Genomic DNA, 115,343 nt, shown 5'->3' with positions numbered 1-115,343 from the left:
TTTCCCCTTTATAAATATCAAATGAAATATTTTCAACTGCACGCACTTCGTTACGCTTTCCTTCATTAAAATATTGTTTAACATTTTTCACTTGTAAAAGTATGTCTTTATTTTGCATCATCAAACGCCACCCTTTCTACTTGTTGCGGTTTATCGTAATTATTTGGCATCTTACGTAAACGTTTTTGTACCATTTCTGGTGGTTCAACATGAGGTGCACGCTCGTCAAGTAACCAAGATTTCACAAAATGTGTATCAGATATTTTGAACCATGGTGGCGGTGTTTTAAAATCCACATCTAATGCATATTGGCTACGTTCAGCAAATGCATCTCCTTTAGGCGGGTGTAATAAATCTGGTGGTGTACCTGGAATAGCTAATAATTCTGTTTCTGAACCAGTCGTTAAATCAGGCATCGATGATAATAGTCCCCAAGTATACGGGTGTTTAGGGTCATAAAATATTTCATCTACATCCCCTGTTTCAACCATTTGACCACCATACATAACAGCTACTCTGTCTGCTATATTAGCAACAACACCTAAATCATGAGTGATGAAAACGATTGAAGTACTTATTTTACTTTGTAACTCTCTCATCAATTCTAATATTTGAGCTTGCATCGTTACATCAAGTGCAGTAGTTGGCTCATCAGCAATTAATACTTTAGGCTCACATGCAAGTGCTGTCGCAATGACTATTCTCTGTCTTTGTCCCCCTGAAAATTGATGTGGATAGGCATTAAAACGTTTTTCAGCGTTTGGTAAACCGACAAGGTTTAATATTTCCAATGCTCTTTTTTTCGCATTTACTTTATTGTAATTTCTATGTTTCATTAGTGGTTCCATAACCTGCTTGCCTATTTTCATTGTAGGATTAAGCGAAGTCATCGGATCTTGAAAAATCATAGAAATATCTTTTCCTCGTAATTTAATTAACTCTTCTTCTGATTTTTGAGCTAAGTCTTCACCCAAGAAATTAATAACACCTTTTTTAATTCTCCCTGTATCACCTTGGAATAATTTCGTAATAGCTTTTGTTGTCACTGATTTCCCAGAACCTGATTCACCAACAATCGCTAGTGTTTCTCCTTTATCTAGAAAGAAATCCACGCCACGTACTGCTTGCACTTCCCCTGCGTCAATATCAAAGGAAACATGCAAATTGTTAACTTCTAATATTCTTTCTGACATAAAATGTTGCCCCCTTTTTATTTACGCATTTTCGGATCAAATGCATCACGTAATCCATCACTAAATAGATAGAAGAATAATATTAATAAACTTAAAATAATAGCCGGAATAAATAATTCATGTGGATGAATCAATAACATTGCGCGACCATCATTTACAAGTGAACCAAGTGATGTTCTTGGTGCTGGCACTCCAATACCAATAAAGCTTAGGAATGCTTCGAAGAAGATTGCATTCGGCACTGTAAACATAGATGTAACAACTATAACTCCTAGTGTGTTAGGTAATATGTGCTTAAATATTAATTTAAGTTTAGATGCACCTAATGTTTTTGAAGCTAATACAAATTCTTGGCCTTTTAATTTTAAGAATTCCCCTCTGACAACACGACTCATTCCAATCCAGCCTGTGATTGCCATCGCTAATATAATCGTCCATATAGATGGTTCAAAGATTAACACGAATAAAATAACAACAATCAATGTTGGTATAGACGCAACAATTTCAATAATACGTTGCATCACATTATCAAGTCGTCCTCCAAAAAATCCTGAAATCGCGCCATAAATAACCCCTATAAAAATATCGAGCAATGCTGCAACAACACCAATAAATAATGATACTTGTGCACCTTGCCAAGTACGTGACCATAAATCTCTACCTAATTGGTCTGTACCAAACCAGAAATTTTCTTTCACTCCAGCTTCTTCATAGGCATCTTTACCTTGAGCACCTTCACCATCAAATGGTAAAAATGAAATTTGATCTAGTACAGGTATTTTAGCTGGTAAGTTACGTCTTTCAACATCTTGTTCAGCATAGTCATGCGCACTAAATAATGGCCCAATTAACGCTAAAATAATGATAATAATTAACCCTATCATACCAACTACCGCTAATTTATTACGCTTTAATTGTGTCCATGCATCCTGCCAAAAGTTTTTACTTTCTCGCTGTATTTCAGGCTCTTTTTCAATATCATTGTTACTTCTAATAAAATCTGATGCTGGTATTGCTTCTGAGGTATGTGACATAACTGCATTTGAATAATCTTGATTTAAATTTTCATTTTTATTATCAGCCATTATTTTTTACCTCCTTGTACACGTATACGTGGATCAATAACACCATATAATATATCTACAAGGAAAATAGAAACTATAAATAGTGTACTGAATAAAATAGTTGTCGCCATAATTACTGGGAAATCGTTCGTGGTAATCGATCTTACGAATTGATCCCCTAACCCTGGCACACCAAAAATATTTTCAATTGTCAAAGTACCTGTTAATATACTCGCCAACATTGGCACAATAATTGTAATTACTGGAATCAAGGCATTTCTTAATGCGTGTCCAAATAATACTCTCATTGTTGAATTACCTTTGGCACGTGCAAGTAAAATATAATCTGAACTTAACACTTCTATCATTTCTGCTCTTATGTATCTTGCTACCGTCGCTAAAACTGCTGCTGATAGTGCTAAAGATGGTAACACTGCTGTTGAAATACCTTCCCAACCTGCTACTGGGAACCATTGCAATCTTACTGAAAATACATATTGTAATAAAACAGCTAAGACGAATGATGGTACCGATACTGCTATAACTGAAATTACTGTAGCTGTATAGTCAGCCCAGGTGTTTTGCCGGACTGCCGCAATGACCCCTAAAATCAGACCGAGTATGACACCAATCACCATCGCTGTTAAACCCATTTCTAAAGATGGTAATAACCTTGGTTTGATTAAATCCCAAACTGGCTGGTTATCATATTGGAATGAGTTACCAAAGTCCCCCGTAACAACATTCTTCAAATAACTCGCATACTGAACTGGTACTGGGTCATTCAAACCATATTTTTCATTTAGAATTTGCTTTTGTTCATCATTTAATTTTTCATCATTAAATGGTGAACCTGGCATAAGTTTCATCAAGAAAAAAGTAATGGTAATGATAATGAATAATGACAAAAACATATAACCCAATCGCTTTAAAACATATTTAAGCATATTGTATCCCCCTTTGAATCGAATTAAACATTCCCTTCACAATATTCAGAATATTTAATAACATTATACGTTTAGTTAAGATTTTAATCAATATTCTATTGCTTTACTTTATTAAAGAAATTAAAAATTAATTAATTTTAAACTTCTAATTAAATACTGTTGTTAACGAATTTATAGTAATTTTTATTCATTTTTTAGTTAACTTAAGTTACAATTAATTTAATTCTTTTTTGGGGGGCAACGACATGAAATATTTAAAACATCTCGTATTATTTTTACTTATTACACCTATAATTTCATTTATTTTATGGTTATTTTCAAACCATAATTGGATAAACTTTATTAATATTATATTCTATGTCTCTATCTTATTAGCAATATTCTCTTTTATCATTTTGGTTGTGCAGGAAGGCGTTTTAGATCCTACAAGCTTTGGTTTTAGAAGATTAAAATATCAATTGATGAGAAAGAAACATAGAAGCTCGCTTGAAGATGATACGTTTTTTAAGCCTACTAAACCTAAAAAAGATATTTATATTGTTTCATCTTGGGTGAAAATTGCTTTTCTTTGTAATCTCATTTATGTCATTATCTCTATTTTAATATCATTTGCTATATAAAAAGACTGGATTAGTAATTGTATTTAATAACAATAACTAATCCAGCCTTTTTTTCTGTTGATTATCAATATTGGGATTACAAAAAAGTGCATAATAAAGTAGGATAAAGCCCAACAAAACAATGACTGCCACGTAGATAGACATCATCCATGGTAATATAAATGCGCCAATAATAAGTCCTAGACGTGCTAAAATATTTCCGCCGTAAAATGAAACCATTGCAAATGTACTATACGTACTTCGTTTATCTTCAGGAATCATCAAGAATCGTTGTGCATTTTGTATAGGTGAATATATTAATTCCCCTAAAGTAGCCAAAATTGAAAATAAGCATAAAATCCAAAAAGATGTTGCAGACGTCAATACACTGTATCCTAATGTATACAAGACAATCCCAATCATAAATGCAATTCTAGTCGAAGTCGCTGCGACAATTCTGTTGACAGTAAATGTTAAAGTAGCGACAACTACTGTATTAATAATCATAATGACCGTAAACATTCTGACACCATCTATATAAAAACCTAAAATCGATAATGGTTCAAAAGCATCTTTCAACCTTACCACGACATAAGAATTTAAACTCAATTCAGCCATGATGACCATCATATAGCCCAAATTTAGCATCATATAATATTTATCTTTAACTACATCTCGATAGCTTTCAAAAAAATGTTTAAACTTAGTCGTAACGTCGCTTTTTTTACTAATAACTTGTTTAACATCATAATACTTCTCAAATAAGTACCAACTTACTAACATAGCGACAAAGAAAAGAATAAATAATAAATGTTTATGCCCCAAATATAATAATGCACCTAACGCCATACCGATGGCTGTACCGATATTAAACATCCAATAATTGAGTTGATATACATATGCCCTAACATCTTCATATATAGCATCCATAATAGCCGCTTCAAATATAGGTTCACTTGCAGCAAATAATAATTGAAAAACAAAAATAGCAATACAAAATATAACTAAACCAGTACCGTCCATAGTAACCGTAATACTTAGAATAATTAGGCAAATTGCATATAAAAAGTGAATATAATTCACCGTTTTCTTCCTATTATAATTATCACCTAAATATCCACCTAAAAAAGACACTATAAAACTCACTATAATATTTATAATTAAAAATGTCCCTGCAAAAACTGCGTTCACCTTGCTCGTTAAATAAAGTGCTATAAAAGGCATGATGGCTTGACTTGCTATAATCAAGATAAAATCTGCAATCATTCGTGTTTTCAAAGTTGTTGACAAAGTTGAAAAGCGTTTCATCTTGAATGCCTCCTTTTGAAGTGAATATAAAGCACATTATACACTAGGTGCACACTATAAATATACAATATATCAAATTTAATTATGTATTTTACTATTAAAATATATATTATTTAAAAATTAAAACTATCTTCAATCGATATCATCGCTTATTCATATCACTCCGTATCTGCTAAATAACCTTAGCCAAAATAAATAAGGCTGGACAAATGAATTGTCTCAGCCTTTTATCATTACATATGATTTAGTCGTTAAATTTTTTCAAAACAAGGACGGCATTATGGCCACCAAATCCTAAACTATTACTCATAGCGTAAGTAATATCTAAATCTTCAGCTTTATTTGGAACAATGTCTAAATCACACTCTGGGTCTGGAGATTCAGCATGGATGGTTGGCGCGATGCGGCCATCTCTAATAGATAAAGCAGAGAAAATGGCCTCTAAACCACCTGTTGCACCTAATAAGTGACCAGTCATTGATTTTGTAGAGCTAATTTTTAAGTTTTTAGCTGCTTCACCAAATGTATTTTTAATCGCTTGTATTTCAGTCAAATCGCCAACTGGCGTACTCGTACCATGAGCATTTAAATATTGAATATCTTGGGGCTCAATGCCTGCATCATCAATCGCTGCTTGCATCGCACGTGAGCCGCCTTCGCCTTCAGGTGCTGGAGCTGTAATATGATAAGCATCACCTGTTGAACCATAACCAACTACTTCAGCATAAATTTCTGCACCACGTGCTTTGGCTGACTCTAAAGATTCAAGTACAACAATACCTGCGCCTTCTCCCATTACAAAGCCATCGCGTCCTTCTTGGAATGGTCGACAAGCTGTTTCTTTATCTTCATTCGTTGTTAAAGCACGGCTTGCACTAAAGCCTGCGATTGCCATATGTGTAATTGGCGCTTCAGTACCACCTGTAACCATAGCATCGGCATCACCGCGTTGGATAATCTTGAAAGCTTCTCCAATTGAGTTTGTACCTGTAGCACATGCTGTAACCGTAGCACCATTCGGCCCTTTTGCACCTAAATCAATAGATACTTGGCCTGTAGCCATATCAGGAATTAACATCGGAACAAAGAAAGGACTGACACGTCTAGGGCCACGCTCTAGCAATTGGCTATGTGATAATTCAAATGTTTCCATGCCACCGATACCTGAGCCAATCCAAACACCAATTCTATTAGCTGTATCTTCATTAATATTTAGTTTTGCATCCTTAACCGCTTCTCTTGCAGCGACTACTGCATACTGTGTGAATCGATCCATACGACGCGCTTCTTTTTTATCTATATGATCTTCAATATCAAAGTCTTTTAATTCACCAGCTAAATGAACTTTATATGCTGATGTATCTATACGTGTTATTTCATCTATACCACTAACACCATTTAGTGCATTTTTCCATGAAGTTTTTGCATCATTACCGATTGGTGATAAAACACCCATACCAGTAATGACGACACGATGTTCCTTGCTCATATATTATCCTCCTATTTTCCCCATCTTATTGTTACAGCACCCCAAGTAAGACCGCCACCGAATCCTACTAGTACTAAAACATCATCATCTTTAATTTTACCATTTTCTAATTCTTGTGCGATACTTAATGGAATTGAAGCTGCAGAAGTATTACCAAATTTATCCACTGAGACGCTCATTTTTTCTTTAGGTATACCTAATCGTTCTCTTGCAGATTCCATAATTCTAATATTCGCTTGATGTGGCACAAACATATCGATATCGTTTGGTTCTAAATTTGCTTTTGCAACTGCATTATTAGAGGCTTCACCCATGATTCTAACAGCAAATTTAAACACTTCTCGTCCATTCATAAATATCTTACCATTTTCTGGATTTAAATATAAATATTCGCCTCCAGAACCGTCTGATCCAAGTTCATAACTTAAAATACCTCGGCCTTCAGACACTTCGCCGATAACGACTGCACCAGCACCATCACCAAATAAAATAGCGGTTGAACGGTCTGTGTAATCTGTGATTTTAGATAATTTATCTGCACCTACAACTAAAATATTTTTATAATCGCCTGATTGTACGAATTGTTTAGCGTTAATCATTGCATACATGAAACCACTACATGCAGCTAACTGATCCATAGAAGCAACCTTTCCGATACCAAGTCTGTCTTGTAATATGTTAGCCACAGTTGGAAATGGAAAATCTCCTGTAGATGTTGCAACAATAATCATATCTATGTCCGTTGGTTCAATACCAGCATCATTAATAGCTTTAACACTTGCTTGATAAGCTAAATCAGACGTCTCTTCATCTTCATCAGCCCATCTTCTTTCTTTAATACCTGTCATTTTCGAAATCCATTCATCTGAAGTTTCTAAAAACGATTCAAAATAGGCATTCTCTACTACTTTTTCAGGCGCATATGCGCCGAAACCTTTAATACCCACGTTCATGGTTGTACACCTTCTTAATAATTTTTTAATACCAGGTATTAATTTAACATAATACATAATTCCAATACAAGAACTTCACCTAGTATACTCATTAAAATCACATTTATTATTATAATTTATAGTGAAAATTAGTACAATTAAAATCTACACTTTATAACTTACTACTATACAAATATCACATTCTTATTTATAATAAATGTATATATATATTAAATTGGAGGCATTACATAATGAAATACCTCGCAGTGTTATTTTGGTCTATTGTCTTATTACAAATGGTAAATTTCGTGCTTAACAGTCTTTCAGGTGGGGGCGCACTTAATTTGATTACCCCTATTATTGGTGCTATTGTATTTACAATCATTGTCGTATTATTTGACTTGATTATTAAACCTTCAAAGCATGAAACGAAAGAACAACACTAATTATTTATCGCATACACATTTTTAAGAAGCGTTCGAAACGAAAATATCTCGAACGAATTTAAAAAGGCAATCTCTAAGTTTTCAATTTAGAGATTGCCTTTTTGCTATAGAAAATTTCTAAGATTTTAAATGTACTAACTTTTTAATTAATCCAACATTAATATAATAGTAGCCCATAAATGAATTTCTCCAAATCATTTATGGGCATATTTTAATAGCGATGATGCGCTAACATTATTTTCTATTTATTTCTTCTTATATCATTTCTGGTTTAATTTCTTCAAATGTTAAACCATCATCAGATAAATCTATTTTTATTAACGTACCTTCCGGTAGGTTTTCTCTAATCATTTTGCGTGCAAGTGGTGTTTCAATTTGTCTTTGAACAAATCTTTTAAGTGGTCTTGCACCAAATTGTGGTTCATATGCTTCTTCACCTAACCAAGTCTTAGCTTTGTCAGAAACTTCAATTGAAATACGTTGTTCCATCAGTCTAATGTTTAATTGTGTTAAAATTTTATCAACAATTAAACTCATATCATTTACAGATAATGGTTTAAATAATACGATATCATCCATACGATTAATGATTTCAGGTTTGAAGTATTGATTTAAACTATTCATAACTGCTTTTTCTGTTGATTCAGTTATTACACCTGTATCTTTTACATTTTCTAATAAAATTTGTGAACCTATATTACTCGTCATGATAATAATTGTATTTTTAAAGTCTACTTCTCGACCTTGTGAATCAGTTAAACGACCTTCTTCTAATATTTGAAGCAACACATTGAACACATCTGAATGTGCTTTTTCTATTTCGTCTAACAGAATGACTGAATAAGGATTTCGTCGTACTGATTCAGTCAGTTGACCGCCTTCTTCATGTCCAACATAACCTGGAGGCGCACCTATTAAACGTGAGACAGAATGTTTTTCCATATATTCACTCATATCAATACGAATCATATGTTTTTCTGAATCAAATAAAGTTGATGCTAAAGATTTCGCTAATTCTGTTTTACCCACACCAGTTGGGCCTAGGAATAAGAAGCTGCCAATGGGTCTGTTAGGATCTTTAATTCCAGCACGTGCTCTGACAACTGCGTCTGCAACCAAATCTACAGCCTTATCTTGTCCCACAACACGTTCATGAAGTATATCAGATAAGTTCAAGAGTTTTTCTCTTTCAGTTTCAACTAATTTTGATACTGGAATGCCTGTCCAAGAACTAACAATATCACCAATTTCTTCATCGGTAACAATTTCACGAATGATGCGGTCATTGTCTTCATTTTGTTCATTTTGGAAAGCATCTTCTAGTTCACGTAATTCTTTTTCTAATTGTGGAATTTTACCGTGCTGTAATTCCGCTGCTTTTTCTAAATTGTAGTTGTTTTCAGCATCTTCTAAAGCTTTTCGATTTTCATCTAATTCTGAACGTTTCTCTTGCAACTTAGCTATTTTTTCTTTTTCTTCTTCAACACGTGATTGAATAGAACTTTGTTTTTCTTTTTCGTTCGCTAGTTCTTCTTGTAGCTCTTGTAAACGCTGTTTACTAGCATTATCAGATTCATTTTTCAATGCCGACTCTTCAATTTCCAGCTGCATAACACGACGATTCACTTGATCTAATTCTGTTGGATTTGAGCCCATTTCAGTACGTATCGTCGCACATGCTTGGTCTACTAAATCTATTGCCTTATCCGGTAAGAATCGATCTGTAATATACCGATCTGATAATTCAGCTGCTGCTACTAATGCTTTATCTTGTATACGAACACCGTGATATACTTCGTAACGTTCTTTCAAACCACGTAAGATAGAAATTGTATCTTCTACATTAGGCTCAGATACATTTACTTTTTGGAAACGACGCTCTAAAGCTGAGTCTTTTTCAATATATTCTCTATATTCATTTAATGTAGTCGCACCAATACAATGTAGTTCACCACGAGCTAACATCGGTTTAAGCATATTACCTGCATCCATAGCCCCTTCAGTTTTACCAGCACCTACAAGCATATGAATTTCATCAATAAACAAAATAATTCTGCCGTCAGAGTCTTTGACTTCTTTAAGTACTGCTTTCAATCTTTCTTCGAATTCTCCTCGATATTTAGCTCCAGCCACAAGTGCACTTAAATCAAGTTCAAAAATTGTTTTATCTAACAATGATTCTGGCACATCTTTACGAACGATACGTTGCGCTAACCCTTCGACGATTGCTGTTTTACCTACACCTGGTTCACCAATCAAAACAGGATTATTTTTAGTTTTTCTACTTAATATACGGATTGAATTACGAATTTCTTCGTCTCGACCAATGACAGGGTCCATATTTCCTTGACGTACTTCTTCAACTAAGTCACGACCGTATTTTTCTAAAGCTTCATAATTTGCTTCTGGATTTTGTGATGTCACGTGATTGCCTCCTCTAACTTTTTTAATAATTTCTTCAATAACTTCTTTTTTATTTGCTACAAATTGTTTAGTCGTATCATCTATATCAATAGCAGCTAATACGATGTGTTCCATAGATATATATTCATCTTCATATTTTTTCATATAAGTTTCAGCTTTATTTAATAAATTGTTAGCATTTTGGCTTATATATTGGCCATATTGGACATTATCTCCTTGAACGGATGGATATTTTTTAAGCTTTTCTTTATATGATTGATCTAATTTATCAGTGTCTATATGCGCTCTATCAAAAATACTTTTAAATAAACTTTCACTTTCTGTTAATGCCGCTGATAATACAGCTTCAATTTCAATATTTTGATTTTCATTTATTTTAGCCAGTTCAATAGCATTTTGTAATGTACTTTGGACTGCATAGGTCATTTGATTGATATCCAAATTGATTCACCTCACCATTTAATGATTGATCAATAAAGTAAGTTTGACTTTGACTTTCTTTGACCTTATTTATATTATATTACGCTTCTCGGCAATAATCAACAATAAAGGGTTGGTTTTTCAATTATTTTTTATAAGTTTTGAACGCTTACTATATCATAACTTTTACCAGATACATATATGTTAAAACATCTAGATAAATAATATAAAGCTATTAAATTCTATAGCAATATTTATATTTTCAACAATAGGACATTCCTCATTACTTTAAAGCTATGTTAGCATTATTGTAAATATACAAGATTGGAGGTTATCTATATGAAAGATGTAATCAAAAAGCCAACGCCGCCGTTTAATAAACAGACAGCTTTAGAAAAAGTTAAATTGGCGGAAGATGCATGGAATACTAGAGATCCTGAAAAAGTATGTCTCGCTTATACACTTGATTCACAATGGAGAAATCGTAATGAGTTTTTTGAAGGTCGAGAAGCAATCAAATCTTTTTTATATAGAAAATGGAATAAAGAACTTCATTACAAATTGATGAAAGAATTATGGTGTTACACCGATAACCGTATTTCAGTTAGATTTGAGTATGAATGGTATGATGCTTCAACAACTCAATGGATGCGTACCCATGGTAATGAACATTGGGAATTTAATAGCCATGGACTCATGACTAGAAGGGATATGAGCGCAAACGATTACCCAATCAAGAAACAAGATAGAAAGTATTAATATCAACTATGCTAATTCATCAATGGTAAATATATGTCATTTAAAGTACATCTTCAAATGACAATTTTCTTTATAGATGTTCAAAAGCAAAGTAAACGCCAATTTTAACAAAAATTGGCGTTTACTTGTTAGTTAAGCTTCATTGATTTCATATTCCTCTAAGTTTTTAATTTATTTTGCATTGCTAGTTATATGTTTTAAAATTTCATCCGTCAATGCCTCTACACCTTTTGGTTCTAAATGAATACCGTCTGGTGCAAAGTATTCTGTATGATTTTCAGAGCGTTTGTACCAATCAACAAGCGTTACATTCTTGTGTGTGTTTGCAGCATCTGTCATCAATTTATTCACATGGCCTTCATAACTTCTCGGAACTCTCGTATTCACTAAATAAATTTGAGCATTCCCGAATTTATTGATTAACGTATCTAATTGTTCTTTACTAAAATCTCCATTTGTACCAAGCTCTAGTACAATTTTATCTGATTTTTTATTAAACGAATGATAATGTTTTTCTACAAGTGGAGCGACATCGTAAAGATTACGACCAACCTCACCATCGATTTGTGCATTAGGCACCCTTTTTTTAAAATTCTCACCAATATCAACCATCACTGAGTCACCAATGAGCAGTGGTTTAATATTTGTAAAAACTTCTGATTTGGAGGTTTTTTTAGCATTTGATTTACCAAAAAAGTTTACATCATCAATTGGTATAGGCCTCACTATTTGTTTATCAAATTCATTAGTCTTAAACGTAGTTTTTTTATCTGAAACCATATCTTTCCCTAATTTATCAAAGCTACCAGCTAAAACAAATAAACTTGGAATCATAAAAATTAATAAAATAGCTGTTCTCACTAATGGTATTTTTTTGTTTAATTTTATAGAAAGTGCTTTGAAACCTTTTTTTCTAAAAGGCGTTTCAATATAACGATACGATAATTCTGCTAAAATAATTGTCAATATGATATCTAATAAGTACACATAACTCGGTAATTGTCCATCAACATAATATGAATGTACAAAACTAATCACTGGAAAATGCCATAAATATAAGCTATAGGACCTTTTACCTATCATAACAAAAATAGAATTTCCTATGACTTTAGCAAAGTAACCTGATGGATGAACAACACTCATTATGACAAATAATGTCATTACAGATATTAAATAAAAACCACCATTATAAATCCAATCGCTATTATCATTAACTTTATAAAAAAGTAAAAGCAAGATAAAAATACCAAAAACACCAATACCATCTATGATATGCGTTAATGTCTTTTTCGGATGTTTTTTCAACTTGAACGGAGGCCATAAAAACGCTAATATGACGCCTAATAACATAGTTTGAAGTCTTGTATCTGTACCAAAATAAACTCGAGAATGAGACATATGTGGTTGTGAAATGCTTATCATCACTAGTAAAGAAATTAACGAAATAATCCAAAATATCAAAACAACATTACGATATTTTTTAAAAGCTAATAAAAGGAATATAAAAAGAATTGGAAAAACTATGTAAAATTGCTCTTCAATTGCTAAAGACCACAAATGTTTTAATGGCATGAAAGCAAATTGTTCAAAATAATTGACATCTGTAGCGATGTACCACCAATTTGAAAAGTAAAAAATTGCTGCTATTGCATCTTTTTTAATATTAATAATTTCGTCTGGTTTTAATACCAGTGTTACCACAATGACAACAAATACTAAAGTTAATACTGCAGGTATCAATCTTTTAAAACGTCTTATCCAAAAGTTTTTTAAATTAATTATCCCTGTTTCTTCATATTCATTTAACAGTAAACTAGTAATTAAATATCCCGAAATAACAAAAAATGTATCAACACCTAAAAACCCACCGGTTAACCATTGCTTATTTAGATGGTAAATAATAATACCAATCACTGCAATTGCCCTTAAACCATCTAAACCTGGCATGTATCGCGTGCTACGTTTCACACGACAATTTTCAAGATTATTGTTCATTTTCCCACAAACTTTCCTAAAATTACATAAACATCTATTTTATTCACCTAGACATTGTAATACTAATGTAATACAACTGCAATTATTTTAATGAATTGAGCGATAGAAATAAATAATTTTAAAATAGCCTGACACAAAGTGGGTATATGTTGTTTAAATAAAAAAACTAGCTTAAGTTAGCAATACGTATCTCATCGCATTGTTACTTAAACTAGTTCTCTAATCTATATATTAACCTATGCCTAGCGCTATTTTTGCATAGCGTGACATCATTTCTTTACTCCATGGTGGACTCCAAACAATATTTACTTCTGTATCTGAAATCTCTGGAATTTCTGCTAAGACCATTTTTACTTGGTTCATAATTTGCGGTCCAAGCGGACAACCCATAGAAGTTAACGTCATTTCCACTGTACATAAACCTTCATCATCAACATCTACGTTATATACTAAACCTAAGTTTACAATATCGATTCCTAACTCAGGGTCTATGACCATCTCTAAAGCATTTAGTATGCTATCTTTTAATCCTTCGTCCATACTTTTCACCTCTTCGTATTTAATCATACTAACAATATATCAAATATCTTACAAAACGCCAATAAAATGCTATGATGTTCATACATCATTTATTAAATTCAAAGGAGATTTACATGAGTTCTTATTTAATTTGTTTAGACTTAGACGGAACACTATTAAACGATGACAAGAAAATTACACCTTATACAAAAAAGGTTTTAACTACATTGCAAAAGCAAGGACACAAACTAATGATAGCAACAGGCAGACCATACAGAGCCAGTCAAATTTATTACCATGAACTAAATATGGATACTCCTGTAGTTAACTTTAATGGTGCATTCGTTCACCATCCAAAAGATGATCATTTCCAAAATAAACATGAAGTACTGGATTTAGACTTATCACATGAGATCATTCAGTCACTGAACAACTTTGGTGTCTCCAATATTATTGCTGAAGTAAAAGATTATGTTTTTTTAAATAATTTTGACCAAAAATTATTCGATGGTTTTTCAATGGGAAATCCTAAAATTGAAACTGGTGACTTACTTTACTCCTTAAATGAATCGCCTACTTCCATTTTAGTTGAAGCTGAAGAATTTATGATTCCTAGAATCAAACAAATGCTAACCCGTTTCTATGCAGAAAATATTGAACACCGAAGATGGGGCTCACCTTTCCCAGTAATCGAAATCGTAAAACAAGGAATTAGTAAAGCTAGAGGCATAGATTATGTGAAAACTTATTTAGATGTAGACAGAAACCATATTATTGCATTCGGCGATGAAGATAATGACTTAGAAATGATAAAATATGCCAAACATGGTATTGCTATGGGAAATGGTTTAGATGAACTAAAACATGTAGCCAATCATGTGACTTATTCAAATAATGAAGATGGCATTGGTCGCTATTTAAACGATTTCTTTCATTTAAATATATCGTATGAAACAGTAGTAGAATCACATATTTAAACACTAAATTTATAGGGGGCAATATACTATGAATAAAATTGTAGTGGTGGGTGCTGTTGCTGGAGGTGCAACCGTTGCTAGCCAAATCAGAAGACTAGACCATGAGAGTGAAATAACTGTTTTTGAAAAAGATAGAGATATGAGTTTTGCTAACTGTGCACTTCCTTATTATTTAGGAAATGTCGTAGATTCAAGAGACAAAGTATTAGAAGCTACACCCGAGTCTTTCTATGATTCTAAAAAAATTGTTGTTAAACCTTATCACGAGGTAACTGCAATTAATGACAAAGCGCAAACAATTACTGTTTATAACAAGCGTGACAATACAACGTTTGAAGAAGATTATGACACTTTAATTTTAAGTCCAGGGTGCAGTGCAAATACTTTAAACTTAAACAGTGATATCAGCTTTACATTAAGAAATATGGAAGATACTGATGCCATTGAAAAATTTATAGAACACCAAAACGTTAAAACTGCCCTTGTCGTTGGTGCAGGATATATAGGTTTAGAAATATTAGACAATTTACACCATAGAGGTATCGAAAGCACATTGATACACCGTTCAACTCATGTGAACAAGTTAATGGATAGCGATATGAATCAACCCATTTTTGATGAAATGGAAGCGAGAGATATCAATTATCGTTTAAATGAAGAAATTCAATCAGTGGATGGTAATACAGTTCATTTCAAATCTGGTAAAGTTGAAAACTATGATTTGATTATTGAAGGGGTTGGAGTAAAACCTAATTCCGAATTTATTCAATCATCAAATGTAAGTTTAGACAGTAAGGGTTATATTCCAGTAAACGATCAGTTCCAAACTAACATTGAAAACATTTATGCTTTAGGTGATATTATTACTTCACATTATCGTCATGTGGACTTAAATGCACACGTACCATTAGCATGGGGTGCTCATAGAGCAGCGAGTATTATAGCAGAACAACTAGCTGGTAATGCATCTATACACTTTAAAGGTTACTTGGGTGCAAATATTGTAAAATTCTTTGATTATACGTTTGCCAGCGTTGGCGTAACACCACAAGAATTAGATAACTTTGATTACGAAATGGTAGAAGCTAACCAAGGAGAACACGCGGGCTATTACCCAGGAAATACTAAGTTACATTTACGTGTTTATTTCGATAAATCAAGCAGACGCATTATTCGAGCTGCCGCAGTAGGAAAAAATGGTGCAGATAAACGTATAGATGTTTTATCTATGGCAATGTTGCATAAGTTGACAATAGATGAACTTACTGAGTTCGAAGTTTCCTATGCCCCACCTTATAGTCGACCAAAAGATATCATCAATATGATTGGTTATAAAGCGCGCAACAAATAATTTCAGCTAATTTAATACGTGAAAATAAAAAGCGGAGACAGCTTAATGTCTCCGCTTTTTATATTACATACCAAACATTTGTGTGATTGGGCCTTGCGGTAAAATAACCCCAATAATGATAGTGATTATAATAACTGCAATTGTGCTCCACATCATACCATGACTTGCTTGTCCTTTTTTTCGTTTTGTAACTGTAACTTCCATTAATGCTACGACAGCCACACCACAAATCATTTTCAATGTTAATAACATGTGCCCGCCTGAATTTCCATCACCAAATGCTTGAATCCAAATCCAGAATCCTGAAATTAAGACTAAAACCATGAATAACCTTAATAACATATGAATTGGTTTAAAATAAGGTGTCGCACCTTGTTTTTCTGAGAAATTAAAATAAGCAGCGAAAAACAAGATAATTAGCAATACCCAACTTGCAATATGCATATGTAACATATTTAATACCCCCCACACTATTTTTACTTTATAAAAAATATCAATACATTGTTACTTTTAATTATAAAATTAAAAGCGTACTTTTTTTAATCATACTGAAAAAGTAAATATTTTTCAAAAAAAGTTCTGCACTTCACATTTTATCTTCATTTTCAATTTATAGCAACATCATTACTTTGTATCAAAAAAATTAGGCTAACTTATTATAATTAGCCTAATTCGTTTATAATTATTTTTCTGCTATGACATTTGTTAAAGTACCAATATTATCAATCGTTACTTTTACTTCATCACCTGGTTGTAAAAATTTAGGCGGTGTCATACCTGCCCCCACACCAGCTGGTGTACCAGTAGCAATAATATCACCAGGATGTAATGCTACATATTTCGAAATCTCTTCAATCAATTCATCGATTTTAAGAATCATTTCTCCTGTATTACCATCTTGACGAATTTCATTGTTTACTTTAGTTACAATATTTACATCTTCAGGTGTAGGTAATTCATCTTTAGTTACTATATATGGACCAACTGGGCAACCACCAGTTAAACTTTTAGATAAGAATGCTTGATCCTGTTCATTTTGGGCTTTGCGGTCAGTGATATCATTAATGATTGTATAGCCATATACATAGTCAAGTGCTAAAGCTTTAGGAATTTTCTCACCAGATTTACCTATCACAATACCTAGCTCACCTTCATAATCTAACTGATCTGTAATATCTTTATGATTTGGTATTACGCTATTATCACCAGTTAACGATGAAGCTGCTTTTGTGAAGACGTATAAACGCTGTACCTCATGATTTAATTCACTAGCATGGTCTTGATAATTACGTCCAAAAGCAATCACATTATTTGTTGGCGTGACCGGTGGCAAAAATTCAATATCTGCAAATGCGACTTTATATTCTTCACCTCTACCACTATCTTCTGCCGCTACGACTGCTTTACGAACCTGTTCTTGGAAATCTAATATTTGATTTTGTTGAAGACCATTCAATAATGTCTTAGGATGAAAGTCCCCTTCCGCAAAATCTGCAAAGACTTTTTTCAAGTCCCAAGCAGCTTCTTCTCTTTTAACTTTCACACCATAAGATGTCTGTTCATTATGTCTGAATGATAGAAATTTCATTCAATATCAGCTCCTCATCTTTATCTTATTACATATTATAACTATATTTAGTAACAAATCACAAATAAATACCCATTATTTTCAAAAAATTCAATAAACATAGACATGATATTGTATCGTTATTTTAAATAAGTCACTTTACGCCACAACCATTCAATAGGGCCGTACCTATAAAATTTCAGATACACATAGCAGAAAATTAGTTGTAAGCTATAAACAACCAACACGATTAAATAAGATTCATACAGTGGTAACTTATTATATAAACCTAAACCTACATAAATAAATGTAAAAATAAAACTTTGCATTAAGTATACTGTTAGACTCAACTTACCTGGGTATTTAAAGATATTTACGGTTTTGGAAAACTGCTTAAATCGGCAACAATAGATAAATAATAATATGTAGCCAAATGCTACAAGTGGCCCACCAATCATAGCACTGTTGATTGCAAAAGCTTGATTTCCAATGTCCACTACATATGGCATTTTAAAAGCGTATCCAACAATTAACATAAGGCATGCATATAAAACGTGACGATAACGATTTTGTGCGAATTGTACCTTTTCAACCAAGTTGTATTTTTGTGCTGCCATTCCTAAAAACACATACGGTAAAAATTCAAAATATGCAGAAAAAGTTATTGTATCTATAATATTATAGGTGTTTTCTACAACATTTACTTTTAAATAGTTAAAATATTCGCCACTTTGCTTTAGATTGACGATTTCAGAAACATTAAATCCGCTTATATTAATAGTACTATATGGATCATCTAAGTATGTTACTAAAAAAGTAGGTAAAATTAAGATAAATACTTTTATTGCATATAAAATAACACCTATTTTAAAGAGATTCTTGCTACTTTTTTTAATACATAATACTGCAATCATCCCTGTAAATGCATAACTGAACAAAATATCTCCTGAAAATAGTAAAAAACCGTGTAATGCACCTAATATTAATAAAAAAGTTAATCTTCTATAAATAAAGGGATAATATTTCATCGCTCTTCTCTGACTATGTTTGTACATAATGGCTAAACCATAACCAAATAAAAAGGTGAAAATAGGATAAAAAGAACTGATTACAAACAGTGTAATAACTCTTAATATACTTTGATCTATCCCTTTCACTAAATCCGGTAAAAATGATTCCTCATATGGCATACTAAATGTCAATATATTCATCAATACAATACCTAACAAACTGAATCCACGTAAAGCATCCAGTTCGAATATTCTCTGCTGTGTCGACACTGTTTAGCACTCCTTTATCAAAGCATTATTTAATCGATTTATCATCTATTGAAAGCTGACCAAATTTAAAGAAGTATAAATAACCTTTAACAGGTTCGCCAAGTATGGTCTGTAAGGTATTTCTATAGTATTCCATTTGTATTTTATAACGCGCACGCAATTGATTTCCAACTTCTTCATCTGACATATGCAAGCGTCTATTAAATGCATCTGTTTTATAATCAACAAAGTAATATTGCTGATCTTTAATAAAAATCAAATCAATCATCCCTTGAATGATTGATGCGTCTGTTTCTACATCTTTCAACTGGTCTACTTTTGCTTGATTCACAACGAAAGGTAATTCACGATAAATATAATCACTTTGAGCAATCGTAAGATACAAGTCACTCTCAACAAATTTATAAATATCATCAAATTGAATATCAGCTTTTGCATCTTTAGGTATGATCGCTTTAACTATTAATTGGTCAACAAATATTCCAATTTCTTCTGCTGTCAGCCTTTCTTCTTTAAATGGTAAATGCTGCATTACCGTATGCATTAATGTCCCTATTTCATTTGCTTTTCTCTTTGTTTGTTGACTTAAGAAAGCTGGTCTTTCATATGAAGTTGTGCCAATACGATACTGACGAACTCTATCATAATTTGTATCCGCTTGTTCTGTTTCTAATTGTCGTTTTAATTCAGAAACGGACTGTTTTGAAGGTTTCATCATAGCTTCTTGATATGGATAGACGTAACTTAATTGCTGATGTATTTGCGTTTTTAATGTGTCATTGCCACTATTTATATACTCAATATCACTAACTGTACGCTGTTCACTATCTGAAATAACTTGTTCTGAAGCAATGTCTTCATAAAATTCTGTAGTCAAATTCACATAAGGTTGCATCGTTGAATCAATATCTTCTATTGATTGCTCAAAACGCATCTCTCTTGGTAAAGATGATGATTGATATTTTGCTAATATTGGGTATATCATATCAATCGGTCTTTGGGCTGTAATCCGATAACTGACTGGTAAATGTGTTTCCGAAACAGAAACCTGCTCTAATTGTGTTAATTCTTTCTCATCTTTAACACGGCCAATCAAAAATAATTGTTCCTTAGCACGTGTCAACGCCACATAAATTAATCTCATCTCTTCTGAGACCATTTCTTTTTCCGCGATTGCTTTCAAAGTGACTGATGATAATGAAGGATAAGCTAAATTTGATTCTACATCATAATACGTCATTCCAAGTCCATAATTTTGATTTAAAATCACAGGTTTATGTAAGTCATCTCTTCTAAACTTACGCGATAAGCCAGAGTAAATAACAAATGGAAATTCCAGCCCCTTACTGCTATGGATTGTCATCATTCTCACAACATCATCATTAGGACCTATGATGTTTTCTTCACCGAAATCTTTTCCTCGCTCCATAAGTTCATCAATAAATCGAATAAATTGATATAGACCACGAAAACTAGAATTTTCAAATTCTACTGCTTTATTAAACAAACCATATAAATTCGCACGTCGACCTTTGCCACCAATAAGACCACTAAAATATTGTATAACATAGTGATCATTGTAAAATTTATCAATCAGTTGATATACAGGATGATTTTGACTGTACGATTGATACATAGCTATATCTTTTAAAAATACTTCTAATTTTTTGACCAATTTCTTATTTGCCACGTCATTTTCCATATAATGTTGGATAGATTGATAAAAATAATCATCATGAGGACTAAATACTCTAATGTTTGATAATTCATCTTCTGTAAATTGGTAAATAACTGAACGCATTAAACCGACTAAATAAATATCTTGTAGTGGGTTGTCGATCGTTCTTAAAAAAGACAATATCAGTTGCACTTCTGTTTGTTCAAAATAACCTTCTTTACTATTAACATGGAACGGAATATTATGATCCTTAAATGCTTGTTGTATTTTTCGTGCTTGCCCATATGATCTCTCTAAAATAACAATGTCCTTGTAGTTAGGCTTTCGATATTGTTGGGCTTTAATATCAAAGATTTCACGTGTATTCATTATTTTTTCAACTTGTTGTACAATATATTCTGCTTCTTGTTCAGAACCATTTAACTCAGAAGATGCATCTTCTACTAGCATATTTAAATTCACATCATATGGCTTGTTGTCAAAGGGAGCTCCATAATATAACTGTGCTGCATCATCATAGTTAATCTCTCCTACAGATTCATCCATCATATGTTTAAATAAATAATTAGTTGTCGTTAACACTTCTAATCTTGAACGGAAATTTTGTGATAAATCTATACGTAAGCCATATGATGAGCCATCTACAGTAAAACGATTATACTTTTCGATAAACAAACTAGGATCTGCTTGTCTAAATTTATAAATCGACTGTTTGACGTCCCCTACCATGAATAAGTTGCCATCATGTTCCTCACCACGTTTAATACATGACAAAATCTTTTCTTGTACTCTGTTTGTGTCTTGATATTCATCTACTAATATTTCTTCAAACTGATCACGATAAGATTGTGCAATCATTGAAGGTGAACCATCATCATTTGTTAAAATTTTCAAAGCAAAATGTTCATAATCCGAGAAATCTAAAATATTTCGACTGCGCTTTTTTTGATTAAAAAGTTCTATGACATCTTTTGTAATAAGGCTAAGATAAGATACTCTAGGCGCTAAACGTTGCATATCTTCTTTTAGATTTTCTGAAGACCTTGAAAAATAATCATTCTTAACTTTTGACACTAATTTTTTATAATTATCATAATATGCTTTACCATCATCATAAGCATCTATCATCATTTCGTTTGCTTCTTTAATTTTTTTATCTTTTCGAGGAAATGTTTTTTCAAATTCGTGTTGTACGATTGCTTCATGATTGATATGGCCATTTTCCATAGCTTTGTTTAAGAATTGTTGTTCTTTTTCAATAACTGCAATTTGTTTATCGACTTGTTCCAGCATCATAAATAAATCATAACTTTTATTTAATGACTCTAAGGCAGACCTCATAAATATCATGGCCAACTCATTAAGTAATTTTAATAACGCTTCCTGTTGCACTACATCTTTATATGGTGTTGCAAGACCGCTTAACCAATTCAAAGGATTGGGGTTAGCAACACTAAAGAAATACATTTTTTTTACAATATCTCTGAGTTGTTCATCATTCCTATCTGAGGACAACTGTTCAGTTAAATCAACAAAATGCGGGTCTAAGATGTCATAATGTTGTTCTAAAACCTCATCTATGGTTTGTTCCAGTAATAAAATATTTTCCGCTTCACCACTTGTTTTAAAGTTTGGATCAATATCCAATACATCGTAATGTTGCTGAATTAACTTTAAACAAAAACTGTGTAGTGTAGAAATTTGAGCTTGGTGAATTTTGATGCGCTGATTCTTTAAATGCGTATTATCAGGTGATTCAATAAATGCTTCTTGTATTCGTTGATCTACACGTTGCTTCATCTCTCTTGCACTTGCATTAGTAAACGTTACGACTAATAAACGATCTACATCGACCTTATCTCTAAGAATGCGTTGAATGATGCGTTCTACTAAAACCGCTGTTTTACCAGAACCTGCAGCTGCTGCTACAAGTATGTCTTGATCCTTTGCAAAGATACTTTTCCACTGATTATCGGTCCATCTTGTGCCAGCTGGTTTTACAGGAATCTCACTGATCATTCTTCTTCCTCACTTTCTAACTCCATATTTTGTACTGCTTCAATTGGGTTGATTGTTTCGTCTACGGTTCTATAGCGTTTACTGTCAATCATGCCATCAACATGACAGACTGGTTTATAGTTACAGAAATCACATGGCAGTGTTTGATTATATTTCATTGGCGCTACTTCTGTGTGACCATCCATAATATTAGATGCTGTTTCTATAAAATTTTGCTTATTATGTTGAATTAATTTATAAATCGTCTTTTCGTCCGCGACCTTACTATTAGATTTAATGCCTCCATCTTTTTTTAAACCTAAAGGTACAATATCTGAATTATAGCTAGGTTCTATTCGAGTATCAAAAGCATCCAATACTGCTTCGTCACTATTTAATAAGCCACTTAATTTAAAGGATTGAATAAATTCTAAATCCCTTTTCGTTTCATTTAATTCATTCCACGCAAGTTTAATACGTGGTTCATGGACATGAAAGTACAATAACCCACCCGGCTTAGTCATATTGGTTAGGCCGAGCCTTGCTTTATTTTGTAATACAATATCCATATAAGTCATCATTTGCATTTGCATGCCATAATATACTTTTGTTAAATCTAAGGTCCCACTATATTTTGATGATTTATAATCAATAATATTCACAAAACTTTCATTTCCATGGTTATACGTATCTATCCTGTCAATTTGTCCTCGAATGTTGATAGGAACCCCTTGTTTAGTTTGTAAAGGCTGCGCATACAGTTCTTGATTGTCCCTAGGTTTTTTTCTAAAACTGGCTTCAAAGCGTTGCGGTGTGAATTTACTATAACTACCTTGATATTTTAACGCCGTTAAAGTTGTTTCTACTATTGAACCGATACGCTGTGACAAATAGCGATAATAAGCTGTTGAATTTAATAGATTAAATTGTATCTCTGGTAGGATTTCAGATAACGCGTCACTCGTCAATTTGTGAATTTGCTTGATGTTTAAATTCTTAAAGTCGCCATTAATTTTTTCAGAGATAAATTTTAATACTTGATGGAATATATCACCTAAATCAAAGTTTTCTAGTTTATATTTTGTTCGTTCATTAAGTCGTAAACCATGTGAAGCAAAATGCTTAAATGGACATGATTGATACCCTTCAAAACGTGATACACTAGCATTTATAGTCGTACCATATAAATCTTTTGATAAAGATTCACTTAATTGAACAGTTTTATTATCGTAAGTGAGTGCTGATAACAAATAAGTAAGCCCTTCATTTAACTGCTCATCATCCCTCATAACTTGGTATGTATCTAACCACGTATCTGCGACGATTTCTTCATCAAGCCAAGCTTTAAGTGATTCAAATAATGCAATTTTTGTTTGATGTGGATGTTCCATTAATGTTAGCGGATTTGCTTGATGTTGACGATGGATGTTTTGTACTTCAAGATCTGTAAACAATTGCTGAATTTGACCTAAAAATGGGCTCGCTTCTTTTTCATCCCCATTTGATCCCATTAAGGAATATGAAAATGTCACCTCTGAACGCCCTCGTGTCATAGCAATATAGCAAACAAATGCTTCATCCATTTGTAATATATCTGATGTTGGACTTAATTCGATATCAGCTTGTTCTTCAAAATATTTTTTCTCCTCATCTGTTATTAAGCCTGAAGCATTCACAGTCTGTGGTAAAATGCCATCATTGACCCCAACTAAATACACATGTTCTTTATTATCAACTTTTGCTAGGTCCATTGTACCAATGCTAACTTGATCAAGCGTTTGGGGAATCATTACAAATTCCAATTGATCCAAACCAATATCTAATAACTCTAAAAATCTACTTTTTGTTAAATTTTGAGTTCCAAAAACCGTAACTAAATCATCTAATATTTGAATAAATCCATGCCATATTTGATCAATTTCTTCTGATTTACGGTGTTCGCCTTCAGCGTCTAACGTATCACGTTCTGTCATTAACTGACTGGGCAAATCGAACGATTCAATAGCTTCGTAAAACGCTGTTGCAAAATCAACAGCTGTGGTTGCATCAGCCATTTGATTTTCAAAGCGCATAATTTTATCTATCACATCTGTTTTTAACTGAATAACCCTTTCAAATGTTTCACGTTCTTCTTCTGTTAATGGTTGTCGTTTTAAACCCATTTTCCTAAATTGTTCAACTTGGAAATATTTATCATCTATCCAACGTTTTCCATATATACCACGTTCTAATACAAAATTTTCTAAAATATCAATTAAGTACTGGCTGTCTTTAAATTTTTTAGTTAAAATATTCGTTTTAAACAAACGCATTAGAGGCTCAAAGTTCCAATTTGTCTGAAGCACTTCAATTAACGAGCGAAACATTTCCATTATAGGATGATGAGTCATAGAAGCCTTGACGTCAATGTTATAAGGTATATCGTATTGTGGTAATATCGATTCCATTAAGTAGGCATATGATTCATCTCTATATAAAATAGCAATATCTTGAAAACGTCTACCTAATTCACGGTTTTCTTTTAAAATCCGTCTAGCAACTTCATTTATTTCTTCTCGCATCACTGATGATTCTAGGATAGAGATATGACCTGTTGATGTAATAGGTTCAAATTGCAATGCATTAAAGTTTTTCTCTAAATGCGATAAGTCATTATGAATAAATCTTTGTTGTTGATAAAATGGTTTAACATTTAAATGAATATTCAAATCATTTGCGATGGTTTGCATTTGTGTTAATGATTCTGACGGCTTTCTAAATAAACTAAAAACATCTTTATCTCCATCTGTAGTTAAAGCAACCGTAACTTGCTTGGTATGCTGAACTAATGAACGAATGATTTGATATTCAATTGTAGAAAAGTTATGAAATCCATCAATGTAAATCTCAGCACGTTGCAACCAATCGGATTGGTTCATCACCTCAATAAATCGCTGCAAACTATCCTCAGTAGAAACATACTCGCCACGAATCCTATCTTCTAAATGTTTATATATTAACGCGATGTCTTCTAATTTGTGTTTAGTCCTCGTTTGTAAGTGGTTGTTTGCTATATAATCTTCAATATGTTGTGGAGAAACTGCATATTTTTTAAAATCTTGAATTTGCTCATATAATTTTTCACTAAAGCCATAGTATTTTACTTGAGATTGATATAATTTCAATTCTGACTGATGTTGTTGAATAATGTCATAAATCATCATTTCAGTACCAACTTTGGATAACTGTTGTTCTGTTAATCCACCAACTTCTTGAAAAACACGGTGACTTAAACGTTCAAAATGGAGCACTTCCGTTCTCAAACTGCCATATAATGATGGATCTTTTACAAAAGCTTGCTCTAACTGAAACGTGTTTTGGGTAGGTGCGATTAAGATAATAGGATCACCTAATGGATTTTGTTTCATTTTAGTTTTTATTTCTTCTATTACACTGTGCGATTTACCAGTGCCAGCTCTCCCAATATAAGCATTAAATTCCATTGCGTGCAACAACTCCTTTGATTCATATTTTAACATATTAGGCATTACACTTTGTTTAATAGTCTATGTGATTTACCTACATTTAAGTTCATAAATGAATGATATACTGTGTAAGTTTAATATTTGAAAGGTGTCATTCAAAAGGTTCAAAAAGCACAAATTGAACAACATTAATATATAGAAAAACCTGAGACATTTTTATGTCTCAGGAAGTATACACATATGCTATCTATTCATAACTAACATCTGGGTTAAATCCAAATGTCATTTTATTTAACGGCCAATATCTAAATGAAACTTTACCTACTACCTTATCTTCATCAATCAAACCAAATGAGCGGCTATCCTTACTCACTTCTCGATTATCGCCTAATACTAACAATTTCCCTTTTGGAATTTTGTTTTTTCCATCAACCTGATTGATTTCTTTTGTTTTATAAGTACCTGTAATATATTCACCTAGTTTGTGTTTTTCATTGTAATCTAAATAAGGCTCATCAACTTTTTTACCATTAACATATAATTGATCTTTTTTATATTCGATGTTATCTCCGGATGTACCAATAATACGTTTCACATAATCTTGTTCCTTATTAGCGTGGAATACAATGACATTTCCCTTTTCTAAATGTCCTAGTTTTTGACCAATCATATTTACAACTACGCGTTCACCATCTTTTAAGGTTGGGTCCATAGAATCCCCTTTGACTGTGTATGATTTTGCAACAAAATTTGTAATCAATAGGACTAACGCTACTGCGACAGCAATTGACACAATCCATTCTAGTATTTCTTTTTTCACTTTTTACACCTCGTCTATTTATTTAAAGTTTACTGTGAAGTTGCTTAAAGGGTAATACCTTAAACTTACATCACCAATAATGTCTTCTTGTTGAACAAAACCCTCTGTTCTTGAATCGTTTTTTAGTTCTCGATTATCATTCAGTACAAAGTATTCGCCTGGTGGAATTATATCTCCTTCAGAGCCTTTAATATTTCTGAGGGATAGATCTTTCATACTTGACTCAGTATACATTTCATCTACTTGTCTGTCATCTCTATACAACTGATTATTTTTAAAGGTTATAGATTGGCCAGGCTTCCCGATAATTCTACCAATATGTACATCGTCACCTTTATGGTACATGATGATATCGTTAAGCTTTAGCATATTAAAAGTCGTTTTGATTTTATTAACAATCACACGATCATTTTGTTTCAACGTTGGCGTCATACTTTTATCTTGTATGACTGCTCCTGTAATAATAAAAGTCTGAATCAATATTACAATAATAATCGCAAATATTATAGAAATCAAATGTTTTACTACCTTACTCAAATTGTCACTCCTCTGGAGAATGCATAAAATATCGTTCAAGTTTTCTACCTATAAACCAAACGACAATAATAACAATAATGATGATGACCAACCTTAAAGGCTGTGTAAATAACGTCGTAATATCATTGCCTAACCATCCAATCAAACCAATCATTATCAATTTCGAACTGAACAATACTACCAGATAAACGTGTGCTCTGATATGCGACAAGCTTACGACCAAGTTTACTAATGCACTTGGGGTAAAGGGGAAACATAATAGAATGAAAATAGGAATAACGCCTTTTCTATCTATAAAATGTATTAACCTTTGAACCGAGGTGCGTTGTTGTAATTTTTTCATATAACGTGTATGGTTCAATTTGCGAAAACCTAAAAATACAAGATAACTTCCTAAAACAGTACCCAACCATGCTAATAATGTACCCATCAAAAATCCAAATGCATTCACATTCACAATCACAAATACAATAATAGGTAGTACTGGGATAAATGCTTCAATAAAAGGCAATAAAAATCCTACGATATAACCTAAACTACCAAATAAATCAAACCAATACTGCACTTGTTCTTGAGTCATTTCATCAATCCCTACCAATGTTAGTCAACGATTATTATAATTGTATTATAGCGATTTTAAAACAATTATGTATACTTTTGTGTAAATATCAGTCTCAAGTACCAAAACAGTAAATGACATTACACACAAATGATAAGTTTTTTTATAAAATAGCACATAAAAAAATTTCCGCATTTTCAATGCGGAAATCATTTTCTCAGTCACTTATTAATCTAATGCACAGATAAAATTATAGACGTTTTTCTAATGCTTCTTTTTTATCTTCAAAACCTGGTTTACCTAATAATGCGAACATATTTTGTTTATATGCTTCTACACCAGGCTGGTTAAACGGATTTACACCAAGTTGATAGCCACTCATTGCGCAAGCCATTTCAAAGAAATAAACGAGATAACCAAATGTTTCTTCATCTAATTGTGGAACGTTGATCACTACATTTGGCACGCCACCATCAGTATGTGCTAATAAAGTACCTTCAAAGGCTTTAGTGTTCACTTCATCAATTGTTTTACCTGCTAAATAGTTTAAACCATCTAAATTGTCATTATCTTCTTCAATTGTAATATTATGCTTTGGTGTATTTACTTTGACAACAGTTTCAAATAAGAAACGACGACCTTCTTGTACATATTGTCCAAGTGAATGTAAATCAGTTGTATAATTTGCACTGGATGGATAGATGCCTTTGTAATCTTTACCTTCTGATTCACCAAATAATTGTTTCCACCACTCGTTAAAATATTGCATTGAAGGTTCATAATTGATTAACATTTCAGTGTCATAACCTTTAGCATATAAAATGTTACGGATACTAGCATATTGATATGCAATATTATCTTCTAAGTTTTCAGAAGAGAGCTCTTGTCGCGCTTTTGCAGCCCCGCCCATCATTGCTTCAATATCAATACCTGCGACAGCGATTGGTAATAAACCTACTGCAGTTAAAACTGAGTAACGTCCACCAATATCATCCGGCACTACAAATGTTTCATAGCCTTCATTTGTTGCTAATTGTTTTAATGCACCTTTTTCTTTATCAGTAGTAGCAAAAATACGTTGTTTTGCTTCTTCTTTACCATATTTATTTTCTAAGATTTGTTTAAATAGTCTAAATGAAACTGCTGGTTCTGTTGTAGTACCAGATTTAGAAATAACATTTACTGAAAAATCTTTACCATCTAAATAACTAATTAACTCTTGTGTATATGTCGAAGATAAATGATTACCTACAAAGACAATTTCAGGATATTCATTACTATTTCTAAATGCCGGTGTCAACATTTCAATTGCAGCACGTGCACCTAAATATGAACCACCAATACCAATTACAACAAATACATCTGAATTATTTTTGACACGTTTAGAAGCTTCTAATATACGTGAAAATTCTTCTTTATCATAATTAACAGGTAAATCAATCCAACCTAAGAAATCACTACCAGCACCTGTTCCTTCATGAATTGTATGATGAATTGATTTAACAATATCTTTTTGTTGTTTTAATTCATGTTCGCCGAAAAATTCTAAAGTTTTACCATAATCTAATTGAATATGAGTCATCTAAATTGCCTCCAGTGTTTTTGATTTCATACATATTTTACTAAGTTTATTTTGACTATTCAAACAACTAGCCTACAAAACAAAATTTTTTATAATTATTTTAGCTTATTCATTTCTTATACAACAGACAGAACATCCAATTATATATTCACTGATATATACATCTTCATAAAACGCACATAACTCCAAAACACCTATAATTCAATATACAAGCAGACGGTTAAATTGTAAGAAATTTCTACAATTTGCATATTTATGTATAAAAATGGTTTTATTTTCATTATGCTTCTGCTATACTTACTAATATCAAATTTATAAACAACATATTTAAAAATTCAATTGAGGTGTAACGGTATGAAGGAAAAAATAGTTTTAGCATATTCGGGCGGTTTAGATACAAGTGTTGCAGTGAAATGGTTGATAGATAAAGGCTATGATATCGTAGCTTGTTGTCTGGACGTCGGCGAGGGTAAAGATTTAGATTTAGTGCATCAAAAAGCTTTAGATATGGGGGCAGTTGAATGTCATATTATTGATGCCACAGAAGAATTTAGTGAAGATTTTGTTTCATATGCAATCAAAGGCAATTTAATGTATGAAGGCACATACCCCCTTGTATCTGCATTATCAAGACCTTTAATTTCAAAAAAATTAGTTGAAATTGCTAACAAAACAAATGCAGTAGGTATTGCACATGGTTGTACCGGCAAAGGTAATGACCAAGTTCGTTTTGAAGTGGCCATAAAAGCATTGGATCCAGAGTTAAAAGTATTTGCTCCAGTAAGGGAGTGGGCTTGGAGCCGTGAAGAAGAAATTGACTATGCAATCAAACATAATATTCCAGTACCTATCCAACATGATTCACCATATTCTATTGACCAAAATTTATGGGGAAGAAGTAATGAATGTGGCATTTTAGAAGATCCATATGCAGCACCACCAAAAGATGCATTTGACTTAACGAATGAAATTGAAGATACACCTGACGAAGCAGATGAAGTCGTACTTACATTCGAACAAGGCTTACCTACCGCTTTAAACGGTAAATCCTATAAATTAAGCCAATTAATTTTGGATTTAAACAAATTAGCGGGTAAACATGGTATTGGAAGAATTGATCATGTAGAAAATAGACTTGTCGGTATTAAGTCTAGAGAAGTTTACGAAACACCTGCAGCAGAGGTTATAATCAAAGCGCATAAAGCACTCGAAACGATCACTTTAACTAAAGATGTCGCTCATTTTAAACCTATTATTGAAAAACAATTTTCGGAACAAACGTACAATGGACTTTGGTTTTCTCCACTAACTGATAGCCTAAAAGCGTTTGTAGATAGTACACAAAAATTCGTTTCTGGTGACGTACGTCTTAAATTATTTAAAGGTAATGCCGTTGTAAATGGTAGAAAATCACCGCATACACTATATAATGAAAAATTAGCGACTTATACAAAAGAAGATGCATTTAATCAAGAATCTGCAGTCGGTTTTATTGATATCTTTGGTTTACCTACAAAAGTTAATTCTATGTTACACGGCGGATATTCAGATGAGTAATAAAGCTTGGGGTGGAAGATTTAGTGAGCAACCCGAAGACTGGGTCGATGAATTTAATGCCTCCATTCACTTTGATAAAACGCTCATCCAATATGATGTGCAAGGAAGTATTGCTCACGCTAAAATGCTAGCTAAACAAGATATCATAACCGATGAAGACTGTCAGCAAATAATCAATGGTTTAACAACAATATTAAATGATTATGAACAAGGTAATTTATCATTCGATGTTTCTTTAGAAGATATTCATCTTAACATTGAGCATGAATTGATTAAACGTATCGGTGATGCAGGTGGTAGGTTGCATACAGGACGTAGCAGAAATGACCAAGTTGCTACTGATATGCACTTATATACTAAAGAAGAAGTTACTCAAATTATTGAGCTCATCAATGAGTTGCAACAAACAATTGTCAATATCGCAGAACAACATGTCAATACAATTATGCCTGGTTATACACATTTGCAAAGAGCTCAACCTATTTCATTTGCACACCATATACTGACTTATTTCTGGATGTTAGATAGAGATAAATCGCGTTTTCAAGATAGTTTGAAGCGAATCGATATTTCACCACTTGGTGCTGCTGCTCTAAGTGGGACGACTTATCCAATCGATCGTCATGAAACGCAATCTTTATTGAATTTCGGCTCTGTTTATGAAAATAGTATAGATGCTGTAAGTGATAGAGACTATATAGTAGAAACATTGCACAATATATCATTAACAATGATACATTTATCACGTTTTGCTGAAGAGATTATCTTTTGGTCATCAGCAGAAGCCAATTTTGTAACTTTATCGGATGCATTCTCAACAGGTTCCTCAATTATGCCTCAAAAGAAAAATCCTGACATGGCAGAGTTAATAAGAGGCAAAGTAGGACGTACAACAGGAAACCTAATGAGCATTTTGATGACGCTCAAAGGTTTACCGCTTGCCTATAACAAAGATATGCAAGAAGATAAAGAAGGGCTATTTGATGCGGTGCATACGATAAAGGGCTCCTTACGAATTTTTGCTGGCATGATAGATACAATGACTGTGAATGTCGATCATCTACAACAAACTGTTTACAATGATTTTTCAAACGCTACTGAATTGGCTGATTACCTTGTCAATAAAGGTGTTCCATTTAGATCAGCACATGAAATTGTAGGAAAAATCGTACTGTGGTCAATTCAACATAATGTCTATTTATTAGATGTGCCGTTGGAAGAATATCAGAAAGCGCATAAACGTATTGATTCAGATATTTATGATTATTTAAAACCAGAAAATTGCGTTAGTCGTAGAATTAGTTATGGCTCAACTGGACAATCAGCGGTAGAACATCAATTATCAGTTATCAAGCAACATCTAAATACAAATTAATAAACCTTTAAAAACTGGAAGTTAAACCAATAATTAACTTCCGGTTTTTTTCTTCCATTCATAGTCCAACGTTTTAATCCATTTCACATTTTACTTAGCTCCCTCAACATATGTTTGTATAAATGTATTAACAGTACTCAACTCACCATGTCTTGAATCCTATAGATAAAGCTATTTATTTATATGTCTCAAATCTATATAGACACTTTTCTATATAGATGTTAGTCTATTTAATGCTTAGGAGGTATCATTATGTCTTATAAAAAACTTTCAGCATTGCTTAAAGTTTTATCAGATTCAAACAGATTAGAAATATTAGATTTACTTTCTTGTGGTGAACGATGTGCATGCGATTTGTTGGAGCACTTTCAATTCTCGCAACCCACGCTAAGCCATCACATGAAAACATTAGTGGATTATGAGTTAGTGCATACACGTAAAAATGGAAATAAGCGTTTGTATCAGCTTAATCATGTTATTTTAGATGAAATCAATCAAAGTCTCAATATAATTCACACATCGAACCAACATTGCGCATGTCATAATATGAAATCAGGTGAATGTTAATCAATGACCATTTTAGCTATATTAATTTTTCTTTTAACATTAATTTTTGTCATATGGCAACCTAAGGGATTAGATATTGGTATTACTGCTTTAGCTGCGGCTATCGTAGCTATAATTACAGGTGTAGTTAGCTTTTCCGATGTATTAGAAGTAACAGGCATCGTTTGGAATGCCACGTTAACTTTTGTTGCTGTTATTCTTATTTCATTAATATTAGATGAAATTGGTTTTTTTGAATGGTCTGCACTACATATGGTTAAAGCATCGAATGGTAACGGGTTAAAAATGTTTGTTTTCATCATGCTATTAGGGGCAGTTGTAGCAGCATTTTTCGCAAATGATGGTGCTGCTTTAATCTTAACGCCTATCGTATTAGCCATGGTGAGAAATTTAGGATTTAATAAAAAAGTCATCTTCCCTTTTATTATTGCCAGTGGATTTATCGCTGATGCGACATCATTGCCCCTCATTGTAAGTAACTTAGTAAATATCGTTTCTGCAGATTATTTCGATATAGGATTCATTGCGTATTTTAGTCGTATGATAATCCCTAATGTATTTTCTTTACTAGCTAGTATTCTCGTATTGTGGCTTTATTTTAGAAAATCTATACCACATACATTTGATACTGAAAACATTTCAGTACCTAAAGATGCAATTAAAGATCCTAAATTATTTAAGATTTCATGGATTGTATTAGCCGTACTGCTCGTAGGCTATCTTGTAAGTGAATTTATCCAAATACCTGTATCAATCATTGCAGGTATGATTGCTTTTGTCTTTGTATGCTTAGCTCGTAAATCTAATGCAGTTCATACTAAGCAAGTAATTAAAGGTGCTCCATGGAATATAGTGTTATTTTCCATTGGTATGTACCTCGTCGTATTTGGGTTAAAAAACGTGGGTATTACCACAATTTTAGCCGACGTATTATCCAGTATTTCAAGTTATGGACTATTCAGTAGTGTTATCGGAATGGGCTTTATATCGGCCTTTTTATCATCAATCATGAATAATATGCCTACCGTTTTAATAGATGCAATTGCTATTGGCCAATCCAATGTCGTTGGCACTTTGAAAGAAGGTATGGTTTATGCGAATGTCATTGGCTCTGACTTGGGCCCTAAAATCACGCCTATTGGTTCTTTAGCTACATTATTGTGGCTTCATGTTTTAACACAAAAAGGTGTAAAAATTGCTTGGGGTACCTATTTCAAAACAGGCATCGTCATTACCATTCCAGTACTATTTGTTACCTTGTTAGGTTTATATTTCACGCTCGTTATTTTTTAAGAAAAGAGGTCTTAATTATGAAGAAGAAAATAATTTATTTTATATGTACTGGTAACTCTTGTCGTAGCCAAATGGCTGAGGGTTGGGGAAAGCATATATTAGGTGAAACATGGCATGTCTATTCTGCTGGTATTGTGACACATGGTGTTAACCCTAAAGCGATAGATGCTATGAATGAAGTAGGTATTGATATATCAAATCATACGTCAGACTTGATTGATAATGATATTTTAAAGCAAGCAAATTTAATCGTAACACTATGTAGCGATGCAGATAAAAATTGTCCAATTTTACCACCGAATGTAAAAAAAGAACATTGGGGTTTTGATGATCCAGCTGGAAAAACTTGGACAGAATTTCAACGTGTTAGAGACGAAATTAAATTAGCAATTGAAAATTTTAAAACCAAATAAATGTATTAAGTCACCGGCACAGCAGCTTTGACTAAGCCAAAGCGTCCGTTTCAAATGAAATTGACGCTTTTTGTTGGTTTGAACTTATATATAGACATATGAAGTTAACGTGATTAAACTAATACATTCTATATATGCCAGAAAAAATTTTAATTAGTTTAATATATTGTTATAACAATATTAACTTTTTAAATCTTAAATTTTAATCGTGTAAATGTCATTCTCAAACAAACGTTTATTTTGTAGGGTTGATATGTAAATACATATCGAGGAGTGACCCATTCTTGCAAAATTTAAAAAAAGCATTATCAACGAGTCTAGCAACGTTATCTCTAGCTTTGATTGGAACGACATCTATAGCAACTGCAAGTGAAAATAACCACAATATTAATACACAATCATCTGCCACACCCTCAAAGCAACAAGGTAACAACTCACACAACCCAAACAGAGCTCAAAATCTAACAGGTGAAAAATATGCAACGATTGCTCATAGAGGTGCCAGTGGTTATGCACCAGAACATACTTTTTATTCATATGATAAAAGTCACAATGCAATGGGAGCATCATATATCGAAATCGATCTTCAGATGACTAAAGATGGTCATCTAGTTGCCATGCATGATGAAACAGTTGATAGAACTACAAACGGTACAGGTAGAGTTGATTCATATACACTAAAAGAATTAAAGCAATTAGATGCTGGTAGTAAATTTAATGCCACAAACCCTCAGTATGCTAATTCAAATTATGTAGGTGCTGAAATTCCTACATTAGATGAAATATTAGAACGATATGGCCCGAATGCAAATTATTATATTGAAACTAAATCACCAGATGTGTATCCAGGGATGGAAGAAGCAGTATTAAAAACACTAAACAATCACAATATGCTTAATGAGCAATCATTAAATCAAGGGCATGTCTTATTACAATCATTTTCACCTGAAAGCTTAAGTAAATTGCATCGTTTAAATAGCAATGTTCCATTAATAAGGTTATTAGATAAAGGTGAGTTACCCGCGTTAACTCAACAAGATTTTAATCAAATTCGTCAATACGCAATTGGTGTCGGCCCTGAATATACAGACTTAACTAAACAAAATGTTAAAAATCTTAAAAGAGCTGGTCTGTTGGTACATCCTTTCACCGTTAATAATGAAACCGATATGCACCGCTTAAATCGATATGGCGTTGACGGCATTTTTACAAATTATCCTGATTTATATAAACAAGTCGTTCTAGATAATGAACAAAAAAATAAATAACAAAAAAGAAGAAGTTCTTTGGTTCAAGAACTTCTTCTTTTTCTAAAAGTTAAATATTTAATTAAGCCCAACCACGATAACGTGCAGCTTCAGCAGTACGTTTAATACCTACAATATAAGCTGCTAAGCGCATATCAATTTTTCTATTTTGGGATAACTCATAAATTGTATCGAAAGCTGTGATAAGTTTTTCACGTAATTTTGTATTTACTTCTTCTTCTGTCCAATAATAACCTTGATTATTTTGTACCCATTCGAAGTAAGAAACTGTTACGCCACCTGCACTTGCTAATACATCAGGTACGAGCAATTTACCACGTTCAGTTAAAATACGTGTACCAGCTGGTGTTGTTGGGCCATTAGCCGCTTCAACCACAATATCAGCTTTAATTTCATTTGCATTGTCTTCTGTGATTTGATTAGCAATCGCTGCAGGTACAAGAATATCACAATCAAGTTCAAACAATTCTTTATTAGAAATTGTTTCTTCAAATAAATTTGTTACAGTACCAAAGCTATCTCTTCTATCTAAAAGATAATCAATGTCAAGACCGTCTGGGTCATGTAAAGCACCGTAAGCATCTGAAATACCCACAATTTTTGCTCCCATATCATAAAGGAATTTAGATAAGAAACTACCTGCGTTACCAAATCCTTGAATAACGATACGTGCACCTTTCAAATCTAGACCTCTTCTTTTAGCAGCTTGTTCTATGGCAATAACTACTCCCAGTGCAGTAGAACGGTCTCTACCTTGTGATCCACCTAATACAATCGGTTTACCAGTAATAAACCCTGGTGAATTAAATTTATCTAATGAACTATACTCGTCCATCATCCAAGCCATGATTTGTGAGTTAGTAAATACGTCTGGTGCTGGGATATCTTTTGTAGGTCCAACAAATTGAGATATCGCACGTACATAACCACGAGATAAACGTTCAACTTCATGTATACTCATTTGTCTAGGATCACAGATGATACCACCTTTACCGCCGCCATATGGCAAGTCGACGATACCACATTTTAATGTCATCCACATAGATAATGCTTTAACTTCTTCGACATCAACGTCTGGATGGAAACGCACCCCACCTTTTGTTGGTCCAACTGCATCATTATGTTGAGCACGATAACCTTTAAATGTTTGAACCGTACCATCATCCATACGTACAGGAATGCGGACTTCAAGGAATCTTAATGGTTCCTTTACTAAATCATACATCCCATCATCAAATCCCAATTTATGCAATGCTTCTTTAATAATTTGTTGCGTAGAAGTAACTAAATTATTATTCTCAGTCATGATTCATTTCGCCTCTTTTTCGTTACTAATGATTTCGCTTTCACGATAATTGTAACATAAGATTTTGCTTTTTAAAGGGTTTTCAAAACTTAAGTTACAGAACATTTTTATTTAAAAACATTTCTTACTTTATCCAATGCAAAGTCCAGTTCTTCTTTGGAAATAATAAGAGGTGGTGCAAATCTAATTACTGTATCATGTGTTTCTTTACATAATAATCCTTCTTCTTTTAACTTTTCACAATAAGGTCTAGCATTTTCATTTAGTTCTATACCAATAAATAATCCACGACCACGCACTTCTTTAATCGCTGGGTGATTTATTTTTTCTAATTCTGATTTAAAGTACTCACCTAGCTCTAATGAACGCCCTGCTAAATCTTCATCAACTAATACATCCAACGCTGCAATCGATACAGCACACGCTAATGGATTACCACCAAACGTTGACCCGTGAGAACCAGGTGTAAATACGCCCAACACTTCTTCGTCAGCTAAAACAACAGAAATTGGGAATACACCTCCACCTAATGCTTTACCTAAAATATAGACATCTGGTTTTACATTATCCCAATCTGTGGCAAATAATTTTCCTGAACGCCCTAGTCCAGCTTGAATTTCATCAGCAATAAATAATACATTATGCTCATCACATAATTCTCTAATTTCTTTTAAATAACCTTCTGGTGGAACATTGATACCTGCTTCTCCTTGAATAGGTTCGATTAAAATAGCAGCAGTATTTTCATTAATTGCTTCTTTAACAGCTTCTATGTTACCAAAATCAACTTTACGGAAACCATCTAATAATGGGCCGTATCCTCGTTGGTATTCTGGTTCAGATGACAATGATACTGGCGCCATTGTTCGGCCATGGAAGTTACCATTGAACGCAATAATTTCAGCTTTATCAGGTGCAATATCTTTCACATCATAAGCCCAACGACGTGCTGCTTTTAGTGCTGTTTCAACCGCTTCAGCACCTGTATTCATAGGTAAGGCTTTATCTTTACCGGCTAACTTGCATATTTTTTCATACCATGCCCCTAAGTTATCACTATGAAACGCACGTGATACTAAAGTCACTTTGTCAGCTTGATCTTTTAAAGCCTGAATGATTTTAGGATGTCTGTGACCTTGGTTTACTGCAGAATAAGCAGATAGCATATCCATATATTTATTTCCTTCAGGATCTTTAACCCATACACCTTCAGCCTCTGAAATTACAATTGGAAGTGGCACATAGTTGTGGGCACCGTAATGATTTGTTAATTCAATGATTTCTTCAGATCTTGACATAATATCTCCCCTTTGCATGAATTATATAATAATTTATTGGCATTACTCATTCATAGCATAACGTATTTATTCACTTACGAAAACTATTTTCCGAAAATACTATAAAATCATCGATTCAGAACTTACATTACAACTTTTAAACGTTAAATTTAGAATATAACCGTCAAAATGTAAGCCTTTACATTAATATAATGACACATTCTCGACCGTTTACACAAGCCAATTTTTATAAATTTAAAAATTCTTCTTGATTTAAATCAAGATTACAAGATTTATGCTAATTCTAGTGTTTATAATTTAAAATTTTATACAAACAAAAAACGTCAATTTCTATAATTTTTTCAATAGAAATTGACGTTTTTTTGCTAGTAAAATATTTATAACTTGTGCTCACTTTGGCAGTTAGATAGGATTAATAAAGTTAGTATTTACGCATTCAAAACTTTTATTTATTATCAGTTCTAGGTAATGGATAAAAACCTTTATTAAATTGTTCCCATAATTTTGGTGGCAAGTGATGTTTATCTGCTCTTTGCGGATCAAATTGAGATAGAATTTCATCTTCTTTGCCATCTTTAATTTTACTTACAAAATTATGATCTAACAAGATTTCACGTCCTAGTGCGACCAGTTCTACACCAGTTGACTCAATTGCTTCAATAGCTTGTTCAGCTGTGAAAATAGATCCTATACCTATGAGTGGCATACGTCCATTCATCCACTCTAAAATAAGTTTAATACGCTCTTTGCCTTTGTATTGACCTTCACGCGTTTGTGAGTGAATATCCATTAACGATACATGTAAATAATCTAAAGGTTTTTCTACTAATAATTCAATCAACTCTTTAGTAATTTCCATGCTTATACCTGGAGATTCAGCTTCTTCAGGAGAAAATCTATAGCCAACGATAAAATCTTTACTTCCGTATTGCTTAACAGTATTTGTCACTTCATCTACCACGCTTGTAGCAAATTTATAACGGTCTTGTCCCCACTCATCATTACGACGATTATAATATGGAGATACAAATTGATGGATTAAGTAATGGTTTGCACCGTGAATTTCAACACCATCGAATCCAGCTTCAATGACTCTTCTAGTTGCTTCACCGAAAGCTTTTATTGTTGCTTCAATTTCCTCTTTTGTAATTTCACGTGCATCATGTGCTTCTTGTTCACCAAAACTCTTTAATGATATCGGGCTTGGCGCCGCAACATCACCATTAGGTGTTAAATTAGGTAAAGATTGCGCGCCACCATGATGTATTTGAACAACCGCTTTTGCACCATTTTTTTTCATAGCTTTTGCCAAACGTTTTAGACCTTCTATATTAGAGTCATGTGCTACTGAAGGTTGTCCAGGAAAAGCTTTACCTAAATCTGTTACATTGCTTGCAGCTGAAATTGCTAAACCAACATCTTTTGAACGCTGTTCCATATACACAACCTCTTCATTAGAAATTGTGCCATCGTCATTAGATGAAACATGTGTTAAAGGTGCTAGTACAAATCGATTGTCTAAAACAACTTGATTTGGTAATTTTAATTTTTCAAATAACGGTTGAAATTTTTTATCCATTAAATTAAATCCTCCTAAAATACAAAATACTTAAATGTCATTACATAATCACTTTAAGTGTTTTTAATTCTAACTTCCTTAGTTTTAAATATAAAATTATATGCTCACGCATATAATTTTATATTGCTACTCTTCCAATAAATTTTAGCTTATAAATAAAAAAACACTAACATCTTAAAATAAGATGTTAGTGTTTTTTAAAAGATGACTGTTCATCTTTTATCGCGTTTTTGGACTGTTTAATCCAAACCGGTAAGCGTTCTTTAATTGTTTGAAACCCATATTTTTCGGTTTCTTTAATTTCATCTAATACTGATTGCTTTTCTTTTTTACGTTCATAATTTTTAAAATAGTCGTTATCTTTTAAAGAAAGATTTAACTTTCCTTCTTTATCAATTGAAATGACTTTCGCTTTTACAATTTGTCCTTCTGATAAAAACTTTTTTAAATTATGGACGTAATCATCCATAATTTCAGAAATATGGATTAATCCTTCAGTATTGTCAGGGGTTTCTACAAAAGCGCCATACGGTTGAATTCCAGTCACACGAACTTTGATATGTTGACCTACTTTATAGTGATTATTCAACGTGATAACCCCTTAATTCGTTTTACTTAACATGTTCATAATAGCATAAATCATTCAATGGTACTAATATTACCTAGAAAAATTTCACGATTTATCAAAAATCAAGCTACACAACCACGGATTGAATTTCTCTTATATCTCATTATACAAAGGCTTTTAAACCATTCCCAAGAACTGATACTTGCATCAATGCTTTCAAAATAAAAATTCTTAGGTTTTTACTTATAATGGTATTTAATTGAATATATTACACCATCACGCTCCAATGGAGATAACTAAAATTGTCAAAATAAAATAAGAGGCTGAAACAATGAATTTGTCTCAACCTCTTAAACATTTTTTATTTTTAATATAACAGGTATTTAAAAATAATTTAAAAATGGTTAAATGCTTACTAGAGTTTACCATCTTTCAAACTTTATTTTACCTTATTTTTCAATAATATCTATTGAATCAATCGTGATATCATGTAAAGGTTTATCCTGTGGTCCTACCTTAGTAGCCGCAATATCTTCTAATGTAGATTCACCTTCTAATAATTGACCAAAAACAGTATGCTTTTGATCTAACCAAGGTGTACCACCCTTTTCACCATAAGCTTTCACAATCGGTTCTGGCCAACCACCATCTGCGAGTTGGCTAAGCATAGATTCTGGTACTTCTTTCATTTGAACAATAAAGAATTGTGAACCGTTCGTATTCGGTCCAGAATTTGCCATCGATAAAGCACCATATAAGTTGAATGCTTCTAGTGAAAACTCATCTTCAAACGGACCTCCATAAATACTTTCACCGCCCATACCAGTTGCTGTTGGGTCGCCTCCTTGTACCATGAAGTCATTGATTACTCGATGAAAAGAAATGCCATCATAATAGCCATTTTTTGCATGTGTAACAAAGTTTTCTACAGTTTTAGGCGCAATATCAGGCAATAATTTGAAAGTCATATCACCCTTATTTGTATGCATAACCATTTTTATTTCATTTTCGTTTACTTCTGAATTTAACTGAGGATAGTTCGACATTTTTATTCTCCATTTCATGTTAAGATGATATATGTATTCTAACATAAAATGAGGAGTGTATTGAATTATGTTATATCGTTTTGCACATAAAACTGGAAGTTATGGTGTATCTATTATAGAAGAAGGTGACAATCAAGTACTTGTTCAAATTGAACAGGTCATTAAACATCCAAAACAAGGAGACTTACATCACCCAAACGAAACGAACAATGTCTTTTTTCACGAACGCAAAGCTTTAAGTCAATTTGAAAAGCGCTATACTTCAAAATCCAAACTTAGACCTTTTAATGTAGAAGAACTGGATTATATACAATCTTTACAATTTGCCATTACGAATTTAGAAAACAAATTAAAAGAAGAAAATACCGAATTTGCACAATACTCACTTGCTAATTTAGCACAATTAAAAAAAGATTATTCAATTCAATACAAACAAAATTTTGAATAAAAATACCGTGTTTCTTCTTATTTAAAACAAACTTAAAATTAAAGCTCCACAAGGGTTAGCGTGGTTTTTCAGAATAGTCTTATTCATGTATAATGACCTTATACTATTTTTAAAAGGAGGATAAAATAATGAGTTTGATACATATAGCGGTGTTATTACCGTTAATATTTGCACTCATTATTCCAATTGTATATCGCATACATAAGCGGATACATTTAGGATGGTTTGTGTTACCTATCCCCGTCGTCTTATTTATATATTTTATATCAATCATTTCGACAACAATGTCAGGTGAAAACGTAGTACATAAAGCAAATTGGATGCCTCATTTTGGCATGAATTTCAATTTATACGTTGATGGCTTAGGCTTATTATTCAGTTTATTAATAACTGGTATCGGAAGCTTGGTTGTATTATATTCCATTAGTTATTTAAGTCGACAAGAGCAATTGGGTCATTTTTATTGTTACCTTTTGCTTTTTATGGGTGCCATGTTAGGGGTCGTATTATCAGATAATATCATTATCTTATATCTGTTTTGGGAGCTAACTTCATTTTCAAGTTTTCTACTCATTTCATTTTGGAGAACAAAACAAGCATCTATTTATGGTGCACAAAAATCAATGCTCATAACTGTTTTGGGCGGTCTTTCTCTGCTAGGTGGCCTTATTTTACTATCACTTGCAGGTAATTCTACCAGTATTCAAACGCTCATCAATCATGCGTCTGAAATTCAGACAAGCCCTTACTTTATATTGTCTATGATTTTTGTAATCATTGGAGCAATGACTAAATCAGCTCAGTTTCCATTTTACGTTTGGTTACCGGATGCTATGGAAGCACCGACACCCGTTAGTGCTTACTTGCATTCTGCAACGATGGTTAAAGCTGGCCTTTACTTAGTTGCTCGTATGACACCAATATTCGCACTTTCTCAAGGTTGGATTTGGACGATTACTGCAGTCGGCTTAATCACGCTGTTCTGGGCATCTTTGAATGCCACAAAACAACAAGATTTAAAAGGCATTTTAGCTTTTTCAACTGTCTCACAATTAGGCATGATTATGTCAATGTTAGGTATCGGGGCAGTAAGTTATCATTTCGAAGGTGCAGATAGTCAAATTTATGTTGCTGCGTTTACAGCGGCTGTGTTTCACCTTATAAATCACGCTACATTTAAAGGTGCATTGTTTATGGTAACTGGTGCTGTTGATCACAGTACAGGAACACGTGATGTCAATAAATTGGGTGGCTTAGTAACAATCATGCCAATTTCTTTTACGATTACATTAATTACATCATTGAGTATGGCGGGTATTCCACCGTTTAATGGTTTCTTATCTAAAGAGAAATTTCTTGAAAGTATGATTGAAGTTACACATGCTAATATCTTCAGTTTAAATAGTATTGGCATACTCATACCTATCGTAGCAATTTTGGGCAGCGTATTCACTTTTGTTTATGCAGTTAGATTTATTGGTCAAATATTCTTAGGTAGTTATAAACCAGATAATTTACCAAAATCAGCTCATGAAGTTTCAAAATTAATGCTAATCTCTCCAGGTATTTTAGCACTACTCGTCATTGTTTTTGGGTTCTTCCCTTCAATATTGACAGGTACGATTATTGAACCAGCTGTCAACGCAATCAGTAATAATACAAATGCAACTGCTGAGTTTCATATGTTCCATGGATTTACACCAGCCTTTTTCTCCACATTGGGCATTTATGTAGCTGGTATATTGTTAATATTTAGCTTTGGTTATTGGATTAGTTTATTAAAAGCACAACCTACAAAACTAACAATCAATTATTGGTATGATAAAGTTGGAACGGTATTCCCAGGCTATTCTAGTCAATTTACCAACACTTATGTTACTGGATTTACACGTAATAACTTATTAATCATTTTTGCGTCTTTAATCGTAATTACACTTGTGACGTTATTAGTAACACCATTCAGTGTTAACTTTAAAGATGTTAGTGAAATCAGACCATTCGAATTGATCATCGTAGTCATTATTATTACGGCAGCTTCAATGATTATTTTTGCTCGCTCTCGACTATTCAGTATTATCATGGCAAGTGCAGTAGGTTATGCAGTAGCAATCTTCTTTATTTTCTTTGGTGCGCCAGACTTAGCGCTGACGCAATTTGTTGTAGAATCTATTTCTACTGCATTGTTCTTATTATGTTTCTATCACTTACCAAATCTAAATCGACATAACGAGTCCACTTCATATAAGTGGCTGAATGTTTTGATTGCCATCGGTGCTGGTACTGTTGTAACAGTATTGGGTTTAATCACATACGGAAATAGACACTTTGGCTCAATTGGAGAATTTTATAAAGCGCATGTATATGATTTAGCTCATGGTACAAATATGGTCAACGTTATCCTAGTTGACTTCCGTGGTACGGATACTTTATTCGAATCTTCAGTATTAGGTATTGCTGGATTAGGTGTTTACACAATGATTAAACTTCGTTATAAAAATAAACCAAATGATGAAGGAGGAACTCACATTGAAAAGACAGAAAAATAATTTAATATTCCAATACTCTGCCATTGTGATTTTCTTCTTAATCGTTATGTTTGGTTTACACCTATTTCTAACAGGACATTATACACCTGGTGGCGGTTTCGTCGGTGGCTTACTATTATCAAGTTCACTTGTGATTGTAGCTGTGGCTTACGATATTAAAACGATGCGTAAAATATACCCATGGGACTTCAAAAAACTCATTGGTATCGGGTTGTTCTTTTGTTTAGCTACACCGATGGCGAGTTGGCTATACAATAAAAACTTCTTTACGCATACACCTTTTGAAATTCCATTAGGTATTTTAAAACCTATAGAAATGCACACTGCCACATTTTTTGATTTAGGTGTTTTATGTGCGGTTGTTGGCACAATAATGACTATAATATTAGCGATTGGAGAGAATGAGTAATGGAAATAGTGATGATTTTTGTTTGTGGTATTCTCACTGCAATGAGCGTCTATCTCATTCTTTCTAAAAGTTTGATACGCATCATTATTGGGACTACATTACAAACACATACAGCTAATTTATTTTTAATAACGATGGGTGGTCTTAAAAAAGGTGAAGTCCCTATTTATGAAAAAGGGTTCACTTCATATGTGGATCCAATTCCACAAGCACTCATATTAACAGCAATTGTAATTTCATTTTCAGTAACAGCCTTTTTCTTAGTATTGGCTTTTAGAAGCTATAAAGAACTAGGTACAGACAACGTAGAAAGCATGAAAGGGGTGCTAGATAATGATAGAGAGTAATCTTATTATTTCATTACTTGTCATACCAATGTTAACAATTATTGCATTAATTTTTATTGGTAAACGCCCTAAAATTAAACGCTACGTTGCATTAACAGGTACTGCAGTTACATTAATTTTTGCTTTTATAAATCTAAAGAATGTTCTCAGAGATGGACCTATAAAACTCGAGCTTGGTTCATGGGATGCACCGTATAGTATTGTTTTTGTTACAGATATTTTTAGTATCTTACTTGTGATTACAAGTTTGATTGTAACAATGTTGATTATCTTATATTCATATCAATCAGTAGGTATCGAACGTGAAACTTATTATTATTATTTTGCCATAATGTTTATGCTCACAGGTGTTATAGGCTCATTTATAACTGGTGATATTTTCAACCTTTTCGTATTCTTTGAAGTATTTTTAATGGCATCTTATATTTTATTAGTAATTGGTGGCACACAAGTTCAATTGAGTGAAACGATAAAATATGTGCTTGTGAATGTGACATCTTCTGCTTTCTTTGTTATAGCCGTTGCAATGCTTTATTCTGTCGTCGGTACATTGAATTTAGCAGATATCAGTGAAAAATTAAGCCAACTATCAACACAAGACAAAGGAATTATCAGTATTATATTTATTATGTTCATCTTTGTTTTTGCTACAAAAGCTGGTGTGTTTCCAATGTATATCTGGCTACCAGGTGCTTATTATGCGCCACCTATAGCAATTATCGCTTTCTTTGGTGCATTGTTAACAAAAGTTGGGGTTTACGCAATAGCTAGAACAGCAAGCCTTTTCTTTGGCGATTCCTCTAATTTTTCGCTGTACACCATCCTATTCTTAGCCTTACTTACAATTATTTTTGGTTGTGTGGGTGCAGTAAGCTACTTTGATACTAAAAAAATTATCATTTATAATATTATGATTGCTGTTGGTGTCATTTTAGTAGGCGTAGCAATGATGAATCAGGCTGGCATGATGGGCGCAATTTATTATACTTTACACGATATGTTGATAAAAGCTGCACTATTTTTCTTAATTGGTGTGATGTATAAAATTACCAAAACACACGATTTACGCAAATATGGTGGCTTAATCAAACATTATCCTGTATTAGGTTGGTCTTTCTTTATCGCTGCTTTAAGTTTAGCTGGTATTCCGCCGTTAAGTGGTTTTTATGGTAAATACTATATCGTTCAAGCTACTTTCGAAAAAGGATTTTATTTAAGCGGTATAATCATATTACTATCTAGTTTAGTCGTACTTTACTCTGTTATTCGTATTTTCTTAAAAGGATTCTTCGGTGAATCAGAAGGTTATGAAGTCAATCCTAAACTGCAGTACAAAGGTATCTTAACAGTGGCTATTATTGCAGTTGCCATATCAGTAATATTTGGCCTATCCGCTGACTTTTTACAACCAATCATAAAAGATGCTGCTGAAACATTCTATAATCCTAGTGTATATATAGACAGCGTATTGGGGGGTAAATAGTATGGCAATTCAAATATTAGTAAATTTAATTTTATCTGTGTTTTGGCTATTCGTTACCGGCAGTTATACGTTTAATAATTTCCTTTTAGGTTATATCTTTGGTCTTTTATTAGTATTCCTAATGCGCGGTGTCTTACCCGGTAGATTTTATATTATTACTATTTATAAAATTATTAAATTATTTATCGTCTTTTTAGTAGAATTGATTAAAGCAAATATTGATGTTATTAGAATCGTAACTAAGCCTAAAATCAACAACGAACCCGCCTTTTTTACTTATCCGACCGATTTAAAAAAAGATTGGCAAATTGTGTTGTTATCAAATTTGATTACCCTGACACCAGGCACAATTGTTCTAGGCATTAGTGATGATCGCACAAAAATATACATTCACAGTATTGATTTTAGTACTAAGGAAGAAGAAATAGAAAGTATTAAATCATCACTTGAAAAAGTGGTAAGAGAGGTAGGCGAATATTAATGAACTACAACGTAATATTAATCGTGGCATTAGTTATCGTAACATTGTCAATGTTTGGTATGCTTGTTCGTGTCATTATCGGCCCTTCTCTTGCGGATAGGGTTGTGGCACTCGACGCAATGGGTATCCAACTAATGGCGATTGTAGCACTATTTAGTATTTTCTTAGGTACTAAATATATGATGGTTGCTATTTTGTTAATTGGTATTTTAGCATTTTTAGGAACCGCAGTGTTTGCAAAATATATGGATAAAGGTAAGGTGATTGAACATGATAACAACGATCATCATTAGCATAGCGCTTATCTTAGTTATCCTTGGCTCACTCATAAGTGCACTAGCTGCGATTGGCCTCTTGCGTTTAGATGACGTATATGCGCGCGCACATGCTGCTGGTAAAGCTGCTACATTGGGAGCAATGTTACTTATAAGTGGTGTTTTCTTATATTTCATCGGGCGTGAAGGTTACGTAAATATGCAATTACTTATTGGAATATTATTTATTCTGATAACAGGTCCACTAGCAAGTCACCTTATTATTAAATCCGCATATAATTTGAGAACACCCGCTTCCAAAAGAACAAAACGTGATGATATACAAAAAGACCTAAAAGATACAAAATTGTAAAGTCATTAACTTACGCATTCCAATTAACTGGGATGCGTTTTTTATTTTATAAAATTAATGATTGCTAAATTCGGTGTGTGATGATATATTAAATCGTAATTATTACGTTTTAAAAGGAGCTGAAAATATGTCTACTTGGACCATAATCGGTGGCGGTATCCAAGCAGTTACAATTGCAATAAAATTAAAATCCATAGGTATCAAAGACCACGAACTAACAATTATTGATCCACATCAAAGTTTATGCGAGCAATTCGAGGATTATACTCAACGCATTCAAATGCCTTATTTACGTTCGCCGTGTGTCCACCATATACATCCTAATCCCTTTCATTTAAATCAATTTGCTAAATGTCATCAATATATTAATGCCAGTTATGGACCGTATAAAAGACCAAATCGAGCGTTATTTATAGACCATATTCACCATCTATTACATAAATTCAATTTGAACAAGAACCATATTGTCGGTTTTGCTAATAAAATCAGCTTCAACCAAAAACAATGGCATGTACAATTATCACAACACAATTGGATTACATCAGATTACTTGGTGATTGCAACAGGTTGTAATCACGTACCCTATATTCCACATAACTTTAAACATACACCAGATGTATATCATATTTTTGATTCACAATTAAATTTACATAAACAAACTTCTCATGTCGTTGGAAGTGGGATTTCTGCAGCACATGTCACTTTAAAATTACTACAACATCAACCGCAATCAGTCATTCATCTTTGGACAAATAAAATAATTGATGTACATGACTTCGACGCAGATCCAGGTTGGTTAGGTCCCAAAAAAATGTCAAACTTTAGTGCATTAACTGACTCAAAAACCAAACTGAAAATCATTCAAAAAGAGCGCCATAAAGGTTCTATGCCTAAAGAATTAGCATTGAGGCTCAAAAAACACATGAAGCAAGGTAAATTAATAATGCATATCAATGAATTAAAAGATATACATCATCATCATATTTGTACAGAACAATATTGTATATTCTATGATAGCGTAGTATTAGCCACAGGTTTCGAAGATACACTTATGCAACAACCAATTATCAAGCAGCTCGTTAAAAATTTTAATGCACCTGTGTCAGATGCGGGATTGCCTTCTATTTCATCTCATTTAGAATGGTTACCGAATTTATTCGTCACAGGTGGTCTAGCAGATTTAGAACTCGGTCCCTTTGCTCGCAACATCATGGGTGGCCGTGAAGCAGCAGCAAAAATTGCAACTGCTGCATTTTCAAAAAAAACGTATTGAACATAAGATATATTTAACAACAAATAAACATATTTAAAAGGAACTGGGACATAAAGTGCTTGGACAAGTGAAAAAGCCAATTTCAATTGAAATAATAATTAACTCATTGAGTTGCTACTTTGCTCATATTAAATACCATTAATACCAAGAAATAAAGATACTAATAAGACTTCTACTTTAAGATTTACTTTAAAACGATTCATTGTTTTATAAAAGGTGTTTGATTTTGTGAGAGCTACATCATTCAGATACGATTATTAAGCATTTTTTCTATTTTTCGACCAGTGTATACAGATTGGGTGTATGCATGTAGAATAATTATTAACATCATTTTGGTTAATATAAGACCTTGTTTTTAAAGTATTTTAATGTGAAATGACATATGAATACGCTATATTTTGGCGAGCCGCTTGAGGAAACAAGACAAGCTGAAGCTGCCCCTAAGAAAGCGAGCCAACCATACGAAATATTGAATAACAAAGAAGCACACAGATGCATTAATTAAATCATCTGCGTGCTATTTTTCTAAGTTTTTGTACCAAGCTCATATATAGTTTACATTTAATATTAATTAGCTTGAATACATGCTAATCATTAAAATAAAAATCACCAATCTAATACTTTAATTGCTCATTGCCGTTTACGTGGTTTTATAGCAACGGTTCCTCTCATTACACAAATCAATCTATCATTTTGGTCTCTGATATCTATGTTCCAAACTTGAGTCGTACTACCTTCATGTATGATTGTAGCAGTCGCAAATATTGTCCCTTCGGTTGTCGAACCTATATGATTCGCATTCATTTCTAAACCTAGGGGAATGTAATGCTCTGTGTCAATGATTTCAGCAGCCCCCATAGAGCATGCTGTTTCTCCGAGCGCTAAACTCGCCCCACCATGTAAAAAGCCAAATGGTTGTTTCACTTCATCTGTTACTGGCATGGACATAACCATAAGTCCATGTTCTTGTCGCTCTACCTTTATCTTTAAAGCATCAAGCATATTTGCCATTTAAGACACCTCTTTTTTTATTCTTAGATTTATAATATCATAGCCGCTATTGTTCCAAAAATAATTAGAGGAATGTTATAGAAAACAAAGTTTGGAATACATGTATCACGAATGTGATCATGTTGACCATCAACATCTAAACCTGCCGTAGGTCCTAATGTTGAATCACTTGCAGGTGATCCTGAATCACCTAATGCACTTGCTGTTCCTATCAACGCAATCAATGCCATAGTACTTAATCCTAAAGATTCACCTAATGGCACAAATAACGTTGCAATAATAGGTATTGTAGCAAATGATGAACCGATACCTAATGTTACGACCAAACCAATAATGTACATGACAATAATACTAAATAATTTATTCTCACCAATAACATCGCTAAGCCCACTTACTAAATTACCGATATCTCCTGTTTCATTCATTACACCTGCAAATCCATTTGCTGATAAGATTACGACACCTATAAATGACATAATTTTAATACCATCTACAAATTTTTGGTCTAACTCAGTCCACTTGTATGCACGTGAGATGAAGAATACAAGCACACCAGCTAAAGCACCAAATATCATAGAATCAGTGAACATTTGTACTAAAAACGTAGCAATAATAGAAATAATGGTTACTATGAGGACATATGGTCTAATTTCAATTTCACTCATATCTTTAATATCTTTATGTTCAGAATATTTTCTAGGTTTTCTATAATAATAAATACCTGCAATTAAGCCAACAATATAGCCTAATGAAGGAATCAGCATCGCTTTCCATATCATGCCCATTTCAATTGGATGATCTGCTTTAGAAAATCCGCTTTGAATGATTTGATGGAAAATCTGACCGAAACCATATGGCAATAATACGTATGGCCAACATAAACCAAAGCCAATGATAATAGCAATTTGTCTTCTATCTATATTAAGTTCATTGAACAAACTTATTAACGGTGGTATCACAATTGGGATAAATGCAATATGTACAGGTATTAAGTTTTGGCTCATTACACTCATAATTAAGAGTGCACCGATAATAATCACTTTAACTTTAATACGTGACATTTTACTGTTTTCCGCGTGAATAGCATTGATAATTTTATTTACTAAATAGTCAGTAATACCACTATAAGAAATCAACGCAGCAAACCCGCCTAGTAAAGCATAGCTCAATGCCACTTCTGCGCCATCAACAATATTTTTACCAAATACAGATACAATGTCTGTGACGCTCATACCTGCGATTAAGCCACCAACTAGTGCACTGATAAATAAGCTTATAACAACATTTAATCTACATAAACAGAGTACAATCATCAGTACCACTGCTATAACAACTGCATTTATCACAAAAGCACAACTCCTTTATTACGTTATCGAACTAAAGTATCACGAGATTTATAATAACAATTGCTTATCAAATTGTCAATCCTATCTTGATATTTAGATAAAATATGAATCATTAACCTGCCAACCTTGTGATATAAGGTTAAAAAAACTTCAAGTTAATCTACTAAAATTAACTTGAAGCTTTTGTTTTTAATGGTAATATTGTTACATCTATAGTACACGTAACCATTGTACGATTGTTGATATTAGATAACCTGTAGGTCCCACAGGCCCTTTATAACTTGATTTATTCGTAGTAGCAGGCCCTGCGATATCAAAATGTAAATGTGGTGTATTACCTGCAAAATGATTGATAAATGTTGCTGCAAACAATGCTTTACCTTGACCATTGGTATGGTTAACTAAATCAGCCACTTCACTTTTTCTTATCAGTGCTTGTTCTGTGTCAGTAATCGGTAATTCAAAGACTTTTTCATCCATCATTTGTGCTTGTTGTAGAATAGATTTTAACGTAGTGTCAGCATTTTGATTAAAAACGGCAGCTTTATCTTCACCTAACGCAGCTACAGCAGCGCCAGTTAACGTTGCAAAATCTAATATTATACTTGGCTGAAATTGATTTGCATAAAATACAGCGTCACCTAAAACAAGGCGCCCCTCTGCATCAGTATTTAATACCTCTACTGATTCTCCGCTAAGTGCTGTGTAAACATCATCTGGTTTCATTGCTTCGTCATTCACCATATTTTCAGCAGCGGCAATAATTCCAACAATATTTAGTGGCAGTGCTAATTGACGAGCAGCTTCGATCATTCCTATTACATTTGCTGAGCCACACATATCAAATTTCATGGTCTGCATACCTGTTTTTGATTTGATTGAATAACCACCTGAATCATACGTAATGCCTTTACCTACGAGTGCGATAGGATTTTCTCCTGGTTTACCACCATTATAAGTCAACGTTATTACGCGTGGACCATTTTTAGAACCTTTACCAACTGCATGAATTAACCCAAAACCTTCTTTTTGTAAAGTTTTATTATCTTTGATATCAACTGATACGTTAGTGTCATTAAATTGTTTTTGTATCAGTTCTGCATAATAAGCTGGTGTCAATATGTTAGGTGGTATATTACTATAATCACGTGCTAAATTAACAGCAGTTGCAATAGCCTCTCCTCGTTCAATAAACTCGACAATGTGATTTTCTTCTGTGTGAATCTCTATTGTTAATTGATAAGGCGCTGATTTATTAGTTTTATAACCATCAAAATGATAGATAGATTGTTTACTTTGTTTACCAAGAATTTCTGCTATTAATTCCGTTTCTACTTTTTGAGATTTAAACGTGTTAAACAACAATGATGCTTTAGTTATCCTTTTGCTATTTAAAGTTTGAAATAAATTTCCGAAGATTTTTAAATAATCATTATATCCTAATGTTTTAGTATTTCCTAAGCCCACAGTAATCAGTTTATGTGCCTTCTCATCTACTTTAAAAAATGTACTCGAAATCGCTCCAACATTGGTGCTGAAAATATGATGTTCTTTTAAAGGGGATAATAAGTCTTTTATGTCATTTCCAGCAATTTGTATCGACTCTAATTGATTTAAATGTTCAGGCACACCTACAATAATTGTTTCTTGTTCAATCTTAGAAGTGTTATTTATAACTGTTTTCATCAAACATCCCTCATTTCAATTTATTCTGTCACATTGTATCATTTTAATGTCGGATCATTATAAAAATGATAGATTATATCATACTATATATAAAATTTGAGGCTGAGACAATTTATGTCTCAGCCTCAATATTTATGGTCAATAGATACATATCTATTGGTTATCAGTTATTAAAATTTACCTTTTTTAAATGCTAAACCAATACCACCAAGTTTGAATACTGCACGTGTATCGATTACTTTTTTCATAAATGCAGCTTTTTTGCCTTGGATATCTTTACCATAAACAACACCAACGCCATCGTTAGCACCTAAAGAACATACTGTACCACGATCAACATATTCAAACTCTTGAGTAGGTTGACCTTCTAAAATATTTTTAATGTTCTTAGCAGTGTGCTCGCCTTCTTGCATAGCAATTTGTGCTGTTGTAGGTAATGGGCGTTCTTCACCAGCTGGAATAAATGCAGAACAATCACCTATTACAAAAATATCATTATAACCATCGATTGTTAAATCTTGATTTGTAACGATACGGCCGCGTTTAACGCCTTCGAATGATTCTTCCATTAACTTACTACCACGAACACCTGCTGCCCATACAACTGTATTTGCTTCTAATTGTTGTTCTTCATCATTAACTTTAACTACGAAACCTTTTTCATTTGCAGCAACAATCGGTGTAGCAATTTTAAATTCAACACCTTTACTTTCTAAATAACTAACTGCATGGTTTACTAATTCATCAGAGAATTGAGGTAACATTTTTGGAGCAGCTTCTACACAAGTAATTTTAACTTTTGTTTGATCTACACCATATTTGTTACATAACTCAGGGATACGGTCAGTTAATTCACCTAAGAATTCAACACCTGTAAAACCTGCACCACCAACGATAATAGCTAAATCTTTATCATCTTTATTTTTAGAAGCAGCGTAGTTAGCAAATTTATCTTCAATATGGCGCGCTAATTTACGTGCAGTTAAAATATTTTCGATTTGGAAAGCATGATCTTTCATACCTTTAATACCAAATGTTTCACTTTCGAAACCTAAAGCAACAACTAAAATATCAAAATCAAAGATTCCTGCATCAGTTTCTACTTTTTTAGCATTGCGATCAATTTTTGTAACTTCTGCTTTAATGAAGTTTACTTTATTCTTATTGATTACGCTTTCAACTGGATATAAAACATCTTCATAACTAATTGTTCCAGCTGAAGCTTCATGTAACCAAGTTGCTTCATAGTGATAATCATTCTTATTGATTAATGTAATTTCAGCTTCATCAGCTGAAAGTTGCTTTTGTAATTTGGTAATAGTTTGTAACCCAGCGTAACCAGCGCCTAAAACTAAAACTTTTTTACGTTCTTGAGCCATTTCATTCACCTAAGCTTTCATAATTTTTTTGTTGCGATCGTCTTTTTATAATTTACTGATTTACATAGAAATTCACAAAAAAGACATTTTTCATCCAACACTAATTTTATAGTTTTTATAGTTTATTTTCAAGCCGAAACGCATATATTGTTTATTTTTTCACATAAACAGATAAAAGACTATAGTTCTAACCACATTTAGTCGAACTATAGTCCATAAACACTCGGTTTAAAATTTTTAACAATCTTCTGGAGAACCAGAAACTTTTGCAGTTCTGAATGAACTTCCACAACCACAAGATGCAATTGCATTTGGATTGTCTATTTGGAAGCCACCGCCCATTAACGATTGCTTAAAATCAATTTTTGTACCTTCCAATACTGGTATATCATATTTATCAACTAGCACTTTGACACCGTGAAATTCAAATATTTCATCATTTTCACTAGGTTCAGCTTCTGCAGACATACCATACGTTAATCCTGTGCAACCGCCACCATTAACTTTGATTTTCAAAAAGCCATCTGGCATATCATTCTGTTCCATCATATCTTTAACTTCGTATGCTGCCGCTTCTGTTAGTTCAACTACTGCCATTGAAATTACCTCCCTAAAAAATCCATGTTTCTTCTATATGTGAATAAATATTTTGTAATAAGTCGTCTGGTGATTCTCCTTCAACAATATCACCGTTTACTAATGCATACAAGCCACTTGAGCAAATGCCACAATTTTGCAGACATCCATATTCTAAAACGTCTACACCTGGATCATTTTCAAGTTGATTATATACATAATCTCCACCTTTCGCTAAATTCGAAATGCAGAACTCAACTATTGGATTCATATTACACCCTCTCAATTAATTATCAGTTTAGTAATTATAACAAAATCACATCACTTTTGACCACTTACTAGCTTATATGAATTAATCATTCATTTTGTTGTTTTTGTAACAATTCAATTAAAACAAAACACGTTTTCGTATAAAATGCCATTCACACTAATTTTTTATATTGTTATAATCATATTGTATTTTTAAAGATTTATGTTTACAAATTACAATTCATCACGTTTATTTGTAGAAGTATATAAAAAAGCATATAATATATCTAAGTAAGCTTATTATGAAATTGGTATTTCGTTCAATGAAGACGAATATGATTTAACCAAATTGTATTTATTGACTTACATTGACGACAAGAGATAAAAATATTATTTATTAACAAAAAATAAACTGTATTTTTATCAAATTGCTCAATATATTTTTACTAAAGGGGTATCATAAATGAAAAATTTAGTACTATTGGGTGGCGGATATGGAAATATGCGCATTATGTCTCATATTTTACCATCGGCACTTCCTGAAAATTATTCTATTACATTAATTGATCGTATGCCTTATCATGGTTTAAAACCAGAATTCTATGAATTAGCTGCTGGTACTAAATCAGACAAAGATATTCGTATGAATTTTCCCGATTCAGAACGTATTAATATTGTGTACGGAGAAATCAATGATATTAATTTAGAAGATCAAATTATTTCAGTTGGCAACACAAAAGTAGATTATGACGAATTAGTCATTGGACTTGGTTGCGAGGACAAATATCATAATGTCCCAGGAGCAGCAGAATACACACACAGTATCCAAACGTTATCAAGTTCACGGGAAACATTTCATCATATCAGTGAATTACCAAATGGAGCAAAAGTGGGTATTGTAGGTGCGGGTTTAAGTGGCATCGAATTAGCGAGCGAACTTCGCGAAAGCCGTAAAGATTTGCAAATATACTTATATGATCGAGGAGAACGTATTTTACGTCGTTTTCCAGAAAAGCTAAGTCGTTATATAGAAAATTGGTTTAAAAAGAACGATGTAACGGTAGTTCCAAATTCTGATATTAATCGTGTGGAACCTGGTAAAATTTTCAATAACGATGTACCTGAACCATTGGATTTAATCGTATGGACTGCTGGCATTCAACCTGTGGAAATTGTTAGAAATTTACCAATTGATATTAGCAGAGATGGCCGTGTCATCCTAAACCAATACCATCAAGTCCCAACCTATAAAAATGTATACGTAGTTGGCGATTGTGCAGATTTACCTCATGCACCTAGTGCACAACTTGCTGAAGTTCAGGGAGACCAGATTGCTGATGTTATGAAATTACAATGGCAAGGTAAACCTCTACCAGAAAAAATGCCAGAACTCAAAGTTCAAGGCTTCTTAGGTTCCCTTGGTGATAAAAAAGGGTTTGCTTACATCATGGATAGAACCGTTACGGGTCGTTTAGCTTCAATCTTAAAATCTGGTGTGCTATGGTTATACAAATATCACAATGGATAAATTTTAATCAGTAATTATAAAGACACGTCTTCCTATACTTTATTAACATGCGTAAAAAGTATAGGTACGTGTCTTTTTAAAAAATAATTAAATTAATGCGCATCCATAAATTGAGTGATATCTCTCAATTGTACATACCCATCTGAAACGTATTCATCATTCATCGTTACAAGCGGATAGAACAATTCATCATCTTGAATACGCTCAATATATTGTTGATCATGATCAGTTAAATTTTCAGTATCCTTTTCTATATCAATATACGTAAACTCAAATTGGATATCTGGATACTTTCTTTTGAGCAATGGTTGCAACCAATCAAAAGTATTACGCGCTGTTGGCGCATTAACACAGCTTGCACAAACAACATCTGCACCATAAACGACTACACTTACTTTATTCATTTTACTTATCCCCTTTTGTCTCGATTGATAGATTTTTCTTTATATATCTATTATAATAAAAAGATAGACAGAAAATGAAATAATATACTTGAAAGGAGGCATTTCCATGCCAACTGAAAACGTAACAATGTTTGATCAAGTAGCAGAAGTAATTGAAAAACTACGTCCATTCTTACTACGTGATGGCGGCGACTGTTCGCTAGTAGATGTAGAAGATGGCATTGTTAAACTTCAATTGCACGGTGCATGTGGTACATGCCCAAGTTCAACAATCACATTAAAAGCAGGCATCGAACGTGCTTTACATGAAGAAGTACCTGGAGTAGTAGAAGTAGAGCAAGTATTCTAGTTGATCAACTTATAAATAAATTAAACAACAAAAACGTCAAATTTTATAGAATTCTTCGTTTATGAATCTTTCATCAAATAGCTGATTTATAACAAAATGCACTTTCATTTAAACATGAAAGTGCATTTTTATATTAAAACCAGAAATAAAATTGAAAATTGTATGATAGCGAAGTGATTTGACTTTATTGCTTAAATTTATACAAGTCATTCCTGACGTAATCAGCACGCTGTTCATTTTTAATCAAAGGCAGAACCGATAAATAAAATCAGTAAACACGATAGAAAATCCATAGTTGCGATTTCCTATCCTAGTCAACATTTTAATCATCATTCAAATCATTCATCCTTAATTTGAAAGTAGTTATTTGCGCATGTGCTGAGCAATGTGCTCACTAATATAAACCCAACCTTTCCATCCTATATGGACGGCATCACTGATAACATAAGGTTCATAATCTTTATCTGTCATGTCGTAAATTTTCCCGCCACGACTAATAACTGTGTTCTTAATTTTATTATATACTTTCTGACGTTTTTCTTTATTTACACCTATGTGATCGTACCATTTTCCATTTGATGGAAGACTAATATATTCAATATCAGCACCAGCCTCTCGCATAGTATCTACCAATAACTCCAAATCTTTAAATTCTGGAGAATTACTATTAAATTCATAATCTCTGTTCACTTTACGCTTATGCTTTTTTATTAATTGCCAATACTCATCTCTAATTTTAAATATATTTGATTGTGAATGTTTAGCACCATAGTATTCAGCTTTATTGCGAAGCATCCCCCAACTGTCATCTTGTGCAGTTACCGGTGTAATGTCTGCTAACTCAGTATTTGCAAGAGGTAAATTCGACTTTATTGCTTCAATTTTTTCAAATTGATTCATTTTAAATGATGATACATATTGGTCATTGTCACTAATTTTACCTTTAGCTACTTTTTCTAAATAGTTTCGATTTTCTACATTTTTAAATCTTAATAAACGTTTGGCATAGCGCTGTTTAAGTTCTGGGCTTAAATGCTTTTGCTTAAATAAGCGGTTCAACTGTGCTTTAGACATACGTGCATCAAAATTTTTATTAGTTAATCCATGGTTTGTAAACCATTGCGGCGATATAATAAGTGACATTTTCTTTCCTTTTAAATGATCATATTGTGAGGCTAATTCCACAGCATTAATTAAATCTGTAGAACCACCTGTGCCAATTAGAAATGGTTGCTTAGCATGCATATTGTTATCGCGCAACAATATAGATGGATTAAACGGGTCATCTTTCCCAAGTTCACTAGAACCGTAAATTGGATAAAAATGATTCGACTTAAACATCTGCTCTTGGATTAACGTACCTTTTAACACTTGATCTGATAATGAAGTACGTTGATTATCTAACGTTTTCTGAGTAATTAATCCACTAAACCAACTAGAAGGTAATATTAAGAAAATCCCAAATAAACATAAACTGATGATAATTGGTATAAAATGTTTTAATTTCATCTTAATTCTTCTAATACCGCTGCAATCTTATTTGGTGTTGCCCATTCATCTCTGTCAAAGTCCATAATTGAAACCTCAATATCTAATTTGTTTTGAATTTCTAATAATAAACCGACCGTTTGGAATGAATCTATAATACCTTCTTCAAATAATTCAATGTCAGGGTTTTCTTTCACGATATTATTTTCAGTGACTTCAACTAATAAATCTAATACTTGTTCTTTAAATTCCATTATTATTCCTCCTAATTTTAAAACAGTTTTCCTGAAAAAATCAGAAAACCAAATGTTACAAAATGAAATGTTACAACAATACTCAAAGCAGTTGTAAACTGGTTCTGCCAACGTGGACGATGTTTTTTTCTCCATTTTTCATAATAGCCATATCCAATAAATAATGCTGCATGATACAACCCATACAAAATGTAATAAAGTTCTATACCATGCCATATGCCCATTATTAAAAAGTTTAAGAAAAAGGCTATATTCGACATTGCAAATTGACTTTTTAGTAATTTTTTCTTTGACATAAAAAATAATGACCGCATATAAATACAATCTCTAAACCAAAATGATAGTGACATATGCCATCTATTCCAAAAATCTTTAATATTTTTAGCTTTAAATGGCTGGTTAAAGTTTTGTGGCGTTTGAATACCATAAATATAGCTAAACGCAATAGCAAAAAGTGAATATCCTGCAAAGTCAAAAAATAAATATAAACTGTATGCGTACATATATAACCATTTTGTGATAACACCAGAAAAATCGAGCATTAATGGATTAATTGCAAATGTTTGTATCAAATAAGCAATAATATATTTGTATAAAAATCCAAGCATAATGTAATGTATTGCTTTGACAAATAAACCATTATAGTCACTTCCACTCAGAATTTTATTGTCATCTTTCACAAAACGTTTGTAACGATCAATTGGTCCTGAGGAAATGGTTGGAAAAAACGATATAAACTGTACGACTTTCCAAAATTTAATCTCTTTGATTGAGCCATCTCTAATTTCCATTAATAGTTGAACACTTTTAAAAGTAACATACGAAATGCCTAAAAATCCGATGAATTCTATGACTTTACTCTCATGTAGTTTTAACTGTGCCATTCCAAACCACGAACTTTGCATAACTTTCACAACAATAAGTGGCAAAACAGAGAGAAAAATAACCGATATAAATTTTGCTGTTGTATTATTTTTAGCACGAGAATTCCAGTAATATATGATAATCAACACTTGCCAAATTAAATAAAGGATAAAATTTATCAGTTCTAAACTCAAAAAAGCTTGTCCAAATAGATGATGCTTATTCGATGAAAATATTAATATAATCATGACTGCTGTACTCAAACCATTATAAATTTTGCTCTGCTTACCCATAAATCCTAATATAATAACTGGTAACAAAATAACAAATGCTATAAGAAAGAATGTAAAATCGCCGTATGGAATCATTTCTCTATAGCCTCAGCAATCTTTTTACGATCTAATTTTCCATTCATCGTAAGCGGTAATTTCTTCATATATATTAACTTTTTAGGAATCATATATTCGGGCAATACATGTTTTAATTCCGTTTTTATTTCATGAGTTAAAGTTTGAACGTCTTCGTGGGTTTCGCAATCACTTAAAATAACTGCAGCATTTAAATGAATGACTTTGTTATTTTTATAAGTTGGTACAACAACTGCATCTCTGATTTTTGCTAACTTTCGCAATTGAAACTCTATTTCTTCTAATTCCATACGATAGCCGTTTAATTTAATTTGATAATCTATTCTTCCATTAATAAACCATTGGTTATCAATCAATTGTGCTTTGTCACCAGTATAATAAGATTTCTCACCATCCAATTTGGTAAATACTTTTTTTGAACGTATGTCATCTTTGACATACCCTTCACTTACGCATTTACCTGAAATGATAAGTTCACCTTCGTCGGTTAACGATAACTTCGTTCCCGGTTGAGGTATACCTACTGGTAATGGATTATATTGATTTAAAACTTCATCTGTAACTAATATACTTGTGACTGCTACCGTAGCTTCTGTAGGGCCATATGTATTGTAAATGTATGCAGATGGGAACCGTTGAAGCAATAGTTCTGCTGTTTTATGTGCCAAAATCTCACCACAAAAGAAAAATTCTTTCAAATTACTATAATATGTTTCCGTTAAGCGTGGCAGCATAAGACACATTTCCATAAATGAAGGCGTAGATACCCATACATTTATTTTTGCTTCTTCTAACATTTGATTTAATAATTTTGGTTTATTTATCATTACTTTATCTACTAAGTTTAAGGTTCCAGCAGTCATTAAACACGGGTATATGGACATGACAGATAAATCAAATGAAAAAGGCGCTTGATTGAGCCATTGTTGATTTGAACCAACTTGATTGAGTTCTAACATCCAATTTGTAAAAAGATTGAGACTTTCATAACTGATTTGTACACCTTTTGGTGCTCCAGTAGAACCTGATGTAAAAATAGTAAAAGCAATATCAGAATCTTTTATATTACTTACTGTGGTGTCATCTTGTTTTACACTTGATAATGAATCTTTTGAAATAAAAGAAACATGCTCTATTTCTATTTGTTCATCAGTAGTATTAAATATATATTGTGGCTCTATTTTATTTATAATTGATAGCATACGATCTTGAGGGATAGAAGTATCTAGGGGAACATAACCACAACCTGCCTTCATACTACCTACCATTCCTACAATCATATACGGGGACATATGCCCGTATAAAATCAATGGTGTTTTAGCATCTTTTAATATCATTGCAAGTTGGTTGGCTAACCGATTTAGTGCTTCATAGGTCAAAATTTCGTCATTATGTTTAACTGCAACTTGATTTGGACAGTTTTCTCCATGTCCTATTAAAGTTTGAATGATGTCTTTCATGATAGTCTCCTTAATTAAAATTCATTGTAAATAAAGTTATTGTGTGTATCACCTGTACCATAAATTAAATATAATGCAATTAATATAGTTAGGTACATTACTGTCAATAACCATGGCTTGAATTTTTGTAAAGCAGTATGTTCTTTATCGTTTTTGTGCATATTTCACCTCTAAAATTTATATAAATTCAACATTAATCATCTTCATTAAATTATTTTTTATATTTTACACCTTATTGTATATAAGTTATTCAACTTTTTCACCAATTAATTATACAATTTTTCCTACATCATTACAATTAAATATTTGTGCATATATATAACAAAATTGTTAGATAGTATATAAATAAATAGAGTATTATTTTAAAATTCAAAAAAACACACAATAAACTCATTTAAAAGAATTTATTGTGTATTAATTTTAACTATTCTAACCCAAGATATAGTAATATACATGAATGTAATGACCCTTTTTATCAAATGAGGTGAGCATCCTCGATTTATTAAGTAAGTTCAAATTACGCTATTTAATGTAATGTTCCTAAAAAATAAGCTGCCAATCACCCGAGCTAAACAGGTAATAAGCAGCTTAAATTCGTTTCAATCATTTATACAACGGGCGTTTTAGGATCTTTTTCGTCTAATACTAGCTTTATATTATCTACGCACAGTTGTATCATTCGGTCTCTTGTTATAACCGATGCACTACCAATATGTGGAAGTATCGTTGCATTGTTCATTGAGAGTAATGGATGTTGCATATCTATGGGTTCCTCTCTTAAAACATCTAAACCACATGCTTTAATTTCTTCATTTTGCAACGCCTTCACTAATGCTTCTTCATCGACAACAGCACCTCTACCGATATTGATAAAAATCGCATCTTTTTTCATCATTTTAAATGCCTTATCGTCAAATTTATCACGTGTTTCTGCAGTTAATGGTGCCGTACAAATGACAAAATCACTCTCTTTTAATAATGTTTCAAATGAAACGTATAATGCACCAAGTGCTTCTTCATCATCTTTATGTCTGGTTCTATTATGATACATTATATTCGTATTGAAACCTTTTAGGCGTCTCGCGAATGCTTTTCCAATATCCCCCATACCATAAATACCAACGTTAGCTTGATATAAATCTTTACCAGCAAATAAATACGGCCCCCAACTCTGCCATTCACCGTTTTGAACATATGTTTCCGCTTCGACTACACGTCTTGCTACTGCAAGCATTAAGGTAAATCCTAATTCTGCTGTCGTTTCAGTTAAAACACCTGGTGTATTCGTCACAACAATACCCTTACTTTGCATCAAATCAATATCTATATTATCATAGCCTACTGCCATGTTTGCTATGACTTTCAGATTTGGTGCAGCTTCAATCACTTCTTCATCCATTATTTCACTTAATGTCACAAAACAAGCAGTTGCGTCTTTTAAAGCAGTTAAAAACTTTTCTCGTGGCATAGGGGTCAATGACGCATCCCAAACTTCTACTTCACCGATGTCCTCTAATTGCTTAATAAATTTCTGTGGAATTTTTCTACTAACTACGATTTTTTGCATTCAATCACTCCTAAATTTCGAGTTCTTTGATTACTTCATTTAAGTCTTTAAAACTATATGTTGGCGGTGTTGCTTTTTGATTAACATCATCTAAAGTTGATACACCTGTTTGAACATGTATTGTATCAACATCAACATTGATTCCAGAAAGTATATCTGTATCATATAAATCACCTATCATTGCAACTTCAGAGCGATCTAACCCTAAAATTTCCAAGGCTTTATTCATAATAATAGGTTCTGGTTTACCAATAAATATTGGTTCAACACCAGTAGAGACTGACACAACGCTTGTAATCGCGCCATTACCTGGTAAGAATCCACGTTCTTTGGGAATGGATACATCTTTATTAGTTGAAATAAATTTTGCACCGTTTCGAACACCTAGCGTAGCAGTTGCTAATTTTTCATAAGTTACAGCTTCATCCAAACCAATAACTACGTAATCTACATACTCATCATCTTTTATTTTCAAATGATGTTGCGTTAACGCTTTTTCTAAACCTGAGCCACCTAACATATAGATTGAAGCGCCTGGTTGTTCATCAGCAATATATTCTGCAGTTGCTAGAGCAGACGTCACGACTTCATCTGCTGTAGCATCAACTCCCATCGCTTTTAATTTTTCTGCTACTTCTGTAGGTTCTTTGGTAGAGTTATTCGTAACAAATAAATGAGGTATTTGATGCTTGTTTAAGTATTCAATAAACTGCGCTGCACCATCAATTTTTTCATTTCCTTTGTACATCGTACCATCCAAATCAATGAGATATGCTTTGTACTGTTTCATCAAAACTTACTTCTCTCCTTTTTGTCCAAATGCTGTTATAGGCACATTTTCATTATCCAAAAATTGTATTACCTCATCGATAAATTGTTGATAATAATCAAGTGTTTTATCAAAAAGTGGTTTTAACTTTGTAGTATCGAGCTCGTCATAATAATGAACGAATTGTTTTCTAACATCTACAGTTTGGTTAATATTACTTTGAGTATCTTTAGTGATTACATTTTCTAACTCTAAAATATCGATGACATCTTTATAATTGCCTGGATCTCTTAAAATAAAGCCATCAATAATCATATTACCAATATCTACCGATGATTCGATCAACATTTGTGAAATTCTTTCAAATGCATAGTGATTATCTCTATATTTCGGATAATCATTTACCAATTGTTGTAAGTAATTTATTTTTTTATCTAACTTTTCTTTATTAACAAAATACATCTATGTCACCCCTATCATTCTCATCATACCACACCTTTGCAGTCGAATTCATTTATGGTTATACTGTAAATTAAGACTTTTTATTTCATTAAATGATTCGAATGATAAAAAACTTTAATAACTCAATGATGAAAGGGTGTTTATTATGATAGATATGTACCTCTATGACGACGATGAATCATCACAGGTACAATTTGTAGGTTTCGTCGGAGAATATAGTCGTTATGATTTAATGCTCATACAAACTGATCGCCATTTTGGAAAAACAATGGTTTTAAACATGCAAACAAATAAATTTGGCATTATTGGTACAGATGATTTAGAAGAAGAAGGCTATATTGCTTATATTTTAGGTGTAACTGAAAATGAAGGCAATGAAATCACTGAATACCTCAATCAAGTTATACAATAATTACCACGATAAACGCACATGTTTAGATAATATTGCTTGCATAAAATCACTTCAATTTGTTAGCAATTAGTTTATCCAATATTGCTAATGAAATTAATGCACATGATATGTCACAATGTCATGAATCATTCAATAATAACTGCTTGATGTAAGGCTGAATCACCTACGATAATCAGCCTTTTTCATTAGGCACCATATTTCAATCATAGAAAAAGGCTACGATACTAAACCTTAAATCTCGGTTTAATATCGTAGCCTAACTTATTAATAATATGAAACTAACTCTAAATTTACATCAACTTAGTGCTCAGTATCTTGAATTGTTGGTTGGATTTTGACATCTTGTAATTTATTTTCTTCAAAAGGTATTTCTGCATTTTCATCCTCTGTTTCAATTCGGGATTTAATCTCACTTTCAGGAACTTTTCTTAAAATAAAATACGGACATCCAAAATTGCAGTATTCTAATAAATAATCTTGAATTGTCGAAAAGCGCTTACTTAATTCAGCCTTTTTATTCGAGTCTTTATAGAATCCTTTTAACCTTAATTGATCATATCCAAAATCTCCTACAATATAATCATATTTATCTAAAATGTCTGCGTAACGATTTGCAAATAATGTTTCATCAAAACATTCTCTATATTCTTCTATAATTTCAAAATAAAAACTATTAACTTTTATCATTATACTCACCTAATCTAATTTTCATTACTCAATTTAACCACACAGTGTCTGACTTAAAAAGGTTAGTAATCTATTTTTATAATTGCTAATAAAAGACTTAGCCCAAAGTGAGTTAACGTGCGTCGTTAATTGCTCTAATTGAACTAAGTCTTTAAATACAATTTCTATATTTTAACTATTAGAATCCATGTTAAGTTGTTCTTCACCTAAGCGATGTCTTTCTTTTGCAGCTTCATTCACTTGCTCATCTGCATGATAAGAACTTCTCACAAGTGGTCCAGCTTGGCAATGTTTGAAACCTTTATCCATTGCTACTTTTCTTAATTTACCAAATTCTAATGGTGTATAGTATTTTTCAACTTTTAAGTGTTTACGTGAAGGTTGCAAATATTGGCCGATAGTCAAGATGTCTACATCATTTGCACGTAAATCATCCATTGTTTCATAAATTTCTTCGTGAGTTTCCCCTAGTCCTACCATTAAACTAGATTTTGTTGGTATATCAGGTTGTAATTCTTTAGAACGTCTTAAGAATTCTAAAGTACGGTCATAAGTCGCTCTAGCACGAACTCTTGGTGTTAAACGACGAACTGTTTCAATATTATGGTTTAAAATATCTGGTTTTGAAGCCATTAATGTTTCTAAAGCTTCGAAGTCACCACCCATATCAGATGGTAATATTTCTATTGAAGTATAAGGGTTACGCTCACGTACTTTACGTACTGTTTCAGCATAAACATTTGATCCAGCATCTCTTAAATCATCACGTGCAACCGCTGTTATAACAACATGTTTTAAATTCATTAATTCAACAGATTCTGCCACACGCTCTGGCTCATCTAAATCTAACTCATTTGGCAATCCGGTTTTAACCGCGCAGAAACGACATGCACGCGTACAAACTGCACCTAAAATCATAAATGTCGCAGTACGACGCTCGCCCCAACATTCATGTATGTTTGGACATTTTGCTTCTTCACACACTGTATGTAAGTTCTTTTCTCGCATCATTTTCTTAAGACCAGTGTAGTTTTCGTTAGTATTCAGTTTTATTTTCAACCAATCTGGTTTACGTAAAATTTCTTCATTTTTAGTAGCCATAACCGTACAATTCCTCCTGATTTCAAATCTGTAATCATTATAACGAAAATCGGATTAAATTAAAACGTAAAATGTAATATTTTAATATTCGAGCAATTTATCTTTATAAATATCTCTTAAAAATTCTGGCATTAAGTAATCTATAGATTGTTCTTTAAGCGTTGGGAAATAACGACCAAATGTATACATATCAACAGTACCTAGCACATAACTTTTATCGTCTTCAATTTCTTCTCCGTTGATAAAATATCTTGCTTCAGATTCGATTAATCCTAAATTATAAAGTATATAACCACCAAATATATCTCCTCTAAAACCTAAACCTTGTGCATGTTCATTTAGATATTCTTGCTTTTGACTTTTAATGATTATATTTTTTAATTCTAGACCGTTTAAGCGGATGCGAACAGCATTAATAGGATGAGGTAACATTTGATGTATATCAAATTCCGTCACTTGATCCGCTGAAATACCTTTTACAATCAATCCTGCATTAATAATTGTGCAGTCAGCATTCGTAAATTCAAATATACTTTCAGCTAACATATAAGACGTCTTTGTTATTACATCTGTCCTTCTCTGCAAATCAACTGGTCTATTAATAACTGGATCGCTTAACAGTGCTTTACCTTCTTTTTCGAAATGTGTTTCTACTTCCGGCAAAGTGTCTACTGGATAAATCACTGCTTGTTTATCTACAACTTTTTTTTGGTCTATCTCTAATGTTACTTCACCTAAAAAGTGACCATATTTACCAGCAGCTGCCATTAGCACACCATTATTCATTTCACCATTTTCAAAATAATGATGTGTATGACTACCCAATATTAAATCAATTTCAGGAATTTCTTGGCATAATTTTTCATCAAAAAACACACCCACATGACTCATAATAATCAATAAGTCATACGCATCTTGATGTGCGCTAATTTCATCTTTAATCGCTTCTAATGGATTCGTAACAACCCAATCCAAAGCCCTATAAAATGGTGTGAATGGCGCAGTGGCTGCAACAAATAAGATTCTCACACCTTCAATCTCTTTGATGATTGATGATGTAATATTTCGAGGTAAGTCACCCTGTTCGTCAAAAACATTTGCACAAGTTACATCAAATTCTGCATTGTCATAAAGTGTGTTTAATGCATCATGTGATATTGTCATACCTTCGTTATTACCAATAGTTGCTATATCACAATGTGCTTGATTTAAAAGCTCAACATTTTTGATTCCCATAGTAGCTTCTGTAACAGGAGCAGATAAATCTACATGGTCTCCAATATCTAAATAGAGCGAGGGATGATTTAATTTTGGTCTCTCTTGAGCTAAATATTCGGAAATACGAGCATACTCATGCAAATGACTGTGAATATCATTTGTATGGTAAATAGTTAATTTCACCTTGGTACCCTCCTCTTAGTTTATAAAAATGACTTAATAATTAAATATAGTCCCATTATAAGCATAACTGTTCTTAATAACATAACCACAGTATTTGATTGTATGGATTGATTGACTTTTACACCAATTTTCGCACCCAAATAGCTAGAGATGATTAATACAATAGAATATACCCAAGCTACATGTCCTTGTGCAATATGTCCAATAGAACTCATCACGCTGGAAAAGAATATCATCATCATACTTGTACCAACTGCGACATGTGGTGGAAATCTAAAAACAATTAACATTAGCGGTGTCATAAGTGCACCACCACCAATACCAAACAATCCCGTCAAAACACCTATAAATAACGTTGATATAAATGCCACAATTGGCGGAACACTATAATGATGTATTTTTCCATAACCGTCTACATATGTACGCTCATACTTAGGCTTAATAAACATTTTCATTGGTTTTATATTATTTCTTATCATAAGCAGAATTGCTACGAATATTAAGAAAATACCAAAATATAAATTAAAAGAATCTAAAGTTAAAAAACGACTTAAAATTGATCCAACCAAAGAGCCTGGTAACAAACCAAATAAAAAGATGGAACCATTTTTGACGTCAACTTGTTTCGTTTTTAAATAACCTAATGTTGACGATAGTCCTGTCACGATTAATATTAATGAAGATGTTCCTATGGCAATCTGAGGTGTGATGCCATGTAGTAAATCATTTTCTACGCCCAAATAAACTAAAGTTGGGACGATGATAATACCGCCACCAATGCCCACAAGTGAACCCAATATGGCTGATAAACCACCAATTAAAATCAAAATGATTATTGTTAACATATCTGACCGCTCCTAAAATAATTTTAATTGTTGTGGTGCTAAGCCTTCATAATCAATGCCTAATAATGTTTGGTATGTTTTAGCATTTTGTGCAGCATGACCACCGGAGTTATTATTAAACACGACATAAATATTTTTAGCTTTTTGTTCTAATAATTTCACTTTTTGCGCTAAATCATTAAGTTCTTGCTTATTATAATCATACAAATATCTAACGTCTCTCCAAGCTTCATCCGTCATGTCTTTTTTTGTCCATCCATGTTCGTTTCTACCATGATAACGCACAAATGCTGTTTCGTTTGTAATACGATTGACTAATGGTATAGAACCTTGGCCTACTTGTGGTTCATCACATACCGCATGTATCATGTCATGTTCAGTTAAAAAAGCTAATGTTTCTTCTTTATACTTATCATTAAACCAGGATTGATGTCTAAATTCTATACAGACAGGAAAATCCTTCAACTGTTCTCGTACATATCGAATATATTTAATGTTTTGAACTGTGCAGTCAAACCAAGGTGGAAACTGTACTAATACCATCGCTAACTTTTTTTCAGATTTTAATGGCGCTAACATCGCTTTAAACTGATCAAAAAGTATTTGTCTTGATTCAGCAAAATCATGATAATCTGCATGAAGTGTTAATGCCTGATGAATTTTAACAATAAATTGAAACCTCTCAGGCGTTTCTCTTATCCATTTCCTAATATTTCTTTCAGGTTGTATCGCATAATACGATGCATCTAATTCTACAATGGGAAAATGACTTGCATATGTAATCAACTTATCTGATTTACGTTGCAAATCTTCATACAAAATATCATGGTCACCCCAACCTGTTAAACCAATATTTATCATAGTATCACCAGTTACATGATACCATAGATGATTTATAAGATTCACTTGATTAAATTTTATTCTTCAATTATTTCAACGGTTAAAGTTAAGAAAATCAACGGTCATTTTAAAAGATTCAATAGATACAAAAATCAAAAAAGTTGCTATCATTTATTAAATAGCAACTTTTATTAAAACATCTAAAGATTAATCATCATTGAGTATGCGTTCTGTTTCTTGTACGATATCAGCTATCAATTGAGCAGCTGAATTCGGTTGGGATAACCTTGGACTTTGTCCGCTCCATAAATGCGTCCATTGTTCCTTACCTAAATCAGCAGCAGTTTTACGAATACTATTCGTCAATTGATTTTGAATAGGATAATCTGGAATATCATCAGCATAACTTTCCATCTTGTGTATAAATTCATTATCGATACCTCTAGCTGGTTTTCCCGTAAAGGCTTTTGTGATAACAGTATCTGTTTCTTTGCTCTGCTGTATTGCATTTTTATATAATGTTGAAGCTCCACTTTCTTCTGAAGTTAAAAATGCTGTTCCCATTTGTACAGCCTCAGCACCTAGCACCATACTTGCAACCACACCACGTCCATCCATAATGCCTCCTGCTGCTATAACTGGAATAGATATATTATCCACGATTTGTGGAATCAATGACATGGTACCAACCAATGGCGTGTGTTCACCAGAAGTCACAGTGAAAGAACCTCTATGACCACCCGCTTCACTACCTTGAGCAATAATCGCATCCATTCCTGCGCTTTCATTGGCTTTCGCTTCTTCAACAGAGGTTGCTGTGCCTACCACAGTAATCTGACGCGCTTTCAATTTTTTGATAATATTTTGATTTGGGATCCCAAAAGTAAATGATACTACAGGAACCCCTTTTTCAATCACCATATCTATGGCATCGTTAAATTGCTGTTCTTCACTAATATCAATCACAGGTTCCTCTAAGTTTAAAGCTTTTCTATAAGGTTTTAACCATGCATTCATGTGTTCTACATTTTCTGGAATATATAATTGTTCACTTGGAACAAATAAATTAACGGCAAAGGGTAAGTCAGTTAATTCTTGCACATAAGTTATCTCAGAATCTAATTTTTCTGGAGTAAAATAACCTGCTCCAATCGTACCAAGTCCACCACTATTACTGACAGAAGCTACTAATTCCGGTGTCGTACTACCTGCCATACCTGCCTGTATGATTGGAAGCTTGATATTCAACATTTTGGTCACCTTTGATGAAAAGTGCATACAAAACACTCCTTTTATTGAAATACAATAACCTAAATATCATTGAAAATTTATTACTAAAGTTTTTATTTTTTATTATAAGCTTGCATTTGTGCGTCTAATTTTTCTCGTTCTTGTTCATCCATTTCATCTTCAATTTCCATACCTAGCATCTCTTCAATCAAGTCTTCATGAGACACAATGGCATCTGTGCCACCAAATTCATCTAATACAATCGCTAAATGTTTGCGCGACACAGTCATTTTTCTGAGCACCCATTCTGCTCTATTATGTTCATTCACAAATAAAGGTTCTGAAGTATATTGTAAAATATCATTTGACTTTTCTTTACTCCATGCTAACAAATATTTTGAATGGAAAATGCCAATAATATGATCGATATCACCATCATATACTGGATAACGTGTATATGGATTCGTCACGACAGTATCATATGCATCTTCATAAGATATATCAGCCGGAAACGCGGTTACATTAATCCTCGGTGTTGTATCAATATTGGTTATTTTTAATTGTTCAAAATCCATAACACCTTGGATTCGATTTCGTTCCATTTCATTAAATGCACCTTCGCTACCTGCAATTGTAACCATCTGTCTAATTTCTTCTTTTGATAACCGTTGTTGATCTTCTTGTCCTTTGGAAAGTAAATTATTAATCATATCCGTTAACCAGTTTAACAATTTCGTAATTGGTTTAAATATTATGACAAAAAATGCAATTGGCGTGTAAACCAATCTAGACATACGATCTGGATAAGTTGCAGCAACAGATTTTGGAATTACTTCAGAAATAATGATGATAGCAACCGTTGTCACTGCAGTAGCTATACCAACGTTCACGCCAATATCCACTGCTAAGACTGTCACCAATGTAGGTAAAATAATATTCGCAATATTATTTCCAATTAAAATTGTAGTAATAAACTCACTGGGTTTTGTAAGTAGTTTTGATAATTTAGCGGATTTTTTATCTCCATTTTCAGCTTCAGTTTGTATTTTCATCCTATTTGCAGCAGTTAAAGCTGTTTCACTACCAGAAAAGAAGAATGAAGCAAATAAAAGTATGATTATAGCAATAATCATATCAGCATAACTCCTTTTTGTATTCTATAAAATTTTAAACGATATGTATCAATTCCCTCATATTACAATGCATAAACGCATTTCTAACTATTAGAACTACGTTTTCAAAACAATACGAATAAAAAAACACGAGGTGATACAAATTTGAATCCCAAAAGTATACGGGTATCAAAATAGTATCACTCGTGTTTTATATTTAATCATTTACTGTAAAACCAAATTTTTGATTATCAATTTTTAGCCGATTGAACCTTCCATTTCAAATTTGATAAGACGATTCATTTCAACAGCATATTCCATTGGAAGCTCTTTAGTAAATGGTTCAATGAAGCCCATAACGATCATTTCTGTAGCTTCTTCTTCAGAAATACCACGGCTCATTAAATAGAATAATTGTTCTTCAGAAACTTTTGATACTTTAGCTTCATGTTCTAATGAAATATTATCATTAAATACTTCATTGTATGGAATTGTATCTGAAGTTGATTCATTATCTAAAATTAAAGTATCACATTCAATGTTTGAACGTGCACCTTTAGCTTTACGACCAAAGTGTACGATACCGCGATAAATTACTTTACCACCGTCTTTAGAAATTGATTTAGATACAATCGTAGATGAAGTGTTAGGTGCTTTATGAATCATTTTTGCACCAGCATCTTGAACTTGACCTTTACCAGCGAAAGCAATGGATAACGTACTACCTTTAGCACCTTCACCCATAAGTACACAGTTTGGATATTTCATCGTTAATTTAGAGCCTAAGTTACCATCAACCCATTCCATATTACCATTCTCATGTACTAATGTACGTTTTGTAACTAAGTTATAAACGTTATTAGCCCAGTTTTGAATTGTAGTATAACGCACATGGGCATCTTTGTGGACGATAATTTCAACTACAGCTGAGTGTAGTGAACTTGTTGTATAAACCGGAGCCGTACAACCTTCTACATAGTTAACTGAAGCACCTTCATCTGCAATGATGAGTGTACGTTCAAATTGTCCCATGTTTTCAGAATTAATACGGAAATACGCTTGTAATGGCGTATCTAGCTTAATATTTTTCGGTATATAAATGAATGAACCACCAGACCAAACAGCTGAATTAAGTGCTGAGAACTTATTATCTCCAGCTGGCACAACTGTTGAGAAATATTGTTTAAATAGGTCTTCATTTTCTTTTAATGCAGTATCAGTATCTTTAAAGACGATACCTTTTTCTTCAAGTTCTTTTTCCATATTGTGATAAACAACTTCGGATTCATATTGGGCTGAAACACCAGCAAGGTATTTTTGTTCAGCTTCAGGGATACCTAATTTATCAAATGTACGTTTGATTTCTTCAGGCACTTCATCCCATGAACGTTCAGTTTGTTCAGATGGCTTAACATAATAAGTGATATCATCAAAATTCAATTCTGATAAATCGCCACCCCATTGAGGCATAGGCATTTTGTAGAATTGTTTTAATGCTTTCAATCTATAATTAAGCATCCATTCTGGCTCTTCTTTCATATTTGAAATTTCACGGACGATATTTTCTGTTAAACCGCGTTCTGATCTAAAAATGGAAACATCTTCATCATGGAAACCATATTGGTAATTACCCACATCAGGTGCTTTTTTAGCCATTTAAATCACTCCTTTTATATATTAAAACGACTCGCGTCAAGACAACTTCGTTTGTAGTTACATCGTATTACAACTAATCTTGGTGTTATGTCTAGTGTGAATGGAAATTTACACAATGTCAACGTATCAACATGGATTAGTCTTCTGTATTTCCTTCTTTTTCAACTGTACCTTTTTCTAAAGCTTTCCAAGCCAAAGTAGCACATTTAATTCTAGCTGGGAATTGAGAAACGCCTTGCAGCGCTTCAATATCTCCCATTGCTTCACTGATTTCATAATCTTCACCAAGCATCATTTTTGTGAATTCTTGACTCATTTGCATTGCTTCAGCTAAAGAGTGACCCTTTACTGCTTCAGTCATCATTGAAGCACTAGACATTGAAATTGAACAACCTTCTCCATCAAATTTTGCATCTTTGATAAAACCATCTTCAATATCAAACGTAAGATGAATGCGATCCCCACAAGTTGGATTATTCATATCAACTGTCATTGCACCAGTATCTAAACGCCCTTTATTTCTAGGGTTTTTATAATGATCCATAATGACTGAACGATACAACTGGTTTAAATTATTAAAATTCATATGAGAAAAACTCCTTCGTTTGCTTCAAGGATTCTACTAATTGATCAATATCTTCTTTAGTATTATAAATATAGAAACTTGCACGTGCAGTTGACGATTGATTCAACCATTTCATCAATGGTTGCGCACAGTGATGGCCTGCTCTAACTGCAACACCTTCAGTATCCACTGCAGTCGCTACATCATGAGCATGAACATCAGCCATATTGAACGTTATAACACCCGCACGTCTGTCTTTTGGTGGCCCATATATTTCTATACCTTCAATTTCAGACATCTTATCATAAGCATACGTCGTCAATTCATGTTCATGTGCTTGTATCGCATCAAAACCTAGGTTTTCAATATAACGGATTGCTTCAGCCAAACCAATCGCTTGCGCAATTAATGGTGTACCCGCTTCAAATTTCGTAGGTAAATCAGCCCATGAAGCATCATATTTTTCAACAAAGTCAATCATATCTCCGCCAAACTCGACTGGCTCCATCTTATCTAGCAAGGCACGTTTACCATATAATACTCCGATACCCGTAGGTCCTAGCATTTTATGGCCACTAAAACTATAAAAATCAACATCTAGTGATTGCATATCTAAATTCATATGTGGCGCTGCTTGTGCACCGTCTACGCTTACGATAGCACCATGTTCATGAGCAATATCAGTAATAGTCTTAATGTCATTAATTGTACCTAATACATTTGAAACGTGTGTAATAGCGACAATTTTTGTATTATCATTAATTGTTGCTTTTATATTTTCAATTGTAAGTTCACCATCATCTGTCATTGGAATGAATTTTAAAGATGCATGCTTACGCTTAGCCAATTGTTGCCAAGGCACGATATTGGCATGATGTTCCATTTCAGTGACTACAATCTCATCACCTTCTGAAATATTCGCATCTCCATAACTATGTGCAACAATATTAATTGATGCTGTAGTACCACGAGTGAAGATAATTTCTTCAAAATATTTTGCATTAATAAAACGTCTGACTGTTTCACGTGCGCTTTCATAACCATCAGTTGCTAATGATCCAAGTGTGTGTACACCACGATGTACGTTAGAGTTATAACGCTTATAATAATCCGCTATAACATCAATAACTTGTATTGGTGTTTGACTAGTAGCAGTTGTATCTAAATAAGCAAGGCGATTATTGTTAACTTTTTGGTTGAGAATTGGAAAGTCTTTTAATATTTCGTTAACATTTAATGATTGGGTCAAATTATCCACAGACCTTTCTTAATTTAAAAAATCAATAAAGAAACCGTAGCAATTTAAGAAATACAACAAACTAACGTATATTATTTCATTTAATCTGAGCTTTTTGTAGTCATGTTCAATAACATTCTCTTAATCTTATTTTGCTGCGGATTCAATTGTATTCAGTGTTTATTATTTATTAACTTTTAATTCGATGACTTCACGTAACTTACGTTGAACATCTTCGATTGGCAATTCACGTACAACTGGGTCCAAGAAACCATGAATAACGAGACGTTCAGCTTCTTGACGTGAAATACCACGGCTCATTAAATAATACAATTGTTCAGGATCGACACGACCAACTGATGCAGCGTGACCAGCCTCTACATCATCCTCATCGATAAGTAAGATAGGGTTCGCATCTCCTCGTGCTTTCTCAGATAACATCAGAACACGAGATTCTTGGTTCGCAATAGATTTCGTACCGCCATGTTTAATATAACCAATACCATTAAATACTGTTTGCGCACCTTCTAACATTACACCATGTTTTAAGATGTAACCATTTGTTTCTTTACCATATTGAACAATTTTAGAAGTTAAATTAATTTTTTGGCTACCAGTACCAACAACAACTGATTTGAGTTCACTTTCAGAACGGTCACCAATTAAATTCGTTGTATTATCAATGATTTGGCTACCTTCGTTCATTAAACCTAACGCCCAGTTGATAGTGGCATCTGCTTCAGTAACACCGCGACGAATAATATGCCCAGTGAAACCTTTATCTAAATAATCTACTGAACCGTATGTGATTTTCGAATTAGCACCAGCACTCACTTCTGAAACAATGTTAAGTTGATTGCCTTCTCCACTGGCGATTGATAAGTAGTTCTCTACATACGTCACTTCAGCACTTTCCTCAGTTGCAATAATGACATGATTAAAGAAACTGGCATTTTCATCGTCATGCAATACTACATATTGAATTGGATGCTCAACTACTACATTTTTTGGAACATATACAAATACGCCACCATTTAACAATGCAGTATGTAGTGCAGTCAATCTATGTTCATCAACTGTAACAGTTTCATTCATAAAATATTTTTTCACTAAATCTGGATGGTTTATTAATGCATCTGCTAAGCCTTCAACGATAACCCCATCATTTTGAGCTGAATCAGAAACTTTTGTGAACGCTAAAGTATTATTATGTTGAATAACCAAATTTTCAGTGTTTTCAACATCAATTATCTCTCTAACTTCACTTGGCAATTCTTCTAATGACTCATATACGCTACCTGTTGTTTCATGTTGTTTAAATGAATCAAAGTCCCATCTCGTGATTTTTGTTTTATCTGGTTTTGGCATTTCTAAAGTTTCAGTTAATTTCAACGCTTCTTTACGTAATTCAGTTAACCAAGAAGGTTCATTATGGGCTTGTGAATATTCAACAAGTTGTGCTTCAGAAATGTTCAAAGTTTCAGTCGTCATACTTTTTTCCTCCCATTTGATGATTGTATGATTTAACTCATCGGTATAAATCAAAACCTAAATCTTCATCTATAATATTTTTTCATATGAATTAAGACTTATTCTGCAGCATTAAACTCTTCTTTAACCCATTCATAACCTTCTTCTTCAAGGCGTTTCGCTAATTCAGGTCCTCCTGAAGTAACAATTTTACCACCGTACATAACATGTACATGGTCAGGTGTAATATAATTTAATAGTCGTTGATAGTGCGTAATGATTAATGAACCAAACGTTTCTCCGCGCATTTGATTGATGCCTTTTGAAACTACTTTTAATGCGTCAATATCAAGTCCTGAGTCTATTTCATCTAAAATAGCAAATTTAGGTTCTAACATCATTAATTGAAGAATTTCATTACGTTTTTTCTCCCCACCTGAAAATCCTTCATTTAAATAACGTTGTGCCATATCTTGATCAATATCTAAAAAGTCCATTTCCTTATCTAACTTTTTAATGAATTGCATTAAGTTAATTTCTTCGCCTTCTTCACGTTTAGCGTTTATCGCTGAACGCATAAAGTCTGCATTCGTTACACCAGTAATTTCTGATGGATATTGCATAGCAAGGAATAATCCCGCTTTAGCACGATCATCAACATCTAACTCTAAAATGTTAACGCCGTCTAATAATACTTCACCTTGTGTTACCTCGTAGCTAGGATGTCCCATGATTGCAGATGATAACGTCGATTTACCTGTACCATTAGGTCCCATTACTGCATGTACTTCTCCTGTATTAATTGTTAAATTAACACCTTTAAGAATTTCTTTATCTTCAATAGACACATGTAGGTCTTTAATTTCTAATGTTGATGGCATACATATTCCCTCCGTATTATATGATATGTTTTTCCTATCCAGTTTATAATAATTTTAATCTACAGTCAAAAGACTGAGCCCTTGTTACACCTTCTAATTATAACGCAGTTGTGTTGGAATATAAACCTTTTCAAGTGCTAAATTAAAATTGTTATCAAAATACAATGATTTTTGTTAGTGCAATAAAGAATTCTTTAACTGATAATATAAGATATGATGTTCTCAACTCATTTATCCCTATATTATTCATTATGAACAAAGCATATTCTATAATCATTTATTCATTTTAACTTTTGTTTTTAATATAGTTCTAAGACAAATTGTGCTATCATTTTTAATATATTTTAGATAGAAAGGATTATGATATGTCAAAAATTAAGTGGTCAAATCTATGGAAAGGATTTGCAATGGGCACATCAGATTTAGTACCCGGTGTAAGCGGAGGAACTATCGCTTTACTTCTAGGTATTTATGATGATTTTATACGCTCTATTAGTGGAATATTTTCAAAGAAGTTTTGGGAAAGCTTAAAATTCCTGATTCCTATTGGGTTAGGGATGGTCATTGCCATAGGTTTATTAAGTAAAGTAATTAATTATCTTTTAAGTGAACATACCGTGCCAACGATGTTTTTATTTGTTGGTCTAATAGCAGGCATCATACCCTATTTATTAAACACAGCAAGAGTTAAACAAACATTTCAAACTTCTCATTATTTACTCGTTTTACTTGGTATTATAATCATTGTAGTGATTACCTTATTAAATGATGGTGATAAACATGCAGGAGAAACACTTGAATTATCAACTGGTCTTATTATTAAATATTTTATTGCAGGTGTTTGTGCTTCTAGTGCAATGTTACTCCCAGGTATTTCAGGGTCCTTTATGCTATTAGTATTTGGTGTATATGGTACTGTAATGTTTTCAATTTCAGAATTTATGTCTTTTAATTTTAACGCTGTACCTATCTTAATGATTGTAGGTATTGGAATTATTTGTGGGTTCTTATTTTCTAGTAAATTGATTCAGTACCTTTTAAACCATTACACATACTTAACATATGCCATTATCATTGGTTTTGTTGTAGGATCACTGTATGCAGTATTTCCTGGGTTACCAAGCGATGTTACTACATGGATTATTTCTATTATCACAATAATTTCAGGTTACTTTATTAGCTATAAACTTGGACATATTACGAGTGATGATTTTTAATACTTCTATGCAGAAATCATATTAATTTATCAGTAGCTTACTAAGATTTTGACTTTGAAATCACGTAATAACATTTGATTTCTCCCCATATTAAAATATTAAAAGCCCGGAATGGTAATGATTCGTTGCAATAACTAGTTAAGTAGTTTAGTTACAAATCCATACCATATCCGGGCTATTTTACATTCATGCTTATACATCAACAGCGAAATGATATATGATGAACGCTTATATATAATGACGCAACCTATATCATGATATAAGTTACGCACAATTTTAAGTTCTCCCTGTCACAGTTTGAATGATAATATAATATTGAATAACGTCTTCAATATTTTCGTGCTTTAAAGCAATTCACTCAAACATAATTTAATTTTAGTCTATAAAACTTTAATTTTCAAATATGCAATTTTTCTATATAAAATCACCTTGTAAACAAAACAAATGAATACCGCTTCAACTTAAAAGCCATTTTGTAGACCATTAAGCCCATAGAGCAATATTTCATAAGTTACTTGCATCAAATAGTTTTTGATATGAAAATATGATCATCTTGAGTGAATAAATTTAGATCAATATAACTGTTTGGACGAATTTTCCGAGTTATATTGATAATTTCACACACTGCCCTTTTACTAAATTCAAACAAAAAGAACCCTTCAACTATTGAAGTTAAAGGGTTTGTTAATTGTGTTGCTATTATTTTGCTGGTACTACGGCTCCGTCATATTTTTTATTGATGTAATCTTTAATTTCTTTAGACTGTAATACATCCATCAACGCTTTAATTTTTTTGTCGTCTTTATGGCCTTCTTTTACACCAATCAAGTTAGCATATGGATTATCTTTTGCTTTTTCTAAAACAATTGAATCATTTTTAGGACTTAATTTTTGATCAATTGCGAAGTTTGAATTGATGATTACTGCGTCAGCATCTTCTTTTTGATAAATCTTAGGTAAGTATTCTGCCGATTGTTTATTATTAAATTTGATATCTTTTTTATTTTCTACGATGTCATCAAATTTAGCATCTTCAGTTTTAACACCTTTTTTAATTTTAATTAATCCAGCGTCAGAGAAGAATTTTAAGAAACGTCCTTCTTCTGCAGGGTTGTTTGAAACATAAACAGTAGCACCTTTTGGTAATTCTTTTAAACTTTTATATTTCTTTGAGTAAACAGCCATAGGTTCTAAATGTACATTTCCTGCTGACTCAATTTTATAGTTTTTGTCTTTCTTTTCAGTATTTAGATAAGGCGTATGTTGAAAGAAGTTTGCATCTAACTCACCTTTATCTAATAATTTGTTAGGTGTTGTATAATCGTTAATCGTTTTAATTTTTAAGTCATAACCTTTATCTTTTAGAATTGGTTTTGCTTTTTCTAATATTTCAGCATGTGGTGCCGGAGAAGCGCCAACTGTAATTGTCTTATCTTTACCTCCGCCGCCATTACCACAAGCAGCTAATACTAATGCTAAAGCGATGATTGAAGCTAAACTAAATAATTTTTTCATATAATTGTCCCCTTTAACTTAACGTTTATCTATTTTATTAGTAACTTGATCTCCAATAAATTGGATGATAAAAACAATAATTAAGATTAAAATTGTAGAAACGAATATGACATCGTTTTGGTTTCGTGTGAAGCCAGTTAGGTATGCTAAGTTACCTAGACCTCCAGCTCCAATCACACCAGCTACTGCAGTAGAGCCTACTAATGCTATTGCTGTTACAGTTATTCCAGATATTAATGCTGGCATAGCTTCAGGTAACAACACTTTCTTAACTACTGTCCATGTTGTAGCTCCCATTGACCAAGCCGCTTCTATAACACCCTTGTCTATTTCTTTAAAAGCAATTTCCACTAATCTAGCGTAGAATGGTGCTGCACTGATAATTAGTGCAGGTAAAGCACCTGTTGGACCACTAATTGTTCCAAGTACTAAACTCGTAAATGGTATAAGTAGTAAAATTAAAATAATGAATGGTATTGCTCTGAATAAATTCACAATAAACGATACGACACTGTAAAACACTCTAGCTACTGGTGATTGGCTTTTAGCAGATAAGAATAAAAGCACACCAAGTATCAAACCAAAAATAAAAGCAAATATTGTAGAAATCAATGTCATATAAATTGTTTCATATGTAGCTAACCAAACTTCATCCCAACTTACATTAGGCATTGTTAGCATTTCCTGTAGAATCTCGCCGAATGAACTACCCATGCTTTAACACCTCCACAGAAACATGTTGTGCTGCTAAATCATTTTTGAACTTTTCGAATTTTTCAGAATTCACATCTAATAAATGTAATACTAAAAATCCTAGAGCACCATCTTTAGTATGCTTAATATTTGCTTCAAGAATATTAACATCTATATTATGTGTCTTTGTTATGTATGATACCAATGGTTCAGTTGTATTATTTCCTGTAAAATTCAATCGTACGATATAAGCAGTTTCATCTAATTCGATTAATTCAGAAATAGACTCATCAAACTCATCGTTTAAGTCCTCTTTCACAAAGCGTTTTGTTACTTCATGCTGTGGATTTTCGAAAACATTTGACACTTGTCCTTGTTCAATGACGCGACCATTTTCCATCACTGCCACTTCATCACAAATACGTCTTATGACCTGCATTTCATGTGTGATAATAACTATTGTTAAATTTCTTTCTTCTTTAATTTTTAATAATAATTCTAGTATTTCATCCGTTGTTTGCGGGTCTAATGCACTTGTAGCTTCATCGCAAAGTAAAACATTAGGTTCATTTGCTAACGCACGGGCAATACCTACACGTTGTTTTTGTCCACCCGATAACTCTGATGGATAGGCGTTTTCTCTACCCTTTAGTCCTACCAATTCCACCAGTTCAATCGCTCTTTTTTTGGCTTCATTGCGTGATACACCAGCAATTTCTAATGGAAAAGTAATATTATTTAAAACATTACGTGACCACAATAGATTAAAATGTTGAAAAATCATGCTCACTTTTTGACGTTTTTTTCTCAATTCTGATTTTGATAATTTCCCAATCGTATCTCCATCAATGATGACATCTCCTGAAGTAGGTTGTTCAAGATTATTTAAAAGTCTTATCAAAGTACTTTTACCTGCACCCGAAAAACCAACCACACCAAAAATCGAGCCTGATTGAATACTTAAATCAACATGATCTACTGCTAACACATCGTGTTTTTTCGTCTTGTATCTCTTAACGATTTGATTTAATTCAATCATTGTCGTTTCCTCCTTGTATTGCTCATTCAATTAAAAAATGCTTTCTCTTTTCACTGAAGAATAGAGAAAGCAATGTCGCTTCTCTCATCTTCTAAAGTTTATCTACTTTATGTGAATTGGCACCATTTCTATTACAGACGGTTGCCGGGCTTCATAGGGCACATCCCTCCACCTCTCGTGATAAGAGTACATTATTTAATTATCCATAATCCTACCATTGTACTAAAGATTCGTCAATAATTATTTTAAATTTTCTAACAAATAAGGCACTGATTGAAATGCATAAATTCTTTTTTGTTCTTCACCTTTAGACATAAGCATAAGTATCGGTACCGATTGTATCTCATGTTGTTGACTAAAATCAGGATGAAAATTTAAATCTATTTTAGTAATTGGTAATTTTAAAATTTCATTCGCAATATCTAACATGCGTTCTGACACTTTACATGTACCACAAGTTGGCGTATAACCAAAAATTAGATATTTTTCTTTATCTACGTGTTCGAAAACATTAACACGCGTTTCATTCTTTACATTCATGTTAATAAACTGACCCTTTCAGCAATATAATCTAATTTGGCTTTTGCTACTTTTTCTTCATCTTTCACTATAAAACCATGTTTTGCTAACACTTTTGACAAATAGGCTTTAGGGCATCTCGCTACTTCACCATATTGTTTCTCTATGCGAATATGTTTACTTTCACTTAAATATTTTTTGAACCATTTACGTATCTTTTCACCTTCATCATCTGCATCCGCAAGCACATAAACTTGCTTGTCGTATAACGATTCTATCATCTCATCTAACTTATCAATTCCCATAGTACCGTTTGTACAAATGATTTCAATCGGTTGGTCAATCACCTGCTTCACCCGTTTCTTGTCTGTTTTACCTTCGACAATTATAACTTGGTTTAATATCGCCATGACAGTCACCTCTAAATGTGATAGTAAATTCAATTTTATATTTAGTTCTACACCATACATTATCAACATAAACATTTATTATAGTTTCTTATTAAAATCTTATAATTGAACCATCCATTTGTCACCATTGAACTTTTTAATGTTTTTGACACTTCAAAATCAATTAATATATTCAAGTGAAATTTAATCTTTTGTTATAGAAAAATAAAAACTCCATGATATATCGTATCGTGGAGTTTGATTTCATATTATTCACCGATCATTTCAGAATATTGGTCAGCTGACATTAACTCGTCTAATTGACTTTCATCGCTTAACTCAACTTTAACCATCCATGCTTTTTCGTATGGTGATTCATTAACGAATTCTGGACTATCTTCTAGTTCATCATTTGTTTCTACAACTTTTCCTGAAACAGGTGCATAAAGTTCTGAAACTGTTTTCACTGATTCAACACTGCCAAAAGATTCACCTTCATCAATATCGTCATCAGTTTCAGGCAATTCAACGAATACGATATCACCTAATTCACTTTGCGCATACTCAGTGATACCAATTGTTACTGTATTTCCTTCAATTTTTACCCATTCATGTTCTTTAGAATATTTTAATTCACTTGGTACTGCCACGAGAATCCCCTCCTAAATGTTTTTACATATTCATGATGCCATATGAAAGGCTTACAATCAACTATTTAATTGATTTTACAATACTTCTCATGTTTTACAATTCATCGCACAAAACTTTTCTGAAGTATATAACGGTTTTTTCAAAAGTTGTTAAAAATGAATTGTAAAAGCATGTGTGTTTACAACCAAGTTTCCTTGTATTGTTCCTCTTTAAAACCTACCGTTACTTTATCCCCTAATACTGCGAGTGGTCGTTTCACTAACATACCATTTGAGGATAATAAATCTAGTTTTTCTTCGTCAGAAAGGTCTTTCAATTTATCTTTAAGGCCTAGTTCACGATATTTTGCACCATGTGTATTAAATAGTTTATTGATATCTATACCTGTAGTATTTATGATTTCTTTAAACTCATTTTTAGTTGGTGTATGTTGCACAATATCGATGGGTTCAAAACTTACCCCGTATTCTTGTAAAAATTTAGCTGCTTTTTTACAAGTTGTACAATTAGGATATTGGTAAAATTTTATCATTTTTCAGAACCTCCTATGCTTAGTTAACACTAATATAACAAACTTATAACAAAAACGCTCTAATTATTAAGCTGATTTTTTTATTTACTGCAATTTGTCAGTTATAATGTCAATACTAATATCTTTTATAAAGGAGTCTAATTATGGAATCTATTAATACTAATGATCAATTTAAAAGCACAATACAAAGCGACGCACCAGTCATCGTTAAATTTGAAGCAGGATGGTGCCCAGATTGTAAAGCTATGGACATGTGGATTGACCCAATTGTAGAAAAATACAATAATTATAATTGGTATACTGTAAACCGCGATGAATTAGAAGATGCAGCGGCTGAAAATGACGTTATGGGTATTCCAAGTTTATTAGTTTTTAAAAATGGGGAGAAATTAGCACATTTACATTCAGCAAATGCAAAATCTCCTGAACAAGTTGAATCATTCTTAGCTGAAACATTTGAGTAATTTTTGCTTTAATTCTTTTATTTTAACTTTTAAACAATCATAATTTTAAAATAGACATTATTAGGAAGTGGGACTGAAATCTTTTAATAAAAAGATTTCAGTCCCACTCCCTTTTTCATAATTAGAACTTATCAATGATTTGATTGTGTTGGCGTTCTCTGTGTGGCATTCTTTCTAAATCTTCCAAATCTGTTAAATATAATAACCCTACTAAACGCTCATCATCTTTCACACCAAATATTTTACGTATTTCAGGATTAAATATATAAGCCGGAGACTTCCAACATGTACCAATACCTGCTTCAAAAAGTAATAACATGAGATTTTGCGCAAATGCACCAAATGCCATATTATTCTCTAAACTTTCTTTTTGTCTTGGATCTTCTTTAACGATTAAAGCAAGCATACCACCTAAATTAGTAGCAACTTTATAGTGATCTTCCTGTTTTTTTCTTAGATTAGGAAAAGCAATTTCAGTTAATTGCTTACTCATATCTCCCAATCTATCTTTTGCGATATGAACCACTCTCCAAGGTGCTCTCAAACCGTGATTCGGTGCATCTGTAGCACGCTGTATCGCTTCATATAAAGCATCGTCATCTATATTCATATCTCTTCTAAAGACCTTTATACTTCTTCGTTGAGCTATTGCATCTTGTAGTTCCATCTAATATCGCCCTTTCACTATTGATAACTATTTTCAATTATAAGACAGGACGATAAGATTTTCAAACTACTGATATAACTTTAATTGCGCGCTTAAAGTTTCAACTTGAATCTGTCCAGGTGCTTTAGGATTATCTAAACAACCATATGATACTGCGCCTCCAAATAAACCTTGTGCAGTTCTCGAAATGGTGCCTAATTTCGACATTGCAATGCCAATGACTTGTTGCGGAACTGTATCTACTGTTGCTGATAATGCATATAATAAATTTAAAACATCTTCTTTACTTAAAGGCATGACCGCGACTTTTAAGTAATCTGGATTCATTTGATGCATTTTAAAATATAAATGTTTTAGCTGTGTGAGTGCTGGTGTTTTTTGAAAATCATGATAAGACAATATAACTTCAATATTATTTTTGTGTGCTTGGTCAATCAAGTTCAATATATATTGAGATTGTTGGTTAATTTCAAATTCTACATCAATCATATCTATGTGATCTATTTTAATTATGCTTTCAAGTAATTTAATGTACGAATCAAACGTCAAATCACCTTTACCCCCTTGTGATTGTGTCCGATACGTAACTAAAAGTTTTTTATTTAAATTTAATTCATATAATTTGTCAATGACATTAGCTATATCATTTATCTCTGGTGTTGCCCAATGATCAACTCTCAATTCTATTATATCGATAGAAGTTTGATATTTTACTAATTCATGTAAAAAAGTTTGTGAAATTTTATTTTCTGGCTCTATCGTTACCGCAATTTTTACTTCAGACATTTTAAAAACTTCCTTTTCAATCAACATTAAAATTATTGTATAACAATCTTAAGAACTAACACAATCTTTAAAGCGTACATTTAAACAAATAACAAAAATCTATTCACCTTTTATATGATTAAAATTTAATTTTAAGGGTATTGTTGTTATATAAGTAATTTAGGAGGTAATATAATGGCAGTAAATTATGAAACAAAAGCAACGAATACAGGTGGTCGTAACGGTCACGTGCAAACAGATGATAAAGCAATTGATGTAGCAGTCATTCCTCCAGCACAAGCTGATGCTGAAAAAGGTACTAATCCTGAACAATTATTTGCAGCAGGTTATGCATCATGCTTTAATGGTGCATTTGATTTAATTCTTAAACAAAACAAAGTCAGAGGCGCTGAACCTGAAGTCACTTTAACTGTACGTTTAGAAGATGACCCAGATGCAGAAAGCCCTAAATTAAGTGTTTCAATAGATGCAAAAGTTAAAAATGTTTTATCACAAGAAGATGCTGAAAAATATCTACAAGATGCACACGAATTTTGCCCATATTCAAAAGCGACACGCGGTAATATTGACGTAGATTTAAATGTACAAGTAGTAGAATAGTAACAATAAAAGCCCCCAAAATTCGATTAGAATTTTGGGGGCTTTTATTGTTAAATTAGTACTGCTTATGCTTATGTCGTGATGTCTTTTGATCATTTCCTCTTTTTTTAATTGTCTTCATCTTTATAATTAATCCATATGTAAATCATTAATATGGCAAAAGAAATCAAGATAAGCAAAATTAGCGAAACTATAATAGTCATTAAAGATTCCACTTATCGTGCCTCCGCTCATAATATATCACTCACCATATTATACCATAACCATCCTATCCATTCGCGTCATTTAAAAATTAAATAAAATACAATTATATACTTAATAATTTTATATTTTTTTGGCTTTCGAAATAAACATGATTCCATGTTTTTGAATAAAATTAAATATAGTGTTGCTCAATTTTACTTTTTCCCTTAAAATCAAATTTAATACGGCGTTAAAATTAATTAAACTATTATATAAATGGTTTATAAAATTTAGGAGGCACTCAATGACAAATATACGTTACTTATCAATCGATGATATATCCAACTATAGAACATTATTAAAACGTGGCATTCATGAAGATCTTGACGTATTTGCATGGAAATTGCAAAATGATCGCTGCTTGGCCGAACTAAATTTACAAGATTTACTTTCTACCAATTCAAATAAATCAATTGTCATTGGAGCCTTTCAAGATAGCGTTTTGATAGGTGCTGTAACACTTATATTTAATCAGAGTTATAGCTTGGCACACAAAGCAGTTATTGAGAATATGTGTGTTATGGGCGAAAACCATGAATCTAGAGAATATCTTGCTAAACAATTAATGGAATATGTATTCCAAATCTGTCAAAAAAAACAAATTGAAATTCTAATGACTTCACTTATATCAAATAATATTAGTGGCAAAGTCTTTTTTAGCAATTTAAATTTTGAATTACTTGCAATAGAAAAATTTGCTCGGAAATATGAAGCGGGTTATGTTGACGAACACTGGTTGATTTATTATTTCAACGGAGAAGATATGGCATTATTCAAATAACATATGACATAGTTATTGAAACCACCTCATTCAATCAATATACGTTCCACTACCTATGATCATTTAGCATCTTTGTTAATAACCTTTTTAATAAATGTTATGACATATTTAAAAATGACTTGCAATTAAATTGTTAAGCAAATATTATTTTATTAAGCTATCATTTAAAACATTAGATTAATAAAAGTATTTCTTAGAGAGGACTGAACAATTTGAAATATGCAACGACATTATTATCACTGTTCTTGTCATTAATTACATTAACTACCCCATTATTAGCTGTTAATAAAATTTTAGAAGAAGATATGCAATTATTAGCTGGTCTATTATTCATTTTAGGCGTACTACTCATTAATTTATATGCATGTTTACGTGGGGATCGTATTGCTAATATATTTGCAATGTTGGTATCGTTATTTTCATTAGCATTATTAAGTTATCCATTTTGGAAATCGTATGTAATAAACTTTTTCATTTAATTTTATGAATACATATTTTTTATAATATTTAATTATCAAAACACTTCATAACTATACATTTTAGTTATGAAGTGTTTTTTCTATATACATTTTTTAAAAAAGAAAAAAAATTTATTTTAAAAATTTTCTGAAAAGTATATAATGATTAAAACAAAGGGGGAAAATTGAATATATGAACTTAGCAATTCTCGGTTTTATTATGATTATCATCTTTATGGTATTAATTATGACTCGTAAAATGTCAGCTTTGACTGCATTAATTGTTATACCAACCATTTTTGCTTTAATCGGTGGTTTCTACTCAGGTTTAGGGAAGTTTATGCTAGATGGCATAGAAACTGTTGCACCAACTGGAATTATGCTGACTTTTGCCATACTTTATTTTGGCGTTATGATAGATGCAGGATTATTTGAACCAGTCATTAATCAAATTATAAAAGTCGTTAAAGGGGATCCAGTAAAAATAGCAATAGGGACCGTAATATTAGCATCAATGGTAGCACTTGATGGTGATGGTACCACTACTTTTATCATAACTGTAACTGCAATGATGCCGCTTTATAAAAAAATTGGTATGAGTCTGTATACTTTATCTACATTAGCACTTTTATCTATCGGGGTTATGAACATGTTACCTTGGGGCGGACCCACTGCACGTGCGATTTCATCTTTGCAAGTAACTACTGAGGAAGTCTTTGTACCAATCATTCCTGCAATGATTGGTGGTATATTATTTGCTTTTGGAGTTGCTTACATACTTGGAAAACGTTCAAAAAGATATCTCACATCAAATACAAATATTGATTTAAACGATATAAAACCTACTGATACAAAAGAAGAATCTTTATTAAAAAGACCTAAAATGCTTATTCCAAATGCGATACTTACAATTTCATTAATCATCTGTCTGGTTATCGGCTTAATGCCAATACCAGTTATGTTTATGCTATGGTTTGGCTTTGCAATTTTACTAAACTATCCTAATTTAAGTATCCAAAATTCTGTTGTGAAAAAACATGCTGGCGACGTACTTTCTGTAATTAGTCTTGTTTTCGCTTCAGGTATATTTACAGGCGTAATGAATGGGACAAAAATGGTTAACGAAATGGCTAATACCTTAGTACAAATTATACCAGATGCTATGGGTAACCACTTTGCACTAATCACTGCAATTCTGAGCGGACCATTTACATACTTTATGGCAAATGATCCTTTCTATTATGGTGTATTACCTATTTTAGCTGAATCTGCACAACAATTTGGCATTTCTAAAGTTGATATGGCCAGAGCTTCAGTTCTTGGTCAACCCTTACATGTATTAAGTCCATTGTATGCTGCTGGTTATTTACTTGTAGGTATGCTAGATATAGAATACGGTCAAAATCAGCGTATTGTAATAAAATGGGCAGTTGGCTCTAGTCTATTCATGATTTTAATTGCTTGTATTTTAGGAATTATACCGTGGTAAAATGTAATTCACAACTTGCAACTAGAATATATGTAAAGTAAACAAAATCGTTAGCTTTTGAATATAAAAAGCACTCATCCAATTTTTTAGTTTGGATGAGTGCTTTATTTGTATACGAGATGAATAATTTGCCTCACCAAGTTAATTAGTCGATGATACGTTTTTCGTACTGTGCTTATATTTATATATTAACGATGATAAATATAAGCTTTAAAACACTGCATAATAACAAATTTCAATCATTTATTATTTTTTCATCAATAAGTAGACAAATAACATAAAATTGTCGTTTTATTTTATAGGTACTTGGGTAAAACTTAACGTCGGATTTACAATGTTAAGGAGTGTTTTTATGGATCAGATTCATGAGTGCAAATATATTAATCCTTCAAAAATTTCTCTCGATTGGGAATGTTTTGTTCTAAGTAAAAGTGACATGGAATTGGATGGTTTACCTACAGAACTTATTAATACATGGATGGCTCAAAATATTATTGAACCTTTTTCAATAAGAAATAATGAAATTAACTTTAGAACGGAAGACATTAAACATGCTTTAAAAATAAGAAATTGGTATTACGAACACTGAATCTTTATTTTAATTGACACTTAAATTATTCAGATATAAACTTAATGCCCTTTTTGCAGATGTCATTACTTCATTGTAATTATAATTCGTTTTAAAGTATGCATATAATTCCTGATAACCAGTTGCATGTTTAGGGAAATTGTTATCTTTATTTATAAAATAGGCAAGTTGACCAAGTGGCGTGTCGTCATTAACAAAGTCAATAATAAAATCATAAAATGTCATAAGCATTACCTCGATTACTTAAATTTTAATCGTTACATGTCTTACTATTTAAAGCCTTTTCATAATCATAACAAATAATATTTATTTGTCTATCACTGTTCATTTTTAAAATTAAAAATGATGAGTTTAATTGTTGTTACCATAGTATTTAACTAAAATTGTAAATATTGTAAAGTTTATGGGTTTCATTACTAAAGCAATAAAAATTTTATATCTTTTCACTTAAATTTTATTGTACTCATTATTCTTTTACAATATAAAAACAACCTAGGCGAAATTGTTTCGCTTAGGCTGTTTTTTATACAATAATTTTAAACTAAAACATTACCATTTTGATCTGCAGGTTTGAATACCGTAATAATTGCACCAATGATAGCTAAAATTTGCGGGATACCTGTCCAACAAAATACAAGGAACAAGAGACCCATTCCGGTTTTTCTAGCATAAAACTTATGAATTCCAAAACTTCCTAAAAACACTGCTAAAACAATATAAATCACTTTATTGACTTCATTCATTATTTTCTATCTCCTTACTTATTCGATTCACTACTATTATACAATGTTATACTAAATAAAATCTAAAATTTTAATGCTATACGCTTATTCTTTTCTAATGCGCAGACACTTTTCAAACTAAACGCATTAGAATATCTTATACTATGGCATCTTATGAATAAATGATAAAATAAGACTCAAACTAGCTTACTAATCTAAAAACAATTAATTTTTAAGTTATTGAATAAAATCATCAAATTGTACAATTAAGATGAAATGCAAAGGAGGGACAAGACTTTGAGTTTACATTTCATGATTATATTTTGGCTTTCACTCATATTTTTAGTTTGTGGAATTATTTCCTTAATAATCTATAAGTTAAAAGGTACACAACAAACAAAAGAATCTTTACTCGGACTGACTGTTATTTTAATTATTTTTGGTGTTGTAGGTATACTCTTCACTATCATTTTCGGTTAGTTCATTTTAAAACTTTCAATATACGTGCAAAGTGTAGCGATCAAACATGCTTAACTTAAACCAAACGATATTATAAACTTCTTGAGGTACCACTTAAAACAAATTAAATAAGTGGTGCTTTAGTATAAGCTTTCGCTCATATAATATTTAAAGTTCATTTTTCTTCCTAAAACCTTAACTCATTTAAAAAACGAATCAGGTATGCTTATACCTATGTTTAAGTATCGAACGTATCGATTCAGTTTGTAATAAAATGAAAAACCATTAAGAGAATAATAATTAATATAAAGAAATATATAAAACGTTTAATCGCTCTGATTTTTTCATGGCGTATTTCTTCCTTAGAGTGATTGACATTTTCATGCAACCTCGTATTTATAAATAAAAATGGCATCGTTGCTAAAAAAGCAAAAATTAATGCTAATATAATAGATAATAAAACAATCATGCTATCACCTCATATCAATATATTTATTGAACTTATTCCCTTTCGAGTTCAATTAATTCAAAATTTAAGATTCTACTGTAGAAAAATCTTAAAAAAGCACAATCATAAGGAGAGAAAAATATGAAGTTAACTTATTTACCTAAATGGCAAATAATAAATCAAAGTCAAAAAAATTTTATGATTCAAGAAGATACAACATCTATTTCTCTTGTGAGTCCAATTAATGAATACGCGATGGGCATTTTAAGCCAAATTTATTTTACGATTGAGCAAGGCAATGTTGTTAATACTACGATTGAAAATAATAGTGATGAATTGAAAGTAACTGTCGATGAAGAAAATTTAACACTTTATATCTTCGACCTTTAAACAAACCAAACATGAAAGAAGCTCACTTCACCGTATTTTTATTCAATTAGTCGATGATTAGTGTATGATATATATAAATATAATTACTTTGAAACAAACATATAAATTCATACAGGTAGGTGAAAAGATGAAACTATTAAAAAATCTGTTATTACTTATATCTGGCGTTTTAGTGATTCGTGCATTGCTTTTAAGTATTGATAACACAAACGATGATAAAATCGAAAATAAAGTGAGCGTTCAAGATAAAAACAAAAAATAAAATCTAAACTAACTGTTCATATAAGAAGTGGGACTTGAAATCAAATGTCATACATGATTTCTCTCCACTTTTTTTGTTTCAACTATTCTGTATCACTGACTGTGTATGTACCAAATCCAAGAACAAAAATTAATATACGAGAGGTTATTATGCAATACATAAAATCCAAAATTGAAAAACACCAAATTTATATTTATTTTATTGCACTTTTTAGTGGAATAATCGTTGGCTTAATATCCAATGCTTTTGCCAATATATTAGAAACTATTATTTCTGCTAGCTTGTGTATCCTTATGTTTAGTATGTTTTCACAAATTCCATTTTTTAACATCAAACACAACTTACTTAATATAAAATCTATTTTGGCATTATTAACATCAAATTTTATAGCTATACCATTATTTGTTTTTGGTTTAATTCAATTGTTTGATGTTTCAAATGTTCCTATCATCATAGGGTTGTACCTTGTTTTACTAACGCCTTGTATTGACTACGTAATCGTTTTTAATGCTTTAGGAAAAGGAAATGAACAACTCATGTTGTTTGCTACACCACTGCTGTTTATAGGCCAAATTTTATTATTACCTTTATATTTTACGTTGTTTCTAAACATTGATATTTTTTCACAAATAGATATTTTGCCATTCTTAAAGTCATTTTTAATGTTCATAATTTTCCCTTTATTATCAGCACTTTTATTACAATATACCAGTGAAAAATCTGAAAGCATAAATCAAATATTAAAGTTAACATCTTGGCTTCCCGAAATTTTCATGGCTCTGGTTTTATTTTCAATTGTAGGTTCACAAGTGAATAAAATTATTTATAACTTAAATATTGTCTTTTCAGTAATACCTATTTATATTTGCTTTTTAATCGTATCCCCTTTTATAGGTACTTTATGTGGAAAATTATTTAAAGTAACACAAGAAACTAAAAGAACGATAGCTTTTAGTTCAAGTACAAGAAATGCACTTGTTGTCTTACCTTTAGCTTTAGGTTTACCAAAACATTGGGTAACCATTGCAACTACTGTCATTATTACGCAAACATTATGTGAATTATTAGGCGAACTTATCTACATCAAAATGATACCTAAATACATTAAATAATTATATTACTATTTATCAGAGGCTAATTATTATTCATTTACTCTTAAATATATTAAACTAATATATAATTAACATTTTACACCACTCTCATTAAATAGTTCATGAACTCTGTCTCATTTTAGCCAAACGCTAATTTTTTAATTTGAAAACGGGGTGATTAAGATGCAAATTTTAAGAAGCGTATCTGAAAATAACCGTACAACTTTCCACATTAAAACGGATTTAGGCTTAATTATTAAAGTTACTGTTGATAATGAATTAACTTCTAAAGATAACAAACTTTTACTAATAAAAATAGCTAACGACATGGATCAAAAACTCCAAGGCAATGTTGAATCTTTTAAAGCTTAGTGATTTTTGAATAAATGTATGCATACAAAAAGGAGTGAAAATAGGAAACCATCAGTAAAATATGGATTCCTTTTCACTCCTTTTATTATTTATTAATTAACAAGCACAATGATAAATCCAATAAATAGCACTAACATTGATAGCCTTGGCTTACTTTTTCCAAACAAACCACTCAATAATACAAATGCTAAACCTACAATTAATAATTGATTATTAAACGTTGTTAGGCCCATTAAATCACCAGCCATCATTATAACGCCATATATAACAACAATCGTTATCGCTAGGCTACATAAAAATGACAATATACTCAATAATCTCACAATATACATCCCTTTTTATAAATAGTTATACTATATGCAGTATAAAACAAAAACGCCGCTTCGAAAAGCGACGTCAATCTCGAAAATATATTCCACACTAAAGTTTGGAGGACTTTTTGTGCTTGGTTAGTTATACCCTTCTTTATAAAATAAAAACACAAAAAACTAATTTTCCCAAAAAATTATCATGAATTATAATTAACAGTTAAAAATGCATTGTTTTGAATAAGATTCAACAAGTTAATTAAATTAATTGAATCATACCAGTGGAAAAGAATTTAATAAAAAGTTATCCTATAGTTAAAGTATTAATCATTTCAATTATAAAATAATAATTTATTCGTCTTATAAAAGTAATGTTTCTATTTATGCATTATTTTATATTGTAGTGAATTGTTTTATAGAAAAAAAGGGTGATGAGATGAAAGTATTACGGAAAGTTTATAAGGACGAAGAACCAATTTACCATGTTAAAACCGATAAAGGTTCTGTTATTAGAATTAAAGGTTCTGACGAATTGACCGATGCAGAAACTGAAGAATTATTAACAATAGTTGCAGAGGATATTGATAAAATGAAAAAATAAATAATCAAATTTTGAACGATGATGTTTACGATGGACAAAGGGGTTACATCGTAAGTATCATCGTTATTTTACTACTTGGTTAGGCATCATAACTGAGTCTTTATATATTATATAATGCTTTTTTAACAATGATTGATACTGAAATCACATTTTATAAAATACTTTGATGTAATAAATAACAAGCACCAAGTTTAATTTATATCAACATAAATTAAATTTAGTGCTTAACAAAAAATTACGGAAACTATTCGTAAATATATAATTATTGCTCAATCAATTGAATTAAATTACCACAAGTGTCATCAATGATTGCTAATTTAATTCCTTCAACCTCTTTTGGTACTGTATGGAATTTCACATCTAGATCTGACAGTGACTGATATGTTTGTTCTAAATTAGAAACGCCAAACATTGTGACAGGAATACCTGCATTAAATAAATCGTTTTGATATGTTTTTGCTATAGGATTCTCATTAGGTTCAAGAACAATTTCTACCGGGTTGTCAGAATTGTTTTCTTTTACAGTTAACCATTTAAACCCGCCACCAATCTCCATATCATGTACAAGTTCAAAACCGAGTTTTTCTGTATAAAATTGTTTTGCCTTTTCTTGATCATCTACAAAAATACTCGTAGCAATTATTTTCAATTTATTTCCTCCTTTATTTATAAATATTTTTAATGCCTTCTTTTTATACCCAATTCTTGTCCCCTGACACTTTAAATATTCAACCAATGATTCATAGTTAAATTAAAAATATTAAAGTTGTTAGGAATGACAATGCCAATGAATACTAAATTATTAGTAATTTGAACATACCTTTTATCTGTACTAAAATAACTAATGTAAGTCTTATGTATTTAATTATGGGAGGTTTAAATTTTGGAAGCTTTAACTGAATTACGCGAAAAAAAGCATTTAAGTTTGTCTAAATTAGCGATTAATTTAAACAAAAGTTATGAGAAAAATTACAGAATATGTCAAATTTGGGATTGGGAACATGGATATAGAGAACCATCAGAGAATGACACTAAAATACTAGCTGATTATTTCAACGTATCTCAAAAAACATTTAATCAATAATTATATGAATTTAGTACGAATATTGAATTTATATAATTATTGATTAGATTGTTATCATGTATCACTATTTATAGATAAACTAGACAACTATCATTTATTAAATCGTCTAGTCGACATGCAAAGTCACAGATAGTTAATGTATGTTTATTGTTAATGAAAGTCATGCAATAACAGTCATTTTCTAACTGTTCAGAGTCTGTATGTTGTTTGAGCCTGAAACATTTTCAGGCTCTTTTTTTGTAGTGTTATTCATTACTTTTTATAAACAATTGTAATAAAATAATCTACGCCTTCCACAGTGTTCGTAACAGAAGGTGTCACTGATACGAGTTCCCAGTGTTGTTTATCATCCACTTCATGTAAAAATTGGTTCACTCGTGCATCAAATTCTTCAAAACTTTCTTCGTATTCCATATGCAAAGTTTTAATAAACATATTTGTCTCCTTCTATTATTTTGTCTTAATTATTTTCTTATTATAAATCTTCCAAATTACTGAAACAAACATTTTAAAATATTTGAAGACTTAATAAACTATAAATTTGTAAATATACTTTAAAAACTTATGATAACTGCAATTCATTATCTAACCAATCAACAATTTCTTTAAAAATACTCTTATTAAAAGAAGATTCATTAAATATTTCATGTTGTAAACCATCATATATATGAATTGATTTGTGTTCTGAACCTATTTCATCAAATAATTGTAATGAATCTTTATAACTCACCAAACCATCCTCTTTACCATGTAATATTAATGCAGAATCAATAAATTTAGAGGCATTTTCTTTTAAATACTTTACTCCCTCAATGAGTGTTGATACTAGTCCCATTGAAATTTGTTTAGCGTTTAAATCATCTAATGCATATTTTTCAACAACTTCTTGGTCAGAACATAGTCCTTCACTAAGCACGTTATCAAAATAACTATTCATATCTATCTGTTTGTCTACTTCACCAAATAATTTTTTATTATATCTCGTTAAAGCTCCTGATGTTATGATGCCACTTACTTCATTCGGATGTTGTGTACCGAATAAAGTTACAGTATATCCACCCATACTATGACCAATTAAATAAATTTTACCTTCATAATTTTCTTTAACTTTATCAATCACTGCAGACAAATCTTCTACGATTTCATCCTTATTACTATAAAATGTCTGTTTTCCTTCCGAACGGCCGTGTCCGCGTTGATCATATCTAATGACATTGAATTCATTTTCATTCAAATAACTAGTTATTTCATCATAACGATCAAGATGTTCAGCTAATCCGTGGACAATGATAATATTTGCTTTAGCCTTTTCAACTTCATTTATTTTTGTATAAAGTTTCGTGTTATCTTTGGACAATACATATTTTATATAATTCATTTTCACTTCACCTCATAGTATTAAAAATAAATTTATTTATACTATTAAAGTCCCCCTTTCAAATTAAAAACAAACTTAATCTGCCTATAATATTCCATAAATTCGTAAATGGTGATTGACCTCGACCTTCTTTCAACCTTTAAATCTTAGTTAATGATATGATTATATTGGAGGGCGATATGAATGGCGAAATATATATTATCCTATAATTTAAATTCTATTTCTTATGGATATGAAAAGTTACCATCAAAGTTAAATCTTGTAGGTAAACCATTGTACATTTATAAAGGACTGTGGTTATTAAAAAGTGACTTGGATCAAAATAGCATTTGTGAAAATATAAAGAGTGCTTTCAATTCAAATGATGATTTTTTAATATTTGAAATTAATCAAAGTCCTTTGGGCACTTTGAGTGCACAAAAGTACGACGAAATATTAAATTTACTTAATGATTAAACATATTCTTAAATTTGAATGTGTTTTTTATTTGTATTATTTAAGTTAATTTCATAAATATGTTATACTTTTTATTACTTAAAAGATTTATGTATAGTACAATTATATAAATGGTCAGTTTTGTACTTCAACCTATTTCACAGTTTCATTTGCAATTTCATAATTTTAAAACAATGACCATTGTTAAGGGGATATTTATGAAAATTATTGATTTCAAAATTAGTAACTATGATATAATCTATACTGTTAAAACGGATAACGGACATACGTTTTCCCACGCTCTACCAAAGGATACAACATCACAAAATGTTCATCGTTATTTGAATATATTGTGTATTAATGTTGACCGAACAAAGTAATATATACCTATAATTATTAAGAGGACAGCTCTTTTAACTGTCTTTAACTATCAAATAGATACAATATTTCTAACAAAGTCTAGCAAATGATCTGCAAAGTTCATTTACTAGATTTTTTTATTCTCATTAATTCATACTACATTCTTCAACTAAAATCATATTTATTTAATTCTTTTATAAAAATTTTGTTATAATTAAGTTTAAAATAATTTTTCAGAATATTAAGATTCTATTTTATATAAAATAATGATATTAGTTCAAAATTTTTGTTAACTCAAAGGGGTGTATCAATGAAATTTTTAAAAAACAAAGGGAAAACAACAAATAAAAACAGAAAAAAGTTCGAAATGCCTCATATTTATGTCATATTATTTATATTTGGTGCCATCGCTACCATTTCCACTTACCTCATTCCTTCCGGAGAGTTTAATCGAATTGAAGGACCTGAAGGCAGAGAAATGGTTGATGCAGATTCATTTCATTACATAAAAGCTACACCAGTCAATATAATAGACTTTATATCCATTATTCCTAAAGGACTCATAGCAGCAGGTGAAATCGTATTCTTCACACTTATTATTGGTGGTATGTTTATGGTATTAAGACGAACTGGCATTATTGAAATTGGTGTTGATAAACTCGCGCGTAAATTTTTAAATCATAGTATCTTTATCATTCCAGTATTGACCTCTGTATTTGCAATTATTGCTACTTTAATTGGTACAGCTGAACTTTCGCTTGTATACATACCAGTTATCATTCCGTTAATTATTGCCTTAGGCTATGATTCTATAACGGCTACTGCAATTGCGTTATGTGGTACTGTAGTCGGTTTTACAGTTGGTGTATTAAATCCAATCAACACTGGATTGGCTCAAAAATTGTCCGGTGTACCTGTTTTTTCTGGTATTGGCTTACGACTCACACTCTTTATCATTGTGCTCTTTGTAACAATATTATTTATAATGAGATACGCTCAAAAAGTAAAACAAAATCCAAATATCAGTTTAGTTTATCAAGAAGACACAGAAAAAAGACAGACATATAAAGATATTACGAAGCACAAACCATTGGTTGCCACTCAACGTCAAAAAATCGGTATTGCTATAGTATTAACCTTTTTCGTCATACTTGTTTATGGCGTGACTACACAAGGTTGGTTTATGGTTGAAATGTCCGGCTTATTTATCATTATGGGCATTGTCGTTGGATTAGTTACCGGGTTGACTACACGTGAAATTTGCGAATCATTTAACGACGGATTTAAGGATGTTTTGATGGGCGCTATCATTGTTGGGCTTGCCCGTTCTATCGTGGTAGTTCTTGAAGATGGTAAAATTATGGATAGTATTGTCTATGGATTAGGTTCTGTTATTGAGGGGGCCACACCGACTGTCGCAGTCATTGGTATGTATATCGTTCAGGTATTAATTAACTTCATCATCTCATCGGGGAGTGGTCAAGCACTTGTCACTATGCCTATCATAGCACCTTTAGCCGATATGCTAGGTATTACTCGCCAAACAGCCGTTTTGGCTTTCCAATTAGGCGATGGTTTCACACATGTATTCTACCCCACAAGCGGTTATTTCATGGCTGCATTAGCTATTGGTGGCGTGTCTTATACCAAGTGGATCAAGTTTTTCTTTCCACTATTTATTATATGGGGACTTATTTCTATTGCTACATTGGTAATTGCGCAATTAATTGGCTGGTCCTAAATATACTAATACTGGTCATTCGTATATCAGAGCTATTGATAAAATTTTAGTCTTTTTTAACTTTTAATGAGTACATAAACGTCAATTTCTATTGAGATGAAATAGAAATTGACGTTTCTTCTGTTTTATAAAAAATGATATGCTGTTGAACGATTAACCTTTTTGGCAAACTTTGAGAATCAATTCAAGTTCACGTTTCCCCTATGGATAAAGTCAATCACCATTCTATTAAAAATCAATCAATCATTAATTCATTCTAAAATACTACGGTTTTCATTTTCTTTGATTACCAATTTTTAAATTAATGTTTTATGTTAATCATCATTCTCTATCACTTTTTCCATTCTATAATTAGTAGTTTGAAACCCTAACTTATGATACAAGGACACTGCCCGCCTATTATGACCGAACACATGTAAACCGATACGATGTATATTATTTTTTTCACAATAATCTTCGATACAAAGCATAGTTTTCTCACCTAATCCTTTCCCTCTATAATTGTCAAAAATATGTACATCATAAATAAAACACTTATTTATCTTTTTATTTTCCGCAAAATGCAGCCAGCAATATCCAATCGCTTCGTTCAAATAAACAACAGTAAATAAATATTGATTATCAGTAGCTAATCCGTGGGGCAGTAATTTTTCAAAATCTGAACGTGCCCTTTCAATAGCTCCTTCTGTTTCCCAAACACCGCTTTTTATATGTTCATGTGCATATTCATGTATGCTCTTTTCATAAACTTTATCAAAAGTTCGTTGCGTCATTGGTTCTAGTGTTAACGACATGTCATCCCCCTCTCTTTAAATTAACACTAGTTTAGCATAATTCATTTTTCGTTTACGAATTAAAAAAAGTGGAACAAACACGTTACCTTTAAAAAGATAGTGTCGTTCCACTTTATCAAAGTCACTATATTCGCACATTTATTCAAAATTTTTATAGTGCTATTTCAATTTCAATGTCATCGCATTAATGGCAACAATAACCGTACTTAAAGACATCAAAATTGCTCCTACAGCAGGTGATAAGATTAAGCCAATAAATGCTAAAACGCCAGCTGCGAGCGGTACAGCAACAATGTTATATCCAGCGCCCCACCATAAGTTTTGAACCATTTTTCTCATAGTATTTTTAGAAAGTGTAAGGAAATGAATAATGTCTGATGGTGCACTTTTAACAAGAATCACATCTCCTGATTCAACAGCAACATCCGTACCTGCACCAATAGCCATACCTATATCCGCTCGAATTAAACTAGGTGCATCATTGATTCCATCACCAACCATCATTACTTTATGTCCCTCAGCTTGATAGTCTTGAATAATCTTTTCTTTATCTTCAGGTAATAGTTGAGCATGAACATCATTAATACCTAGTTCTTTAGCGACTGTATTTGCCACTTCATTATTATCACCTGTTAACATCACTGGTGTAATATTTCTTGATAATAAATCTGAAACCATTTTTCTCGAACTTTCTTTAATTTTATCACCTTGTGCAATCACTCCTATGACTGCTTCATTATGAATTAAAAAGCTAACTGAATTACCTTGTTTAGCAAGTTTTTCAAACTGTTCTATATCATATTTCAAATTATTTTTTTCTAAATAACTAACATTGGTAATTTTATATTTTTGATTTTCTATTATACCTTGTAAACCAACACCTGGTATATTTGTTACTTCTTGAGGATTTTTGATTGTGATACCTTTATTTTTTGCAAACGTCACGATGCCTAAAGCAAGTGGATGGTTAGAATTACTTTCCAATGAGGCAAATAAAGATAAGATTGCTTCATTATCACTTTGAGGTGTATAGCTTTCATAATGATTAACTGAAAAATCACCTTCAGTTAAAGTCCCTGTTTTGTCCATCATAATATAGTCAATATGCTGAGCTAATTCAACAGAAGATCTATTTTTTATGATTAAGCCATGATGTGCACCAATAGAAGTTGAACGTGCTGTAACAAGTGGTATTGCTAATCCCAATGCATGCGGACAAGCAATAACCAATACTGTCACTAATCGTTCCAAAGCAAAATCTAAATTATTATGGATAATCATCCACACGATAAATGATATTAAACCAATACTCACTGCAAAATAAAATAGATAGCCTGCTACTTTATCTGATAATAATTCAGCGTCTGATTTGTCATTTTGTGCTTGATTGACTAACCCCATCACTTGGGATAAATAGCCATTTTCACCTGTAGCAGTTACTTTGACATTTACCGTACCTGAACCATTTATTGAACCACCAATCACTTCATCTTGTACATTTTTAACCACTTGCTTAGATTCTCCTGTGACTAATGATTCATCTACAGAAGTACTACCTTGAATAATCACACCATCTGCCGGTATGCTTTCTCCAGCTTTCACTTCTACGATATCATCCACTTCGATTTCTGAAATAGAAACTTCTTCTTTTTGTTCTGAATCTATGACTTTTATTGCTTTGTTAGGTAGAAGTTCTGCCATTTTCTTTAAAGCATTGCCTGCATTACCAACTGCATTCATTTCTATCCAATGTCCTAATAACATAATTAATATTAATGTTGCTAATTCCCAGAAAAAGTCCATTACATGTCCTGATACATTGCTAAAATGATTCATATAAAATGCATATAAACTATAAACATATGCTACAGAAATACCTAACGCAACAAGCGTCATCATACCAGGCTTTTTAGACGCAAGTTCATCTTTTGCACCAGTTAAAAAAGGTTTGCCACCATAGAAAAACAAAACTGTGGCAAGTACTAATACAATCCAATCAGAACCATTAAATGAGAACTGAAACGGTAATTTTATTCCCATCATTGGTGATAAAATGATGATTGGTATGGCAAATAATAATGATATAAAAAATTTACGCTTAAAATTACCATGATGATGTCCATGGTGTTCATGCATTTCATGTTCTTCATGATGATGTGTATGATGTCCTTCGTGCATCTGATGCTCATGACTATCATGTGCTTCATGATTATTGGAACTTGTCATATTATATCCTCCTTACAAAGTGTATCGTTATTCTCTTAACATAAACGATTATAACATATACCCCTATAAGGTATAATAAATATGCTTACAATTACTAAAAAAGACTGAAACCAACGAATTTCATCGCCTTGATTTCAGTCCTTTTGATCACAGCTATTTATTTTAAGAAATACTAAATGCTATTCACTTACTGCAAAATAATTACCTTGTCCATCTTGAAAATTAAATACACGCGTTCCTGACATTTCAATAATATCATGTCCAGTTAAACCCATGTCTTTTAATTTTGTATAAAGCTCATCAAAATTAGAAGCTTTAAACATCAGTGATGGTGTTCCCAGATTAACGCCTGGGCTATATTTCTTTATAAATTCTTTTTCCATAATAGAGATAGATGTTTCAACTTCATTATTGGGAGCAATTTCTACTGCTTTATATCCCTCCGCTAATGCTTCTTCTGATAAAACTGCAAATCCCATGGTATTTTTCCAAAAATCAACAGCTTTTGACTGATCATCTACATATAGCATGACTTGATTTAATTTTTCCATTTCAATACACCTTTCAATTTTAGACATGCTTAAATATAGCCAAAACGATATACATATAAACGATTTATGTAAAAAATTTTCCCTGTATATAAGTATATAAATTTAAATTTTAGTATTCTCATTAATAATTTAATCTTCTAAAGGATTCAAGTTCCTACCTAAACACAGTGTGGTTATATATATCATTGGTGGGATGAATTTATTATTTTATCTATGGGTTATTATTAAAACCACTGTCAACACCCATTTTTTTCATTTCTTTTACTTCTTCTTGACTATTCAATGTAAACACATGAACTTTTAAACTGTTTTTGTGAGCTCGTTTAATCAACAATTTTATAGTAAAATTCAGCAACACTGTGACATAAATAAATTATTATTATATAATATGAACAAATAATTCATTTGTCATAGTTAATTCAAAATCATGATATGCTAAATCAAAATGAGGTGCTTTATGAGATTTAAAAAAAGTCTAAAATATTCTACTATTTTTTTCTTGATAATAACATTTATCACAATTTTAACTAGACCATCAGAAACAAAAATAAATGAAATTATGAACGCTTCTAATTTCAATACATTGCTTTTGATTAGTAACGAATTTATAAAAACAATATCTATAAGTTTACCACCATCAATCATCATATTTTTGGTTTTTTATTTTTATATTTTAAGGTCTCAACAAGATTAATATGCTAAATGATTTTTTGGACAAACGTACTTATCTCTTATTACAACGCAAAAAATTGTTAAAAATAAATTTGTAATTAAAAAGTTAATGCTTCTCAAAGCACATGCTTAAATCTTTACTTCTAAAATTATACATATAATTATATTCATTCATTTAGCCTTAACCTATTAAACCCACTCTAAAAATAGTTTTTATTACAAAAACGCCCACCAATTGGTGAGCGTTTGTTTACTGAAATTTAGTTTTATAAAAAGAAGCATAAGCATCATCTATTAATCACTTTATGACTATGCATTTGTAAAGTACACACTGCTAAAAAATTTAAGGAATAATGTGCAACCTACTTTTATTAACTACATTTTAAGTATTAATTTGTACTTTAGTTACATAGCCATCATTTACATAAAATTTAATTGATGTACCATTATAATTACGTTCATACATATTCCCTGCTGGTGTGTCCGTTACATCTGAAGGTCCATATACTGTTAATAAATCATTTTTTGAAACAGTTTTACCATCTAAATCAAAAGTAACAGCATCTGCTTTATTTTCGCCAGTTTTACGAAATGATTGATCATATATATCTACCATCTCCGCTGTTTCTGCATCGCTATTTGTAATTTTATAACCATTAATTGTTAAATTTTTGTATTTAATTGCATTAATAAAATCTTGATCCAAAATAAATTCACTATTTGCTGATGTATAACCTGTATAGTTATAATATGGCGTTTCTGCTGCTTGGGTTTGTGATTGATGTGAATCGATTGCTGCTGCACCTACTGCTGTACTAAATACGAGGCCGCAAGATAACATTATCTTTGACACTTTATTCATATTAAACACTCCCTGTAAAAATTTTGAATCTCAGTTGATTCAATTGTAATATTACACTCATATTACAAAAAGTCAATTATTTACTGATTAATATAAACATGGTCATAGTAAATTCGTTTCTGAAAAATTGAAATGTGCCTTATCTATAGTAAAAATACGACTTACTATAGAATCCTAATTCATGTTCATAATAAAAAAAGGAACTGTTTGAAAGTCCCTTTAAAGTGAGTTACCAAGTTATAATTTTTAATTTTCAATTTCCTTCAATGCCTTTTTAGGTATATCCATTTTATTCACTTCTTCATACGTAGCCACATGGGCTCCTTTATGAGTGATTTTCAAATATTTGTCTAGCTTTAAAGTTTTTGCAGCTGTGAAAGTTATATCTCTACTTTCACCATATTTATTATAAGCATTTTGTGTGTATCTAACTCTATCATATTCGAGAAATTTATCAGGCTTTTTTGTTTTTACATAACTATTTTCTTGTTTCACTAGGGGGTTAATTTGATCAATTATGCCGGCAATTTCTCCCTCTTGCTTTTTTCCATTAGATACTATGTACATGCCTATTAGTATTATTGCTAAACCTAGTATTACAACTGGCATTAAAATCAATATCTTTTTCATTTAAAATCATTCCTTTCGTTATATAAAATATTTTATCAATCAATATGAATTAAGTGTACTTACAATATTGTTTTCTTTTTTCACTTAAAATTCAGTTGGATATATAAACTAATATAGTTTTAACCATACTTTTTAAATAAATAGAAATATTCTAAGTAATTATTTTCGTAAAAAATAAAATATTGTATAATATAATCATCAAAAGGAGGAGATTTTATGCTAGTCAAAAAAAATACATTAATAATTCAAATTAAAACTAAAACAACAGGAGGAATAAATGATTAAATCAATCAATTGTATAAATTTGCAAACAATATATGATTGAAATCTTACTTTTAATCATTTATTCCAATAAGGAGTTATAATGATTAAAAGAAGTTTAATTATTCCACTTTATATCAATATTTTTTTGGCATTTACTGGCATAGGACTAGTCGTTCCAAGTTTACCTTTAATAATTAAAGATTTATCTATAACTGGAAATGCTTTTGGAGTACTTATTGCAGTTTTTTCTTTTTTCCAAATGATTTGTTCACTTATAATTGGATACTTTTCTGACAAGTACCCCAAAAAGCACTTTCTATCGTTTGGATTGTTATTCTATATAATTTCAGAATGCTTATTCGGGATAGGTATGGATTTTTATACACTCTTTGTTTCCAGAGTATTGGGAGGCATAAGTGCTGCCTTAATGACTACATCTATTATTGGCATTATCGGAGATATCTCTGATGAAAAAAATCGTGATAAAAATTTCGGCACATTTTCAGCTATAACATCATTAGGCTTTATCATTGGACCAGGTATAGGAGCGTTGTTTTCATCAATCCACATAAGATTACCTTATTTTATAGCTATGGTAATAGGTATGATCATGTTAGTTATAAATTTAAAGTTAAGTATTCCACATATTAAAAATGAAGATGTACCAAAAAATAAAAATTTCAAAATAAAATTCAAAGACTTAAAGCTATATTTATTACCTTCTATAATTATATTTTTATTAGCATTTGGACTAGCTGCTATAGAAGAGCTTTATCCATTATACTTAGTCGATAAAGCTGCGTTTACATCTATTAATATAGCTGCCGCGATTATAGGTGGATCTTTACTAGGCGCTTTCACTCAATATTTTCTATATCCTAAAATTTCAAAGTATTTGAGTGAACTTTCGATCATCACTATTAGTTCTATGTATTCGATCGTCATATTATTTAGCTTGTTATTCTTAAATTCTGTGATATCCCTCATATTAATAAGTTGGATTATATTTATTGGATTTGATATCATACGCCCTACTATAACAGTGTATCTATCAAAATTAGTTCAAAACAAACAAGGTTTAGCAGGTTCAATAAACTCTACTTTTACCTCTTTAGGTACTTTAATAGCACCAATTATTGCTGGTTATTTTTACTCTCAAAATATAAATGCACCAGTTTATCTTGCTATGATTTCTATTGTCTTAAGTATTCTTACTTTGTTCATTTTTCCTAAAAAGTAAATACTGGATAATTAAAAAGGATAGGCATTCATTTGCCTATCCTTCTGCATTAAATCCAAAATGACCTGCTAGCTTTTCTGATTCGTAAAAAGTAGTTCATTTTTATATTTCTTTGCTCAATATATTTTTTATCTTTTCTTTAAAAAGTGGTGTATAAATATAGCGATAGCCTTTTAAAGTTGGGTGTGCATCATCAGCAAAAAGTGTATTATCATATTTTATTTGTTCATTTGCCCATTGATTGCCCCAAACATCTAAAATTTCAATATCCCATTTTTCTTTTAGTTTATATAAATTATATACCAAAAATTCATAATAAGGATCTGCTTTTCTAATACAAGTATAAAATAATATAGGCGTATCCAAGGTTAATTTAGCGTAACTAATAATATATTCCATTGCGCCAATTGTTGTTTCTACATCAAAAGCATTATGATCATATTCTTTTTTTATTTCACCTACATATTTATTTAACCTACCATCATTCGTTGATAACTGACAAATCAACAAATCAAATTTGTTTTTACTTAACTTCTCTTTTTTTATTCTTTGGACATATGAATTTTTTTCTGTTCCTGCCAAACTTGTACCCGAAAGTGCTTCTTTCGTTGTGTTCATATGAGATTCTATATTTAAAAATTCAACAAATGAAATCCCATGAGAAGCCGCACCATATGTAATTGAAGAACCTAAAAAAAGAATGTTTTTATCAGCTAAACCATCTTCTCTTTTGAAAAATTGGGAGTTCGGTTTAAAACTACTTTTATTGCCTTTTCGTATATCATTAACAAAATTTGTCACTGCAGAAGCTAATTTCCCAACAATATACACGCTAATTAACATTATTACCTTTTTCAATTTTATAGCTCCTTTTGGACATTATCATATTAAATTCTCAAATATACATTTTAATTAGTTAGGTACATTGAATTACTAATTTTCATGATATTATAACTTGATTATGACAGAAAGTTTACAGTCTAACTGTATGCATAAGTCAATGAAAAACAACTCATGATATCAATATTTTTTATATTTCACATTGATAATCTTATTTAAGTATTCAATTTTATATAATTTAATCTTTTTAGTTCAAAAGTTCTACGTCTATTGAAATAATATTACTCACATTGATATATCTACCACTGTCTTTTAAGTAAAAGTATTCATGTTTCTTAATTGCTTTTTCAAACCTTTTTAAAGCCAATGCTTCACTAATTTCCCAAATATTTTCTACATACTCACGAAACATATTTCCATCGTTCGTTTTTATTTTAAAAACAAAAATTTCGTCCATCTATATTCACCCTGTGTAAGTATTATAAATTAATTATCCAACTAATTACTTAGCATTGCAAATTAGATACATTCCTAAATCGAAATACATTTTTACAATAACTTAATTGCTTTCAAAAATAATGCACAAGCACATAGCATATAGATTTTTAATAAAACAAAAGCCCTCAACCGCAATGGGTGAAGGCTCGGCTATGAAGACGCTGGGAGTTCGTTAAAGCGATTAACTATACATTTTTATAACTATTGCTATATCAACGTTTACATTGTCTTGATGCTGTAGTGTAAAATATTAAAATTGCAAAAACAAAAGAAATTTGTGTACTCTTAATGTATTCGTTCCCGCATGCAAGAGTTAATTACTTAAATACTTAATAATGTTATTAATCTGTTTCTTTAAATCGTTCTTGAGTAGCTGGCTCAGCACTTTTTTCTTCGGTTGTATTTTCAGAATGTTGCTCTTTTTTTATAGACTTCCCAATTGTACGTTTTTCTTATGTATTTTCAAGAGTCGTTCCTTTATTTTTGTCCACAATTACTTATGCTTAAGATGCCTCATTTTGACCATAAAAAGGTGTTTCTATGTAATAGTGATTTTCGTCACTTTTGCCTTTGTGATGTATTAATCACTCTTATTAAAAAATACTTGATTTTCCGTTTATAACTTTTCATTAGCAATTGTTTTCGCTTGATTGATAGTTAATTTTCCACCTTAATCATGTGACTTATCATCGACATTTTGTTTGTTATGTTTTGAATTACTTTTATAATTTTCATTCGACTTTTTATGGTCTTCATTGGATTCATTTGAATTCCTCACATCATCCAGACTAATAAAATCACATCCACTCAAAAAAATTATAGTTACCAATGCTGAAATAAACAAACTTTTAATTTCACAATAAACTCTTATCTATATTCCTAGTACATATAACTTAGTAGAGATGTTTTTAACATAAAATACATAATTAAATATTAATATCCAAAATATTTATATATAACATATAATATTAATCCAATGGTTGGTCCACCAATTATTACCATAACCACAATACACCCAGTATCACCCAAAGCCCAATGCAATATTTTAAAGATTACTAGCCAAAATACAACAGTAACAACGATCCCTATAAGTAATATCAATAACATAGTAAAAATTCCAATTAAATCCATTCTATCCTCATTACTACTCCTTATACTGTTTTAAAATTTAACAAAGAATATTGTAACATTCTTTCACTTTCATTCAACAATAATGTTATTCAAAAAATATAATGTCCTATCATTAATTATTTACATATTATTTTTCACTATCTAAAATGATTACAATTTTTAAATCTGCTATTCTTCTTTAGATTAATAACTTTCGTTACATATCCCATCATACATTAAGTTACTTAATATATATTTCTGACATTTACTCTGTAATACATCGGGCAATGAATTTACGTATAGTTTTCGCTTTATTAAATAACCATAAGCATATTCACAAATATTAAATTTAACTATAACCTTTTGTTATCACTATTTTTTAGGTATAGTACAATTAAGTTAATAATTTATTTTTAAGGGAGAGCATTAAATGAAAAAGATTTTATTTTTATTATTAGCAAGTTTCTTAGTATTAGCAGCATGTGGCAATAAAGAAGAAAGTAAATCAGATGATAGTAAGGAAACAAAATCATCAAGTAATAAGAAATCAAATGATGAAAAGAATGATATTAAACAATCTTAAGATAGCAAAGACAAATCAAATGATAGTTCTAATGATGAAGTAACAAAACAAAATGAAATTAATGAACAACCTGTTCAATCACAAGAACAAGTGATTACACAAAAGCAACAGATGACACAACAACCTATTCAGTCGCAAGAGAAAGCAGAACAATCTGAATCTGAACAACAACAAAACTCACAAGTGGCTAATAAAGAGCAATCAAATGTACCTGCTGGTGACGCAATGTTTGGTGAATATAAAGAAGATGGTACTTATTGTACAGTTGGTGGTTGTTTAACACCTGAACAACAAAAAGACCAAGAAGAAGCAAATTATGAAGAGATGGAAAATCAAGGATATTCTCGTGAAGAGTACGATGAAATTCAGAATAAAGCTGCAGAATTACAACAACAAAGAGACAATGGAGAAATTTCATCAGAAGAATTTACGGATAGTTATCTTGAATTATATGATTGATAATCCTATTTAACATATTTTTATATGGGCATTAAACTATGCTCTTTTTATTTTAACTCCGCAATATCCTTCAAACTAATTCTATTTAATCCATTTCATTCATATAAATAAAACAATTGTACATAGTCATCTACTTTGCGAATATATCCTTCTATATTTTTAATATATCCACTTTCATAATAACTAATAATCACTTCTGAATCATTAAGCATTTCGAACGTTAAAGTTTATTCAATTCATATAGTTGATCATCGCTAAATAAAGACTTAACTATTTTATTCTGATCTTCAACATACTATTCTAACATTTCATACTTTTCGAGCATAAACTTGAAAAGATGTAATTTAACTAATCCATGTTCTTGTAGTATTCGTGATTAAGATATTCACGTAGTGTTTTACGATAATCAGTTTCGTTTTTATAATTATCTGGAGTCATAGTATTACCTCAATAAATATTGACGGAACACTTGTTATTATATGTAAATAAAAAATAACCACCCATTGACATGTGTGAGTGGCTTATTAGAAAGACAAAAATATTCAATTAACTATACAAAACATTCATAAACTACGATTATTTCTAATTTTCATTGCTTTAATAACTATGTATATTGAATTTACACCCATTATAAGAACGTAAGGTATTAATATAATCAAATTTTCTAATTGTGTAATAAAAATAAGACCAAATAAAAATAAAATATTTAACCAAATAGATATAAAATAACTTGTGTCTAATTCAGGATTTATCTTCACAAAATCACCCATTCTTTAAAATTTCAACATAATTGCTTTATTGACATCGAGCTATGAAACAATTTTATTTTAACACAAAAAATAAGGCTAGCACATAAGTGTATATCCTTGATAATCAATCCATTACCCTATCAAAGCTTGTTGTACTCTCTTATCTGATACTTCAAATATACGTCCCACCATGATAATTTAATAATCTGTTGTACTTTATATATCACAGTTGTTGTTCAAGTGACCTAATTAAATCACTTAAATTTCTATTTTATAAAAATGTTCAACTACAGGAAAAGGTTCATAATAACAATGCAATAAAGACTTCCAATTATTATATTCTTCAGACTCACGAAAACCTATTGTATGATCTTCTAATGTTTCCCACTCAACCAATAACAGATACTTACCTTCTTCTTCAAAACATTTATTTAACGAATGATTTATATAGCCTTTCATTGAACTAATAATACTAGAGGCTTCTATAAAAGATTGCTCAAATTCATTTTCCATATTCTTTTTAACTTGTAACATCGCTCCTTCAAGTACCAATGCAAAATCCCCCTTAAAATATATTTTGAAAGAAATTAATACGATTTCCTTTTATTTTAACCACTTTTATATCATTAATCTATTTTGCTTTATTCCAATTGCTTTATTGACGTTGAGCCTCGCAATAATTTATTTTAATGATAGCATAAAAAAATAGGGCAAACACATAAGTGCTTACCCTTCTACTATTTTATCCAACACCCTATCAAATACTTGTTTCACTTTCTTATCTGATACTTCAAATANNATGACAATTTAATAATCTGTTGTACTTTTTAACATCACAATCTTTATAAACTGCTGTAATACCTTTTACAATCGTTCCTAAGTTCATATCTTGAATTTTTTCCATATCATGTGATTTATTCTTATAAGTATCTACCATATTATGATAATTACACACGTATCTTTCTAGAACAACTCTCAATAAATTTCAAAATTTTTATACATGAAAAAAGCCCTCAACCGTTGTGGTTGAGAGCTCGGATATGGAGACGGCGGGAGTTGATTATAGCGATTATCTATACATTTAAAAATCGCTATAAGTATTGTCAAATCAACGTTTACATTGCATTACTAAGTCAGTGTAAAATGTTAAAATTGCAAAAACAACATATTTTTGGGGCAACATTTATGTATCTATTCCGTATGCGTGAGATTCCTATTTTTTTGATTTTAATTGCAACTCACATGATTTACAATATAAAAACTGTCTGATTTTTTATACAGAAATATAAAAATAACCGGTATTAATAGAGAAAAAAATAAGCCTATTTGCTCCAAAAGATTCCCATAAAAATTTCTTGAGCCAAATATAGCTACAATAGATAATACGCCAAAAATTAAAACCACCTTTATCATTTTTTAATAAAAACTTGTTATCTCTTTTTATTATTATTTCGCTTTTAGTCTATATAAAATACAATGTTTTTTCATTATAAATTCACAAAAATAATATATATACAGCTGTTATTTATATGATACCATTAAATATGTAATATTAACCTAAATCTACAAGTTATTTCGAAAAAATCATCAAATATTTTAAAGTTGTAAAGGGTGCATATATTTGAAAATTAATAATTGTCCTAATTGCAAAAGTAGTAAGATTAAATTTATTAACAATAGAACATTACTATATCTCAATTTACTAATTAGTTTCATTTTCTTGTTTGTTTTTATTTTTAACACAAATTATTTCTCTAAACATACATTTTTAATTATATTATTTTTATTAACTATACTGAATTTATGGATTCTCTACTTTAAATTAGGACGTTACTATGTTTGTAACAATTGCGATTTTACATTCAATTATCAAACTAAAAGTGAACAAATTATAGAATACTATGATGACACTGAAAATTTAAAAGATGATACCTTTTTAAATTTCGAAATTCTATTTAAAGTTTTCAAAAAACAATTTTCTGCATATTGCATAATTTGTTTTCCGTTAATCATAATATTTTCAGTTTTACTAAATAGTGATATGGATAGTTCTATATTTATTTTAATTTACATATTTATTTCAATACCATTAGGAGCAGCTTTAGTTTGTATACTTTCTCTAGAATCTGAAATTTCAATTGCACGTAGCTTAAAATTAAGTAGAAATGAGATCGATTTCAAACAAGTATATAGTTCGCTTGCTAAGCTTCTTACTCTACTCACAACATTTTATACAATTGCTTTCACTAGAATTAGCCATAGAGAGATATTCAATTTTGATATCTTTTTATGGACTAATATATTTATTTTTACAATTGCATTAAGCAATTTCATTTTAGAATTCAACCATTATAGAAACTATTAAATCCGTTAATAAAACAAAGAATAAATATATATTTTTTCAATTTATTAATATCTATGTATTTGTTTAACATATATGAATCTGACATTCACTCTGTGCTGCATCGAGAAGTGAATATGCATATCGTTGTTCATTTGATGTTCTATAATTATCAATACATATTTCAAAAAAGCATCCCCTATTTATATTTAACTATAGTAGTATTGATTTATAAGTCAAGTCCAGACTCCT

Annotated in this window: 119 protein-coding genes, 1 pseudogene and 1 riboswitch (1 of these 121 running past the window's edge); of the genes and pseudogenes, 43 read left to right on the top strand and 77 right to left on the bottom strand. The window is 31.6% G+C overall.

Annotation, left to right across the window (positions count from 1 at the left end; genetic code table 11):
• The 4 genes in view from KA833_RS07395 to opp3b are tightly spaced (at most 17 nt apart) and all read right to left on the bottom strand, a layout consistent with a single transcriptional unit that may run on beyond the window.
• Nucleotides 1–118: the 5' portion of an ABC transporter ATP-binding protein gene (locus KA833_RS07395; RefSeq protein ID WP_150822840.1), read on the bottom strand. Its footprint begins 824 nt before the window's first position; 118 of the gene's 942 nt are visible here — the first part of the coding sequence; its start codon is at nucleotides 116–118; its stop codon lies beyond the left edge, outside the window.
• Complete coding sequence (locus KA833_RS07390; protein WP_046208053.1) at nucleotides 108–1,193, bottom strand: ABC transporter ATP-binding protein; 1,086 nt, start codon at nucleotides 1,191–1,193, stop codon at nucleotides 108–110. The genes KA833_RS07395 and KA833_RS07390 overlap by 11 nt, the downstream gene beginning before the upstream one ends.
• 17 nt (nucleotides 1,194–1,210) lie before the next feature.
• Nucleotides 1,211–2,278, bottom strand: a complete 1,068-nt coding sequence (gene opp3C, locus KA833_RS07385; RefSeq protein WP_046208052.1) for an oligopeptide ABC transporter permease — start codon at nucleotides 2,276–2,278, stop codon at nucleotides 1,211–1,213.
• On the bottom strand, nucleotides 2,278–3,204 hold the full coding sequence (gene opp3b / locus KA833_RS07380) for an oligopeptide ABC transporter permease (protein ID WP_064209430.1): 927 nt from the start codon (nucleotides 3,202–3,204) through the stop codon (nucleotides 2,278–2,280). The genes opp3C and opp3b overlap by 1 nt, the downstream gene beginning before the upstream one ends.
• 245 nt (nucleotides 3,205–3,449) lie before the next feature.
• On the opposite strand from opp3b, the gene KA833_RS07375 reads away from it, so the two are divergent.
• Nucleotides 3,450–3,824 (top strand): DUF3899 domain-containing protein, encoded by a 375-nt coding sequence (locus tag KA833_RS07375; RefSeq protein WP_210128666.1) that lies wholly within the window; start codon nucleotides 3,450–3,452, stop codon nucleotides 3,822–3,824.
• A 36-nt stretch (nucleotides 3,825–3,860) separates the two neighbouring features.
• Here KA833_RS07375 and KA833_RS07370 read toward each other — a convergent pair whose 3' ends face one another.
• The 3 genes from KA833_RS07370 to KA833_RS07360 form a co-directional block, all read right to left on the bottom strand.
• Nucleotides 3,861–5,111 carry an MFS transporter gene (locus KA833_RS07370; protein WP_210128667.1) on the bottom strand — a complete coding sequence of 417 codons (1,251 nt, stop codon included), beginning with the start codon at nucleotides 5,109–5,111 and terminating at the stop codon, nucleotides 3,861–3,863.
• Nucleotides 5,112–5,355: 244 nt separating this feature from the next.
• Entirely contained in the window at nucleotides 5,356–6,600 is a 1,245-nt protein-coding gene (fabF, locus tag KA833_RS07365) for a beta-ketoacyl-ACP synthase II (RefSeq protein WP_070038090.1), read from the bottom strand.
• 11 nt (nucleotides 6,601–6,611) lie between these two features.
• Nucleotides 6,612–7,553 carry a beta-ketoacyl-ACP synthase III gene (locus KA833_RS07360; RefSeq protein WP_040030149.1) on the bottom strand — a complete coding sequence of 314 codons (942 nt, stop codon included), beginning with the start codon at nucleotides 7,551–7,553 and terminating at the stop codon, nucleotides 6,612–6,614.
• Between the two features lie 230 nt (nucleotides 7,554–7,783).
• On the opposite strand from KA833_RS07360, the gene KA833_RS07355 reads away from it, so the two are divergent.
• Nucleotides 7,784–7,978 carry a YjzD family protein gene (locus KA833_RS07355; protein WP_046208047.1) on the top strand — a complete coding sequence of 65 codons (195 nt, stop codon included), beginning with the start codon at nucleotides 7,784–7,786 and terminating at the stop codon, nucleotides 7,976–7,978.
• Between the two features lie 255 nt (nucleotides 7,979–8,233).
• On the opposite strand, the gene clpB is transcribed toward KA833_RS07355, so the two are convergent.
• Complete coding sequence (clpB, locus tag KA833_RS07350; RefSeq protein ID WP_210128668.1) at nucleotides 8,234–10,843, bottom strand: ATP-dependent chaperone ClpB; 2,610 nt, start codon at nucleotides 10,841–10,843, stop codon at nucleotides 8,234–8,236.
• A gap of 318 nt (nucleotides 10,844–11,161) precedes the next feature.
• On the opposite strand from clpB, the gene KA833_RS07345 reads away from it, so the two are divergent.
• The gene (locus KA833_RS07345; protein ID WP_064209435.1) at nucleotides 11,162–11,581 is read left to right on the top strand and encodes a nuclear transport factor 2 family protein; all 420 of its coding nucleotides are present in this window, start codon (nucleotides 11,162–11,164) and stop codon (nucleotides 11,579–11,581) included.
• 171 nt (nucleotides 11,582–11,752) lie between these two features.
• Here the strand turns inward: KA833_RS07345 and KA833_RS07340 are convergent, their stop codons facing one another.
• Nucleotides 11,753–13,576: an acyltransferase family protein gene (locus KA833_RS07340; protein WP_210128669.1), complete on the bottom strand. Its 1,824-nt coding sequence runs from the start codon at nucleotides 13,574–13,576 to the stop codon at nucleotides 11,753–11,755.
• A gap of 231 nt (nucleotides 13,577–13,807) precedes the next feature.
• Nucleotides 13,808–14,116, bottom strand: coding sequence for a metal-sulfur cluster assembly factor (locus tag KA833_RS07335; RefSeq protein ID WP_019469047.1), 309 nt, complete (start codon nucleotides 14,114–14,116; stop codon nucleotides 13,808–13,810).
• A 113-nt stretch (nucleotides 14,117–14,229) separates the two neighbouring features.
• On the opposite strand from KA833_RS07335, the gene KA833_RS07330 reads away from it, so the two are divergent.
• Nucleotides 14,230–15,072 carry a Cof-type HAD-IIB family hydrolase gene (locus KA833_RS07330; protein ID WP_046208043.1) on the top strand — a complete coding sequence of 281 codons (843 nt, stop codon included), beginning with the start codon at nucleotides 14,230–14,232 and terminating at the stop codon, nucleotides 15,070–15,072.
• Nucleotides 15,073–15,100: 28 nt separating this feature from the next.
• Nucleotides 15,101–16,423 carry a CoA-disulfide reductase gene (locus KA833_RS07325; RefSeq protein WP_070038097.1) on the top strand — a complete coding sequence of 441 codons (1,323 nt, stop codon included), beginning with the start codon at nucleotides 15,101–15,103 and terminating at the stop codon, nucleotides 16,421–16,423.
• A 63-nt stretch (nucleotides 16,424–16,486) separates the two neighbouring features.
• Here the strand turns inward: KA833_RS07325 and KA833_RS07320 are convergent, their stop codons facing one another.
• The 9 genes from KA833_RS07320 to KA833_RS07280 all read right to left on the bottom strand — a co-directional run bounded on the left by KA833_RS07320 (nucleotide 16,487) and on the right by KA833_RS07280 (nucleotide 29,908).
• A complete protein-coding gene (locus tag KA833_RS07320; protein WP_046208041.1) occupies nucleotides 16,487–16,876 on the bottom strand; it encodes a YisL family protein in 390 nt (129 codons plus the stop codon).
• Between the two features lie 229 nt (nucleotides 16,877–17,105).
• Nucleotides 17,106–18,011, bottom strand: a complete 906-nt coding sequence (locus KA833_RS07315; RefSeq protein WP_046208040.1) for a fumarylacetoacetate hydrolase family protein — start codon at nucleotides 18,009–18,011, stop codon at nucleotides 17,106–17,108.
• Nucleotides 18,012–18,130: 119 nt separating this feature from the next.
• Entirely contained in the window at nucleotides 18,131–19,270 is a 1,140-nt protein-coding gene (locus KA833_RS07310) for a DUF418 domain-containing protein (protein ID WP_210128670.1), read from the bottom strand.
• Between the two features lie 25 nt (nucleotides 19,271–19,295).
• A complete protein-coding gene (gene addA / locus KA833_RS07305) occupies nucleotides 19,296–22,967 on the bottom strand; it encodes a helicase-exonuclease AddAB subunit AddA (RefSeq protein WP_210128671.1) in 3,672 nt (1,223 codons plus the stop codon).
• Nucleotides 22,964–26,428 (bottom strand): helicase-exonuclease AddAB subunit AddB, encoded by a 3,465-nt coding sequence (addB, locus tag KA833_RS07300; RefSeq protein WP_210128672.1) that lies wholly within the window; start codon nucleotides 26,426–26,428, stop codon nucleotides 22,964–22,966. The genes addA and addB overlap by 4 nt, the downstream gene beginning before the upstream one ends.
• 229 nt (nucleotides 26,429–26,657) lie before the next feature.
• Nucleotides 26,658–27,230 carry a signal peptidase I gene (gene lepB / locus KA833_RS07295; protein WP_064209440.1) on the bottom strand — a complete coding sequence of 191 codons (573 nt, stop codon included), beginning with the start codon at nucleotides 27,228–27,230 and terminating at the stop codon, nucleotides 26,658–26,660.
• A gap of 18 nt (nucleotides 27,231–27,248) precedes the next feature.
• Nucleotides 27,249–27,767: a signal peptidase I gene (gene lepB, locus KA833_RS07290; RefSeq protein WP_210128673.1), complete on the bottom strand. Its 519-nt coding sequence runs from the start codon at nucleotides 27,765–27,767 to the stop codon at nucleotides 27,249–27,251.
• A 4-nt stretch (nucleotides 27,768–27,771) separates the two neighbouring features.
• On the bottom strand, nucleotides 27,772–28,347 hold the full coding sequence (locus tag KA833_RS07285; RefSeq protein WP_046208034.1) for a TVP38/TMEM64 family protein: 576 nt from the start codon (nucleotides 28,345–28,347) through the stop codon (nucleotides 27,772–27,774).
• Between the two features lie 229 nt (nucleotides 28,348–28,576).
• Nucleotides 28,577–29,908, bottom strand: a complete 1,332-nt coding sequence (locus KA833_RS07280; protein WP_064209442.1) for a glucose-6-phosphate isomerase — start codon at nucleotides 29,906–29,908, stop codon at nucleotides 28,577–28,579.
• Nucleotides 29,909–30,262: 354 nt separating this feature from the next.
• Between KA833_RS07280 and KA833_RS07275 the strand changes: the two genes are divergently transcribed.
• The 6 genes from KA833_RS07275 (at nucleotide 30,263) to KA833_RS07250 (ending at nucleotide 36,381) form a co-directional block, all read left to right on the top strand.
• Nucleotides 30,263–31,465 carry an argininosuccinate synthase gene (locus tag KA833_RS07275; protein WP_070039208.1) on the top strand — a complete coding sequence of 401 codons (1,203 nt, stop codon included), beginning with the start codon at nucleotides 30,263–30,265 and terminating at the stop codon, nucleotides 31,463–31,465.
• Nucleotides 31,458–32,840, top strand: coding sequence for an argininosuccinate lyase (argH, locus tag KA833_RS07270; RefSeq protein ID WP_107365307.1), 1,383 nt, complete (start codon nucleotides 31,458–31,460; stop codon nucleotides 32,838–32,840). The genes KA833_RS07275 and argH overlap by 8 nt, the downstream gene beginning before the upstream one ends.
• A gap of 252 nt (nucleotides 32,841–33,092) precedes the next feature.
• Nucleotides 33,093–33,407, top strand: a complete 315-nt coding sequence (locus KA833_RS07265) for an ArsR/SmtB family transcription factor (protein WP_046208030.1) — start codon at nucleotides 33,093–33,095, stop codon at nucleotides 33,405–33,407.
• A gap of 3 nt (nucleotides 33,408–33,410) precedes the next feature.
• Entirely contained in the window at nucleotides 33,411–34,700 is a 1,290-nt protein-coding gene (arsB, locus tag KA833_RS07260) for an arsenite efflux transporter membrane subunit ArsB (protein WP_210128674.1), read from the top strand.
• A gap of 17 nt (nucleotides 34,701–34,717) precedes the next feature.
• Entirely contained in the window at nucleotides 34,718–35,113 is a 396-nt protein-coding gene (gene arsC / locus KA833_RS07255) for an arsenate reductase (thioredoxin) (RefSeq protein WP_210128675.1), read from the top strand.
• A gap of 284 nt (nucleotides 35,114–35,397) precedes the next feature.
• Nucleotides 35,398–36,381: a glycerophosphodiester phosphodiesterase gene (locus KA833_RS07250; protein WP_210128676.1), complete on the top strand. Its 984-nt coding sequence runs from the start codon at nucleotides 35,398–35,400 to the stop codon at nucleotides 36,379–36,381.
• Between the two features lie 61 nt (nucleotides 36,382–36,442).
• On the opposite strand, the gene KA833_RS07245 is transcribed toward KA833_RS07250, so the two are convergent.
• The 5 genes from KA833_RS07245 to KA833_RS07225 form a co-directional block, all read right to left on the bottom strand.
• Nucleotides 36,443–37,687: a Glu/Leu/Phe/Val family dehydrogenase gene (locus tag KA833_RS07245; protein ID WP_019469653.1), complete on the bottom strand. Its 1,245-nt coding sequence runs from the start codon at nucleotides 37,685–37,687 to the stop codon at nucleotides 36,443–36,445.
• A gap of 107 nt (nucleotides 37,688–37,794) precedes the next feature.
• Nucleotides 37,795–38,985 carry an ornithine--oxo-acid transaminase gene (locus KA833_RS07240; protein ID WP_046208027.1) on the bottom strand — a complete coding sequence of 397 codons (1,191 nt, stop codon included), beginning with the start codon at nucleotides 38,983–38,985 and terminating at the stop codon, nucleotides 37,795–37,797.
• 445 nt (nucleotides 38,986–39,430) lie between these two features.
• Nucleotides 39,431–40,564, bottom strand: a complete 1,134-nt coding sequence (locus tag KA833_RS07235) for an NADH-dependent flavin oxidoreductase (protein WP_145381501.1) — start codon at nucleotides 40,562–40,564, stop codon at nucleotides 39,431–39,433.
• Nucleotides 40,565–40,751: 187 nt separating this feature from the next.
• The gene (gene ygs, locus KA833_RS07230; protein WP_046208025.1) at nucleotides 40,752–41,153 is read right to left on the bottom strand and encodes a S1 domain-containing post-transcriptional regulator Ygs; all 402 of its coding nucleotides are present in this window, start codon (nucleotides 41,151–41,153) and stop codon (nucleotides 40,752–40,754) included.
• A 428-nt stretch (nucleotides 41,154–41,581) separates the two neighbouring features.
• A complete protein-coding gene (locus tag KA833_RS07225) occupies nucleotides 41,582–42,178 on the bottom strand; it encodes a peptidylprolyl isomerase (RefSeq protein ID WP_046208024.1) in 597 nt (198 codons plus the stop codon).
• A 67-nt stretch (nucleotides 42,179–42,245) separates the two neighbouring features.
• Between KA833_RS07225 and kapB the strand changes: the two genes are divergently transcribed.
• From kapB to KA833_RS07180, 9 genes are all read left to right on the top strand, one after another.
• Nucleotides 42,246–42,626 (top strand): sporulation phosphorelay system protein KapB, encoded by a 381-nt coding sequence (kapB, locus tag KA833_RS07220; protein WP_210128677.1) that lies wholly within the window; start codon nucleotides 42,246–42,248, stop codon nucleotides 42,624–42,626.
• Nucleotides 42,627–42,754: 128 nt separating this feature from the next.
• Complete coding sequence (locus KA833_RS07215; protein WP_210128678.1) at nucleotides 42,755–45,172, top strand: Na+/H+ antiporter subunit A; 2,418 nt, start codon at nucleotides 42,755–42,757, stop codon at nucleotides 45,170–45,172.
• On the top strand, nucleotides 45,153–45,581 hold the full coding sequence (locus tag KA833_RS07210; protein WP_080760407.1) for a Na(+)/H(+) antiporter subunit B: 429 nt from the start codon (nucleotides 45,153–45,155) through the stop codon (nucleotides 45,579–45,581). Before KA833_RS07215 ends, KA833_RS07210 begins: the two co-directional genes overlap by 20 nt.
• Nucleotides 45,581–45,928 carry a Na+/H+ antiporter Mnh1 subunit C gene (gene mnhC1 / locus KA833_RS07205; protein ID WP_040030166.1) on the top strand — a complete coding sequence of 116 codons (348 nt, stop codon included), beginning with the start codon at nucleotides 45,581–45,583 and terminating at the stop codon, nucleotides 45,926–45,928. Before KA833_RS07210 ends, mnhC1 begins: the two co-directional genes overlap by 1 nt.
• A complete protein-coding gene (locus KA833_RS07200) occupies nucleotides 45,915–47,411 on the top strand; it encodes a Na+/H+ antiporter subunit D (RefSeq protein ID WP_107526039.1) in 1,497 nt (498 codons plus the stop codon). The genes mnhC1 and KA833_RS07200 overlap by 14 nt, the downstream gene beginning before the upstream one ends.
• Before the next feature lies 1 nt (nucleotide 47,412).
• Nucleotides 47,413–47,892, top strand: coding sequence for a Na+/H+ antiporter Mnh1 subunit E (mnhE1, locus tag KA833_RS07195; protein ID WP_070657792.1), 480 nt, complete (start codon nucleotides 47,413–47,415; stop codon nucleotides 47,890–47,892).
• Nucleotides 47,892–48,185 carry a Na(+)/H(+) antiporter subunit F1 gene (locus tag KA833_RS07190; protein ID WP_046208018.1) on the top strand — a complete coding sequence of 98 codons (294 nt, stop codon included), beginning with the start codon at nucleotides 47,892–47,894 and terminating at the stop codon, nucleotides 48,183–48,185. The genes mnhE1 and KA833_RS07190 overlap by 1 nt, the downstream gene beginning before the upstream one ends.
• Nucleotides 48,163–48,519 (top strand): Na+/H+ antiporter subunit G1, encoded by a 357-nt coding sequence (locus tag KA833_RS07185; RefSeq protein ID WP_064209455.1) that lies wholly within the window; start codon nucleotides 48,163–48,165, stop codon nucleotides 48,517–48,519. The genes KA833_RS07190 and KA833_RS07185 overlap by 23 nt, the downstream gene beginning before the upstream one ends.
• Before the next feature lie 127 nt (nucleotides 48,520–48,646).
• Nucleotides 48,647–49,792 (top strand): NAD(P)-binding domain-containing protein, encoded by a 1,146-nt coding sequence (locus KA833_RS07180; RefSeq protein WP_210128679.1) that lies wholly within the window; start codon nucleotides 48,647–48,649, stop codon nucleotides 49,790–49,792.
• A 146-nt stretch (nucleotides 49,793–49,938) separates the two neighbouring features.
• Here KA833_RS07180 and KA833_RS13900 read toward each other — a convergent pair.
• Nucleotides 49,939–50,126: pseudogene (locus tag KA833_RS13900) on the bottom strand (transposase); the annotation flags it as partial.
• Nucleotides 50,127–50,174: 48 nt separating this feature from the next.
• Between KA833_RS13900 and KA833_RS14010 the strand changes: the two are divergent.
• Nucleotides 50,175–50,297: a hypothetical protein gene (locus tag KA833_RS14010; RefSeq protein ID WP_268989455.1), complete on the top strand. Its 123-nt coding sequence runs from the start codon at nucleotides 50,175–50,177 to the stop codon at nucleotides 50,295–50,297.
• 125 nt (nucleotides 50,298–50,422) lie between these two features.
• Here the strand turns inward: KA833_RS14010 and KA833_RS07175 are convergent, their stop codons facing one another.
• The 6 genes from KA833_RS07175 to KA833_RS07150 form a co-directional block, all read right to left on the bottom strand.
• Entirely contained in the window at nucleotides 50,423–50,803 is a 381-nt protein-coding gene (locus KA833_RS07175; protein ID WP_046207526.1) for a PaaI family thioesterase, read from the bottom strand.
• A 29-nt stretch (nucleotides 50,804–50,832) separates the two neighbouring features.
• The gene (locus KA833_RS07170; RefSeq protein WP_046207525.1) at nucleotides 50,833–52,149 is read right to left on the bottom strand and encodes a Na+/H+ antiporter family protein; all 1,317 of its coding nucleotides are present in this window, start codon (nucleotides 52,147–52,149) and stop codon (nucleotides 50,833–50,835) included.
• 210 nt (nucleotides 52,150–52,359) lie between these two features.
• Nucleotides 52,360–53,835: a leucyl aminopeptidase family protein gene (locus tag KA833_RS07165; RefSeq protein WP_210128680.1), complete on the bottom strand. Its 1,476-nt coding sequence runs from the start codon at nucleotides 53,833–53,835 to the stop codon at nucleotides 52,360–52,362.
• A gap of 170 nt (nucleotides 53,836–54,005) precedes the next feature.
• Nucleotides 54,006–55,214, bottom strand: a complete 1,209-nt coding sequence (locus KA833_RS07160; protein WP_046207523.1) for an NAD(P)/FAD-dependent oxidoreductase — start codon at nucleotides 55,212–55,214, stop codon at nucleotides 54,006–54,008.
• Nucleotides 55,215–55,451: 237 nt separating this feature from the next.
• Complete coding sequence (locus KA833_RS07155; RefSeq protein WP_046207522.1) at nucleotides 55,452–55,811, bottom strand: HesB/IscA family protein; 360 nt, start codon at nucleotides 55,809–55,811, stop codon at nucleotides 55,452–55,454.
• Between the two features lie 13 nt (nucleotides 55,812–55,824).
• On the bottom strand, nucleotides 55,825–56,061 hold the full coding sequence (locus KA833_RS07150; protein ID WP_019469672.1) for a YuzB family protein: 237 nt from the start codon (nucleotides 56,059–56,061) through the stop codon (nucleotides 55,825–55,827).
• Nucleotides 56,062–56,502: 441 nt separating this feature from the next.
• Here KA833_RS07150 and KA833_RS07145 point away from each other — a divergent pair, with 441 nt between their 5' ends.
• Nucleotides 56,503–57,567, top strand: a complete 1,065-nt coding sequence (locus KA833_RS07145; protein WP_064209459.1) for an NAD(P)/FAD-dependent oxidoreductase — start codon at nucleotides 56,503–56,505, stop codon at nucleotides 57,565–57,567.
• A gap of 92 nt (nucleotides 57,568–57,659) precedes the next feature.
• Here the strand turns inward: KA833_RS07145 and KA833_RS07140 are convergent, their stop codons facing one another.
• Nucleotides 57,660–57,971: a YuzD family protein gene (locus KA833_RS07140; RefSeq protein WP_064209460.1), complete on the bottom strand. Its 312-nt coding sequence runs from the start codon at nucleotides 57,969–57,971 to the stop codon at nucleotides 57,660–57,662.
• A 106-nt stretch (nucleotides 57,972–58,077) separates the two neighbouring features.
• Here KA833_RS07140 and KA833_RS07135 point away from each other — a divergent pair, with 106 nt between their 5' ends.
• Nucleotides 58,078–58,320 (top strand): NifU family protein, encoded by a 243-nt coding sequence (locus tag KA833_RS07135; RefSeq protein WP_019469675.1) that lies wholly within the window; start codon nucleotides 58,078–58,080, stop codon nucleotides 58,318–58,320.
• 363 nt (nucleotides 58,321–58,683) lie between these two features.
• Here the strand turns inward: KA833_RS07135 and dltD are convergent, their stop codons facing one another.
• The 8 genes from dltD to KA833_RS07095 form a co-directional block, all read right to left on the bottom strand.
• A complete protein-coding gene (gene dltD / locus KA833_RS07130) occupies nucleotides 58,684–59,829 on the bottom strand; it encodes a D-alanyl-lipoteichoic acid biosynthesis protein DltD (protein ID WP_210128681.1) in 1,146 nt (381 codons plus the stop codon).
• Nucleotides 59,826–60,062, bottom strand: coding sequence for a D-alanine--poly(phosphoribitol) ligase subunit 2 (gene dltC / locus KA833_RS07125; RefSeq protein ID WP_046207518.1), 237 nt, complete (start codon nucleotides 60,060–60,062; stop codon nucleotides 59,826–59,828). The genes dltD and dltC overlap by 4 nt, the downstream gene beginning before the upstream one ends.
• Nucleotides 60,063–60,079: 17 nt before the next feature.
• Nucleotides 60,080–61,294: a D-alanyl-lipoteichoic acid biosynthesis protein DltB gene (gene dltB / locus KA833_RS07120; RefSeq protein ID WP_046207517.1), complete on the bottom strand. Its 1,215-nt coding sequence runs from the start codon at nucleotides 61,292–61,294 to the stop codon at nucleotides 60,080–60,082.
• Nucleotides 61,291–62,754 (bottom strand): D-alanine--poly(phosphoribitol) ligase subunit DltA, encoded by a 1,464-nt coding sequence (gene dltA, locus KA833_RS07115; RefSeq protein ID WP_210128682.1) that lies wholly within the window; start codon nucleotides 62,752–62,754, stop codon nucleotides 61,291–61,293. The genes dltB and dltA overlap by 4 nt, the downstream gene beginning before the upstream one ends.
• 14 nt (nucleotides 62,755–62,768) lie before the next feature.
• Nucleotides 62,769–62,915 (bottom strand): teichoic acid D-Ala incorporation-associated protein DltX, encoded by a 147-nt coding sequence (locus KA833_RS07110; RefSeq protein WP_046207515.1) that lies wholly within the window; start codon nucleotides 62,913–62,915, stop codon nucleotides 62,769–62,771.
• A gap of 446 nt (nucleotides 62,916–63,361) precedes the next feature.
• Entirely contained in the window at nucleotides 63,362–64,321 is a 960-nt protein-coding gene (locus KA833_RS07105) for a 2-hydroxyacid dehydrogenase (protein WP_046207514.1), read from the bottom strand.
• A 10-nt stretch (nucleotides 64,322–64,331) separates the two neighbouring features.
• Nucleotides 64,332–65,111 carry a TIGR01457 family HAD-type hydrolase gene (locus tag KA833_RS07100; RefSeq protein ID WP_073343673.1) on the bottom strand — a complete coding sequence of 260 codons (780 nt, stop codon included), beginning with the start codon at nucleotides 65,109–65,111 and terminating at the stop codon, nucleotides 64,332–64,334.
• Nucleotides 65,112–65,117: 6 nt separating this feature from the next.
• Complete coding sequence (locus KA833_RS07095) at nucleotides 65,118–65,552, bottom strand: DUF86 domain-containing protein (protein WP_210122938.1); 435 nt, start codon at nucleotides 65,550–65,552, stop codon at nucleotides 65,118–65,120.
• Nucleotides 65,553–65,697: 145 nt separating this feature from the next.
• Here KA833_RS07095 and KA833_RS07090 point away from each other — a divergent pair, with 145 nt between their 5' ends.
• Nucleotides 65,698–65,964, top strand: coding sequence for a DUF3055 domain-containing protein (locus KA833_RS07090; protein WP_046207511.1), 267 nt, complete (start codon nucleotides 65,698–65,700; stop codon nucleotides 65,962–65,964).
• A 300-nt stretch (nucleotides 65,965–66,264) separates the two neighbouring features.
• Here KA833_RS07090 and KA833_RS07085 read toward each other — a convergent pair whose 3' ends face one another.
• The 12 genes from KA833_RS07085 to sufC all read right to left on the bottom strand — a co-directional run bounded on the left by KA833_RS07085 (nucleotide 66,265) and on the right by sufC (nucleotide 78,989).
• Nucleotides 66,265–66,651: a YutD family protein gene (locus tag KA833_RS07085; protein WP_064209465.1), complete on the bottom strand. Its 387-nt coding sequence runs from the start codon at nucleotides 66,649–66,651 to the stop codon at nucleotides 66,265–66,267.
• Between the two features lie 171 nt (nucleotides 66,652–66,822).
• Nucleotides 66,823–67,752, bottom strand: a complete 930-nt coding sequence (lipA, locus tag KA833_RS07080) for a lipoyl synthase (RefSeq protein ID WP_046207509.1) — start codon at nucleotides 67,750–67,752, stop codon at nucleotides 66,823–66,825.
• An 81-nt stretch (nucleotides 67,753–67,833) separates the two neighbouring features.
• Entirely contained in the window at nucleotides 67,834–69,153 is a 1,320-nt protein-coding gene (locus KA833_RS07075) for a bifunctional metallophosphatase/5'-nucleotidase (protein WP_046207508.1), read from the bottom strand.
• A 20-nt stretch (nucleotides 69,154–69,173) separates the two neighbouring features.
• Nucleotides 69,174–69,998: a sulfite exporter TauE/SafE family protein gene (locus KA833_RS07070; RefSeq protein ID WP_204179768.1), complete on the bottom strand. Its 825-nt coding sequence runs from the start codon at nucleotides 69,996–69,998 to the stop codon at nucleotides 69,174–69,176.
• A gap of 12 nt (nucleotides 69,999–70,010) precedes the next feature.
• Nucleotides 70,011–70,859 (bottom strand): DUF72 domain-containing protein, encoded by an 849-nt coding sequence (locus tag KA833_RS07065; RefSeq protein WP_046207506.1) that lies wholly within the window; start codon nucleotides 70,857–70,859, stop codon nucleotides 70,011–70,013.
• Nucleotides 70,860–71,045: 186 nt separating this feature from the next.
• Nucleotides 71,046–72,116, bottom strand: a complete 1,071-nt coding sequence (locus KA833_RS07060; RefSeq protein WP_046207505.1) for an NAD(P)H-dependent flavin oxidoreductase — start codon at nucleotides 72,114–72,116, stop codon at nucleotides 71,046–71,048.
• Between the two features lie 65 nt (nucleotides 72,117–72,181).
• Nucleotides 72,182–73,201, bottom strand: coding sequence for a hemolysin family protein (locus KA833_RS07055; RefSeq protein ID WP_046207504.1), 1,020 nt, complete (start codon nucleotides 73,199–73,201; stop codon nucleotides 72,182–72,184).
• Nucleotides 73,202–73,438: 237 nt separating this feature from the next.
• The gene (gene sufB, locus KA833_RS07050) at nucleotides 73,439–74,836 is read right to left on the bottom strand and encodes a Fe-S cluster assembly protein SufB (protein ID WP_046207503.1); all 1,398 of its coding nucleotides are present in this window, start codon (nucleotides 74,834–74,836) and stop codon (nucleotides 73,439–73,441) included.
• 136 nt (nucleotides 74,837–74,972) lie between these two features.
• Nucleotides 74,973–75,422, bottom strand: coding sequence for a Fe-S cluster assembly sulfur transfer protein SufU (gene sufU, locus KA833_RS07045; protein WP_046207502.1), 450 nt, complete (start codon nucleotides 75,420–75,422; stop codon nucleotides 74,973–74,975).
• Complete coding sequence (locus tag KA833_RS07040) at nucleotides 75,412–76,650, bottom strand: cysteine desulfurase (RefSeq protein WP_245336282.1); 1,239 nt, start codon at nucleotides 76,648–76,650, stop codon at nucleotides 75,412–75,414. Before KA833_RS07040 ends, sufU begins: the two co-directional genes overlap by 11 nt.
• Nucleotides 76,651–76,821: 171 nt before the next feature.
• Complete coding sequence (gene sufD / locus KA833_RS07035) at nucleotides 76,822–78,129, bottom strand: Fe-S cluster assembly protein SufD (protein ID WP_046207500.1); 1,308 nt, start codon at nucleotides 78,127–78,129, stop codon at nucleotides 76,822–76,824.
• A 98-nt stretch (nucleotides 78,130–78,227) separates the two neighbouring features.
• Nucleotides 78,228–78,989, bottom strand: a complete 762-nt coding sequence (gene sufC, locus KA833_RS07030) for a Fe-S cluster assembly ATPase SufC (RefSeq protein WP_046207499.1) — start codon at nucleotides 78,987–78,989, stop codon at nucleotides 78,228–78,230.
• A gap of 365 nt (nucleotides 78,990–79,354) precedes the next feature.
• Between sufC and popT the strand changes: the two genes are divergently transcribed.
• Nucleotides 79,355–80,206 carry a polyprenyl-phosphate transporter PopT gene (popT, locus tag KA833_RS07025; RefSeq protein WP_210128684.1) on the top strand — a complete coding sequence of 284 codons (852 nt, stop codon included), beginning with the start codon at nucleotides 79,355–79,357 and terminating at the stop codon, nucleotides 80,204–80,206.
• A gap of 699 nt (nucleotides 80,207–80,905) precedes the next feature.
• On the opposite strand, the gene KA833_RS07020 is transcribed toward popT, so the two are convergent.
• The 7 genes from KA833_RS07020 to KA833_RS06990 all read right to left on the bottom strand — a co-directional run bounded on the left by KA833_RS07020 (nucleotide 80,906) and on the right by KA833_RS06990 (nucleotide 85,544).
• A complete protein-coding gene (locus KA833_RS07020; protein WP_046207497.1) occupies nucleotides 80,906–81,721 on the bottom strand; it encodes a MetQ/NlpA family ABC transporter substrate-binding protein in 816 nt (271 codons plus the stop codon).
• A gap of 18 nt (nucleotides 81,722–81,739) precedes the next feature.
• Nucleotides 81,740–82,435 (bottom strand): methionine ABC transporter permease, encoded by a 696-nt coding sequence (locus tag KA833_RS07015; RefSeq protein WP_046207496.1) that lies wholly within the window; start codon nucleotides 82,433–82,435, stop codon nucleotides 81,740–81,742.
• Nucleotides 82,428–83,453, bottom strand: coding sequence for a methionine ABC transporter ATP-binding protein (locus KA833_RS07010; RefSeq protein WP_046207495.1), 1,026 nt, complete (start codon nucleotides 83,451–83,453; stop codon nucleotides 82,428–82,430). The genes KA833_RS07015 and KA833_RS07010 overlap by 8 nt, the downstream gene beginning before the upstream one ends.
• Nucleotides 83,454–83,534: 81 nt before the next feature.
• Nucleotides 83,535–83,640, bottom strand: a riboswitch (SAM riboswitch).
• 53 nt (nucleotides 83,641–83,693) lie between these two features.
• Nucleotides 83,694–83,993 (bottom strand): thioredoxin family protein, encoded by a 300-nt coding sequence (locus tag KA833_RS07005; protein WP_046207494.1) that lies wholly within the window; start codon nucleotides 83,991–83,993, stop codon nucleotides 83,694–83,696.
• Nucleotides 83,990–84,382 carry a toprim domain-containing protein gene (locus tag KA833_RS07000; RefSeq protein ID WP_046207493.1) on the bottom strand — a complete coding sequence of 131 codons (393 nt, stop codon included), beginning with the start codon at nucleotides 84,380–84,382 and terminating at the stop codon, nucleotides 83,990–83,992. Before KA833_RS07000 ends, KA833_RS07005 begins: the two co-directional genes overlap by 4 nt.
• 248 nt (nucleotides 84,383–84,630) lie before the next feature.
• Entirely contained in the window at nucleotides 84,631–85,011 is a 381-nt protein-coding gene (gene gcvH / locus KA833_RS06995) for a glycine cleavage system protein GcvH (RefSeq protein WP_046207492.1), read from the bottom strand.
• Nucleotides 85,012–85,190: 179 nt separating this feature from the next.
• Nucleotides 85,191–85,544 carry an arsenate reductase family protein gene (locus tag KA833_RS06990; RefSeq protein ID WP_046207491.1) on the bottom strand — a complete coding sequence of 118 codons (354 nt, stop codon included), beginning with the start codon at nucleotides 85,542–85,544 and terminating at the stop codon, nucleotides 85,191–85,193.
• Nucleotides 85,545–85,687: 143 nt separating this feature from the next.
• Here KA833_RS06990 and KA833_RS06985 point away from each other — a divergent pair, with 143 nt between their 5' ends.
• On the top strand, nucleotides 85,688–86,008 hold the full coding sequence (locus KA833_RS06985) for a thioredoxin family protein (protein ID WP_046207490.1): 321 nt from the start codon (nucleotides 85,688–85,690) through the stop codon (nucleotides 86,006–86,008).
• 121 nt (nucleotides 86,009–86,129) lie between these two features.
• Here KA833_RS06985 and KA833_RS06980 read toward each other — a convergent pair whose 3' ends face one another.
• On the bottom strand, nucleotides 86,130–86,675 hold the full coding sequence (locus KA833_RS06980; protein ID WP_046207489.1) for a nitroreductase family protein: 546 nt from the start codon (nucleotides 86,673–86,675) through the stop codon (nucleotides 86,130–86,132).
• A 66-nt stretch (nucleotides 86,676–86,741) separates the two neighbouring features.
• Complete coding sequence (gene aroD, locus KA833_RS06975; protein ID WP_064209470.1) at nucleotides 86,742–87,461, bottom strand: type I 3-dehydroquinate dehydratase; 720 nt, start codon at nucleotides 87,459–87,461, stop codon at nucleotides 86,742–86,744.
• Between the two features lie 174 nt (nucleotides 87,462–87,635).
• On the opposite strand from aroD, the gene KA833_RS06970 reads away from it, so the two are divergent.
• From KA833_RS06970 to KA833_RS06950, 5 genes are all read left to right on the top strand, one after another.
• Nucleotides 87,636–88,061, top strand: a complete 426-nt coding sequence (locus KA833_RS06970; protein WP_046207487.1) for an organic hydroperoxide resistance protein — start codon at nucleotides 87,636–87,638, stop codon at nucleotides 88,059–88,061.
• 487 nt (nucleotides 88,062–88,548) lie between these two features.
• On the top strand, nucleotides 88,549–89,085 hold the full coding sequence (locus KA833_RS06965; protein WP_210128685.1) for a GNAT family N-acetyltransferase: 537 nt from the start codon (nucleotides 88,549–88,551) through the stop codon (nucleotides 89,083–89,085).
• A gap of 212 nt (nucleotides 89,086–89,297) precedes the next feature.
• Nucleotides 89,298–89,564, top strand: a complete 267-nt coding sequence (locus tag KA833_RS06960; protein WP_064209472.1) for a hypothetical protein — start codon at nucleotides 89,298–89,300, stop codon at nucleotides 89,562–89,564.
• A 172-nt stretch (nucleotides 89,565–89,736) separates the two neighbouring features.
• A complete protein-coding gene (locus tag KA833_RS06955) occupies nucleotides 89,737–91,032 on the top strand; it encodes a CitMHS family transporter (protein ID WP_107359964.1) in 1,296 nt (431 codons plus the stop codon).
• Between the two features lie 352 nt (nucleotides 91,033–91,384).
• Entirely contained in the window at nucleotides 91,385–91,621 is a 237-nt protein-coding gene (locus tag KA833_RS06950) for a hypothetical protein (protein WP_046207483.1), read from the top strand.
• A 9-nt stretch (nucleotides 91,622–91,630) separates the two neighbouring features.
• Here KA833_RS06950 and KA833_RS06945 read toward each other — a convergent pair whose 3' ends face one another.
• Both KA833_RS06945 and KA833_RS06940 read right to left on the bottom strand, forming a co-directional pair.
• The gene (locus tag KA833_RS06945; protein ID WP_046207482.1) at nucleotides 91,631–91,846 is read right to left on the bottom strand and encodes a sterile alpha motif-like domain-containing protein; all 216 of its coding nucleotides are present in this window, start codon (nucleotides 91,844–91,846) and stop codon (nucleotides 91,631–91,633) included.
• 311 nt (nucleotides 91,847–92,157) lie between these two features.
• Nucleotides 92,158–92,364, bottom strand: a complete 207-nt coding sequence (locus KA833_RS06940; protein WP_019467917.1) for a TM2 domain-containing protein — start codon at nucleotides 92,362–92,364, stop codon at nucleotides 92,158–92,160.
• A 276-nt stretch (nucleotides 92,365–92,640) separates the two neighbouring features.
• Here KA833_RS06940 and tsaT point away from each other — a divergent pair, with 276 nt between their 5' ends.
• From tsaT to KA833_RS06920, 5 genes are all read left to right on the top strand, one after another.
• A complete protein-coding gene (gene tsaT / locus KA833_RS06935; RefSeq protein WP_064209474.1) occupies nucleotides 92,641–92,823 on the top strand; it encodes a type II toxin-antitoxin system toxin TsaT in 183 nt (60 codons plus the stop codon).
• Between the two features lie 568 nt (nucleotides 92,824–93,391).
• Complete coding sequence (locus KA833_RS06930) at nucleotides 93,392–93,640, top strand: hypothetical protein (RefSeq protein ID WP_046207479.1); 249 nt, start codon at nucleotides 93,392–93,394, stop codon at nucleotides 93,638–93,640.
• A gap of 127 nt (nucleotides 93,641–93,767) precedes the next feature.
• On the top strand, nucleotides 93,768–93,902 hold the full coding sequence (locus KA833_RS14005; RefSeq protein WP_256277551.1) for a hypothetical protein: 135 nt from the start codon (nucleotides 93,768–93,770) through the stop codon (nucleotides 93,900–93,902).
• Nucleotides 93,903–94,051: 149 nt separating this feature from the next.
• Nucleotides 94,052–95,014 (top strand): arsenic resistance protein, encoded by a 963-nt coding sequence (locus KA833_RS06925; RefSeq protein WP_210128686.1) that lies wholly within the window; start codon nucleotides 94,052–94,054, stop codon nucleotides 95,012–95,014.
• A gap of 162 nt (nucleotides 95,015–95,176) precedes the next feature.
• Nucleotides 95,177–95,365 (top strand): hypothetical protein, encoded by a 189-nt coding sequence (locus tag KA833_RS06920; protein ID WP_046207477.1) that lies wholly within the window; start codon nucleotides 95,177–95,179, stop codon nucleotides 95,363–95,365.
• A 92-nt stretch (nucleotides 95,366–95,457) separates the two neighbouring features.
• Here the strand turns inward: KA833_RS06920 and KA833_RS06915 are convergent, their stop codons facing one another.
• Nucleotides 95,458–95,697, bottom strand: a complete 240-nt coding sequence (locus KA833_RS06915; RefSeq protein WP_225309938.1) for a hypothetical protein — start codon at nucleotides 95,695–95,697, stop codon at nucleotides 95,458–95,460.
• Between the two features lie 412 nt (nucleotides 95,698–96,109).
• On the opposite strand from KA833_RS06915, the gene vraX reads away from it, so the two are divergent.
• Entirely contained in the window at nucleotides 96,110–96,274 is a 165-nt protein-coding gene (gene vraX, locus KA833_RS06910; RefSeq protein WP_164996921.1) for a C1q-binding complement inhibitor VraX, read from the top strand.
• A 262-nt stretch (nucleotides 96,275–96,536) separates the two neighbouring features.
• Here the strand turns inward: vraX and KA833_RS06905 are convergent, their stop codons facing one another.
• Complete coding sequence (locus KA833_RS06905; protein WP_046207475.1) at nucleotides 96,537–96,923, bottom strand: VOC family protein; 387 nt, start codon at nucleotides 96,921–96,923, stop codon at nucleotides 96,537–96,539.
• A 234-nt stretch (nucleotides 96,924–97,157) separates the two neighbouring features.
• On the opposite strand from KA833_RS06905, the gene KA833_RS06900 reads away from it, so the two are divergent.
• Complete coding sequence (locus KA833_RS06900; RefSeq protein ID WP_046207474.1) at nucleotides 97,158–97,358, top strand: helix-turn-helix domain-containing protein; 201 nt, start codon at nucleotides 97,158–97,160, stop codon at nucleotides 97,356–97,358.
• Between the two features lie 252 nt (nucleotides 97,359–97,610).
• Here the strand turns inward: KA833_RS06900 and KA833_RS06895 are convergent, their stop codons facing one another.
• On the bottom strand, nucleotides 97,611–97,793 hold the full coding sequence (locus KA833_RS06895) for a hypothetical protein (RefSeq protein ID WP_046207473.1): 183 nt from the start codon (nucleotides 97,791–97,793) through the stop codon (nucleotides 97,611–97,613).
• Between the two features lie 127 nt (nucleotides 97,794–97,920).
• Entirely contained in the window at nucleotides 97,921–98,736 is an 816-nt protein-coding gene (locus tag KA833_RS06890; protein ID WP_210128687.1) for an alpha/beta hydrolase, read from the bottom strand.
• Nucleotides 98,737–98,919: 183 nt separating this feature from the next.
• On the opposite strand from KA833_RS06890, the gene KA833_RS06885 reads away from it, so the two are divergent.
• Together KA833_RS06885 and KA833_RS06880 are read left to right on the top strand one after the other, a co-directional pair.
• Nucleotides 98,920–99,192, top strand: coding sequence for a hypothetical protein (locus tag KA833_RS06885; RefSeq protein ID WP_046207471.1), 273 nt, complete (start codon nucleotides 98,920–98,922; stop codon nucleotides 99,190–99,192).
• A gap of 649 nt (nucleotides 99,193–99,841) precedes the next feature.
• A complete protein-coding gene (locus KA833_RS06880; RefSeq protein WP_210128688.1) occupies nucleotides 99,842–101,272 on the top strand; it encodes a YfcC family protein in 1,431 nt (476 codons plus the stop codon).
• Between the two features lie 314 nt (nucleotides 101,273–101,586).
• On the opposite strand, the gene KA833_RS06875 is transcribed toward KA833_RS06880, so the two are convergent.
• The 6 genes from KA833_RS06875 to KA833_RS06850 all read right to left on the bottom strand — a co-directional run bounded on the left by KA833_RS06875 (nucleotide 101,587) and on the right by KA833_RS06850 (nucleotide 107,007).
• Nucleotides 101,587–102,066 (bottom strand): GNAT family N-acetyltransferase, encoded by a 480-nt coding sequence (locus KA833_RS06875; protein ID WP_046207469.1) that lies wholly within the window; start codon nucleotides 102,064–102,066, stop codon nucleotides 101,587–101,589.
• A gap of 159 nt (nucleotides 102,067–102,225) precedes the next feature.
• On the bottom strand, nucleotides 102,226–104,292 hold the full coding sequence (locus KA833_RS06870; RefSeq protein ID WP_210128689.1) for a heavy metal translocating P-type ATPase: 2,067 nt from the start codon (nucleotides 104,290–104,292) through the stop codon (nucleotides 102,226–102,228).
• A gap of 179 nt (nucleotides 104,293–104,471) precedes the next feature.
• Complete coding sequence (locus KA833_RS06865; RefSeq protein WP_046207467.1) at nucleotides 104,472–104,843, bottom strand: VOC family protein; 372 nt, start codon at nucleotides 104,841–104,843, stop codon at nucleotides 104,472–104,474.
• 211 nt (nucleotides 104,844–105,054) lie between these two features.
• Nucleotides 105,055–105,201, bottom strand: coding sequence for a glycerophosphodiester phosphodiesterase family protein (locus tag KA833_RS06860; protein WP_348634293.1), 147 nt, complete (start codon nucleotides 105,199–105,201; stop codon nucleotides 105,055–105,057).
• Between the two features lie 696 nt (nucleotides 105,202–105,897).
• On the bottom strand, nucleotides 105,898–106,377 hold the full coding sequence (gene isaB, locus KA833_RS06855; RefSeq protein WP_046207464.1) for an immunodominant staphylococcal antigen IsaB family protein: 480 nt from the start codon (nucleotides 106,375–106,377) through the stop codon (nucleotides 105,898–105,900).
• Nucleotides 106,378–106,623: 246 nt separating this feature from the next.
• Nucleotides 106,624–107,007, bottom strand: a complete 384-nt coding sequence (locus KA833_RS06850; RefSeq protein WP_210128690.1) for a YxeA family protein — start codon at nucleotides 107,005–107,007, stop codon at nucleotides 106,624–106,626.
• 364 nt (nucleotides 107,008–107,371) lie between these two features.
• Here KA833_RS06850 and KA833_RS06845 point away from each other — a divergent pair, with 364 nt between their 5' ends.
• Nucleotides 107,372–108,511, top strand: a complete 1,140-nt coding sequence (locus KA833_RS06845) for an MFS transporter (protein ID WP_070039139.1) — start codon at nucleotides 107,372–107,374, stop codon at nucleotides 108,509–108,511.
• A 102-nt stretch (nucleotides 108,512–108,613) separates the two neighbouring features.
• On the opposite strand, the gene KA833_RS06840 is transcribed toward KA833_RS06845, so the two are convergent.
• The 3 genes from KA833_RS06840 to KA833_RS06830 all read right to left on the bottom strand — a co-directional run bounded on the left by KA833_RS06840 (nucleotide 108,614) and on the right by KA833_RS06830 (nucleotide 110,980).
• Nucleotides 108,614–109,369 (bottom strand): SGNH/GDSL hydrolase family protein, encoded by a 756-nt coding sequence (locus KA833_RS06840; protein WP_210128691.1) that lies wholly within the window; start codon nucleotides 109,367–109,369, stop codon nucleotides 108,614–108,616.
• A 229-nt stretch (nucleotides 109,370–109,598) separates the two neighbouring features.
• Nucleotides 109,599–109,808 (bottom strand): hypothetical protein, encoded by a 210-nt coding sequence (locus KA833_RS06835; RefSeq protein ID WP_046207460.1) that lies wholly within the window; start codon nucleotides 109,806–109,808, stop codon nucleotides 109,599–109,601.
• Between the two features lie 974 nt (nucleotides 109,809–110,782).
• Nucleotides 110,783–110,980 (bottom strand): hypothetical protein, encoded by a 198-nt coding sequence (locus KA833_RS06830; RefSeq protein WP_046207459.1) that lies wholly within the window; start codon nucleotides 110,978–110,980, stop codon nucleotides 110,783–110,785.
• A 409-nt stretch (nucleotides 110,981–111,389) separates the two neighbouring features.
• Between KA833_RS06830 and KA833_RS06825 the strand changes: the two genes are divergently transcribed.
• Both KA833_RS06825 and KA833_RS06820 read left to right on the top strand, forming a co-directional pair.
• Entirely contained in the window at nucleotides 111,390–111,542 is a 153-nt protein-coding gene (locus KA833_RS06825; RefSeq protein WP_155390650.1) for a hypothetical protein, read from the top strand.
• A 111-nt stretch (nucleotides 111,543–111,653) separates the two neighbouring features.
• Complete coding sequence (locus KA833_RS06820; RefSeq protein ID WP_052722089.1) at nucleotides 111,654–112,001, top strand: hypothetical protein; 348 nt, start codon at nucleotides 111,654–111,656, stop codon at nucleotides 111,999–112,001.
• Nucleotides 112,002–113,008: 1,007 nt separating this feature from the next.
• Here the strand turns inward: KA833_RS06820 and KA833_RS06810 are convergent.
• A complete protein-coding gene (locus KA833_RS06810) occupies nucleotides 113,009–113,302 on the bottom strand; it encodes an antibiotic biosynthesis monooxygenase family protein (RefSeq protein ID WP_107359954.1) in 294 nt (97 codons plus the stop codon).
• Between the last annotated feature and the right edge of the window lie 2,041 nt (nucleotides 113,303–115,343).

The sequence above is a fragment of the Staphylococcus sp. GDY8P67P genome (assembly GCF_017892545.1).
Lineage (GTDB): Bacteria > Bacillota > Bacilli > Staphylococcales > Staphylococcaceae > Staphylococcus > Staphylococcus ureilyticus.
Note: the sequence above shows the minus strand (reverse complement) of the source record. Positions and strands in the feature narration are given on the sequence as shown.

Coding starts and splice junctions, on each gene's coding strand:
- KA833_RS07390 (WP_046208053.1), bottom strand. CDS start 1,193: ATGTCAGAAAGAATATTAGAAGTTAACAATTTGCATGTTTCCTTTGAT.
- opp3C (WP_046208052.1), bottom strand. CDS start 2,278: ATGGCTGATAATAAAAATGAAAATTTAAATCAAGATTATTCAAATGCA.
- opp3b (WP_064209430.1), bottom strand. CDS start 3,204: ATGCTTAAATATGTTTTAAAGCGATTGGGTTATATGTTTTTGTCATTA.
- KA833_RS07375 (WP_210128666.1), top strand. CDS start 3,450: ATGAAATATTTAAAACATCTCGTATTATTTTTACTTATTACACCTATA.
- KA833_RS07370 (WP_210128667.1), bottom strand. CDS start 5,111: ATGAAACGCTTTTCAACTTTGTCAACAACTTTGAAAACACGAATGATT.
- fabF (WP_070038090.1), bottom strand. CDS start 6,600: ATGAGCAAGGAACATCGTGTCGTCATTACTGGTATGGGTGTTTTATCA.
- KA833_RS07360 (WP_040030149.1), bottom strand. CDS start 7,553: ATGAACGTGGGTATTAAAGGTTTCGGCGCATATGCGCCTGAAAAAGTA.
- KA833_RS07355 (WP_046208047.1), top strand. CDS start 7,784: ATGAAATACCTCGCAGTGTTATTTTGGTCTATTGTCTTATTACAAATG.
- KA833_RS07345 (WP_064209435.1), top strand. CDS start 11,162: ATGAAAGATGTAATCAAAAAGCCAACGCCGCCGTTTAATAAACAGACA.
- KA833_RS07340 (WP_210128669.1), bottom strand. CDS start 13,576: ATGAACAATAATCTTGAAAATTGTCGTGTGAAACGTAGCACGCGATAC.
- KA833_RS07335 (WP_019469047.1), bottom strand. CDS start 14,116: ATGGACGAAGGATTAAAAGATAGCATACTAAATGCTTTAGAGATGGTC.
- KA833_RS07330 (WP_046208043.1), top strand. CDS start 14,230: ATGAGTTCTTATTTAATTTGTTTAGACTTAGACGGAACACTATTAAAC.
- KA833_RS07325 (WP_070038097.1), top strand. CDS start 15,101: ATGAATAAAATTGTAGTGGTGGGTGCTGTTGCTGGAGGTGCAACCGTT.
- KA833_RS07320 (WP_046208041.1), bottom strand. CDS start 16,876: ATGTTACATATGCATATTGCAAGTTGGGTATTGCTAATTATCTTGTTT.
- KA833_RS07315 (WP_046208040.1), bottom strand. CDS start 18,011: ATGAAATTTCTATCATTCAGACATAATGAACAGACATCTTATGGTGTG.
- addA (WP_210128671.1), bottom strand. CDS start 22,967: ATGATCAGTGAGATTCCTGTAAAACCAGCTGGCACAAGATGGACCGAT.
- addB (WP_210128672.1), bottom strand. CDS start 26,428: ATGGAATTTAATGCTTATATTGGGAGAGCTGGCACTGGTAAATCGCAC.
- KA833_RS07285 (WP_046208034.1), bottom strand. CDS start 28,347: ATGACTCAAGAACAAGTGCAGTATTGGTTTGATTTATTTGGTAGTTTA.
- KA833_RS07280 (WP_064209442.1), bottom strand. CDS start 29,908: ATGACTCATATTCAATTAGATTATGGTAAAACTTTAGAATTTTTCGGC.
- KA833_RS07275 (WP_070039208.1), top strand. CDS start 30,263: ATGAAGGAAAAAATAGTTTTAGCATATTCGGGCGGTTTAGATACAAGT.
- argH (WP_107365307.1), top strand. CDS start 31,458: ATGAGTAATAAAGCTTGGGGTGGAAGATTTAGTGAGCAACCCGAAGAC.
- KA833_RS07265 (WP_046208030.1), top strand. CDS start 33,093: ATGTCTTATAAAAAACTTTCAGCATTGCTTAAAGTTTTATCAGATTCA.
- arsB (WP_210128674.1), top strand. CDS start 33,411: ATGACCATTTTAGCTATATTAATTTTTCTTTTAACATTAATTTTTGTC.
- arsC (WP_210128675.1), top strand. CDS start 34,718: ATGAAGAAGAAAATAATTTATTTTATATGTACTGGTAACTCTTGTCGT.
- KA833_RS07245 (WP_019469653.1), bottom strand. CDS start 37,687: ATGACTGAGAATAATAATTTAGTTACTTCTACGCAACAAATTATTAAA.
- KA833_RS07240 (WP_046208027.1), bottom strand. CDS start 38,985: ATGTCAAGATCTGAAGAAATCATTGAATTAACAAATCATTACGGTGCC.
- KA833_RS07235 (WP_145381501.1), bottom strand. CDS start 40,564: ATGGATAAAAAATTTCAACCGTTATTTGAAAAATTAAAATTACCAAAT.
- KA833_RS07225 (WP_046208024.1), bottom strand. CDS start 42,178: ATGTCGAACTATCCTCAGTTAAATTCAGAAGTAAACGAAAATGAAATA.
- kapB (WP_210128677.1), top strand. CDS start 42,246: ATGTTATATCGTTTTGCACATAAAACTGGAAGTTATGGTGTATCTATT.
- KA833_RS07215 (WP_210128678.1), top strand. CDS start 42,755: ATGAGTTTGATACATATAGCGGTGTTATTACCGTTAATATTTGCACTC.
- mnhC1 (WP_040030166.1), top strand. CDS start 45,581: ATGGAAATAGTGATGATTTTTGTTTGTGGTATTCTCACTGCAATGAGC.
- KA833_RS07200 (WP_107526039.1), top strand. CDS start 45,915: ATGATAGAGAGTAATCTTATTATTTCATTACTTGTCATACCAATGTTA.
- mnhE1 (WP_070657792.1), top strand. CDS start 47,413: ATGGCAATTCAAATATTAGTAAATTTAATTTTATCTGTGTTTTGGCTA.
- KA833_RS07190 (WP_046208018.1), top strand. CDS start 47,892: ATGAACTACAACGTAATATTAATCGTGGCATTAGTTATCGTAACATTG.
- KA833_RS07185 (WP_064209455.1), top strand. CDS start 48,163: ATGATAACAACGATCATCATTAGCATAGCGCTTATCTTAGTTATCCTT.
- KA833_RS07180 (WP_210128679.1), top strand. CDS start 48,647: ATGTCTACTTGGACCATAATCGGTGGCGGTATCCAAGCAGTTACAATT.
- KA833_RS14010 (WP_268989455.1), top strand. CDS start 50,175: ATGAATACGCTATATTTTGGCGAGCCGCTTGAGGAAACAAGACAAGCT.
- KA833_RS07175 (WP_046207526.1), bottom strand. CDS start 50,803: ATGGCAAATATGCTTGATGCTTTAAAGATAAAGGTAGAGCGACAAGAA.
- KA833_RS07165 (WP_210128680.1), bottom strand. CDS start 53,835: ATGAAAACAGTTATAAATAACACTTCTAAGATTGAACAAGAAACAATT.
- KA833_RS07160 (WP_046207523.1), bottom strand. CDS start 55,214: ATGGCTCAAGAACGTAAAAAAGTTTTAGTTTTAGGCGCTGGTTACGCT.
- KA833_RS07155 (WP_046207522.1), bottom strand. CDS start 55,811: ATGGCAGTAGTTGAACTAACAGAAGCGGCAGCATACGAAGTTAAAGAT.
- KA833_RS07150 (WP_019469672.1), bottom strand. CDS start 56,061: ATGAATCCAATAGTTGAGTTCTGCATTTCGAATTTAGCGAAAGGTGGA.
- KA833_RS07145 (WP_064209459.1), top strand. CDS start 56,503: ATGAAAAATTTAGTACTATTGGGTGGCGGATATGGAAATATGCGCATT.
- KA833_RS07140 (WP_064209460.1), bottom strand. CDS start 57,971: ATGAATAAAGTAAGTGTAGTCGTTTATGGTGCAGATGTTGTTTGTGCA.
- KA833_RS07135 (WP_019469675.1), top strand. CDS start 58,078: ATGCCAACTGAAAACGTAACAATGTTTGATCAAGTAGCAGAAGTAATT.
- dltD (WP_210128681.1), bottom strand. CDS start 59,829: ATGAAATTAAAACATTTTATACCAATTATCATCAGTTTATGTTTATTT.
- dltC (WP_046207518.1), bottom strand. CDS start 60,062: ATGGAATTTAAAGAACAAGTATTAGATTTATTAGTTGAAGTCACTGAA.
- dltB (WP_046207517.1), bottom strand. CDS start 61,294: ATGATTCCATACGGCGATTTTACATTCTTTCTTATAGCATTTGTTATT.
- dltA (WP_210128682.1), bottom strand. CDS start 62,754: ATGAAAGACATCATTCAAACTTTAATAGGACATGGAGAAAACTGTCCA.
- KA833_RS07110 (WP_046207515.1), bottom strand. CDS start 62,915: ATGCACAAAAACGATAAAGAACATACTGCTTTACAAAAATTCAAGCCA.
- KA833_RS07105 (WP_046207514.1), bottom strand. CDS start 64,321: ATGCAAAAAATCGTAGTTAGTAGAAAAATTCCACAGAAATTTATTAAG.
- KA833_RS07100 (WP_073343673.1), bottom strand. CDS start 65,111: ATGAAACAGTACAAAGCATATCTCATTGATTTGGATGGTACGATGTAC.
- KA833_RS07095 (WP_210122938.1), bottom strand. CDS start 65,552: ATGTATTTTGTTAATAAAGAAAAGTTAGATAAAAAAATAAATTACTTA.
- KA833_RS07090 (WP_046207511.1), top strand. CDS start 65,698: ATGATAGATATGTACCTCTATGACGACGATGAATCATCACAGGTACAA.
- KA833_RS07085 (WP_064209465.1), bottom strand. CDS start 66,651: ATGATAAAAGTTAATAGTTTTTATTTTGAAATTATAGAAGAATATAGA.
- lipA (WP_046207509.1), bottom strand. CDS start 67,752: ATGGCTACTAAAAATGAAGAAATTTTACGTAAACCAGATTGGTTGAAA.
- KA833_RS07070 (WP_204179768.1), bottom strand. CDS start 69,998: ATGTTAACAATAATCATTTTGATTTTAATTGGTGGTTTATCAGCCATA.
- KA833_RS07065 (WP_046207506.1), bottom strand. CDS start 70,859: ATGATAAATATTGGTTTAACAGGTTGGGGTGACCATGATATTTTGTAT.
- KA833_RS07060 (WP_046207505.1), bottom strand. CDS start 72,116: ATGCACTTTTCATCAAAGGTGACCAAAATGTTGAATATCAAGCTTCCA.
- KA833_RS07055 (WP_046207504.1), bottom strand. CDS start 73,201: ATGATTATTGCTATAATCATACTTTTATTTGCTTCATTCTTCTTTTCT.
- sufB (WP_046207503.1), bottom strand. CDS start 74,836: ATGGCTAAAAAAGCACCTGATGTGGGTAATTACCAATATGGTTTCCAT.
- sufU (WP_046207502.1), bottom strand. CDS start 75,422: ATGAATTTTAATAATTTAAACCAGTTGTATCGTTCAGTCATTATGGAT.
- sufD (WP_046207500.1), bottom strand. CDS start 78,129: ATGACGACTGAAACTTTGAACATTTCTGAAGCACAACTTGTTGAATAT.
- sufC (WP_046207499.1), bottom strand. CDS start 78,989: ATGCCATCAACATTAGAAATTAAAGACCTACATGTGTCTATTGAAGAT.
- popT (WP_210128684.1), top strand. CDS start 79,355: ATGTCAAAAATTAAGTGGTCAAATCTATGGAAAGGATTTGCAATGGGC.
- KA833_RS07020 (WP_046207497.1), bottom strand. CDS start 81,721: ATGAAAAAATTATTTAGTTTAGCTTCAATCATCGCTTTAGCATTAGTA.
- KA833_RS07015 (WP_046207496.1), bottom strand. CDS start 82,435: ATGGGTAGTTCATTCGGCGAGATTCTACAGGAAATGCTAACAATGCCT.
- KA833_RS07010 (WP_046207495.1), bottom strand. CDS start 83,453: ATGATTGAATTAAATCAAATCGTTAAGAGATACAAGACGAAAAAACAC.
- KA833_RS07005 (WP_046207494.1), bottom strand. CDS start 83,993: ATGAATGTAAAGAATGAAACGCGTGTTAATGTTTTCGAACACGTAGAT.
- KA833_RS07000 (WP_046207493.1), bottom strand. CDS start 84,382: ATGGCGATATTAAACCAAGTTATAATTGTCGAAGGTAAAACAGACAAG.
- KA833_RS06990 (WP_046207491.1), bottom strand. CDS start 85,544: ATGATAAAATTTTACCAATATCCTAATTGTACAACTTGTAAAAAAGCA.
- KA833_RS06985 (WP_046207490.1), top strand. CDS start 85,688: ATGGAATCTATTAATACTAATGATCAATTTAAAAGCACAATACAAAGC.
- KA833_RS06980 (WP_046207489.1), bottom strand. CDS start 86,675: ATGGAACTACAAGATGCAATAGCTCAACGAAGAAGTATAAAGGTCTTT.
- aroD (WP_064209470.1), bottom strand. CDS start 87,461: ATGTCTGAAGTAAAAATTGCGGTAACGATAGAGCCAGAAAATAAAATT.
- KA833_RS06970 (WP_046207487.1), top strand. CDS start 87,636: ATGGCAGTAAATTATGAAACAAAAGCAACGAATACAGGTGGTCGTAAC.
- KA833_RS06965 (WP_210128685.1), top strand. CDS start 88,549: ATGACAAATATACGTTACTTATCAATCGATGATATATCCAACTATAGA.
- KA833_RS06955 (WP_107359964.1), top strand. CDS start 89,737: ATGAACTTAGCAATTCTCGGTTTTATTATGATTATCATCTTTATGGTA.
- KA833_RS06950 (WP_046207483.1), top strand. CDS start 91,385: ATGGATCAGATTCATGAGTGCAAATATATTAATCCTTCAAAAATTTCT.
- KA833_RS06945 (WP_046207482.1), bottom strand. CDS start 91,846: ATGACATTTTATGATTTTATTATTGACTTTGTTAATGACGACACGCCA.
- KA833_RS06940 (WP_019467917.1), bottom strand. CDS start 92,364: ATGAATGAAGTCAATAAAGTGATTTATATTGTTTTAGCAGTGTTTTTA.
- KA833_RS06930 (WP_046207479.1), top strand. CDS start 93,392: ATGAAGTTAACTTATTTACCTAAATGGCAAATAATAAATCAAAGTCAA.
- KA833_RS14005 (WP_256277551.1), top strand. CDS start 93,768: ATGAAACTATTAAAAAATCTGTTATTACTTATATCTGGCGTTTTAGTG.
- KA833_RS06925 (WP_210128686.1), top strand. CDS start 94,052: ATGCAATACATAAAATCCAAAATTGAAAAACACCAAATTTATATTTAT.
- KA833_RS06920 (WP_046207477.1), top strand. CDS start 95,177: ATGCAAATTTTAAGAAGCGTATCTGAAAATAACCGTACAACTTTCCAC.
- KA833_RS06915 (WP_225309938.1), bottom strand. CDS start 95,697: ATGTATATTGTGAGATTATTGAGTATATTGTCATTTTTATGTAGCCTA.
- vraX (WP_164996921.1), top strand. CDS start 96,110: ATGAAAGTATTACGGAAAGTTTATAAGGACGAAGAACCAATTTACCAT.
- KA833_RS06895 (WP_046207473.1), bottom strand. CDS start 97,793: ATGTTTATTAAAACTTTGCATATGGAATACGAAGAAAGTTTTGAAGAA.
- KA833_RS06890 (WP_210128687.1), bottom strand. CDS start 98,736: ATGAATTATATAAAATATGTATTGTCCAAAGATAACACGAAACTTTAT.
- KA833_RS06885 (WP_046207471.1), top strand. CDS start 98,920: ATGGCGAAATATATATTATCCTATAATTTAAATTCTATTTCTTATGGA.
- KA833_RS06880 (WP_210128688.1), top strand. CDS start 99,842: ATGAAATTTTTAAAAAACAAAGGGAAAACAACAAATAAAAACAGAAAA.
- KA833_RS06875 (WP_046207469.1), bottom strand. CDS start 102,066: ATGTCGTTAACACTAGAACCAATGACGCAACGAACTTTTGATAAAGTT.
- KA833_RS06870 (WP_210128689.1), bottom strand. CDS start 104,292: ATGACAAGTTCCAATAATCATGAAGCACATGATAGTCATGAGCATCAG.
- KA833_RS06865 (WP_046207467.1), bottom strand. CDS start 104,843: ATGGAAAAATTAAATCAAGTCATGCTATATGTAGATGATCAGTCAAAA.
- isaB (WP_046207464.1), bottom strand. CDS start 106,377: ATGAATAAAGTGTCAAAGATAATGTTATCTTGCGGCCTCGTATTTAGT.
- KA833_RS06850 (WP_210128690.1), bottom strand. CDS start 107,007: ATGAAAAAGATATTGATTTTAATGCCAGTTGTAATACTAGGTTTAGCA.
- KA833_RS06845 (WP_070039139.1), top strand. CDS start 107,372: ATGATTAAAAGAAGTTTAATTATTCCACTTTATATCAATATTTTTTTG.
- KA833_RS06835 (WP_046207460.1), bottom strand. CDS start 109,808: ATGGACGAAATTTTTGTTTTTAAAATAAAAACGAACGATGGAAATATG.
- KA833_RS06830 (WP_046207459.1), bottom strand. CDS start 110,980: ATGGATTTAATTGGAATTTTTACTATGTTATTGATATTACTTATAGGG.
- KA833_RS06825 (WP_155390650.1), top strand. CDS start 111,390: ATGAAAAAGATTTTATTTTTATTATTAGCAAGTTTCTTAGTATTAGCA.
- KA833_RS06820 (WP_052722089.1), top strand. CDS start 111,654: ATGACACAACAACCTATTCAGTCGCAAGAGAAAGCAGAACAATCTGAA.